Origin of the sequence: Aerococcus sp. UMB1112A, assembly GCF_030230715.1 — a bacterium.
Classification (GTDB): domain Bacteria; phylum Bacillota; class Bacilli; order Lactobacillales; family Aerococcaceae; genus Aerococcus.
Genome location: NZ_JASPDS010000008.1, coordinates 1 through 101,356, shown reverse-complemented (window position 1 = coordinate 101,356; position 101,356 = coordinate 1). Strand labels below are relative to the sequence as shown.

General features: G+C 47.2%; 90 protein-coding genes and 1 pseudogene. 77 read left to right on the top strand and 14 right to left on the bottom strand.

All coding sequences use genetic code 11. The annotated features are described in order from the left end of the window. Positions 1 to 300 precede the first annotated feature (300 nt). The gene (locus tag QP860_RS06210) at positions 301 to 1,152 is read right to left on the bottom strand and encodes a serine aminopeptidase domain-containing protein (RefSeq protein WP_070618383.1); all 852 of its coding nucleotides are present in this window, start codon (positions 1,150 to 1,152) and stop codon (positions 301 to 303) included. A 74-nt stretch (positions 1,153 to 1,226) separates the two neighbouring features. On the opposite strand from QP860_RS06210, the gene QP860_RS06205 reads away from it, so the two are divergent. The 7 genes from QP860_RS06205 to QP860_RS06175 all read left to right on the top strand — a co-directional run bounded on the left by QP860_RS06205 (position 1,227) and on the right by QP860_RS06175 (position 10,372). Further along, a complete protein-coding gene (locus QP860_RS06205) occupies positions 1,227 to 1,964 on the top strand; it encodes a pseudouridine synthase (RefSeq protein WP_284911247.1) in 738 nt (245 codons plus the stop codon). A gap of 131 nt (positions 1,965 to 2,095) precedes the next feature. After that, the gene (locus tag QP860_RS06200; RefSeq protein ID WP_284912396.1) at positions 2,096 to 3,307 is read left to right on the top strand and encodes a glycosyltransferase family 4 protein; all 1,212 of its coding nucleotides are present in this window, start codon (positions 2,096 to 2,098) and stop codon (positions 3,305 to 3,307) included. 79 nt (positions 3,308 to 3,386) lie between these two features. After that, positions 3,387 to 4,403: a PEP/pyruvate-binding domain-containing protein gene (locus QP860_RS06195; protein WP_070618373.1), complete on the top strand. Its 1,017-nt coding sequence runs from the start codon at positions 3,387 to 3,389 to the stop codon at positions 4,401 to 4,403. A 911-nt stretch (positions 4,404 to 5,314) separates the two neighbouring features. Further along, entirely contained in the window at positions 5,315 to 6,520 is a 1,206-nt protein-coding gene (locus QP860_RS06190; protein WP_284912395.1) for a dicarboxylate/amino acid:cation symporter, read from the top strand. A 138-nt stretch (positions 6,521 to 6,658) separates the two neighbouring features. Further along, positions 6,659 to 7,753, top strand: a complete 1,095-nt coding sequence (locus QP860_RS06185) for an ABC transporter substrate-binding protein (RefSeq protein ID WP_284912394.1) — start codon at positions 6,659 to 6,661, stop codon at positions 7,751 to 7,753. Between the two features lie 65 nt (positions 7,754 to 7,818). After that, entirely contained in the window at positions 7,819 to 9,441 is a 1,623-nt protein-coding gene (locus tag QP860_RS06180) for an ABC transporter permease (protein WP_284912393.1), read from the top strand. After that, positions 9,425 to 10,372 carry an ABC transporter ATP-binding protein gene (locus tag QP860_RS06175; RefSeq protein ID WP_284912392.1) on the top strand — a complete coding sequence of 316 codons (948 nt, stop codon included), beginning with the start codon at positions 9,425 to 9,427 and terminating at the stop codon, positions 10,370 to 10,372. Before QP860_RS06180 ends, QP860_RS06175 begins: the two co-directional genes overlap by 17 nt. Before the next feature lie 60 nt (positions 10,373 to 10,432). On the opposite strand, the gene QP860_RS06170 is transcribed toward QP860_RS06175, so the two are convergent. The 3 genes from QP860_RS06170 to QP860_RS06160 are packed head-to-tail and all read right to left on the bottom strand — an operon-like array spanning position 10,433 to position 14,411. Next, positions 10,433 to 12,238: an ABC transporter ATP-binding protein gene (locus QP860_RS06170; protein WP_284912391.1), complete on the bottom strand. Its 1,806-nt coding sequence runs from the start codon at positions 12,236 to 12,238 to the stop codon at positions 10,433 to 10,435. After that, positions 12,238 to 13,965 (bottom strand): ABC transporter ATP-binding protein, encoded by a 1,728-nt coding sequence (locus QP860_RS06165; RefSeq protein WP_284912390.1) that lies wholly within the window; start codon positions 13,963 to 13,965, stop codon positions 12,238 to 12,240. The genes QP860_RS06170 and QP860_RS06165 overlap by 1 nt, the downstream gene beginning before the upstream one ends. After that, the gene (locus tag QP860_RS06160) at positions 13,950 to 14,411 is read right to left on the bottom strand and encodes a MarR family winged helix-turn-helix transcriptional regulator (protein ID WP_070618364.1); all 462 of its coding nucleotides are present in this window, start codon (positions 14,409 to 14,411) and stop codon (positions 13,950 to 13,952) included. The genes QP860_RS06165 and QP860_RS06160 overlap by 16 nt, the downstream gene beginning before the upstream one ends. A 904-nt stretch (positions 14,412 to 15,315) precedes the next feature. On the opposite strand from QP860_RS06160, the gene QP860_RS06155 reads away from it, so the two are divergent. Beyond that, positions 15,316 to 15,753 carry an HIT family protein gene (locus QP860_RS06155; RefSeq protein WP_284912389.1) on the top strand — a complete coding sequence of 146 codons (438 nt, stop codon included), beginning with the start codon at positions 15,316 to 15,318 and terminating at the stop codon, positions 15,751 to 15,753. Between the two features lie 120 nt (positions 15,754 to 15,873). Here QP860_RS06155 and QP860_RS06150 read toward each other — a convergent pair whose 3' ends face one another. Further along, positions 15,874 to 17,157, bottom strand: a complete 1,284-nt coding sequence (locus QP860_RS06150) for an HlyC/CorC family transporter (RefSeq protein ID WP_070618359.1) — start codon at positions 17,155 to 17,157, stop codon at positions 15,874 to 15,876. Positions 17,158 to 17,421: 264 nt separating this feature from the next. Here QP860_RS06150 and QP860_RS06145 point away from each other — a divergent pair, with 264 nt between their 5' ends. The 11 genes from QP860_RS06145 (at position 17,422) to QP860_RS06100 (ending at position 28,808) form a co-directional block, all read left to right on the top strand. Further along, on the top strand, positions 17,422 to 18,186 hold the full coding sequence (locus QP860_RS06145) for a DeoR/GlpR family DNA-binding transcription regulator (protein ID WP_284912388.1): 765 nt from the start codon (positions 17,422 to 17,424) through the stop codon (positions 18,184 to 18,186). Positions 18,187 to 18,199: 13 nt separating this feature from the next. Further along, complete coding sequence (pdxA, locus tag QP860_RS06140; RefSeq protein WP_284911236.1) at positions 18,200 to 19,213, top strand: 4-hydroxythreonine-4-phosphate dehydrogenase PdxA; 1,014 nt, start codon at positions 18,200 to 18,202, stop codon at positions 19,211 to 19,213. A gap of 94 nt (positions 19,214 to 19,307) precedes the next feature. Then, positions 19,308 to 20,636 carry a four-carbon acid sugar kinase family protein gene (locus QP860_RS06135; protein ID WP_284912387.1) on the top strand — a complete coding sequence of 443 codons (1,329 nt, stop codon included), beginning with the start codon at positions 19,308 to 19,310 and terminating at the stop codon, positions 20,634 to 20,636. Then, entirely contained in the window at positions 20,626 to 22,002 is a 1,377-nt protein-coding gene (locus QP860_RS06130) for a GntP family permease (RefSeq protein ID WP_284912386.1), read from the top strand. Before QP860_RS06135 ends, QP860_RS06130 begins: the two co-directional genes overlap by 11 nt. Positions 22,003 to 22,180: 178 nt before the next feature. Then, a complete protein-coding gene (locus QP860_RS06125; protein ID WP_284912385.1) occupies positions 22,181 to 23,044 on the top strand; it encodes a MetQ/NlpA family ABC transporter substrate-binding protein in 864 nt (287 codons plus the stop codon). 148 nt (positions 23,045 to 23,192) lie between these two features. Next, positions 23,193 to 23,957, top strand: coding sequence for a LytTR family transcriptional regulator DNA-binding domain-containing protein (locus QP860_RS06120; RefSeq protein WP_284912384.1), 765 nt, complete (start codon positions 23,193 to 23,195; stop codon positions 23,955 to 23,957). 500 nt (positions 23,958 to 24,457) lie between these two features. Next, positions 24,458 to 25,030 (top strand): CPBP family intramembrane glutamic endopeptidase, encoded by a 573-nt coding sequence (locus tag QP860_RS06115; RefSeq protein WP_284912383.1) that lies wholly within the window; start codon positions 24,458 to 24,460, stop codon positions 25,028 to 25,030. 11 nt (positions 25,031 to 25,041) lie between these two features. After that, a complete protein-coding gene (locus QP860_RS10550; protein WP_350338478.1) occupies positions 25,042 to 25,458 on the top strand; it encodes an Msa family membrane protein in 417 nt (138 codons plus the stop codon). Beyond that, positions 25,442 to 26,323, top strand: coding sequence for an ABC transporter ATP-binding protein (locus QP860_RS06110; RefSeq protein WP_284912382.1), 882 nt, complete (start codon positions 25,442 to 25,444; stop codon positions 26,321 to 26,323). Before QP860_RS10550 ends, QP860_RS06110 begins: the two co-directional genes overlap by 17 nt. Beyond that, positions 26,320 to 27,072, top strand: coding sequence for a hypothetical protein (locus tag QP860_RS06105; RefSeq protein WP_284912381.1), 753 nt, complete (start codon positions 26,320 to 26,322; stop codon positions 27,070 to 27,072). Before QP860_RS06110 ends, QP860_RS06105 begins: the two co-directional genes overlap by 4 nt. Before the next feature lie 2 nt (positions 27,073 to 27,074). Beyond that, entirely contained in the window at positions 27,075 to 28,808 is a 1,734-nt protein-coding gene (locus QP860_RS06100; RefSeq protein WP_284912380.1) for an ABC transporter ATP-binding protein, read from the top strand. 53 nt (positions 28,809 to 28,861) lie between these two features. On the opposite strand, the gene QP860_RS06095 is transcribed toward QP860_RS06100, so the two are convergent. Further along, complete coding sequence (locus tag QP860_RS06095) at positions 28,862 to 29,728, bottom strand: ROK family protein (RefSeq protein WP_284912379.1); 867 nt, start codon at positions 29,726 to 29,728, stop codon at positions 28,862 to 28,864. A 160-nt stretch (positions 29,729 to 29,888) separates the two neighbouring features. Then, positions 29,889 to 31,871: a sucrose-specific PTS transporter subunit IIBC gene (locus QP860_RS06090; protein ID WP_284912378.1), complete on the bottom strand. Its 1,983-nt coding sequence runs from the start codon at positions 31,869 to 31,871 to the stop codon at positions 29,889 to 29,891. A gap of 204 nt (positions 31,872 to 32,075) precedes the next feature. On the opposite strand from QP860_RS06090, the gene QP860_RS06085 reads away from it, so the two are divergent. The 8 genes from QP860_RS06085 (at position 32,076) to QP860_RS06050 (ending at position 42,997) form a co-directional block, all read left to right on the top strand. Further along, complete coding sequence (locus QP860_RS06085) at positions 32,076 to 33,569, top strand: sucrose-6-phosphate hydrolase (protein WP_284912377.1); 1,494 nt, start codon at positions 32,076 to 32,078, stop codon at positions 33,567 to 33,569. Between the two features lie 36 nt (positions 33,570 to 33,605). Then, the gene (locus QP860_RS06080) at positions 33,606 to 34,592 is read left to right on the top strand and encodes a LacI family DNA-binding transcriptional regulator (protein WP_070618322.1); all 987 of its coding nucleotides are present in this window, start codon (positions 33,606 to 33,608) and stop codon (positions 34,590 to 34,592) included. Positions 34,593 to 35,339: 747 nt separating this feature from the next. Continuing rightward, positions 35,340 to 37,244, top strand: coding sequence for a purple acid phosphatase family protein (locus tag QP860_RS06075; protein WP_284912376.1), 1,905 nt, complete (start codon positions 35,340 to 35,342; stop codon positions 37,242 to 37,244). Between the two features lie 325 nt (positions 37,245 to 37,569). Continuing rightward, positions 37,570 to 38,826 (top strand): ABC transporter substrate-binding protein, encoded by a 1,257-nt coding sequence (locus QP860_RS06070; RefSeq protein WP_070618319.1) that lies wholly within the window; start codon positions 37,570 to 37,572, stop codon positions 38,824 to 38,826. After that, positions 38,826 to 39,692, top strand: a complete 867-nt coding sequence (locus tag QP860_RS06065) for a carbohydrate ABC transporter permease (RefSeq protein ID WP_284912375.1) — start codon at positions 38,826 to 38,828, stop codon at positions 39,690 to 39,692. The genes QP860_RS06070 and QP860_RS06065 overlap by 1 nt, the downstream gene beginning before the upstream one ends. Further along, positions 39,685 to 40,506: a carbohydrate ABC transporter permease gene (locus QP860_RS06060; RefSeq protein ID WP_284912374.1), complete on the top strand. Its 822-nt coding sequence runs from the start codon at positions 39,685 to 39,687 to the stop codon at positions 40,504 to 40,506. Before QP860_RS06065 ends, QP860_RS06060 begins: the two co-directional genes overlap by 8 nt. A gap of 12 nt (positions 40,507 to 40,518) precedes the next feature. After that, complete coding sequence (locus QP860_RS06055) at positions 40,519 to 41,562, top strand: ABC transporter ATP-binding protein (RefSeq protein WP_284912373.1); 1,044 nt, start codon at positions 40,519 to 40,521, stop codon at positions 41,560 to 41,562. A gap of 109 nt (positions 41,563 to 41,671) precedes the next feature. Then, positions 41,672 to 42,997: a M18 family aminopeptidase gene (locus QP860_RS06050; RefSeq protein WP_284912372.1), complete on the top strand. Its 1,326-nt coding sequence runs from the start codon at positions 41,672 to 41,674 to the stop codon at positions 42,995 to 42,997. A 2-nt stretch (positions 42,998 to 42,999) separates the two neighbouring features. Here the strand turns inward: QP860_RS06050 and QP860_RS06045 are convergent, their stop codons facing one another. After that, positions 43,000 to 43,863, bottom strand: a complete 864-nt coding sequence (locus QP860_RS06045) for a Cof-type HAD-IIB family hydrolase (protein WP_284912371.1) — start codon at positions 43,861 to 43,863, stop codon at positions 43,000 to 43,002. A gap of 478 nt (positions 43,864 to 44,341) precedes the next feature. Between QP860_RS06045 and QP860_RS06040 the strand changes: the two genes are divergently transcribed. From QP860_RS06040 to QP860_RS06015, 6 genes are all read left to right on the top strand, one after another. Then, positions 44,342 to 45,031 carry a hypothetical protein gene (locus tag QP860_RS06040; RefSeq protein ID WP_284912370.1) on the top strand — a complete coding sequence of 230 codons (690 nt, stop codon included), beginning with the start codon at positions 44,342 to 44,344 and terminating at the stop codon, positions 45,029 to 45,031. 10 nt (positions 45,032 to 45,041) lie between these two features. Further along, complete coding sequence (locus QP860_RS06035) at positions 45,042 to 45,263, top strand: DUF2829 domain-containing protein (RefSeq protein WP_284911217.1); 222 nt, start codon at positions 45,042 to 45,044, stop codon at positions 45,261 to 45,263. 1 nt (position 45,264) lies between these two features. Then, positions 45,265 to 46,029: a 3-oxoacyl-ACP reductase gene (locus QP860_RS06030; protein WP_284912369.1), complete on the top strand. Its 765-nt coding sequence runs from the start codon at positions 45,265 to 45,267 to the stop codon at positions 46,027 to 46,029. A 111-nt stretch (positions 46,030 to 46,140) separates the two neighbouring features. Further along, positions 46,141 to 48,609 carry a heavy metal translocating P-type ATPase gene (locus QP860_RS06025; protein WP_284912368.1) on the top strand — a complete coding sequence of 823 codons (2,469 nt, stop codon included), beginning with the start codon at positions 46,141 to 46,143 and terminating at the stop codon, positions 48,607 to 48,609. Further along, positions 48,606 to 48,803, top strand: coding sequence for a heavy-metal-associated domain-containing protein (locus QP860_RS06020; protein ID WP_284912367.1), 198 nt, complete (start codon positions 48,606 to 48,608; stop codon positions 48,801 to 48,803). The genes QP860_RS06025 and QP860_RS06020 overlap by 4 nt, the downstream gene beginning before the upstream one ends. A gap of 373 nt (positions 48,804 to 49,176) precedes the next feature. After that, a complete protein-coding gene (locus QP860_RS06015; protein WP_284912366.1) occupies positions 49,177 to 50,091 on the top strand; it encodes a TDT family transporter in 915 nt (304 codons plus the stop codon). An 84-nt stretch (positions 50,092 to 50,175) separates the two neighbouring features. Here QP860_RS06015 and QP860_RS06010 read toward each other — a convergent pair whose 3' ends face one another. Both QP860_RS06010 and QP860_RS06005 read right to left on the bottom strand, forming a co-directional pair. Next, a complete protein-coding gene (locus QP860_RS06010; RefSeq protein ID WP_143236727.1) occupies positions 50,176 to 50,508 on the bottom strand; it encodes a hypothetical protein in 333 nt (110 codons plus the stop codon). A 3-nt stretch (positions 50,509 to 50,511) separates the two neighbouring features. After that, complete coding sequence (locus tag QP860_RS06005; protein ID WP_083294353.1) at positions 50,512 to 51,018, bottom strand: glycine/sarcosine/betaine reductase selenoprotein B family protein; 507 nt, start codon at positions 51,016 to 51,018, stop codon at positions 50,512 to 50,514. Positions 51,019 to 51,190: 172 nt separating this feature from the next. Here QP860_RS06005 and QP860_RS06000 point away from each other — a divergent pair, with 172 nt between their 5' ends. The 14 genes from QP860_RS06000 to QP860_RS05935 all read left to right on the top strand — a co-directional run bounded on the left by QP860_RS06000 (position 51,191) and on the right by QP860_RS05935 (position 66,374). Continuing rightward, a complete protein-coding gene (locus QP860_RS06000; protein ID WP_284912365.1) occupies positions 51,191 to 52,279 on the top strand; it encodes a thiamine pyrophosphate-dependent enzyme in 1,089 nt (362 codons plus the stop codon). 16 nt (positions 52,280 to 52,295) lie between these two features. Beyond that, entirely contained in the window at positions 52,296 to 53,297 is a 1,002-nt protein-coding gene (locus QP860_RS05995) for an alpha-ketoacid dehydrogenase subunit beta (protein WP_070618280.1), read from the top strand. 16 nt (positions 53,298 to 53,313) lie between these two features. Next, entirely contained in the window at positions 53,314 to 54,990 is a 1,677-nt protein-coding gene (locus QP860_RS05990) for a 2-oxo acid dehydrogenase subunit E2 (RefSeq protein ID WP_284912364.1), read from the top strand. Further along, a complete protein-coding gene (locus QP860_RS05985) occupies positions 54,980 to 55,726 on the top strand; it encodes an alpha/beta hydrolase (protein WP_284912363.1) in 747 nt (248 codons plus the stop codon). The genes QP860_RS05990 and QP860_RS05985 overlap by 11 nt, the downstream gene beginning before the upstream one ends. Before the next feature lie 114 nt (positions 55,727 to 55,840). Next, positions 55,841 to 56,608: a PepSY domain-containing protein gene (locus QP860_RS05980; RefSeq protein WP_284912362.1), complete on the top strand. Its 768-nt coding sequence runs from the start codon at positions 55,841 to 55,843 to the stop codon at positions 56,606 to 56,608. Positions 56,609 to 56,672: 64 nt separating this feature from the next. Further along, positions 56,673 to 57,632, top strand: coding sequence for a nucleoside hydrolase (locus QP860_RS05975; protein WP_284912361.1), 960 nt, complete (start codon positions 56,673 to 56,675; stop codon positions 57,630 to 57,632). A 178-nt stretch (positions 57,633 to 57,810) separates the two neighbouring features. After that, positions 57,811 to 58,959 (top strand): ArgE/DapE family deacylase, encoded by a 1,149-nt coding sequence (locus tag QP860_RS05970; RefSeq protein ID WP_284912360.1) that lies wholly within the window; start codon positions 57,811 to 57,813, stop codon positions 58,957 to 58,959. Positions 58,960 to 59,115: 156 nt separating this feature from the next. Further along, positions 59,116 to 59,841 carry a DUF5058 family protein gene (locus tag QP860_RS05965; protein ID WP_070618264.1) on the top strand — a complete coding sequence of 242 codons (726 nt, stop codon included), beginning with the start codon at positions 59,116 to 59,118 and terminating at the stop codon, positions 59,839 to 59,841. A gap of 11 nt (positions 59,842 to 59,852) precedes the next feature. After that, on the top strand, positions 59,853 to 60,554 hold the full coding sequence (locus QP860_RS05960) for a hypothetical protein (protein ID WP_070618261.1): 702 nt from the start codon (positions 59,853 to 59,855) through the stop codon (positions 60,552 to 60,554). A 160-nt stretch (positions 60,555 to 60,714) separates the two neighbouring features. Then, a complete protein-coding gene (tkt, locus tag QP860_RS05955) occupies positions 60,715 to 62,721 on the top strand; it encodes a transketolase (protein WP_284912359.1) in 2,007 nt (668 codons plus the stop codon). Positions 62,722 to 63,104: 383 nt separating this feature from the next. Continuing rightward, on the top strand, positions 63,105 to 64,097 hold the full coding sequence (locus QP860_RS05950; protein WP_284912358.1) for a PTS sugar transporter subunit IIB: 993 nt from the start codon (positions 63,105 to 63,107) through the stop codon (positions 64,095 to 64,097). 28 nt (positions 64,098 to 64,125) lie between these two features. Further along, positions 64,126 to 64,938, top strand: a complete 813-nt coding sequence (locus QP860_RS05945) for a PTS mannose/fructose/sorbose transporter subunit IIC (protein ID WP_284912357.1) — start codon at positions 64,126 to 64,128, stop codon at positions 64,936 to 64,938. Between the two features lie 17 nt (positions 64,939 to 64,955). Continuing rightward, on the top strand, positions 64,956 to 65,867 hold the full coding sequence (locus QP860_RS05940) for a PTS system mannose/fructose/sorbose family transporter subunit IID (RefSeq protein ID WP_284911204.1): 912 nt from the start codon (positions 64,956 to 64,958) through the stop codon (positions 65,865 to 65,867). A gap of 138 nt (positions 65,868 to 66,005) precedes the next feature. After that, positions 66,006 to 66,374, top strand: coding sequence for a DUF956 family protein (locus QP860_RS05935; RefSeq protein WP_284912356.1), 369 nt, complete (start codon positions 66,006 to 66,008; stop codon positions 66,372 to 66,374). Between the two features lie 369 nt (positions 66,375 to 66,743). Here QP860_RS05935 and manA read toward each other — a convergent pair whose 3' ends face one another. Further along, entirely contained in the window at positions 66,744 to 67,694 is a 951-nt protein-coding gene (gene manA, locus QP860_RS05930) for a mannose-6-phosphate isomerase, class I (RefSeq protein WP_284912355.1), read from the bottom strand. 110 nt (positions 67,695 to 67,804) lie between these two features. Between manA and QP860_RS05925 the strand changes: the two genes are divergently transcribed. Beyond that, positions 67,805 to 68,563, top strand: coding sequence for a DeoR/GlpR family DNA-binding transcription regulator (locus QP860_RS05925; RefSeq protein ID WP_284912354.1), 759 nt, complete (start codon positions 67,805 to 67,807; stop codon positions 68,561 to 68,563). A gap of 93 nt (positions 68,564 to 68,656) precedes the next feature. On the opposite strand, the gene QP860_RS05920 is transcribed toward QP860_RS05925, so the two are convergent. Further along, positions 68,657 to 69,439 carry an alpha/beta hydrolase gene (locus QP860_RS05920; RefSeq protein WP_284912353.1) on the bottom strand — a complete coding sequence of 261 codons (783 nt, stop codon included), beginning with the start codon at positions 69,437 to 69,439 and terminating at the stop codon, positions 68,657 to 68,659. A gap of 585 nt (positions 69,440 to 70,024) precedes the next feature. Here QP860_RS05920 and QP860_RS05915 point away from each other — a divergent pair. The 26 genes and pseudogenes from QP860_RS05915 to QP860_RS05790 all read left to right on the top strand — a co-directional run bounded on the left by QP860_RS05915 (position 70,025) and on the right by QP860_RS05790 (position 95,241). Further along, positions 70,025 to 70,342, top strand: a complete 318-nt coding sequence (locus QP860_RS05915; RefSeq protein ID WP_070618389.1) for a metal-sulfur cluster assembly factor — start codon at positions 70,025 to 70,027, stop codon at positions 70,340 to 70,342. 602 nt (positions 70,343 to 70,944) lie between these two features. Next, a complete protein-coding gene (locus tag QP860_RS05910) occupies positions 70,945 to 72,453 on the top strand; it encodes a TIGR04282 family arsenosugar biosynthesis glycosyltransferase (RefSeq protein ID WP_284912352.1) in 1,509 nt (502 codons plus the stop codon). Between the two features lie 115 nt (positions 72,454 to 72,568). Continuing rightward, on the top strand, positions 72,569 to 72,949 hold the full coding sequence (locus QP860_RS05905; protein ID WP_246818925.1) for a glycine/sarcosine/betaine reductase selenoprotein B family protein: 381 nt from the start codon (positions 72,569 to 72,571) through the stop codon (positions 72,947 to 72,949). 18 nt (positions 72,950 to 72,967) lie between these two features. Continuing rightward, complete coding sequence (locus tag QP860_RS05900; RefSeq protein ID WP_141744586.1) at positions 72,968 to 73,204, top strand: hypothetical protein; 237 nt, start codon at positions 72,968 to 72,970, stop codon at positions 73,202 to 73,204. Between the two features lie 21 nt (positions 73,205 to 73,225). Next, the gene (locus tag QP860_RS05895; RefSeq protein ID WP_070618231.1) at positions 73,226 to 73,987 is read left to right on the top strand and encodes a rhodanese-like domain-containing protein; all 762 of its coding nucleotides are present in this window, start codon (positions 73,226 to 73,228) and stop codon (positions 73,985 to 73,987) included. 91 nt (positions 73,988 to 74,078) lie between these two features. Then, complete coding sequence (locus tag QP860_RS05890; protein ID WP_284912351.1) at positions 74,079 to 74,792, top strand: TVP38/TMEM64 family protein; 714 nt, start codon at positions 74,079 to 74,081, stop codon at positions 74,790 to 74,792. Between the two features lie 3 nt (positions 74,793 to 74,795). Then, a complete protein-coding gene (locus tag QP860_RS05885) occupies positions 74,796 to 75,473 on the top strand; it encodes a TIGR04283 family arsenosugar biosynthesis glycosyltransferase (RefSeq protein ID WP_284911267.1) in 678 nt (225 codons plus the stop codon). Between the two features lie 28 nt (positions 75,474 to 75,501). After that, positions 75,502 to 76,548, top strand: coding sequence for a sulfurtransferase (locus tag QP860_RS05880; RefSeq protein ID WP_284912350.1), 1,047 nt, complete (start codon positions 75,502 to 75,504; stop codon positions 76,546 to 76,548). Positions 76,549 to 76,943: 395 nt separating this feature from the next. Continuing rightward, positions 76,944 to 77,846: a nucleoside hydrolase gene (locus QP860_RS05875; protein ID WP_070618216.1), complete on the top strand. Its 903-nt coding sequence runs from the start codon at positions 76,944 to 76,946 to the stop codon at positions 77,844 to 77,846. A gap of 12 nt (positions 77,847 to 77,858) precedes the next feature. Continuing rightward, positions 77,859 to 78,821 carry an arsenosugar biosynthesis radical SAM (seleno)protein ArsS gene (arsS, locus tag QP860_RS05870; RefSeq protein WP_070618213.1) on the top strand — a complete coding sequence of 321 codons (963 nt, stop codon included), beginning with the start codon at positions 77,859 to 77,861 and terminating at the stop codon, positions 78,819 to 78,821. A gap of 10 nt (positions 78,822 to 78,831) precedes the next feature. Continuing rightward, positions 78,832 to 79,710 (top strand): sulfurtransferase, encoded by an 879-nt coding sequence (locus QP860_RS05865; RefSeq protein ID WP_070618211.1) that lies wholly within the window; start codon positions 78,832 to 78,834, stop codon positions 79,708 to 79,710. Between the two features lie 65 nt (positions 79,711 to 79,775). Beyond that, complete coding sequence (locus QP860_RS05860) at positions 79,776 to 81,161, top strand: hypothetical protein (protein ID WP_284912349.1); 1,386 nt, start codon at positions 79,776 to 79,778, stop codon at positions 81,159 to 81,161. Position 81,162: 1 nt separating this feature from the next. Beyond that, positions 81,163 to 81,969, top strand: a complete 807-nt coding sequence (locus tag QP860_RS05855; RefSeq protein WP_284912348.1) for a metallophosphoesterase family protein — start codon at positions 81,163 to 81,165, stop codon at positions 81,967 to 81,969. Between the two features lie 208 nt (positions 81,970 to 82,177). After that, positions 82,178 to 83,227, top strand: a complete 1,050-nt coding sequence (locus QP860_RS05850; protein WP_284912347.1) for a uroporphyrinogen decarboxylase family protein — start codon at positions 82,178 to 82,180, stop codon at positions 83,225 to 83,227. A gap of 18 nt (positions 83,228 to 83,245) precedes the next feature. Beyond that, positions 83,246 to 84,136: an ROK family protein gene (locus QP860_RS05845; RefSeq protein ID WP_284912346.1), complete on the top strand. Its 891-nt coding sequence runs from the start codon at positions 83,246 to 83,248 to the stop codon at positions 84,134 to 84,136. Between the two features lie 16 nt (positions 84,137 to 84,152). After that, the gene (locus QP860_RS05840; RefSeq protein WP_284912345.1) at positions 84,153 to 84,821 is read left to right on the top strand and encodes an HAD family hydrolase; all 669 of its coding nucleotides are present in this window, start codon (positions 84,153 to 84,155) and stop codon (positions 84,819 to 84,821) included. Then, entirely contained in the window at positions 84,818 to 86,512 is a 1,695-nt protein-coding gene (locus tag QP860_RS05835) for a DUF4091 domain-containing protein (protein WP_070618193.1), read from the top strand. Before QP860_RS05840 ends, QP860_RS05835 begins: the two co-directional genes overlap by 4 nt. Before the next feature lie 33 nt (positions 86,513 to 86,545). Then, a complete protein-coding gene (locus QP860_RS05830) occupies positions 86,546 to 87,859 on the top strand; it encodes a sugar ABC transporter substrate-binding protein (protein WP_284912344.1) in 1,314 nt (437 codons plus the stop codon). A 446-nt stretch (positions 87,860 to 88,305) separates the two neighbouring features. Beyond that, entirely contained in the window at positions 88,306 to 89,166 is an 861-nt protein-coding gene (locus tag QP860_RS05825; RefSeq protein ID WP_083294349.1) for a carbohydrate ABC transporter permease, read from the top strand. Positions 89,167 to 89,178: 12 nt separating this feature from the next. Next, positions 89,179 to 90,024 (top strand): carbohydrate ABC transporter permease, encoded by an 846-nt coding sequence (locus QP860_RS05820; RefSeq protein WP_284912343.1) that lies wholly within the window; start codon positions 89,179 to 89,181, stop codon positions 90,022 to 90,024. After that, a complete protein-coding gene (locus QP860_RS05815) occupies positions 90,021 to 90,899 on the top strand; it encodes an acyltransferase domain-containing protein (RefSeq protein ID WP_284912342.1) in 879 nt (292 codons plus the stop codon). The genes QP860_RS05820 and QP860_RS05815 overlap by 4 nt, the downstream gene beginning before the upstream one ends. Next, positions 90,886 to 91,932, top strand: a pseudogene (locus QP860_RS05810) (ABC transporter ATP-binding protein). Before QP860_RS05815 ends, QP860_RS05810 begins: the two are co-directional and overlap by 14 nt. 310 nt (positions 91,933 to 92,242) lie before the next feature. Then, positions 92,243 to 92,890: an amino acid ABC transporter permease gene (locus tag QP860_RS05805; RefSeq protein WP_284912341.1), complete on the top strand. Its 648-nt coding sequence runs from the start codon at positions 92,243 to 92,245 to the stop codon at positions 92,888 to 92,890. Beyond that, entirely contained in the window at positions 92,883 to 93,569 is a 687-nt protein-coding gene (locus tag QP860_RS05800; RefSeq protein ID WP_284912340.1) for an amino acid ABC transporter permease, read from the top strand. Before QP860_RS05805 ends, QP860_RS05800 begins: the two co-directional genes overlap by 8 nt. Next, on the top strand, positions 93,569 to 94,318 hold the full coding sequence (locus QP860_RS05795; RefSeq protein WP_284912339.1) for an amino acid ABC transporter ATP-binding protein: 750 nt from the start codon (positions 93,569 to 93,571) through the stop codon (positions 94,316 to 94,318). The genes QP860_RS05800 and QP860_RS05795 overlap by 1 nt, the downstream gene beginning before the upstream one ends. A gap of 14 nt (positions 94,319 to 94,332) precedes the next feature. Further along, the gene (locus tag QP860_RS05790) at positions 94,333 to 95,241 is read left to right on the top strand and encodes a cysteine ABC transporter substrate-binding protein (protein ID WP_284911251.1); all 909 of its coding nucleotides are present in this window, start codon (positions 94,333 to 94,335) and stop codon (positions 95,239 to 95,241) included. Positions 95,242 to 95,338: 97 nt separating this feature from the next. Here QP860_RS05790 and cbpA read toward each other — a convergent pair whose 3' ends face one another. Continuing rightward, positions 95,339 to 96,040, bottom strand: coding sequence for a cyclic di-AMP binding protein CbpA (gene cbpA, locus QP860_RS05785; RefSeq protein WP_284912338.1), 702 nt, complete (start codon positions 96,038 to 96,040; stop codon positions 95,339 to 95,341). 276 nt (positions 96,041 to 96,316) lie between these two features. Between cbpA and QP860_RS05780 the strand changes: the two genes are divergently transcribed. The 3 genes from QP860_RS05780 to QP860_RS05770 all read left to right on the top strand — a co-directional run bounded on the left by QP860_RS05780 (position 96,317) and on the right by QP860_RS05770 (position 100,445). Beyond that, positions 96,317 to 98,137, top strand: a complete 1,821-nt coding sequence (locus tag QP860_RS05780; RefSeq protein WP_070618386.1) for a glycoside hydrolase family 3 protein — start codon at positions 96,317 to 96,319, stop codon at positions 98,135 to 98,137. Positions 98,138 to 98,317: 180 nt separating this feature from the next. Further along, a complete protein-coding gene (locus tag QP860_RS05775; protein ID WP_070618163.1) occupies positions 98,318 to 99,664 on the top strand; it encodes a hemolysin family protein in 1,347 nt (448 codons plus the stop codon). Between the two features lie 76 nt (positions 99,665 to 99,740). Then, positions 99,741 to 100,445, top strand: a complete 705-nt coding sequence (locus tag QP860_RS05770; RefSeq protein ID WP_284912337.1) for an O-methyltransferase — start codon at positions 99,741 to 99,743, stop codon at positions 100,443 to 100,445. A 54-nt stretch (positions 100,446 to 100,499) separates the two neighbouring features. Here the strand turns inward: QP860_RS05770 and QP860_RS05765 are convergent, their stop codons facing one another. Beyond that, the gene (locus QP860_RS05765; protein WP_067973186.1) at positions 100,500 to 100,856 is read right to left on the bottom strand and encodes a thioesterase family protein; all 357 of its coding nucleotides are present in this window, start codon (positions 100,854 to 100,856) and stop codon (positions 100,500 to 100,502) included. Between the last annotated feature and the right edge of the window lie 500 nt (positions 100,857 to 101,356).

The window sequence follows — 101,356 nt, the reverse complement described above, 5'->3', positions numbered from 1 at the left end:
TATATCTGAAAAACAGAAATAGCTCGAAGATAAATCCGTCGATTTACCTTCGAGCTAATCTTAGTATGTTTGGGTTCAGGCTAGCAGAAATAGCTCCTCTTCACAAAGAGTCGCCGAAGACTTACAGTCTTCTCTGACTCTTTGCTCCAGAGGTCTATTTCTCCCGCTAGCCTTCACACCCTTTATAGTCGGGTTCGAGGATGCAGAAAGGGCTCCTCTTCGCAAAAAGGCCATCGAAGGCTTGAGCCTTCTCTGTCCTTTTACTCCAGAGGCCTATTTCTCCCGCATCCTCTCACCCCCTTACCTTTCAATATGATAAGGGTGATAGTCACTGGCGTCTGGGCCGAAGCGTTGGTAGAAGTCGTCGAGGAAGGCTGTTTGGATTTGGTCGGCAGGAGCTTTTTGGCAGGCTTGGAAGAAGGCGGCTAGGAGGTAGAAGGCGTAGTAGGGGACCCTGTGGCCGGCCTTGCTGTCGCTGATCATGTAGAGGGGGTGGTCTCCTTGGTGGTGGTCGAAGAATTCTTGGGTGAGGTTATAGGGGACGACGGCATCGTTGACGGCGTGCCAGAAGAAGATGGGACGGGCGCCGATGCAGTCCGCTGCTTGGCTCAGGTCGACTTGGGCCATTTGTGCAAGGATGGCTTGGACTTGGGCCTTTTCTTCGTCTGTGACCTCGATGGCTTCGGGGAAGTAGTTCCGGCAGAGGGCCCGGGCGTAGTTTTCCAGTTGGGGGGTGCCCATGAGTACACCGGCCTGGTCGATTTCGGGATAGGACCGGATTAGCATGCAGGTCGTGATGCCACCCATGGAGAGGCCAGAGACACTGAGGCTGATACCATCTAAGAGCCCCTGATCTTGATAGTAGGCCTTGATGAGGGGGAATTCCTGGACATTGCGCAAGAGGACTTGGAAGAAGTCGGCGGGCTCTAAGCGTTGGTCGAAGTCCACCCGCTCTCCGTGCCCATAAGCATCGGGCAAGAGGACCCGGAAGCCGCGTTGGACGAGTTCTACAGCCAGGGTGGCGCCTTGTTCCTTGGAATTGGTCCAGCCATGGTAGAAGATCACCAGGGGCAGGGCTTTATTTTCTTGGCCTTGGGGGCTATACTCATAGCAGGGAATTGCTTCGATCATTAGTTTACGAATCGTATACATGGAAAGACCTCCTTCATGTCTTGGTCTTAGTGTACGCTAAATTAAAATAAATTGCGACAGTTTAGGAGTTTATCATGCGTTTACAAGAATTTATCCAGCAGACTTGCCAGCTTTCCTCGCGACGAGCCCGGCAAAAAATTGCCCAAGGGCTCGTTAGCGTCGATGGTGACTGTGTGCGAAATGGCAATTACTTGGTGGATCCCGCCTGGCACCGGATCCAACTTGGCGGCCAGGACCTGCCTTCACACTTAGGCCACCAGAACTATCTCTTCTACAAGCCAGTTGGTCTGGTCAGTGCCCGCCGCGATGACCGCTATGCGACGATCTTTGACGCCCTGCCAGCCGAACTCCAGGACCTTAATTTATCCATTGTCGGTCGCTTAGACCGGGATGCCCAGGGTCTCATCCTCTTGACCAATAATGGTCAGCTGCATTATCTCTTGGAGAACCCGCGCTTCCAGATGGCGAAGACCTATCGGGTAAGGGTGAATGGACCCTTGGATGACCAGGACGTAGCGGCCTTTGCGGAGGGGATTATCTGGTCGGATGGCTATGTCTGCCAGCCTGCCCAGCTCCTGATAGAAGAAGTGGGCCGCCAAGCTTCCCAGGCTTGTTTGACCATCTATGAGGGCAAGCGCCACCAGATCAAGAAGATGTTCCTAGCCCGGGGCGTTAAAGTGACCCGGCTGGAGCGGCTAGCGATTGGCCCGCTCTCCCTCGACCGTCAGCCCCTCCAGGAAGGGCATTACCGTGAACTAACAGTGGGGGAAGTTAGTGATCTGAAGGCTTTGTTTAAGCGGGTCCAACGCTAGGCTTGAGCTTTCGGACCTCCTTAGTCAAGGCACTTGTCTCGCCAGGGTTGTGTGAGCGCTCACAATTTACTGTTCAAGTTCAGGGAAATATACTATAATGACAAGTGATGACGAAGATAAAGGAGAGAATTATGCGTATTCTACATGTCCAAGCCCAATTGCCTTCGAAGACAGGGAGTGGGGTTTACTTTAGCAATCTAATTAAGGGCTTAGCAGGGGAGATGGATCAAGCCTGTGTCTATGGGGCCTATCCTGGCTATGACTGGGATCTTCTCCCCGAGGACCGCCAGTATGTTCTGACCTTTCCCAACTCTTATTGCGACTTTCCTTTGCCCGGCATGAGCGATGTGATGCCTTATGAAAGTACGATTTATGGGGAAATGACGCCTGCTATGATCCGGCAGTGGAAGTATGCCTTCCTAGAAGTGCTGACCAAGGCCTATGCAGAATTTCAGCCGGATGTCATTCTCTGCCACCATCTTTGGTTCTTGACGGATATGGTGCGCCAATGGTTCCCAGAGGCTAAGATCTTTGCGATTTGCCACAATACTGACCTGCGTCAAGCCGACCACCATCCCCAGCTCGCCGCCCAGTATACCCGCCATATCAAGGACTTGGACCAGGTCTTTGCCTTGTCCAGCCAGCAGATCGACCGCATTGTGGCGACTTACGGCCTAGCGCCCGAGCAAATCGCTGTCCTAGGTGGGGGCTATGATGACAAGATCTTCTACTTCGAGGACCAGCAAGTGACCGAGCCCTTGCAGCTGCTCTATGCGGGAAAGATTGCTGAGGCCAAGGGAGTCTTTGCCCTAATTGAAGCCTTTACCCAGCAATTGAAGGACTGTCAAGACTTGCAGTTGCACTTAGTAGGCAACGGCAACCCAGAATCCTTGGCTAAGATGCATGAGCTCATCGCAGGCGATGCGCGGATCCACTACCAAGCTGCCGTCCCCCAAGACCACTTGGCCCAGCTTTTCCGCCAGGCAGCAGTCTTTATCTTACCGTCTTACTATGAAGGCCTGCCCCTAGTGGTTGTAGAGGCCATGGCTTGTGGCTGCTATACGGTGGTGGCCGACTTTCCAGCCTTGGTCGACCAGCTGGATGACCGCTTGAACCAGAGCGAATTGATCGAATATATCCACTTGCCAGGCTTGGTCAACCAGGATGAGCCCGTGGCCGAAGACTTACCGGCTTATTGTGAGGCTTTGGCCCAAGCGATTGTCCGTCAGGCTAACCGCTTCCGCCAAAAGCCCCAGCTTGCTGCTTCTTATAAAGAAGAGATCCGCAAGAATTCCTGGCCGGGTCTGGTTGACTATCTCTTGGACTTTTTAAAGCAGGCTTAAATTTGTGAAAAATAATTGTTTTGTTTCCCTGAAAACGGTATAATCATTTAGAGGAAACGCTTTCTGAGGAGGGATCTTTTTGCAAAAATATATTTATAATTTCAAAGAAGCTAATGGGAAGATGGTGGAGAGCCTCGGCGCTAAGGGGGCCAGCTTAGCTGAAATGACCAAGGAAGGTTTGAACGTTCCCAAGGGCTTCGTTATTTCTACCGCAGCTTGCCAGAATTACTTGTCCGGTAGCCAGCAAGGCCTGAGTCCTGCTATTGATGTGGAATTGGAGAACGCCATTAAGGACTTGGAGAAGCGGACCGGTAAGTCTTTCAATGATCCCAACCACCTACTTCTGGTCTCTATTCGTAGTGGGGCAGCCCACCATCTTCCTGAGAACCGCGAAAGTATACTGAACGTGGGTTTGAATGATAAGAACGTGGAACACCTTGCGCGGAGCACCAAGAACCGTCGTTTCGCCTATGATTGCTACCGTCGTCTCCTGCAAATGTACGGCCAGTCGATTTATGGGATTGACCGCGACTGCTTCCAGACCAAGTTAGATGAGGCCAAGGCTGACGAAGGTGTAGAACGGACCCAGGACTTGTCCTATAACCGCTTGCGCCTCCTCGTCAACCAATTCAAAGATGTCTACACGGAAGAAGTCGGCATTTCCTTCCCGCAGGTTGTTACCACCCAGATTGCTGACGCGATTAAGGCCATCTATAAGAATTGGGACTCTGATTACATGCGTGAGCAGAGAAATAAGCTCGACCTACCTGAGGACCTAGGCACTGCCGTGATCATCCAAGAGATGGTCTTCGGGAATGCAGGCGAAGAGTCAGGGACTGGTATCATTGTGGTCCACCAAGACCAAGACGAGAAGGACCTGGAAGGGGAATTCTTGCTCCGCGGTCAGGGGGAAGACGTGGTGATCGGCAGCGGGGAGCCCATGTCCTTAGCTGAAATGAAGGACTACTTCCCAGAAAACTACGACTACCTGGTTCAAGCTGTAGCAACCATGAAGACCTTCTACAATAAACTAGAAAACCTAGAATTTACCATTGAAGATGGACAAAGCTTTATTCTAGAAGCCCATGGTAAGTAAGCTTAGTGGATGAGACTGGATAGATTTCCGGTCTCTTTTTTTGTGGGTAAAAGGGTGCGGAGAGCGTCCCTTCTATGAGGGAGCAAGTTTCAAATGGAGGCTTTATTAGAGAGTAGGGAGTTGGCAACTTGCGAATGGGGCCTTCGTTAGCAAGTGGGGGGCTGAGAACTTGCGAATAGGCCTTCCATTAGCAAATAGGATGCTATCAACTTGCGAATGGCCCTTCTGTTAGCAAGTAGGATACTGGCAACTTGCCAACAAGGCCTCCGTTAGCAAGTTGTCCCTCTGCTAGACAAGCTGCCTCTACCCACCATAATGAAAACAAGCTAGCCCAGTTCTTGGCTAGCTTGTTGATCCTTATATTATATTTCTACCATTGATTGTACCGTGTTTTCCTTGAACTTGCTTTAGTAATCCACACTCCTGATCTTTGGGTGAAGCTTGATCGTTGCTAACCCACATTCCTAGGGTTTGGTTGTGGGGTGCATGCCAAGTCTCACACCCTTGTAGTTGGGTTCGAGGATGCAGAAAGGGCTCCTCTTCATAAAAGGACGTCGAAGGCTCGCAGCCTTCTCTGTCCTTTTACTCCAGAGCTTCCTTTCTCCCGCATCCTCTCACACCCTTGTAGTCGGGTTCGACTTGGCAGGCTTGGAGTGATTTCACAAGTAAGAAACGAGCGAATGCTTCGCTCTTTTTCTTACTTGTTCCAATCATCCAAGCCTAAGCGCCAAGTCTCACACCCTTTCATATACAATTTTTGTCGAGAATTCTGACTTTTGTAACGCTTACAAAATTAAATCTTTCAAATAATCAAGCAAAAGCATTCCAATTGAGGGGAGAATTTGCTAGGATTATTAAATAGAACGTGCTATTGTGCTTAATTTGGCACATTTGTTTGGGGGGGCAGAATTATGTCAAATCGGATTGGCGGCAAGCGGAAGATTGGGCTTGTGCCGCGACTTGTTATTGCTATTATTTTAGGGATTATTGTGGGACAATTAAGTTTTATTCCAGAAATTGTCTTTCGTATTTTTACTACCTTGTCAGCTATTTTTAGTTCTTTTTTGAATTTTATTATTCCTTTTATGATTCTGGGCTTCGTGGTGCGGGGGATTGCAGATCTCGCGCATGGAGCTGGGAAGCTGCTGGGGGTTACGGTTTTGACGGCCTATATCTCGACAGTGGTCGGTGGGCTTTTAGCTTATTTTGTTTCAGTTAACCTCTTTCCGCTCTTTATTAGCGAGGAATTGGTGGCTAACATTAGTCAGGCTGGGCCCGGTTTAGAGCCCATCTTCACCATTCCCCTGGAGCCTTTCTTCGATGTGACTGGCGCCATTATTTTTGCCTTCATTATGGGCTTGGGGATCTCCTGGCTGCGCGGTCATGGTCAAGGTCAGGCTCTCTATGAGATCTTTACGGATTTTGGGGATATTATTGTAAAAGTACTCAATACTATTATTATCCCGCTCTTGCCCTTCTATATCTTCGGTAATTTCGTGAACCTGAGCTACAGCGGCTCGGTCTTCTCGATCCTGAATGTCTTCTGGAAGGTCTTCCTGGTGGTGCTCGTCCTCCACTTCTTCTATGTAGGCTTGCTCTTCTTAATCGCAGGGACCTATGCCGGCAAGAGCCCGGTCATGTTGATCAAAAACCAGATTCCTGGCTATATGACCGCCCTGGGGACCCAATCTTCGGCAGCTACTCTGCCGGTTAACCTGAAGTGTGCAGCCAATAATGGGATTTCAGAAGATATTGCCAACTTCGTGGTGCCGCTGGGCTCAACGATTCATATTGCAGGTTCAATGATTACCATTACATCTTGTGCAACCACCCTGCTGCTCATGTATGACCTGCCCCATGACTTCTCGATTATGATTGGCTTTATCATGATGCTGGGCGTGGCTATGGTTGCGGCACCGGGCGCGCCAGGGGGTGCCATTATGTCGGCCCTGCCTTTCCTACCGATGATCAATATCACTAGCGAAATCATGAACCAGTTGATGATTTCCTTGTACATCACCCAGGACAGTTTCGGGACTGCAGCTAATGTGTCTGGCGATAATGCCATCGCTGTCTTCGTGGATAAATTCTACAAGGATCGTATTAAAAATAAATAACCAAGTAGCGTCAGTCTTCAGGATTTTTGAAGAGCTGGCGCTTTTTGTTTTTATTCCTAGGTAAAAAGTTGTCTTTTTATGAATAATTTGCTATTCTTAACTTATACTTGTGACAAAATATGCATATAAGGAGGAACTATGAAAGCAAGAATTAAAAAAGTGCTATCTTTTCTAGGGCTGGTGCTTTTTACCGTATTGGTAGCAGGAGCTTGTCAGTCGACGAGTGAGAGTGACCAGTCTTCGGAAGCTGATCAGGCAAGCACTGAATCGATTAGCCAGTCGACCAATGATAGTGACCAAGTGTTACGTGTTGTAACAACTTCTGAAAGATATACGCCATTCTTTGATAAATTTACGGAGGAGACAGGCATCCCAGTGGAATTCTTATCCATGTCCAGTGGTGAGGTGCTCTCGCGGATGGAAGCTGAGCAAGGCGAACCCATGGCGGATTTGTGGTTCGGTGGTGGGTTAGACGCCTTCATCTCTGCCAAGGATAAAGGACTCTTGGAACAATACCAGAGTGAGGCTGTAGAGACTCTGCCAGAAGCCTATCGCGATCCAGACGGTTATTGGTTGTCTAAGGGCCTTACAGTGGGCGGATTATTAGTCAATGACCAAGTGCTCGAGGAACTTGGAATTGAGAAGCCAACAACTTGGGAAGACTTAACCAAGCCCGAATACAAAGATGAAATTATCATGAGTGACCCTGCGGTATCGGGAACCATGTATGCTATCGTGAAAGGTCTCCTCGATCAAAAAGGAGAGTCTGACGGGTGGGCTTACTGGCAAGCTGTGGATGCTAATATTCCTTTCTACGGTAAGCGCGGGAAAGACCCCGAGGAAAAAACGGCAGCCGGTGAATTTGCGATCGGGATTGTCCCAATTGATGCGTCAAGCTTTGAAACGGCTGAGAAGAATGGACTAAGCGCAATCTATCCAACAGACGGTATCCCTTGGGTACCAGAAGGGGTAGCCATCTTTAAGGGTGCAGCTAATGCCGATGCTGCTAAATCCTTTATTGATTTCATGCTAAAACCTGAAAATCTTTCTGAACTATCTAAATTGGATGGTAAGGACACAGCTCAAACGGTTAATCCAAACGAGGTTGAAGCTTTAGACTTAGGCTTAGAGACCAATGACCTCATTGAACAAGACCTCAGCACATTTGGTTCTGCACGTGATCAAATTCTTGAAAAATGGGCAGAAATGACCAAGGGTAAAGAGAGTAAATAGACCTTATGATTCAAAGGAGTGGGGCTTAGAACTCACTCCTTATTTTAATGGAGGTAGTCATGCTTATGGCTAAATGGACAAAAAATTTACTAGCTAGTTTACTCGCAATTAGCCTCATCATTTTTATTTTATGGCCAGTTTTAGCGGTCTTTATTTCGGCTTTTCAAGTGGGAGAAACGAGCTTCTCCTTGCAACCTTTTTGGGCTTATCTGCAGGGGCATAGGGATTTGATCAAGCAGTCGCTAGGGGTGAGTCTGACTGTGATGCTTTTAACCACTGCCCTCGCCCTCAGTTTAGCCTTATATTATGTCGGGGCACCATTAAAAATACAAAAGCTTTTACGCTTTTTCTTGTTACTAAGCTTAATTTCTCCTCCTTTTATTTCATCACTTGCTTACATTAACCTCTTTGGTCGGAGAGGCTTGATTACCTATGATTTATTAGGCCTTCGTCTGGATCCATATGGTTTTTGGGGGATCGTGTCGATGGAGACTTTGGGTTTTATTTCCTTTTCGACATTGTTATTGATCAATGCCCTTCAAGCTTTGGACCAGGAAATGATTGAAAGTAGCCGATCTTTAGGTGCTTCTGTGACCCAGCTAATGGCGACTGTCTTACTTCCCATGATTCGCTCGAGTATCATTGTGGTGATGCTTTTAACTTTTATTCGTAGTCTGGCGGATTTCTCGACGCCGACTATTATTGGGGGGAATTATTCTGTTCTCGCGACCGAGGCCTATCTTCAGATGATTGCTTATGGAAATCCGGAGAAGGCGGCGCTGATTAATGTGATTATTATCTTACCGGCTTGCCTTGCTTTTTATTTTTACTTAAAAGAGAATAATCGTCAGTTAAGCAGTAGCAAGGTTACCAGAGAAGGACGTTTGTTTACAGCTACAAAGAGTAAAACTTATATGGGGTTAGGTTTATTAACTTGGTTAGTCTTGCTCCTCTTGTTGGCTCAATATGGTTCGATTGTCTATCTTGCTATCACAGATAAGATTAAGGGAGAAAGCTATTTTACCCTATCTGCTTTTAGAGAAGTACTGCCTTACTTAGAGGATAGTTTGCTTCGAACGCTGGTCTATGCTTTAATCTCTGCATTAGTTGCTGTTCTGCTCTCTTCGCTACTAGCTTACCTAGAGCACATACAAAATCAAAGTTATTTCAAAGCTATGGACCTTGTGTCGATGCTGCCCTATATTATTCCCGGTTCATTCTTTGGTTTAGGTTATATTCTCGCTTTTTCGGGGAAACCTTTAGCTTTAACAGGAACGGCAGCTATTGTTGTCCTGAATATGACCTTTAAATTAATGCCCCTTAGCACTAAGATCATGGGTACCGCTGCTGTAGGTATGGATCCTAGTATTTTTGAAGCCAGCCAGGACCTTGGGGGGCACTGGTACCAGGATTATCTAAGGCTCTTTCTGCCTTTAAGTAAGCGGGCGGGTCAGTTGGCCTTGGTGAATGGCTTTATCTCGTCGATGACCACTTTTGGCTCGATTATTTTCTTAGTCTACCCTGGGCAAAAAGTGCTGACGCTCGTTCTCTTTGATATTATTGGCTCGGGCAAATATCGACTAGCTTCTGCTCTTTCCTGTATTCTGATGGGCATTTGTATCGTTTTTGCAGGGCTTACCTTTACTTTAGGGGATCGAAAGGAGTATGGACATGCTATTAACCGTTAAGAATTTAAGTAAATCATTTGGCAAGCAGCAGGTTTTGAATGACATAAGTTTTGATTTGAAAGAAGGCAGTCTGCTAGCTGTTCTGGGCCCGAGTGGTTGTGGCAAGACGACCTTATTACGTTGCCTAGCTGGTTTTGAGCAGGTCGACCAGGGTGAAATTTCCTTAGATGGCCAGGATATGCTCAATCTGCCAGCCCAAGATCGGCCCATTAGTACGGTCTTTCAATCGTTTGGTCTTTTTCCCCATCTCAATGTAGCCGATAATATTACTTACGGCTTACGCATCGCAGGGGTTCGTAAGCCAGAACGTCAGGAGCGGGTGGCGGCGATAGCGAAGACAGTCGGATTGACTCAGTATCTTCAAGCCCGTATTCAGGACTTGAGTGGCGGCCAGCAGCAGCGGGTAGCCCTAGCGAGGAGTCTTGTGATTGCCCCACGTTTATTGCTTTTGGATGAGCCTTTTTCGAGTTTAGACCGCCGGTTGCGCTTAGCCATGCGTGAAGAAGTCAAAGATATCCAGAGACAAACAGGTGTGACCACTATTTTAGTTACCCACGACCAAGAGGAGGCCTTCGCTATGGCTGACCGGATCCTCTTATTGGACGCAGGGCGGATTCAACAGATAGGAAGGGGACCAGACTTATATGAAGAGCCTGAGAATTCATTCGTCTTGGATTTTATCGGTCAGGTCAATCATTTAAAGGATGGCAGCTATGTTAGACCTGAAGCCATTCACTTATCCGCGACAGCTCAAGCTAATTACAGGGAAGCGGTGGTGGTTGAACGCCACTACTATGGACCGGCGCGTTCTTATCTACTTGCAGGAGAGTCTGATCGGTTATGGGTGCAAGTGCTGGCAGCCGATGATCCTGAACTCCAAGTCGGCGATAAGGTCTATTATTATATGCAGCCTCAGAGCCTAAGCCGATAGCAATATAAAAATCCTCATGCCCACCCTTCGAACAGGGTCAGGCATGAGGCCATTTTTATATTAAGAGGCTTGGCTGAACTGGGCATTGTAGAGGGCGTAGTAGAAGCCCTGCTTGGCCATGAGTTCGTCATGGTTGCCTTTCTCAATGATGCGACCGGCGTCGAGGACGATGATCTGGTCAGCATCTTGGATGGTGGAGAGGCGGTGGGCAATGACGAAGCTGGTCCGCCCTTTGAGCAGCTTGTCAGTGGCTTGTTGGATGAGCTTTTCGGTCCGGGTGTCAATATTGGAGGTGGCTTCATCCAGGATGAGGATGTCGGGGGTTGCCACCAAGGCCCGGGCGATAGTGATCAGCTGGCGCTGGCCTTGGGAGATGTTGGAGGCATCTTCGTTGATGATGGTGTCATAGCCATCGGGGAGCTTCTTCACGAAGTCATCGACGTGAGCGGTTTTGGCTGCGGAGTAGACTTCTTCAGGCTCAGGGACCCGTCCCTGGGCTCCGTAGGCAATGTTGTCGTAGATGCTACCGCGGAAGAGCCAGGTGTCTTGGAGGACCATGCCCATCTGATGACGGACCTCATCGCGGCTGTAGTCCCGGATGTCGACGCCATCAATGCGAATGCTCCCGTCATTTACCTCATAGAAGCGTTCCAAAAGGTTGATCAGGGTGGTCTTCCCAGCTCCAGTTGGTCCCACAATGGCAACCATCTGTCCTGGCTCTACATCGAGGCGGAAGTCTTTGAGGATCATTTGGTCAGGATCGTAGCCGAATTGAACATCCTGGAAGCTCACCTTATAGTCGCTTTCTTGGGGAGTCAGGCCTGATTCCACGATCTCCATATCGTCTAACTCTAGGAATTCAAAGATCCGTTCCGCTGAAGCCAGGGTGGATTGAATCTGGTTGACGATGGACGATAATTGAGAAACGGGTTGGAAGAGTTGGGGGTTGTACTGCATCAAGGCTTGGACATTCCCCAGGGACATATGACCGTTGACGACTGATACTCCGCCGACAAGGGCGATCAGGACATAGCCCACATTCCGGATAAAGTTAACGGAAGGGAACATGATCCCTGAGATGAATTGAGCTTTCTGTGAGGTATTGTAGTAACTTTCAGTTTCTTCTTCGAATTTTTCCAGTTTATGCTTCTGTTGGTTAAAAGCCTTGATTTCGATTTGGCCATTGTAGTCTTCTTCAATCAGACCGTTGATGGACCCTTGGAGCCGCTGTTGGTTAGCGAAGAGCCGCTGGGAGATGGGGGTGATGAAGGAGACCATCACAATAGTCAAGGCGACGGCCCCGAGCATCATCCCACCAATACGAGGGCTGATGGAGACGATCATGATAGCCACACCGATGAAGAGGGTGGTGGACATGATGGCCTGGGAGATATTTTGTTGCAGGGTGGCTGCGATATTTTCGATATCGTTGATGGCCCGGCTGAGAATCTCACCATTTGGCGTTTGGTCTAGGGTAGAGATGGGCAGGCGGTTGAGCTTGTCGCGCATGGCCTGGCGCAATTCGGAAATGGTCCCTTGAACGGCCTTACTGAGCAGGAAGTTCTGCAGGTAGCGGCTCAGCCCAGTTAGTAGGTAGAGGATGGCTACTTTGATGAGGATACTAACAATTCCCTCAAAATCAATGACATAGCGCATCTGACCGTCGACTTCTTGCAGGCCTTGGCTCACCCCGTCAGCAATCAGAGTGGTCGCTCCCCCGAGAATTTTCGGAGCGAAGATTTCCGTTACTGAGGCGAAGACGGAGAAGAAGATCACGGCAAAGAAGGTATACTTGTATCTGCCGAGAAAACGAATCAGCTTACGCAAGGCACTAAAAGTAGATCTTGGTTTCACTTCTTTACTCATTAGTCACTTACCTCCTTTAATTGGGATTGAACGATGGAACGGTAGATCGGGGTATCTTCTTGCAGGCTCTCGTGGCTGCCGGTTCCCGCGATGCTGCCGTTGTCGTTGAGAACAATAATCAAGTCAGCGTCGGAAATGGTGCTGACACGTTGGGCAATAATCAAGTTGATGGTTTGGTCATCTAGGTTCTTCAAGGCTTGGCGCAGGTTGGCGTCCGTCTTGGCATCCAAAGCCGAGAAAGAGTCGTCGAAGACATTGACCGGCGATTGCTTGATCAAAGCCCGGGCAATACAGAGCCGCTGTTTCTGGCCTCCTGAGAAGTTCGAACCGCCTTGTTCGACGCGCCGGTCCAGCTGGTCAGAGAAGCTGGAAACAAAGTCCGCAGCTTGGGCAATCTCAAGGGCCCGCCAGATTTCTTCATCTGTGGCATCAGATTTACCGGCTAACATATTCGAGCGGATGGTGCCCCGGAAGAGGTTGGCCTTCTGTGGCACATAGGCGATGTAGCGGCGCAGGCTGTTGAGGTTGATGTCTTCGAGCAAGTGGCCGTTAATGCGGATCTCGCCGGACGACCGGTCGTAGAAGCGCAGGAGCAAGTTGGCGATGGTCGACTTACCAGACCCTGTCCCACCAATAATCCCCAGGGTCATACCTGGCGTCAGATGGAAGTCGATGTCGTCGAGGACATTGGATTCGGCCCCATCATAGGCGAAGTGGACATGGTTGAAGTCGATCTGTCCAGCTTCATCCAGGGAGAGGACTTGGCCACCGTTCTCAGGTGAGTGGATCTTCTCAGGCGCTTCCAACACCTGGTTCACCCGTTCTGCTGAGACTTGGGCCCGGGGAATCAGGACGAACATCAAACCGATAAACATGAAGGAGACCCCTATGATCGCCGTATAAGAGATAAAGGAGAGGATCACTCCCATGTCCAAGGATTGGATGGCCGTTAAACGCCCGCCATACCAAACCAGGAAGACAGTCGTCAGGTTGAGAGTCGTCATCATGACGGGAATTAAGAAGGCCAGGCGAACTTGGGCGCCGATAGCGGTCTGCCGGTAGTCGTCGTTAGCTTCCTGGAAACGGTCGGATTCATACGCATTCTTATTGAAGGCCCGGATAACCCGAACCCCTGTCAGCCCTTCGCGGAAGATCAAGTTCATCCGGTCCACTTTCTTCTGCATGGAGCGGAAGAGGGGGGAGGCGGTGTAGATCACAATTCCGATAGCGATGGCGATGATAGGGATAGTGGCCAGGTAGGTTTGGCTCATTTGCGGACTAGCTTGGTAGGCCATGGTGATACTGGCAATCAGCATGGCGGGGGAAAGCAAGAACATCCGCAGAACCATCATGGTAGTCAATTCGATCTGTACAATGTCAGAGGATGACCGCGTGATGAGGGAGGCGTTCCCGAATTCATCGTAGGTATCCTTGGACAAGCGTTGCACCTTGGCATAGAGGGCATTGCGAAGGTCGCGTCCCAGTCCTTGTGAAGCCTTGGAAGCAAACCAGATATTGGCCAGGGCAGAACCCACAATGAGCAGGGTCATGATAAACATTTGCCCGGCAATGCCCCAGATGGCATCGAAGTTACCCTGGGCTACCCCGTCATTAATCAAGCGTGCGGTCAAGGTAGGCAGGAGTAATTCCGTTATTCCCTGCATGAAGGCAAAGAAGACGCTGAGGATAATCAGCGATTTGGGCACACGTTTTAAGAGTTTAAGCATGAATGATCACCTTTCTTTCTATTTTTTACAAATTGATCGCGTTGATCCGTTAAGACTTGCAATACTTTGGCCCGGTCCTGGCTAGATAAGTCGGAACAGAGCTCAGCTTCTAAATCTTTAAAAATCCCATTAATCTTCTCAACTTGCTCATGGCCGCTAGCGGTCAAAAAGATTTGCTTTTGCCGGCTATTATCTGACGCGGTTTGCCGATAAAGATAGCCACGATCTTCTAAAACATTCAAAATGTTACTGATCGTGGCCTCGTGTTTGCCGAGATAGGTCGCCAGTGAACGCTGGATAGGCCCGGCCTCCCGGTAGATATAATGGAGGGTCTGGGCCTGGATCGGGTTGAGGTCAACTTCCTTTAAGCGTTCGAAGAGGTATTTCTTCTGTAGGTTTGCTAATTGAAAGATTAAATGGGAAATGGTTAAGGCATCTTTAGTCACCTGTCCATCTCCTTTTAAAATTATGTTGATATGTGCTACTTATCCATCATAACGGATTATACTTGTAAATACAAGTGGTTTGATTTAAATCTTAAAATTTACACAATACTTACCGAAAACAGGCCGAAACTTTACAATCTTTGGCTATAATGAGCTAAAGGGCGGCATTCTGAAAAATCGAATGTTGCTCTCTTTGTTTTTATAGAGCTGTGCTGTGAGCATGCGCTTCGCTTTTGAATTTGGGCCTTGAAGAGCCATGGCACCGGCTCGAGCCTTGGTCTCTCGCCTAGCAAGCTTCAAAGGGCTAGTACGGCTAGCGCCTACTATCCCTAATTCACATTGCTTGCTTTTCATGGCTAAGGCCCAACTTCAACGCTCCACTCCTGCTCATAAGGACATTGTAAAGTAAGCACTATTATCAAAAAAATAAAGAATTCTATTTAAATAATAGAGAAAGAGAGGCAGTGTCAATGTAAATGGTGTTGTTAAAGAGGGTTCTGCCATTTAAGCTGGGCCCTTTTTTTGCGGGATGGTGCTGATGACCATGCGTTCCGCTTTTGAATTTGGGCCTTGAATGTATAGAGGATCAACACGGCTGAAGCCGCCTTGTACTTTATCCGTAAGTCGCTAAAGCTCCAACGGCTAAAGCATAGCACCAGCTCGAGCAGCTTCATCTCTAAGTCGCTTCGCTCCTGCTCAAAACAAAATTTCAAGCTGCTTTTTGTACGGACTTTGCTAGTGGTGATGCAGGAGCTGTGCTGTGAGCATGCGCTTCGCTTTTGCTCAAAATTGGCTGATAAAGGGCTATTCTTTTCTTACTCGTCATCCATCTTAAAAATAGAAAATCGCTCTTTTTTGGTGAAATAATGATAAAATAGAGTTAAATTAAAGGAGGATGATTCTTATGACAGAAACTGGTAAAGATCCAAATTGTGGCTACTGTGTCCAAGGCGAGCCGCTCGCTCAATTCGGCTATTTAGTAGGCGAGTTGCCCCATAGCCTGGTGATTATCTTCAAGGAGCAGTCCCATCCTGGCCGCTTGATTGTGGCTTACAAGGAACATGTCAGTGAATTGGTGGATATTTCTGATGAAGACCGTGATGCTTACTTCGCTGAGATTGCCCAAGTGGCTAAGGTCATGCACCAAGTCTACAAGCCAGACAAGATTAACTACGGCGCTTATGGGGATGGTGGGTCCCATCTCCACTTCCACCTAGTGCCTAAGTATGAAGGCGAAGTGGAATGGGGGACGCCATTTGCGATGAACTTGGACCAAAAATACTTGTCAGATGATGAGTATGAGGCGATGGCAGAAGACTTGCGCCAAGCATTGGCTTTATAAGCTGATTTAGTGCGCTAAGATCAAAAGAAGGCAGTGAATGAAGGGATAAACCTCCATTCACTGCCTTTTATTTTGTTTTTACCAGCATTTATTGTGCTTGGCTATGAAACTTATACGGGCTTAGTCTTTCTTGTCTTCTTCTGAATTTTCTTGGTGGACGGCATCGAGGATGGAGACGCGTTGGCGGTCTTCTTCGAGGACCTTGAATTGCCAGTCGCCGACGCTGAAGCGGTCGCCTTTTTCTGGGAGCTTGCCAATGTGGTGGACCACAAAGCCGTTGACAGTATGGAAGAGTTCGGGCTCTTCTAGGGGTAGGTTGAGGATTGGCATGGCCTTGTCGATGGCACAGCCCCCGCTGAATTGATAGTGTTCTTGGGGGATAAGCACGTCGATATCATTGAAGACCACGTCATCTTCGTCCCAGATCTCGCCAACCAATTCTTCTAGGACGTCTTCCATAGTGGCAATCCCCATGACGCCTCCGTGTTCGTCGCGGACAACAGCCATATGAACCTTCTGCTTCTGCATCTTGCGCAGGAGGTTGGCTAATTTGATCGAAGGGGGAATGAAGAGGACATCAGAGAGAATGCTTTGGAGGACCACTTTTTGCCCACGCTCACGCTTGGCCCGCAGGTAGCGGTTGAAGTCCCGCTCGTGGAGGGCACCTAGGACATTATCGATATTCTCGTCATAAATCACCAAGCGCGAATAAGGATGTTCCATGAAGGCCTGGTCAATGCTTTCGTCGCTGTCATGGATGTCCGCGGCAACCAGGTCAATCCGAGGGGTTAGAATAGAAGAAACGGTCCGGTCGTCGAAGTTAATGGCGGCCTTGACCAAGCGCTGTTCATCGTATTCAATCGAGCCACCCACCCGGGCTTCGTCCACCAGGGAAAGCAATTCTTCCTCGCTGATTCCTTCCTGGCTTTCGATGGGGATGATGCGTTGGACGAGCTTCTGCCAGAGATTAATCAACCAAACAAGAGGCGTCATTAGCCACATGACCACCCGCAAAATAGGGGTTGAGAACTTGGCAAATTGTTCCGGCATCAATTTGGCAATTAGTTTGGGTGTGATCTCTGAGCAGAGCAGGAGGATCACCGTTGTCGCAATGGTCGAAATGCTCGCCCCATAGCGCGGGAACCAGACCAAGAGAACCACCGTTGCGATAGCAGACGCCCCGATATTCACAATGTTATTGCCAATCAAGATCGTCGATAATAAGGATTCAAAGTCTTCTTGTAAATTGAGGGTTTGTTGGGCTCGCTTATCGCCATTCTCCGCCTCATTCTGCAAGCGAATCCGATTCAAAGATGTAAAAGCTGTCTCCGAAGCAGAAAAATAAGCGGATAAAATCACACATAAGATAAATAAGGCGATCGACCCGACGTAACTCTCATCCATTCTGAAATTCCTCCTATAAATTGTAAGATAAACACTACCCGAGCCCCAGTCGAAAAGGGGGCTTAGATAGTGTTTGTTTAAGTGTATACTAGTCTAGGTTTATTGTATCATGAAATTATGGGAAAACCTATTTATGGGAAGTAAAGAAATTATAAAATAAATTCAGATGAATAAATCAGAGTTAAAAATAAATAAAAGAAAGTGAAAGAAATAACTTGAAAGTGGATGAACTTTCGTCTACAATATAAATTAGGAGGACAAGAAATGTTAGCACAGGAGCGTTTGGGCCGGATAGCTGATTATCTGAAGCTTGGACAATCAGCGACCGTTAAGGAATTAGCCCAAGAGTTTGGAGTATCAGAAGTAACGATTCGAAAGGACTTAAATGAACTCGAAAGCAAAGGCTTGATTGAGAAGGTCTTCGGCGGTGCCATCTGGTTAGGGCCTGATCAGTTGATTCGTACCGAGATCAAACCGGATGTGAAGCAAGATACCCGCCAAGAAGATAAAGCCCGCTTAGTGGAAGAAGTTTTAGAAAATATTTCACTTGGCGATAGTCTCTTCTTAGATAATGGAACAACCAACCGTTTGTTAGTCGCAAAATGTCGCCAGTATTATGACGTTTTAACAATCATTACTTGTGATTTAACCATTGCCCTTGAAGCGACCCAAGCCCCTAATTATCGGGTGATTCTATTAGCGGGGGAATTATCCAACCTATCGAAAACAAGCCGCGATTTTGCTGCAGTCGATCGTTTACGTTCCTACCGTGTAGACACGGCGATTATGGGTTGCGATTCTTTCTCTAAAGAAGGGGTCTATACGACTTCAAATGAGAAGGCGGCCCTCAAGTCCTCGGCATTAGAAATCGCCAACCATCGTATCTTACTGGCAACAGGCGAAAAAAGTCGCCGGCGCAGCCTCTTGCGTTATGCGCCTATGACAGACTTCGATAAGTTGTACACCAGTCAGGATGCTGATTTGGATGGTTTGCATGATATCAGTCACTTAGAAATCAAAATTTGTTAAGGAGTGTATGATAATGACTAAAGAATACGTTGTACTAACTATGGGCGACCCAGCAGGCATTGGGCCTGAAATTGTCTGTAAGTCTTTTGCCAAAGAGGGGGTCTTCGCTGAGGCCAATGTAGCGGTGGTAGGCGATGCCGATATCCTAAAATTAGCAGATGAAATTTGCCAGACTGGCTTGACCATCCATCCGATTAATTCCTTTGAAGAAGGCAAGTATGAGCCAGGTACCCTGGATGTTTTTGATCTCGATAATGTCAATATGGATACCTTCGAGTGGGGCAAGGTATCTGCCGAATGTGGCCAGGCTTCTTACGATTACATCAAGAAAGCCTACGAATTGGCCAAAGATGGGCAGGCAGCCGCTATGGTAACGACAACGATCAACAAGGAGTCATTATCTGAAGCAGGAATTAAACAACTCGGTCACACCGATATTCTTCAGGACCTAACTGGTGTTGATGAGCCCTTGACCATGTTCGAAGTCAAAGGCCTACGCGTGACCTTCTATTCTAAACATGTGTCTCTAAAAGAAGCCTGCGACTTAATTTCTAAGGAAGGCATCAAGCACTACACTAAACGAACCATGGACGCTCTAAAAACCTTGGGGGTTGAAGATCCGTCTGTTGCGATTGCCGGTTTAAATCCCCACTGTGGGGACGGGGGCCTCTTCGGGACGGAAGAAATTGACTCTATTATTCCTGCCGTGGAAGAAATGCAGGCTGAAGGGATCAAAGTTTACGGCCCAATCGGAGCTGATTCCGTCTTCCACCAAGCTCTAATGGGTAAGTATGATGGGGTACTTTCTCTTTATCATGACCAAGGTCATATCGCGACGAAGATGGTTGACTTTGACCGGACCATTTCCATTACCCATGGTTTGCCTTTCTTAAGAACATCAGTTGACCACGGGACGGCCTTCGATATTGCGGGGACTGGTGTAGCTGATGAGATCAGCTTGGATGAAGCGATTCGTCTAGCCTGCCACTATTCGGGACGCTTCAAAGCTGCACATGAGCAAGTTTAAATGATTATAAAAGGATGGGCCGAGGTCTTTACCCAGGGACCATCCTTTTCTATTCCAATAAAATATAAACGCTTTAATTCTAAGGGGGATATTTATGCGGACTTTAATTATTGCGGACGATATGACGGGGGCCAATGTCTCCAATTCATCGCTCGCTAAAAACGGCTATAAAGTTGGAACAATTAATAATGCCAATTATATTGCAGACTATGAAAACTATGACGCTTTAGGAGTTCATACGGATTCACGGGGCATGGAAGCTGAAGCGGCCTACCAAGCTGTGGTGGACAAAATGAAATCTGTCCAGGGGCTCCAGGTCGACTTCTACAATAAACGGATCGATTCCACCATGCGCGGCAACTGTGGAGCTGAGCTGGATGCGATTTTAGACCAGGTCGACGAGGATACCCTGGCAATAGTCGTGGCTTCTTATCCTGATTCAGGAAAGATTGTTATCGGAAATTACATGCTGGTGGATGGGGTGCCATTAGAACTCACAGATGTGCGGAACGATCCAACAGCACCCGTTGATTCTTCCAAAATTTCAACAATCTTTAGAGAACAGACCGACCGTGAAATTGGCGTGATTACCGTTGAAACCATCATGCAGGGTCAGGAAGCCATTACAGACACCATGCTGGCTCTCAAGGACAATGGGGCAGAGATTATTGTCGTCGATGCCTTTACGAATGAAGATATTGAGACCATCGCCCAAGCTACTCTGGCTATGGATCTGCCCTTTGTTGCTGTGGATCCCGGTCCCTTTACTTATTACTTGGTCAAGAATTCAAGCCAGGATACAGGCGTGAAGACCAAACAGAAGATGCTCTTTACCATTGGTTCGGTTTCGACCATCGCTATTGCCCAGATCGCCCGCTTCCGGGCAGAGCTAGCGCCCTATGTGGTGAAGATCCAAGCCGAGGACTTGCTCTATGATGGCCCGGACCAAGCAGAGATTGACCGGGTGAAGAATAAAGTCCTCCAACACTTAGACGATAATCAGATGTTCCTTGTCGCCACCATGATGCAGAAGGAAGACAAGCTGGACCTCAAAGCGGCAGCCCAGAAAGCTGGTCTGACTGTCCGCCAGGCTTCCGAACGTATCAGCGATAAGGTCGCAGAGATTGGCTCACAGATTGCCCTAGCCATGGGCGACCAGCTCGGGGGCGTCTATACTTCAGGCGGGGATATCACCAAGGCCTTCTTAGAGAAGACAGGAACCACCGGCATCCAAATTAAAGATGAAGTCATTCCCCTGGCGGTCTATGGGACCATTATGGGCGGCGACTTAGACCATAAGAGTATTATTACCAAGGGTGGTCTCATTGGCGACGAATACACCCTCTATGAATGTGCCGATTTCTTAGCGACCAAGATTGCCAGCAATTACTATGTAGAAGAAGGTGTTCACCATGTCAGCTAGTACACAGATTATCCTCGCCTTAATCTTTGCCATGGTCCTCTTGATCTTCATGCTCACTAAGACCAAGATCCACGTCTTTCTCGCTTTGATTATTACGAGTTTACTCACGGGTATCCTTGGTGGCATGGACCCCATTGAAACCGTCAATACGATTAAGGAAGGTTTCGGGACCACCCTAGGGAACTTAGGGATCCTCATTAGTTTCGGTGTCATGATGGGGAAATTACTAGAAAAATCGGGAGCCGCTGAGCGAATTGCCCGCAGTTTCCTCAAAGTTTTCGGTAATGGTAAGGAAGAAATGGCCGTTAATGTCACGGGTTATATCACCTCCATGTCCATCTTCTGTGTGCCCGGTTTCGTCATCCTCTTCCCTCTGCTCAAGGTGATCTCCCGTGCTAAACGCAAGTCCATTGTCTCTTTAGCCATTGCGACAGCAGGTGGCCTTGTTCTCACCCACTCCATTGTGGTTCCAGCGACGGGGCCGATTGGGACAGCGGGGATCTTTGGGGCTGACCTCGCTCAGATGATGTTCTGGGGGATTGTGATTACCATTCCCATGGCGATTGCCCTTGTAATCTACGCCCGCTATATGGGCAAGCAGATCTACCGCCTGCCCGATGAAAGTGGAGAAGGCTGGCTTGAAGGCGACCAAGCCCGTGCTTTAACGGGTCAAGAAATTGCCGAAGAACAGACCGACCAGCAAGAACTGCCAGGGACTTTAGTTTCCTTTGCTCCCATTATTGTGCCCATCCTCTTGATTCTCGCCGGCACCTTTGCGAGCCAGGCAGAATCAAGCTCCTTCTTCATCCAAAGTATTGCCTTCCTAGGCCAACCGGTCTGTGCCCTAGGGATCAGTTTGCTCATAGCTATTATCTTCCTCAGCCGGTCCATGACCCGGGACCAAGCCTTGGCCTTCATGGACGAAGGGATTGCAGGCGGGGCTAAGATCCTCCTGATTGTAGGAGCTGGTGGCGCTCTAGGAACGATTGTAAATGCTTCTGGCGCTGGGGATGTGATTGCCAATTATATTGCCGGCACCTCAATTCCACCAATCTTATTGCCGTTGATCATTTCGACTTTAGTACGTTTCATCCAAGGCTCAGGGAATGTGGCAGCTATGACCGCCGCTTCGATTACGGCTCCTATCATGGCCACTCTAGGTGTGAGCCCCGTCTTTGCTGCCCTGGCCGCTTGTGTGGGTTCCATGTTCTTCTCCTACTTCAATGATTCTTACTTCTGGACCATTAATGAATTAATCGGTAATGAGAAGGTCAAGGACCAGATCCGCACTTGGTCTATCCCGACCACCATCTGTTGGGCAATCGGGGCCGTGATGATCCTTGTCCTAAATGCTTTCTTTGGCTAAGAATACAACCACCTGAGCATGAAAAAGTCAGGTGGTTTTTCTTTTTAATGATAATTTTTTATCATTGCCACCACTAGAAAGGAATATTTCTCCGGTTCTTTGAAAGAGGGGAGGATTCTCCAAGTCTTCCCTACCCATCCCTCCTCCTAGCCTATATAATAGGTAGAGAGGTGATAATATGCGAAAGATACGAATGATTCTACTGGCTCTAGTCTGTGTGTTGGTTCTCGGGGGCTGTCAATCGAGGCAGAAGGACCAGGAGACTTATAAGATTGGGGTAGCGACGGACCGGGCGGCGGAGATTTTCCGCCATGTGGGCGACCGTTTGGAGAAGGAAGAGGGCATTAAGATCGAACCAGTTGTTTTCAGCGATTTTGTCCAACCCAATGTGGCCCTAGCGGAAGGAGATATTGCGGCCAATGCCTACCAATATGCGCCCTTCCTGGCAGACTTTAACCAGTCCCAGCAGACAGACCTGGTTCCCCTGGGCTATTTATCTGTTGAACCGATGGGGATCTGGGCTAGTTCGGGGATTGAGAGCCTGGACCAGGTGCCGGAAAGGGCGCGGATTGCGGTGACCAATGATCCCATCAATACGGGCAATGCCCTCATCCAGCTAGAGAAGGCGGGGCTTTTGACCCTCAAAGATTCAGCTGGACCTGTACCGACTAAGGAAGATATCGCGAGCAATCCCAAAAAGCTAGACTTTGTCGAGATGGACGGGAGCCAGGTGCCAAGAGCTTTGGGAGACACAGAGTTGATCTTGACCGGGGTAACCATCGCCAGTGAAGCTGGCTTGGACAAGGAAGCGGCCATTTACTTCGAAGATACGATCAATACGTCCAAACTTTTCCGTTTGAACTTCGTCGTCCGCCGCGAGAACTTAGATGATCCCATCCTAAGAAAGATTCTCGACTATTACCAGACTGATGATACTGTCCGCTATGCCCAAGAAACCGGCTCAGGCACCTTCTATCCCGGCTGGGGGCCAGGCGAAGATGCGGCCAAGGATTACGAAGATTTCGTCCAAGCAAGCTCTTAATATAAGCCCATTAACGAGGCCTAGCCGCTCTGGCTAGGCCTTTAATAGTAACTGCAAAATATTTTCATTGAGCCCTTACATAAATTTAGTTATTGTTTGAATATAGCTTAATAATATGATAAGTTTTTCTTAAAAGGAGGAAGAAGTCATGCTAAAAATTGCGGTATTTATTAAAGATCCTGTTTTCAGGGAAAAACTTGTTGAGATAATTAAAGGCTATATTATGATTAACGCTTGGGACATCGAAATTACAGTACAAGAAGATGTTATAGAAAATTTTTTAACAAACTGCTCTAAAGAAGCATTATCTTCTTCCCTTTATTTTTTTGATTTAGATGCTGTAGATACTCTATCCGGACAATTGGACTTATTAATAAAAGTTAGAAAACAGGACCCACATGGCTATATTGTCTGTATGGGGGAAGATGATAGTAATCTAGATAAGATCATTAAGCATCATATAGAACCTTTAGATTTTATTTTAAAATCAGGTTCAGAGATAGATGTGAAACAGTATTATGGATGTTTAGAGAGCTATTACTTAAGGCAATTTGATGGGGAGGATACAGAAAGAGAACCAGTTTACCTAAAAACATTAGATCAAGTCATTTTTTTACACCCCGCACAAGTCTTATTTTTTGAAACATCAGATCGATCGCGGAAAATCAAGTGTCATTTTATTGAAAATAAAGAAGAAAGAATTGTCGAATTTACAGGAAAATTGAAAGATATTGAAACATGGTCTAAGCATTTTTTTCGGACACATCGGTCTTATGTGGTTAACTTAAATTATATCCACAGTTACCAAGAAGAGAATAAGCTGATTAAGTTAGTAAATGATGTATGGATTCCTATTAGTTATAAGAATCTGGGTCATTTGAAAAATATTTTTGACGATAGGGATATATTATAAGGAGACTAAGTAAACGATCAGTGCATGGGCAAATTTTAGTTAAAAATTTGCCCATGCACTTTTAAGTAACTAGGGTAAAGAGGCTTTTAATGAAATTAAGTGCAAGTTTTATGGCTTATGATGTAGTGGAATTCTATTCCAGCTAGTTCACTGCAAGATATAGCTGTTCACTGCATTTATAATAATAAGTTAACTGTTCGTGATACTATATAGGTGAAGAGGGAAAGCGCTTTAGAATCTTCAATATAAACTTATTGTATGTAAATTTAAGGAAGTGAGAATTTATGGATTCCATTTTCAAATTGTTTAAGAATTTATTCTCTAAGCAAGAGATTAATCTAGGTGTTTTTAGCTTCGGCTATAATGGAGAGAACCGGACCTGGTAGAGTTTACTCATAAGTATACTTATTAAAAAGGTGGCTTTCCTAAAATATGTAACAATATTAATAGGGAAAGCCGCCTTATTTTATTATAAAAAATAATTAAGGATCTAAAGAATTATGGATAAAATTAAAAAATGGGAAACGATCTTTCTATGTTTTTCTTTGATTGCTTTAGCTGGTTTAGGCTATATAGTAGCGAATCTTATTTCTTTTTATAATGAGTTATCCCATCCAGTAAGTCTTATTATATTGTTTCTTCTTGGTGGACTGACTTTTGTCCTTTTGCCTTACAAGCTGATGGGGCATTTATTATCAGATGAAAGTGGTCAGACACTTAAATTTAGAAAAGTTAGTTATTTAGTATTTATGCTAGGACTTATAGCAATTGCTTTGATTTTTGAATTTGATCTTGCTGATGTGATGCATGCTATTATCATTGCCAGTTTTGAAGAGTTTCTTTTTAGGTATGTCATATACACTTTGTTATCTTATAAATTTTCGCATAGGAGTTCTCTGATCTTAACAGCTTTTATCTTTGGTTTTTTCTTGCACCTCAATGGAGATTTCTTGACTAATGCCTTGGTTCGTTTTCCAGCAGGCATTGTTTTACAAATCTTATGCAATCGCTTTGGTTTAGAGTATAGCATTTTATTACACGCCTTAAATAATATTATTGCAGGTTTAGTATAGAAAGGTTTATTATGAAAATTCAAATCTTATCTTGTATCGGACATCTCATCTTACTCGTTATAGCACTTCTCTTATTTCCAAAAATAAGTATTATTGGGGCTGTGACACTCTTATATTTATTTCCATTAATTATCAATTTAGCATGTTTTCTTATTTGTAAAAAGGATAAGCAATCCAAGTTAAAGGTTTATAGTCTCTCTCTGATATCTTTAATTTACTATATTATTTTATCAGTGATTCTAGCCAATAATGGGACATGGAGTGAATTTGCGGAATTAAACAGTTATAACAATGGCCAGGTAGCCTTGTCCGTTACGAATAGTCCGCTTCAATTAAGTCAAATTATATTTTGTTTTATTCTTTATTTCGGTTTCGGTTTCATACTGACGCTATTCATAAGAAGGGATAACTATGAAAGTAGAAATTAATAACTTGAGCAAGAAGTATCAAGGGAATGACTTTTATTCGCTTAGAGATGTTAATCTTACCATGGATGATGGAGATATTGTTGGTTTGATTGGTAAGAATGGTTCTGGCAAGTCAACTCTTTTGAAAATGTTAGGAAAATTTTTACACCCCACTGAGGGGCGGATATATTTTGATGGGGAAGATATTCAAACTTCTTCGAATATGTTATCTAATTGCGGTCTTCTGATAGAAACTGTTTTCTATTCTCATCTTTCAGTCGAAGAGAATTTGAAATTTATTATAGACCTGCACCATTATGAGGAATATGAGAAGAATGTTCGCCCTCTTCTGGAATTAGTCGACCTATGGGACAGACGAAAGGATAGAGCAGACTCATTTTCTTATGGGATGAAGCAACGACTGGCCTTAGTCATTGCCTTATTGCATGAGCCTGAATTTATTATCTTGGATGAGCCTTTTGTTGGTTTAGACCCAATTGGCGTATCTAAGCTAATCAATACCTTGAAAGAAGCAGCGAATAAGGAACAAACAACGATGATTATTTCGAGCCATCAATTAAATGAGCTTGAAGCGATCTGTAACCGCTATGTCTTTATAGAGAATGGACAGCTGGTTGAAAAAACCAATAATGAAGATCTAGTGCAGATTAAGCTAGTTGATGTTCAGCAGGTAGAAACTTTATTATCTGACTCCCTTAGAGACCAAGTCAAGGTGGACCAGGAGGGGATGGCTCTTGTAATAAAAGAAGCAGCATCCAGAGAAGAGTTAAATCAAATCCTCGAGACTTTGGCCCACCATCAACTGATTGAATCAATTGAGATCGGTGAACATTTAGAGCGTTACTTTAAGGAGGACACACCATGATGAGCTTAACTAAAAGTCAACTAAAATTGATGCTCAAAGAGAAGGAAACTAAATTATTTTTAGCCTTTGGATTGTATCCTTTACTTCTAATTATAGTGAGATTATTTAATACGAATTTTATGCAACTTTCTGCACCAGAAGGAACATTAGATTTTATGACATTTTTTCAAGCTGCTGTTTACGTTCAATATCACACATTGTTGCCTTCTGTAGCCTTAATTTATCTAGTTATCGTTAATATAGGAGATGAAGTCAGAAACAATCGATTATATTTATATAAAGATATTAACCGTACCCGCTTGCTGAGTGCTAAACAGCTTAGTTTGGTAATCATTTATATTAAGTATGTCGCAGTAACCTTCATATCGAGTTTGATCACCTATTATTTCAGCCTCATCAATGAGGATTATGCTTCGGGAGCATTCTTTCCCGCCGACCTATTTACTGAAGACACTTTAAACACCTTAGCAGTCTTTATGATGAGCCTCTTAATCATATGGTTATCTTCCTATCTATCCATTAAGTATAACAATGGTGTGACCCTTACAATTGTTATACTCTTCCAATTGTTTTCTCAGATTGCCTCACGTGTAAATTTCACGCGCTACCTTCTTCCTCCAGGTATAATGGGAAGCTATAATGAAAGCAATGGGCTAGAGGTCTTAGGTATAATGCTAGTTATTTTCCTAGTTTGGATGCTTGTGCTGTCTTATTTATCTTACAAGGCCTATAGCCAGGCAGAGATGTAGCTATGTATAGGACGATTAAAGGAGGTGGAGCGTATGAAATTTTTAAAGAGATTCTACCCAAAAGAAGGAGTCGTTTTGCGATTTTATTTTTAAGTATCCTCACGGCTATCTTTGCGATTGTGATCCCTCAGATCATTAGCATCCTATTCAATCCAGAGATGATAGAATCAGTTATTGGCAATAGGCAACTGATCTTTTCTATTGTAGCTTTATTAGTAGCGATCCAAGCCATCCAGGGATTGTCTAGCTACTTAATTAGTAAGATAGGGATAAAGGCTATGGAAAGCATTCAGAGTAAAATTTACCGAAAAGTGATCAACCTACCTTTCCCGGTTATTTCTGACATGAATTCAGGGGATTTATCGAGTCGGGTCACCAATGACACGGGGGTGGTCACCCAACTGGTAACGGTTATCCTACCTTCTATATTGAGTAATTCGATCATCATTGTGGGTTCGCTCGTCTTTTTAATTTCAATTAGTTTGCCCTTAACGCTATTGGTTGCTTCCTTTATTCCCTTGCTTATGATCTTGCGTTTTCCGATCAATCGAAAAATTGAAGCTTTGAATTATCGCATCAAAACCCAAGTTGGTAAAATTTCTGGCTATATTATTCAAAGAATTCGAAATATTAAAGAAATAAAGACATTGGGAACAGAGGACCAAGAAGTTCGTTATGGGAATTCGTTATTGAATAAATTGTTTGTAAATATGAGGAAAATCATCAAGATAGAAATTCTTATCAATACACTAACTTCAATCTTAATTCTAGTGTATATATGCCTATTGTTTTATCTTACTTATTCAGGCTATTACTATTCCAATATTTCTCTAGATTCTTTGATATTGTATTTTTTATATTTATTTACTGTAATGAGTCATATTATAGAATTGCTAGAGAAACTAAGTAAGTATTCTGAATGTAAGGGAGCTCTCAATAGACTTGAAGAGTTAATGCGAGTAGAAGAGGAGGACAAACGCCTCGATAGGAATCCAATCGATAATTGTTGCCCTCTTAGGTTAGAAAATGTCTCCTTCTCTTATGATGGTAATACGCCAGTTTTAACTAATGTCTCGATGGAATTTCCAGAAAAGACTTTTACAGCAATTATAGGGGATAGTGGTATTGGTAAGTCCACGATATTTAACCTGTTGCTAGGCTTTTATAATACATACGATGGTCGAATATCTTTTTGCGGCAATGAGCTTAGAGACTGCTCATTAGAAGATATTCGAGATAAGATGTTTATTATCAGTCAAGATAAAGAGTGGCTTGAAGCCACTGTAAAGGATAATCTCTTATATGGAATTGACCGTAACATCTCTTTTAAAGAGATAGAAGAAGTCCTTGAAAAAGTAGCTTTAGATGATTTTATCGAAAAGCTTGATGTCTATATGAATGAAACAGGTTCAAATTTCTCAGAGGGTCAAAAACAGAGACTGTCTATAGCCAGATGCTTATTAAGCCATAAGCCCATTATTCTTTTTGATGAGCCGATTTCGCATTTAGACGTACAATCAGGTGAAATTATTATGCAGCTTATAAAAGAATTATCCCAAGAGAAGTGTGTCATTGTAATTTCTCATAATATTAATTCAGTCGCTCAAGCCGATAATATATATGTCATGACGGCTAAGGGACAGGCATTAGATTCTGGTAGGCGTGAAGACTTAATAGGGACAAGTGAGACTTATAAGGATATTTACGGGAAATATAATTTCTTACCTGAAACATAAAACAACCGCCCAACTCGGTCTTAAGCGATCGAAGTTTAGCGGTTGTTTTGCTTTTATTTAACCAGGTCCTTGGCTAGTTCAAAGCAGCCGATGGTGGCAGCGTTATCTTCTAAGCCAGGGGTTTGGATGTAGCTATTGACGTCTGGGGTGTCGATGTAGTCGTTGACTAGTTCCTTGAATTGGCGCTGGATGCGCTCGAGGAGGTGGGCTTGTTTCATGACACCGCCACCCAGGATGATCTTTTCAGGTCTTAAGACCAGGCTGGTGTTGTAGGCGCACTGGGCCAGGTAATAGGCTTCGATTTCCCAGTAGGGGTCCTTTTCAGGGATTTCAGATCCTGGCAAGCCGACCCGGTCTTCGATGGCGGGGCCAGCTGCCATGCCTTCCAGGCAGTAGTGGTGGAAGGGGCAGTTTCCAGCATAGGGGTCATCAGCGTGGGACCGGACCAGCATGTGGCCCATTTCGGGATGGCTGAAGCCCTGGACGAAGTGGCCGTCCTGGATGGCGCCGCCCCCGATGCCGGTGCCGATGGTGTAGTAGACCAGGCTTTGGCTAGCTTGGCCCGCGCCAGCCTTGTATTCCCCGTAGGCTGCGGCATTGACGTCCGTGGTCCAAGCGATGGGGAGTTTGAAGTCTTGCTGGATGCGGCCAACGAAGTCATAGTTCTGCCAGGCTAGCTTGGGGGTAGAGGTAATGTAGCCGTAAGTGGGCGATTCGGGATGGATATCGATGGGTCCGAACGACCCGATCCCGATGGCTTGGAGGTCCTGGCTATATTTTTGGAAGAAGTCAGAGACCTGGGCCAGGGTTTCTTCTGGTTCAGTGGTAGGGAAGCTCACCTGGTCGAGGATCTGGCCCTGGTCATCGCCGACTGAGCAGACGAACTTAGTCCCGCCGGCTTCGATTGCTGCATAAGTCATGTCATCGCACCTTTCTCTTCTGGATTAACTTTATTCTAACATCTTTCAACTCAAAAGGGGCCAGCCAAGGGCCCCTATGAATTAATTTACTTGGACAATATTTAATATAGCTGACTACTTAGTCAAAAACGGAACGAACGCTCAAAAATTAAGGAGCTAGCTATTCATGAATACTAAGCACATCTTGGTCGAGGCTAAGTTTGCCTTCGTTTACCACTTGGATGTCTTGGTAGTCCGCGGTATTGGTGATAATTTCCATCACGGTGGGGTCGTAACCGGCTGCCTTGATGGCTTCGATATCGAAGTGGCCGAGTTCTTGCCCCTTGCTTACCTGGTCGCCTTGTTCGACTAGGCTTTCGAAGCCTTGGCCTTCTAGGTTGACGGTGTCGATACCGATATGGATGAGAATTTCAACGCCTTCCTGGGTCTTGATGCCGTAAGCGTGCTGGCTGTCATAGGCGACGGTAATTTCACCATCTGCGGGGGCGTAGACGGTCCCCTTATCAGCATCGATAGCCAAGCCGTCACCCATCATTTTCTGTGAGAAGACGGGGTCGTTGACGTTCTCCAGGGCAATGAACTGGCCGCTAGCTGCTGGGCCGATACTGAGGATAGAGGACCCCTCGTTTGAAGAGTCTTCTTCTTGGCTTTGACTCTCTGCTTCACTTGCTACAGCGGCTTCTTCTTGGGCGGATGTTGCCCCGACCGCTGCGGTTTCAGCTGCGGGTTGGGCTAGTTTTTTCCGGCCGTAGAGATAGGTGAAGGTGAAGGAGAGGACTAGGCTCAGGACCATGCCGATGAGGAAGGGACCCCAGGAGTCGGAACGGATGGAGATGAAACCGATCAAGCCGGCTGATCCCATAGCGCTCGCCAGGACATGAAAGAAGCCGATGAAGGCGCTGGCGATCCCTGAAGCGATCATGGCGCAGAAGAAGGGGAAGCGGAGCTTGAGGTTGACCCCGAAGATAGCGGGTTCTGTGATGCCCAACATGGCAGAAACACTGGAAGCGGAGGCCAAGTTTTTCACCTTGTCGTCCTTGGTCATCAACATGACCGCAAAGCAGGCACCACCTTGAGCCAGGTTAGCCATACAAGCGACAGGGAAGATGAAGGATCCTCCTGTCTGGGCAATGTTGGCGATGAGGGTGGTTTCGATAGCGGGGAAGCTCTGGTGGAGTCCAGTAATGACGATTGGGGAGTAGAAGGTCCCGAAGATCCCTAAGCCGATTGCCCCTGTGGTTTGGTAGAGCCAGACTAGGCCATTGGTTAGGCCGTCCGAAACGGTCCGCATGATGGGGCCGACCAGGACGAAGGTGAGGAAGCCCGTGATGATGAGGGTGAGCATAGGGGTGAAGGTGAAATCAAAGGCCGCTGGAATCTTCTTATGGAAGAATTTTTCCAGTTGGGCGAGGATCCAGGCCACGGCTAGGACGGGAATAACGGATCCCTGGTAGCCGGCTTGGGCCACATTCAGGCCGAAGATATTCCAGAAGGGCATCTTGCCTGCTGCGGCTACATTGGCGACGTCATAGCCATTGACCAATTGGGGCATGACCATGGCCATCCCCATAGCAGCTCCCAGGTAGCCATTGCCGCCGAAACGTTTGGTGGCGGAGAAGCCGATTAGGACGGGCAGGAAGGCGAAGGGGGCAGAGGCAATGAGGTTGACCATGTCCACCAAGTCGGCCAGGGCGGGGTAAGTCTCGATAACAGACTTGGCCCCGAAGAGGCCTTCTGCCGTGAGCACATTGTTGAGAGCCATGAGCAGGGCGCCCCCAACCAGGGCAGGGAGAACTGGGACGAAGATATCCGACAGCACCTTGACGAAGTCCATCAGCGGATTAGACTTACCCTTGTCTTGGGCAACCGCCTTGAGTTCTTCGGTCGAGGTTTCCTTAGCATTGGTTAATTGGGCGAGTTCAGCGTAGACCTTGTCAACATCCCCCGCTCCGATAATAATCTGATACTGACCATTTACCGAGAAGGTTCCCTTGACTCCGGGATTATTATCCAGGGCCTCCTGGTCGATTTTATCTTCGTCTTTGAGCACCAAGCGTAGACGGGTCGCACAGTGGGCGGCGGCCTGGATATTATCCGTGCCCAGCGCTTTCACAACATCTTCAGCAACTTTTCTATGGTCCATAAGTAATCTCCTTCCTTGAAAACGTTTTACTTGCCTTATATGATACGCGGAATTCACAAAATGTCAAACGTTTATCATAAAAAAATCAAATTATTTTAAATGGGGAAAAGAACAGCTGTAAATAATCAATTAGAGCCTGTTAAACGATTGACATAGTAAGCGATTTCAGCTATGCTTATTTAAAAAAGAAAGCGAGTGATAGGAATGGAATGGATCAGAGATTGGACACGGGAATTACGCTATACCCCTTATGCGGACTGGCCTGAGGGTTACCAAGACTCCTTGCGCAAGTCCCAAGCGGCTTCGGATTGGCGGGCGGTCTATCATATCCAACCAGCCGGGGGACTCTTGAATGACCCCAATGGTTTTTCGTATTTTAATGGGCAATGGCAGCTTTTCTACCAATATTACCCCTATGGCCCGGTCCATGGCCTGAAGTCCTGGTACCATATGACGTCTGATAACTTGGTCGATTGGCAAGACCAGGGCCTAGCCCTCCAACCGGATACACCATACGATTCCCACGGGGTCTATTCGGGTTCGGCCATTCCGGTTGGAGACAAACTCTTCTTAATGTATACCGGCAATGTTCGAAATGCTGATGGGGGCCGAGAGACCTATCAGATGGGGGCTTGGCTAGACCAAGAGGGAAATATTGAAAAAATTGACCAGGTCTTGATCCACCAACCCCAGGGCTACACGGCTGACTTCCGCGATCCGCAAATCTTCCGCCACGACGGCCAGTACTGGATCTGCATCGGGGCCCAGACAGTCAACAAGGAAGGCCGGGTCCTCATGTACAAGAGCGATGACCTCCTCAACTGGGAGATGGCTGGGGAATTGGACCTGGGCCAAGCTGACCTGGGCTATATGGTGGAGTGCCCCAACCTAGTCTTTATCGACGACCAGCCTGTTCTTATCTTCTGCCCTCAAGGCCTGGACCAGGAAACGGTGGCTTACGCCAACATTTATCCCAATATGTATATCGTGGGGCATGCTTTCGACTGGGAGAACTTAGCTTTTGTCGATCCGAGTCCCATGCACTTAGTTGACCAGGGCTTTGACCTCTATGCGACCCAGGCCATCCAAGCTCCAGACGGGCGTGTCCTCGCTGTGTCTTGGTTGGGCCTTCCGGATATGGCAGCAGTGACGGCCGAGGAAGGCTGGGCCCATTCGCTGAGCCTGGTGAAGGAATTGACACTAGAAGAAGGGCAGCTCTACCAGCGACCTGTTGACGAGCTGCATGTCTTGCGCCAAGACTCGCGCGACTTTAGCTTGGACATAACGGAAGACCGCCAGCCTTTGCCGTCTCTATGCGCGGGCCAGGAAGAAATCCAAATCCACCTAGAGCCAGGCAGCCGAGGACGTTTAGAGCTCTTTGCTGCAGCTGACGTTGGGGGCGCGGTCGTCTTAGATTTTGATTTAGAGGCTGGCCAGTTGACCCTGGAACAAACGGCAGCGGGCTTACGGGCGCCGTCTGCTTATGGCTATCAGCGAACTCTTGACTTGCCAGCTGGCCAGGCCCTGGATCTGACCCTCTACCTTGACCATTCTTTGTTGGAGATTTTTGTCAATGGCGGGGCAGAAACGCTGACAAGTCCAGTCTATCCACGGTCTAAGGAGGCAGGCCAGACCTATATCCAAGGAAGTGGCCAGGCTTCGGGTCAAGTCTGGGCCTTGCGTGCTATGAAAAGCTAGTTTTTCGATTAAATATAAATAGAAAGAAGTGACAAGATGGCGGTGAAATTAACAGACGTTGCTGAGCGGGCGGGAGTGTCTGCCACCACAGTTTCTCGGGTGATCAACAACTATGGCTATCTGAGCCAGAAGACCATCGACAAGGTCCACCAAGCCATGGCCGACTTGAACTACCAGCCCAACCAGCTGGCCCGGTCTCTCCAGGGCAAGGGGACCCATCTTATTGGGGTGATTATGCCCAGCGTGGCCCACCCCTTCTACGGCGAGCTCGTTGACCAAATTGAAAAGCTCCTGTCTGAGCGCGACTACCGGATGATTCTCTGCGACAGTGCCGACGCCCCTGATAAGGAGAAGGCCTACCTGCGCATGTTGGTCGCCAATCAGGTGGATGGCATTATTGCGGGCGCCCATAACCTGGGTATTGAGGAGTACCAGACCATCCAGGCGCCGGTCGTCTCCTTCGACCGTTACTTGTCTGATCGCATTCCTATTGTAGGAAGCGACAACTACCAGGGGGGCGAATTGGCAAGCCGTTTCTTAGTGGACAAGGGCTGCCAAAAGATTGCCTGCCTGACTGGGTCCCTGGCTTCGGATTCACCGACTAATGACCGGCTGGCCGCCTATGAAGCCGTGATGGCAGAAGCGGGCCTAGTCAAGCAGGTCTATTCCTTCTTGCCCAGCCAGTCGCCCCTGGTCAAGCGGTCTGAAATCAAGCGCCTGCTCCAGCAAGAGACTTGGGATGGCGTCTTTTGCACCGATGACCTGACCGCGCTTTTGGTCTACCAGGAAGCCCAAGCTCTTGGGATGCGCTTGCCTGCTGATTTGAAGCTGATCGGCTATGACGGCAGTCAATTGATGCAGGATTATTTCCCCTACCTGACCACCATCGTCCAACCCATCGCCGCCTGTGCGGAACAATTGGTTCACCTGGTCTTGGACCAGATTGACCAGGGGACAAAGATGAATGCTCCAGCCCCAAATTACAAGTATCCCGTTTCAGTTTGGACTGGGTCAACAGTCTAGCTGGCTATTAGAGATCTAAATTATAAGAAGAGAGTGTGACAAAAGTCGTTCAGGCCTGAACCACTGGAGCGAACTATGTCCAATCGTTTGCAAACGATTGGACACAGTTCGTGAAGTGGATGTCAGGTCTGACTTTTGGAGCAGATTTTTGAAAAAAGGTTCGTTTTTTAAAAAGAGTTTGGAACTTTTGTCCCAGCCTTTTTTCTCTTCTTTATTGGATATCGGTCTGGTGGGGCTTTCGAATGGCGTCTCCGTTAGCAAGTAGCTAGTAGCTGTCTGTGTTCAGGATCTATGAGCGCAAATAGCTGACACGAATTTGTGTTCAGGGTCTATGAGCGCAAATAGTTAGTACCTATTTGCCTTTAGGAGCCCCGAGTGCTAGTTAGGATCAATCAGCAATTCAAAGCTCCCCACCCTCTTGCTCACACCCTGTCTAGTCAGGTTCGCAATTCCAGACTTGAAGTGACTTCACCCAAGCCTAAGCGCCAAGTCTCACACCCTGTAGTCGGGTTCGCAAGAGCAGCTTTGGAGCGCTTTCGCAAGTTGGAAAGGTGCAAGCGGGGCTTGCCCTTATTCCAACTTACTCCAAGCATCCAAAGCTAAGCGCTCTTGCTCACACCCTCTATACATTTACCTAATCCTTACCGAATGTTTACAGAGTATTTACATGCTTCTGTTATAGTTAGTCTTAGTTAGGCTTTTAGTGATAATAAAAGACCGATTAATTTGAAGGAGGAATCAGACCAGGTGAATTGGGATAGTAAGTTCAAGAAAGTTGGTCTCTTGCTGACGTCTGTGTTTGTGTTAGGAGCGTGTGCTGAATCTGGGAATATTGCAGAGGAAGCGCCAGCTAAGGATGCGATTGAGGAGAGTGTGGCTTCTAGTGAGTCCGCTTCGTCAGACCAAGCTTCTGAAAGTTCTGCGGCGTCTTCAGAGTCTAAGGAAGGGGAAGAGTCTGAGGAAGTTGATCCTGTCTATGGGGAAGAGAACGGCTTGGATTTAATTGAGCTCCAGGATGAGAAGCCAGAAGTGGCCCCTGTTCCTGTCAATAATGAACCCAACCAGATTGCAACCAACCTTTTAGAAGAAACTAATGATGCGATGGGCTTCAACTGGTATACAACAGACCAGATGCCAGATGCTAAGGTCAAGGTATCTAAGTCAGAGGATATGTCCAATCCGCTTGAATTCGTTGCAGAAGCGACTGAAGTAACTTCTGAATATGCGGAGCGCGACAAGGATGGCTACTATATCTATGCAGCAGCCACTAAGGATGAAGACGGTAACTTCATTGTCGACGAGAACGGTAAACCGGAAGAAGTTGAAGGTTACTTCACCGACGAACAAATTACGACCGATAATACCGAATGGACTTCTGAAGGGAGCTCCTTAGGCTACTTGGAACTCCAAGATGTGACCGAATACTCCTACAAGGCTGAAGCGGATGACCTCGAGCCAGATACCCAATATTACTACCAAGTGGGTTCTGACGAGGGCGGCTATTCTAAGGTTGGTTCCTTTAGAACTTCCGGCGAAAAGGGCGAACCTTTCCAATTCATCCACTATACGGATACCCAGAATGCTTACTGGAATGCCAATGTCAATAATGAGGCGGCTTACGGGGCAGACACCCTTGCCCATGCCCTAGAAGTCGCACCTGATGCTGACTTCGCCCTCCACACTGGGGACTTCGTTGAAGTGGCAGAAGTTGAAGACGAATGGGTAGATAACTTGGATATGTCCCAAGACCAAAACCTTCACTTACCCCATGCCTACACCCCAGGTAACCACGATGAATACACCGTTCTAGGGGATGAAAAGGACTTAACCGCCTTCAACGAGCATACCAATGTGCCGATTACCAATGACGCCATGACTGGGGGCTCCTACTATTCCTACGACTACAATGGTGCTCACTTTGTGGTCTTAAATACCAACGACAATAAGGAATCGGAAGATAATCCCGAACAAGGCGCCATCGGTAAGGAACAGATGGAATGGGCCAAGAAAGACATCCAAGCAGCCCGTGACGCAGGGGCTAACTGGATCATCCTAGCTTACCATAAACCCATTTACTCAGCTTCCTACCACGCCCTCCAAGATGAGGACGTTCAAGTGACCCGGGAAGAATTCGCTAAATTAGCAGACGAACTCGATGTCGATGTGGTTCTCCAAGGTCACGACCACAACTTAACCCGGACCAAGTCTCTGGTTTACACTTCCGATAACTTCTCTTACGGTGAAGTCGAAGACACCGAAAAGACAGAAAAAGACGGCGTGGAATACCATGTGAATCCAGAAGGGGTCACCTACATCATCCCGAACACTTCTGGGACCAAGGCCTATGATGCCATCTACATGAAGGGAGCTGACCATGTCCATAAGGTCCGTCCTAAGTTAGATTGGATGACCGAAGAAGATGTTGAGCTCTGGAACGGCCTCTTCGATGTGGCGAAACAACCGGATGACTCCCCTAAATTTGACCATAAACACGAAAACTACCGTCAATCTCAAAACCAAAACTTCGCGGTTTACACCGTCACCGAAGATGAATTCTTGATCGAATTCTACCAAATGGACGGTAACCTCCACGAAGGGGAAGAACGGACGGTTGAACTGGTTGACTCTTACGGGATTAAGAAAGACAAATAGTGTATAAGTGATTAATTTTTAATAAGTTAGCGCTTTCAGTGCTTTGTTGACTTGACGACATTTATCCGGAGGGGGTTCTTTGTGAACCTCCCTTTTTTATGTGAAATAATCCGTCAAAATTGCGTTAAACCCGCCTTTTTGTTATGATAATTTTATCACATGAGGGCGAAAGGGGGTTAAGAAAAGTTTGAAGCAGAGATTCCTGGTTTAAGGCTTTAATTAAGATGTTAAGATCAATTATAGACGTGGGAGGCTTTGTCCTCGCTCTTATCTTTGCTGGCCCCCTTTTGGATAGTACTATGTGTTAGAGAAATGGAGGAAAATAATGAAGAAATTAGTGAAATGGCTAGTGAGCTTGGCTGCTTTGCTTCTTGTACTGACAGGCTGCGGCAACCAAGAGTCTAGTCAAGGAGAGGCAGATAATGCCAGCAGCGAGGCTGAGACGAGCCAGGCTGCAGATGGACAGACCACTCTGAAGATGCTCGTTCCAGGTTATGATTCTGGCTATCTTAAGGATGAGTTGGATTCAGCCATTGCTAAGTACGAAGAACAAAATCCTGAGATTAAGATTCAAGTGGTACCAGCTGGCTGGGATGAATTGAACTCAAAAATTGTTCAACTTTACCAAGCTGGAGATTCGCCTGATATCTTAATGATGGGTTCACGTTCTATCCGTCAATTCGTGGAAGAAGGCGTCTTAGAAGACCTGACCCCTTATATGACCGATGAATTCAAAGAAACGCGGATTGAGAATGTGATGGACACTGCCAAAGTAGATGGTAAACAATACGGGATTCCACTGGCTTTGAGCTCGCGTGCCCTCTTTTATCGCTCAGATCTGATCGACAAGGCCCCAGAAAACTGGGATGAACTCTTGGCAACAGCTAAACAAGTTCACGATGAGCATGACATGTACGGCTTTGCGATTCCAACAGATGTTACCCACGGGACCGATGAAATCCTAAACTTCATCTACCAAGGTGGCGGCCGGATTATTGACGATAAAGGCCAATTCGTAATTAACAGCGAAGAAAACGTTAAAACTGGTGACTACCTCAAACAATTCGCAGATGTGATTCCTGATGCTGTAAGTACAGGTCGGAATGACCAAGTTGAAATGTTCAAGAACGGTGACCTGGCTATGTTTATCTCTGGTGGCTGGGAGAAAGAAGAAATGGATAAGGGACAAGACAAGACCCCTTATGCGGTTGCTGAAATTCCAGAAGGACCAGAACGGGCTGTAACCTTGGTAACCGACTCTTATGCCATGTCTTCAATTTCTGAACATAAAGATGAAGCTTACAAGTTTATTGAATTCTTAGGTCATGAAGACCAACAACGTCCTATCAGTGAAGCCTACAACTGGTTGCCTGTGCTTAAGCAAGAATTGGACGATGAACGCTTCAAGACCGACTTCATGCAACCCTTCCTTAGCATCTTAGATGCAGGTGTTCCTGAACCTCAAGTTTCTAACTGGGATACCTTCAATAAGGCCTTCACCATTGCCTTCCAAGAAATTTTAACCGGTCAAAAGACCCCTCAAGAAGCTTTAGACCAGGCACAAGAGGAGGCTAGCAAGTAATGAGACAAGCGCGGATGACGCCTTACTTGCTGATTCTGCCTTGTGCTTTACTTTTAGTATTGCTATACGGTTATCCGATTGCCTTAACCGTATGGCAATCTTTTAATGAGGTTAATGTCTTCACCAATGTATCCGAATTTGTCGGCCTCGGGAACTTTAAGGAAGTGATGACGGACGCTAATTTTAGCGATACAATGGCGATTACCTTTAAGTACACGGTAGTGACTGTCTTGTTGAAGATGGTTTTTGGCTTTGGTGTCGGTTATCTCCTGCATTCGGAGATTTACTTCAAGAAAATATTTACCTTCTTAGTATTGATTCCTTGGGCTATCCCCCAAGTCGCTGCTGGGACCATCTGGCAGTGGTTGCTAGACCATCAATATGGTTATATCAACTATTATTTGATGGAGTGGCAGGTTCTATCCGAGCCGATTCCCTTCCTGTCCCGTCCGACAACGGCATTCTACAGTGCCAGCGTCGTAGATACTTGGATGGGCATCCCCATGTTGGCGATGATTTTTCTAGCTGCACTTGAAGCAGTGCCCCGTAATCTCTATGAAGCGGCTGCTATGGATGGTGCAGGCAAGATCCGACAATTCTTTGATGTGACTTTGCCAGGGATCCGGGGGGTCTTTTTGACAACCTTGGTTTTAGTAACGATTTGGACCTTCAACTCCTTCAATGTCATCTATGTGCTGACCCAGGGTGGCCCGATGCGGTCGACAGAGACCTTAATCATTCGGATCTACCAAGAGGCCTTCAGTCGTTTCGACTTGGGAGCCAGTTCAGCCTTAACTGTGATTGCAGTGATTATTTTAACGATTCTAACCGCACTGTATGTGATGGGAGGGCGATCACGTGACTAAAGGAAAGCTTTTTCGGACGCTTTTAATTTTATTCTTTGTCTGCCTGTCACTTTTCCCTGTATTGGTTTTACTTAACACCTCTTTACAGACTTATGAGCAAATTATTGCCTGGCCACCTTCTTGGTTTGAAAACTTGCAATTTGGCAATTATGCCCAGGTCCTTGGTGGCGAGAAGTCGATTATACCGGCCTTTATCAATAGTTTGATTGTGGCTTCCTGCACCATGGTCGTGTGTTTACTGGTGGGAATTTTAGCAGCCTATGCCCTGACCCGCTACCGTTTCGTGGGGAAGACAGGTTTTCTTTTAATGGTGGTTGCAACGCAGATGTTTTCTTCCGTTATCTTGGTCAATGCCATGTATGTGATTTTCAGACGCTTGGGACTTTTGGATAGTCTCTTTGCCTTGGTGGTGGCCAATACGGCGACGGCTCTGCCCCTCACTGTTTTCCTTTTGTATTCATATTTTTCTCAGCTAGCGATTACCTATGAAGAAGCGGCTTGGATGGACGGCAGTAGTCGTTGGCAGGCGATTTGGAATATTCTCTTGCCCATGTGCCTGCCGGGGATTGTAACGGCAGCTCTCTTTGCCTTTATCACCGCCTGGGGAGACCTGGTCTATGCTAAGACAATGGTCATTGCCCCTGAATTGCGGACCCTGCCCCTGGCTTTGACTGACTTCCGTGATCTTTACAAGACAACCTGGGAGACTCAGATGGCGGCCTCTGTCGTCACGACCCTACCACCTTTCTTGATCTTCCTAGTGATCCAGAAACACTTGGTGCGGGGGATGAGTCAACAGGGATTGAAGAGTTAAAGGAGACCAAAGATGAGTGAAATTGAATTAAGAAATATCAGTAAATCCTACGATGGGAAGACTTATTCCGTTAAAAATTTAAAGCTCAAGATTGAAGAAGGGGAGTTCATTGTCCTGGTGGGGCCTTCCGGTTGCGGGAAGTCGACCACCCTGCGGATGATTGCGGGGCTCGAAGCCATTACTTCAGGAGAGCTCCTGATCGCCGGCGAAAAGGTCAACGATAAGGCGCCTAAGGATCGGAACTTGGCCATGGTTTTCCAGGATTATGCCCTCTACCCCCACATGACGGTCTATAAGAATATGGCCTATCCCCTTAAGATGGAGAAGCTGCCTAAAGATGAGATTGACCAAAAGATCCAAGAGGCCGCCCGCTTACTGGGGATTGAAGCCTATCTTGATCGCCGCCCTAAGGAATTGTCCGGGGGTCAAAAGCAGCGTGTCGCTTTAGGACGAGCCATTGTGAGACAGCCCCAAGCCTTCTTGATGGATGAGCCCTTGTCCAACTTGGATGCTAAGTTAAGATCCCAGATGCGCTATGAGATCTCCAAGCTCCACCGTCGCCTACAAACTACCATGGTCTATGTGACCCACGACCAGACAGAGGCGATGACCATGGGGGACCGGATTGTGGTCATGGACCAAGGTGAAGTCCAACAGATCGCTTCACCGACAGAAATTTATGAAGACCCAGCCAACCGCTTTGTGGCAGAATTCTTGGGAACCCCAAAGATGAACTTTATCCCGGCCCAGGAATTAGCCCAGAGCTTGGTCGATATTCCTGCGCCTTTAGTTAATCAGACAGGTATTGATTTTGGTATTCGACCTGAAAACCTGAGTTTAAAAGATGGCAGTCGTTACCGGGTGTCTCTGATTGAAAACCTCGGTGGTAGCCTCTATGTCTACCTGGATCATCAGCAATTCCCCGACCAGCATTTAATTATTGAAATTCCAGCTAAGGAAGCTGTGGAAGAGGGGAAAACTTATGACCTTGCTGTTGATGATTGGCAGAAGGTGAGGGCCTTTAGCCAGGAGACGACTTTGGCTGTTGAAATCTAAAAATGAAAAAGGACGCTCCAGCTTATTGGTCGTCCTTTTTCATTGTTTTTGCTGACTCGGATAGGGTATGCTAGTAATAATCAAGTTTTGAAATGAAGGAGAGATGGTTATGTCCCTAGATCTGACGGAAAAGTTGATTGATTTTATTGAGAAGTCTCCGACGGCTTTTCATGCGGTGGCGGAGATCCGGCGCCGGCTTTTGGACCAAGGTTTCCAGGAGCTGACGGAGGCAGAAGATTGGCACTTGGCACCTGGTCAGACTTACTTTACGACCCGCAACCAGTCTAGTCTGATTGCCTTTAAAGTGGCTGAAGATACCCAGAACTATGCCTTTAACCTGGTGGCTTCGCACTCGGATTCGCCCCACTACCGCTTGAAGGAGCGGGCAGAGTTGAAGGATGATAAGTATTTGCGCTTAAATACGGAGCCTTATGGAGGGATGATCGCCCAGTCCTGGCTTGACCGTCCCCTGTCTTTGGCGGGCCGTGTCTTGGTCGAGGAAGAGGGAGGGATCAGCAGCCGGCTCTTGGTCTTTGACCGCGACCTGGTCCTTATTCCGAACTTGGCTATCCACATGAATCGGAAGATGAACCAGGGAGTGGCCTTGAATCCGCAAGTGGATATGATCCCCCTCCTCGCTGGTAAGAAGGCGCAAAAGGGGGACCTCAAAGCTCTGGTGGCTGAGGAATTGGACCTGCCAGCTGATGCCATCCTGGATATGGAGTTGAGTCTCTACCACCGGATGCCTGGGCGGATTTGGGGTGCCCACAAGGAATTCTTCTCGGCTCCCCAATTGGATAACTTGGCTTCTGCCTTTACCACTTTGGCTGGTTTTCTCGAGGCGGAAGCTCACCATCCCCAAACAACCAGTGTCTACGCCTGCTTTGATAATGAAGAGGTGGGGAGCGGGACCAAGCAAGGGGCCTTGTCGACCTTCCTTAAAGATATCCTGCGCCGGATCCACTTTAGTCTAGGAGGCGATGAGGCTTCTTACTACCAACGCTTGGCTTCGAGCTTCCTCATCAGCGCGGACAATGCTCATGCCATCCATCCTAACCACCCTGAAGTGATGGATGAAAGCAATTATCCGGAGTTGAATGCTGGAGTAGTGGTGAAGACCCATGCTGGTCAGAAATATACCTCGGATGGGGTCAGCCGGGCCTTTATCAAAGTCATTGCTAAAGAGGCCGGGGTCCCCCTTCAATTCTTTGCTAACCGTTCGGATCAGGCTGGCGGATCTACTTTAGGTAACCTGGCCATGCAGCAGGTTTCGGTGAATGCGGTGGATATTGGCCTGGCCCAGCTTGCCATGCATTCGAGCTATGAAAGCGCGGGGGTCGATGATCCAGCCTATATGCGGGATCTCATCGCCGCCTTCTACCACTACCGCCTCCGCCAAGATGGTCAATCTGGCTTTAAACTTGACCGCAAGTAGACTTAGCCAATCCGACCAGCTAAGACTTCTTGGATCATCCAAGCCACGCCGTCCTCTTGGTTGCTAGGGGCTAGGGCATTGGCCTGGGCTTGGACAGCGGGCTCAGCATTGCCTATGGCATAGCTATGTCCCGTGACGGCGAACATAGACAAGTCATTGTAGGAGTCACCGATGCTCAGGACCTCATCTTTTTGGTAACCGGCTTCCTCTAGGTACTTGGTCAAAGCCTGTCCCTTGCTCGCCTTGGCCTGGGTGATTTCGACATTGTGGCGGCCTGAAGATGACAGGGTGAGGAGCTTGTCCCCAGCAAAATGCTCGCGGAAGCTTTGGCGGAGGTCTTCCTGGTCTGTGAAGAAGATTAGCTTGAGGAAGTCCTGCTGGGGCAGATCCTTAAGTCTGCCTATGTCTTGGATGAAGGCCTTGGCTTGGTCAAGTTCAATAGAAGGTGTTGGGATACCTGCTTGTTGGTGGCTGGCAGTTTGATCTTTGAGAAAGCGGATGATGCCTGCTTGATAGCGGTCGGGATCTGTGGTGTAATAGCAATCCTGGCTGACGAGGGAATAGCGAACGCCTGCTTGGTTGAGGAAGTCGCACATAGCGACAACCTGGTCCAGGGGCAGGGGCAATTGGCTTAAGGCTTGGCCTTGGGCGGAGGAGACCAGGGCCCCGTTGAGGTTAATCATAGGGAGCTGGAGCCCCTGCATGCCGATAATATTCTGGGCCGCCGCATAGCCTCGCCCTGTCACCGGCAAGAATTCGATCCCCTCTGCGATGGCTTGGTGGATGGCCCGGTGGGTTTGGGGGCTCATAATGCCTTGGTCTGTGAGCAGGGTGCCGTCAATATCAGAAGCAATCAGTTTTATCATCGAATCCTATCCTTTCTGAAGACTGTGTGATAAAGGGATATTTTTATTAAGTATCTAGTCTTCTTTTCCAGTTCTATCTTAAGATAAACTGTCTAACTTGTCAGCAAAAACTACTGGATCCGAGAAAGTTTTGAACTTTCTTTCTCAGAATTTTAGGCCTAAACTAGGGGAGACTTGAACGAGGTCTAGGGGGCAAGTGCATACAAGGATAATGCTAGCTTTTCTCAGTACAAATGATATTCATCAGCTTCCTTAGCCCCTCTTAGATTTTCTTTTAAAGTTAAGTGTCAGTCTAATGGGGGACTGGCAGCTAGTAAGGAAGGCTATGGCCTGCCTTATGCGAAAAAGTCGAGCGCCTAGTCGACTTTTTTTGTTTTTGATGGGAGATAAGGGCCTTTATTTTAACTTTTGTCGGGGGCTTGTTATAATGAAGTTATAAGTAAGCGCTATAGTATTTGTTAGAATAGGAGAGATCATGATGAAAATGACAAAGTTTGCTAGCAAGTTACTCTTGGCTTCCAGTGTGTTCCTCTTGGCCGCTTGTAGCCAGGACAGTGCACAGAATAATGAAGCGGGAAGCGTTAGCCAGGCCGATACGACTAGTCAAGCAGGGGAGGCAGCAGCCGATAGCCAAGCCGATGCAGCCAAAAGCCAAGACGGCAAAGATGATGCTTCATCAGCGAGCTCCAAAGATGCTGAGGATGGGGCGAGCGACCAGTCCAGCGAGTCTTCTGACCAAGAATCTGCAGACGGCACAGATGTAACTGTCCAAGGCTCTGCCCAGGGGGATGATTATCCTTATGGCGTCTCTGCTGAAAATGTCGGCGCTATAAGTTTTGTGATTCCCCATACCGTAGCCAATGCGCCACAGAATATTAACTTGGATAACAATGAAGGCTATGTGAATATTCCAGGCCAAGGAAATTTTGCCATACAGATCAAGCAGGTTCCAACCAAGACCATCCAAGTCTTCTCTGCCCAATTGCCTGGTCAAATCCGCGACATCAAGGTAAATACGGTTGTTGAAGTGGATAATGACCAAGCGGACTTCCCTAAAGAATGGTATCTCTATTATAATGAACAAGGTGGTATTTCCTTAGCAGCCCCTAACTTTGCTGGGAACACGACTGCTGACCAAGCCGATACCATGCAAGAATATTTGAATTAGGAGATGTTGAATGACTTTTGAAGCAATTTTACCCCAATTAAAAGACGGCGCCCGCATTATCCGTGAGGGCTGGTCGGGGGCCGAAGAGTATGTGTGTTATGTTGCCGGTCAGGAATATGAGGGCCGTCCAGTGACCCCTTATTTCTTGATTGCGGTGGCGGGAGAGGGCTTTAGTGTCTTTCAACCGACTGTTTGCGATCTTTTAGCTGAAGACTGGCGTTTGGTTGACTAAGATGAAATCTTTTCAAACCTTTAGCCAAAGAAAGTCACTCAGACAGCCGCTTAAGGTTCTGGTAACGGGGGCTGCTTCTGGAATTGGCCAGGCCCAAGCCCAGGCCTTTCTTGAATCTGGCCACCAGGTCCTAGCTGTCGACCGAGCACCGATGGATTGGGCAGAAGGGCAAGACCAAGTGAGAACCTGCCAGCTGGACTTAAGCCAGGCTGCGGCCCAGACAGTTATCGCTGAACTTTTGGCGGACTGGGAGGCTCTGGATGTCCTCTGCAATACGGCGGGTATCTTAGACGACTACCTGCCCCTAGCTGAAAGCAGTCATGAGCTCTGGCAGGAAGTCTTTCGAACCAATGTGGACAGCCTCTTCTATGTGACCCAAGCAGCCCTACCTTACCTGTTAACGGCACCCAGTTCACGGGTGATTAACATGGCTTCTATTGCAGGACTGACTGCGGGGGGTGGAGGGATTGCTTATACGGCAGCCAAACACGCTATTGTTGGTTTTACCAAGCAACTTGCCTATGATTACGGGGCTGGTGGTCTTCGCGCTAATGCTATTGCACCAGGTGCGGTGGCCACACCGATGAACGCCAAGGACTTCCAAGATGACGCTGAGCTGGCCCAGTGGGTAGCAGACCAAACGCCCGTCAAGCGTTGGGCCGATCCAGAAGAAATTGCCTCCTTGACCCTGTTCTTAGCCAGTGATGGGGCCGACTATATCCAAGGCGCCGTGATCCCCGTTGACGGGGGCTGGCTCATCCGCTAAGCTAAATCATAAGAAATCGAGCGTAAAGGGTTGACAAGTGTAGACCAACCCTTTACACTTTAGTTGTAAAGTTTACAAATGTAGACTATAAAAAGAAAGGAGCAGGATTAGATGACAAAAGCAAGCTATCCCATTATTGGCATGTCCTGCGCTTCCTGTGCCCAAACGATTGAACGCGCGGTCAGCGGGATGGATGCCGTTGATGAAGCTAATGTCAACCTAGCAACAGAAAAATTAACCGTAAGTTATGATGATAAACGCTTAAGTCCCAAAGATATTGCAGCGGAGGTTGCCGATGCTGGTTATCAATTAGAATTGGCAGAAGAGAAGGAGACCTTTGCTATTACGGGCATGTCCTGCGCCTCTTGTGCCCAAACAATTGAAAAAGCTGTATCTGATTTGGACGGCGTAGAAACAGCAAATGTTAATTTAGCAACAGAAGAGATGCAGGTAGCTTATGATAGTGATCATCTGACCTCCCATGATATTGTTCAAGCCGTCGAAGCTGCGGGCTATCAGGCTCAGACCAAGTCAACGGTTAAGCGAGAAGATAAGCAAGAACGTAAAGATGCACAGATTAAGCATCTATGGCGCCGTTTTGTTGGGTCAGCCATCTTTGCGGTCCCTCTACTTTACTTAGCGATGGGGGACATGGTTGGATTACCAGTACCTAGTGCCCTTGATCCCATGGCCCATCCTTTGGCCTTTGCCTTGACACAGTTAGTCTTGGTTCTTCCAGTAATTGTCTTAAATCATGAATTCTTTACGACAGGTTTTAAGGCACTCTTTAAAGGCCATCCTAATATGGACTCCTTGGTTGCCTTAGGGACAAGTGCAGCAGTCCTTTATAGCTTGTTCTCGACGTGGAAGATTAGCCAAGGCGATGCTTCTTACGCTATGCGTCTCTACTATGAATCAGCAGGGGTTATCCTTACTTTAATCACCCTTGGTCGTTATTTCGAGAATGTGTCTAAAGGAAAAACTTCTGAAGCTATCCAGAAATTAATGGACCTAGCACCAGATACGGCCCGTCTGGTTCGTGAGGATGGTCAAGTCGTTGAAGTAGGCGTAGATGAATTACAACCAGGTGATATTTTACAAGTACGTCCTGGTGAAAAAATTCCAGTCGATGGTGAAATCATTAAAGGGCAATCAGCCGTTGATGAATCGATGATTACAGGGGAAAGTATGCCTGTAGATAAAAAAGTTGGCGACTCAGTCGTTGGAGCCTCTATTAATAGTAATGGGAGCTTCCAAATGAAAGCTAGCAAGGTCGGCGAAGACACCGGTCTAGCGCAAATTGTTCGCTTAGTGGAAGAAGCCCAAGGTTCTAAAGCACCAATCGCACGTATGGCAGATAAGGTATCGGGTGTTTTTGTACCAATCGTTATTGTCCTAGCCATCCTCTCTGCTCTGGCTTGGTGGTTAATTGGTGGCGAATCTTGGAACTTCGCGATTACTATTCTTGTTTCCGTACTGATTATTGCTTGTCCTTGTGCTCTCGGCTTAGCGACTCCAACTGCTATTATGGTGGGGACTGGTAAGGGGGCAGAGAATGGCGTCCTCTTTAAGAGCGGGGATGCCCTCGAAACCGCTCAAGAAGTCACAACTATTGTCTTTGATAAGACAGGGACCATCACAGAAGGTAAGCCGGTTTTAACCGACTTAGAAACATATAGCGATTTGAGCCAAGAGGAAGTTCTCAGATTAAGTGCGTCTGCTGAGCAAGGGTCAGAACACCCACTCGCTCAAGCGATTATTGAAGGCGCCCAAGAGGTTAATCTTGTTTTAGAAGATACCGAAAACTTTGAAGCCCTAAGTGGACGTGGTATCCACGTTCGTTTGGCTGAGCATGATATTTTCCTTGGTAATGCTAAATTAATGGCAGATCAAGGCATTGCTATTGGCGAAGCCCAAGCACAAATGGACCGTTTAGCAGCCGAAGGGAAAACACCGATGCTACTAGGTCGTGACCAAAAATTATTAGGCTTAGTTGCAGTGGCAGATACTGTGAAGTCAGATAGTCAAGCAGCTATCGATGCTCTTCATGAGATGGGGTTGAAGGTAGTCATGCTGACCGGAGACAACCGTCGAACCGCAGAGGCGATTGGCCGTCAGGTCGGTATCGACCAAGTCATTTCTGAGGTCTTACCGGAAGATAAGACACGTGAAGTAGCTAAGCTACAAGGCCAGGACCATAAAGTTGCCATGGTCGGGGATGGTATTAACGATGCCCCTGCTCTAGCTCAAGCTGATGTTGGTATCGCCATTGGTTCTGGTACAGATGTTGCTATTGAATCAGCGGATATTGTGCTGATGCGTTCTAGCTTGCTAGATGTTCCGACAAGTATTGAACTCAGCCGGGCTACCATTAAGAATATCAAGGAAAATCTTTTCTGGGCCTTTGCTTATAATGTGCTGGGGATTCCAGTTGCTATGGGCCTCCTCCACATCTTCGGGGGACCACTCCTCAATCCAATGATTGCAGGGGCAGCAATGAGTTTCAGTTCCATCTCTGTTTTACTGAATGCCCTTCGTTTGAAAAGATTTAAACCATCGAATCAGGAGGTGAAAGCATGATTCAGACTTATCAAGTATCCGGCCTTAAATGCCAAGGCTGCAAAGAAAATGTTGAAGAAGCTTTAAGTCAAGTCTTCGGCGTAGAAAGTGCCGAAGTCGACCTCGACCAAAAACAAGTCACAGTAAGTGATGACTACGAAGTCGAAGACTTAAAACAAGCTCTAGCTGGGACTAATTACCAGTTGGAAGACTAGTGCTATTAAAAGAATAAGCGCCAGACACTATTGTAGCTCCCAAAGCTTGGATCCTTCAGCTAAGCTTTTAGGAGTAAGGCAGTCGTGTTGGCGCTTTTTTATTTGACTTGCTTGGGTGTCTTGGTCCAATCATCCAAGCCTCACACCCTGATAGTTGGGTTTGGTCGCGCAGAAGTGGCTCCTCTTCACAAAGCACCGTCGAAGTCTTTTAGTCTTCTCGGTTGCTTTTCTCCAGAGGTCTACTCCTACTCGCGCGCCCTCACACCCTGATTCAATATTCCCATATGTTTTGAACGGAAAGTCTGATTTGTGATTGGCTTCATTTATTGCTATAATTCGAGTGATTAGTATATCTTTTTTAGGAGGAAATCTTATGAATTATTTGAAGAGACAGCCTTTCGCTATGTCTGGCTTAATTTTGGCGCTAGCGACTTTGGGTAACTTACTTCAGTCTTACGGGGCGGGGATTCGCCTGGTTTTGGGTGGCCTTGCTTTGCTTCTTTTTATGGCTTATACCTTGAATTTATTTGTGAATTATTCAGCCTTTAAAGAAGAGATGAGTGCCCCCCTACCAGCTTCTGTCTTTCCGACTTATCCCATGTCGATCATGTTATTATCAACTTATTTAACGCCTTTATTGAAGCTACCAATCACGCTAGCTGAAGTGATTTGGTATGTAGGTTTAATCTTTAATTTAGTTTTAGTGATTCGTTATCTCGCACGCTATCTTCCCCAACGCAAAATGAGTGTCGTCTTTCCTTCTTGGGGGGTTGTTTTTGTTGGTTTTGTGGTGGCTAGTGTGACGGCCCCTGTTTACGATAACTTTTTCTTGGGACAGATTTTGTTCTGGTTTGGTTTAATTGGAGGGATTGCCGTGATGCCTTTTATGCTCTACCGGGTTTATGGCTTACGTGACTTGCCTCAACCTGCCCAGCTCACAACGGCGATCTTATGTGCGCCTTTCTCCCTCTTAGTAGCTGGTTATGTGAATAGTTTCCAAGAACCTTCTCACTTGCTCTTGGCTATTCTCCTAGTCTTCTCTCAGCTGCTTTACTTCAGCATCTTGGTCCAACTTCCTCGCTTGATTCGTCTAGGTTTCTTTCCTACCTCAGCAGCTTTAACCTTCCCCCTCGTCATTTCGGCTTTCTCTTTGAAATTAGCCCTGCCCGTTTTGGGATGGAATAATGCGCTGACGAGTCTGCTTGTATTGCTGGAGACCGTAGTCGCTATAGCTATTGTTGCCTATGTTCTCTATGGCTATATGCGCTTGATCTTTAAGTCAGAATAGGCGACCGCTGAATGACTAACAAAAAAGGCTTTGGCCCCTTCTAACTAAGAAAGAAGGGATTCCAAAGCCTTTTTAGTATTTAATTTATAGTGCTCTAGGGTTCTTGATAATAATCGGTTGTGGATCTTCAACACCTTCAGGAAGAACCAGACCGGTATAATCTTTCCAGACATAAGGTGGGTAGTAAATTAATTCACTCCCACCAGTGCGAGCAAATTCGAGAGCTTCGTGGACAATCACTTCATGCATGTGGTAGTCATAGGCACTTGAGAAAGTTTCTCCAAGTGGGGCATCGACAATATACATGCGCGGTGGACGGATCCTTTCAGCAATATGAGGGAAATGTCCGACAAGAACGGTTCTTATCCCACGGCTTTCGATTTCTCGAGCGACCAATCCCACGGACTGGTGACACATAAATCAGCCAGGCGAGAGGAGCACCAAGTCCACTTGGTTTTCTTCTAAAGTTTCAGCAATTTGTTTAGCTGTTACTTCAATCAGCACATCAACGCGTGGGACGTGTCCCATCCAGGAAATATTGACTGGTGAAACTTCGCCGATGATATTTTTTTCAGCCATATAGCGAAGAGTTTTCAAAGGATAGACAACATCAAGATCGCGGTGGGCAGCCTGATTCGGATAACGGACGTGACTGATGGTCAGATCTCGGTAATCAGCGTCTCCTGGGATAATACGGTAAGAGGCATCTCCTGTAAGAATAAAAGGTTTATCCGTTCTAAGATGGACACCGGTAGAAGCGGCAATGGCGACACGGAGATCGGATAAGGGTTTATCAATCACCGGTGCGATTTGTGGTGCTTGTCTCCAAGTGAGGGTCATTGCCTCCAGATTATGAGACTTTGCGGTTTGCGCTTCAATCGTTTGACGATCATGATTGGTGGGCATCGTTGAATCAACATGTTTCATGCGATCACCTCCTTAATAATAAGCCATGCTTTCACAACTAGTGCTAGTATAGTCGAATGCTTGGTCAGAGTCAATTAAAGCTTGGGACTGAATTAGGCAAAGAAATGAATATTTGCTATAATTGTGAATGAATGACACAAGTCTTATTTCAATAGAAAAGGGTGGCATTAATATGAGTCAAGGCGACGTAGAAAAAAATACGATTTTAAATTTGGAACAGTCACAGGTTATTGCTGAACAATTCCCGTTATTACAGGCAATTGATAAGAATGGCGAAGTCGTCAATGCAGACTTGCTAACGGATTTAACAGATAATGAACTGGTTGAATTAATGCGACGTATGGTCTTTGCACGAGCTTTTGATGAACAAACCAATTCCTATTCCCAGCAAGGGCGGATGGGCTTCTATGCGCCTTCTAAAGGACAGGAAGCGGCGATGATCGCCAGCCATTACGCCTTTGAAAAGGAGGATTTTCTCTTTGGTTCCTACCGCGACATCCCCCAATTGCTAATGCATGGGGCTTCAGTTGCTGATGTTTACAATTGGTCTAAGGGGCATGTGAAGGGGTCGAGCTTTATTTATGAGAAGGGCATCCATGCAGCCCTACCACAAATCATTATTGGGGCCCAGTTAGTCCAGGCCCAGGGCAATGCCTTAGGACAAAAGCTCAAAGGGTCTCCGCAAGTGACTTTCACCTATATTGGGGATGGGGGCACCTCACAAGGGGATACTTATGAAGCGATGAACTTCGCTGGGGTTTATCAGAGCCCACTAGTTATTTTTATTCAAAACAATGGCTATGCGATTTCGACTCCGCTCAGCCAACAGAGCCAGGCGCAGACCCTGGCTCAAAAAGCAGTAGCTGCAGGAATTCCAGGTGTCCGTGTTGATGGCAATGACCCGCTCGCAAGCTACTGTGTGGCTAAAGAAGCTAGGACGCATGCTGCTTCGGGCAAGGGGCCGGTAGTGGTTGAATTAGTCACCAACCGCATGGAGCCACATTCGACCATGGGCGATGACCCCATGCGCTATCGTGACCAAGCCTCACTCGATTATTGGGAGGCCAGAGACCCGCTCTTGCGTTATGGCAAGTATTTAACGGCCGAGGGCTTGTATTCAGAAGAAACAGAAGTCAGTTTCTATGAAGAAGCGGTCGAAAGCATCAAACAAGGCATGGCTGAAAGCGAAGGCGAAGTCCCAATGACCTTGGATGAGACCTTGGCATGGCAGTATCCTGATTCAGTCAGCGATTCAGAGTAAGGGAGAGGAGCGACTTATGTATAATCGAAAAAATCCTGAAGCAGGCAATAATTTAACCATGGTGAGAGCTATCAATCAAGCCTTGGAGCTTGAAATGGCCCAGGATGACCGAGTGGTTCTCTTTGGACAAGATATTGGAAAGAATGGGGGCGTCTTCCGCGCGACAGAAGGCCTCCAAGAAAAATTTGGCAAGCAGCGCGTCCTCGATACGCCCTTAGCTGAGTCCGGTATATCGGGGATGGCAATTGGTCTAGCCTACCAAGGCTTCCGTCCCGTGATCGAAATCCAATTCTTAGGCTTTATCTTTGAGACTATGGATAGTATCAACCAAATGGCCCGGGCCTCTTATCGGACCGGTGGCCACCTAGCCATGTCCGTTGTGGTGAGAGCGCCCTTTGGTGGGGGCGTTGGGACCCCAGAATTTCACCCAGATAACTTTGAAGGCTTGCTGGCCCAGTTTCCAGGTCTGAAAGTCGTCGTGCCGTCTTCAGCAATCGATGCTAAGGGCTTGCTCACGGCTGCTATCCGGGATGATGGGCCTGTGATCTTCTTGGAGCATATGCTCTTGTACCGGTCATTCCGTGAGAAGGTGCCTGAAGAAAGCTATAGCATTGATCTCGACCGAGCTAAAGTTCTTAGCGAAGGGGAAGATTTGACCCTGGTGACTTATGGTGCGATGGTGCGCTATGCTAAAGAAGCTGCGGCGCGCGCTGCTGAGGAAGGCATCCAGGTGGAAGTGATTGATTTAAGAATTGTCCACCCGATAGATTATGAGACCATCCTGCGTTCGGTACAAAAGACCCAGCACCTGCTAGTGGTTCAAGAGGCCCAGGGGATTGCTGGACTTGGTAACCGGATTGTATCAGAGATGGCTCGTCGGGCATTTTATGACTTATTAAGACCGATTGGCTTTTTATCAGCTCCAAATACTTCTTTCCCCTTCAAACAGGTCGAAGATGATTGGCTGCCAGGTGCAGAGGATATCTTGCAAGCTATCAGGGAAACAGTTAACGGATAAATGAAAGGAATAATCTATGGCATTTTTAGTAAAACTACCTCCTCTTGGTGAGGGGATCTTCGAGGCTCAGATGGTAGCCGTTCATAAACAAGTGGGCGATCGCGTCAAGGAAGGTGACGTGATTGCTGAAATGGAAACGGACAAAGCAACAGGAGCGCTAGCTTCTCCAGTGGATGGTGTCATCGAAAAATTCTATATTGAATTAGGCGATTATATCTTCCGCAATGAAAAGGTGCTTATGATCGACGACGGCAAGTCTGACTTGAGAACAGGAGCCGGTGGTGATGCGGGTCGAGTGGCAGAAGACGGACAGATTGTTCAAGCTTCAGCAGATGAAAAACTCGCTCCCGCCCCAGAAAACGACCAGGCAAAATTGGCGTCAAAAGAAGCAGTGACTGAAGAGACAAGCGGTATACCTTCAGATCAAGCGGAAAAAGAAGACCAAGAAGAAGTGAGCCCAGCAGAAGCAGCTGATGATGGCGATTATTTGATCGTTGAAGAAACCGGATCAGCTGCTGAAATCTTCCAGCGCGTCCATGGACAGCAGCCTAAAGAAAAAGTTCAAGCACCCCAGGTTGATAAAACCTTCATGGCTGAACAAGGCCAGGCCCAACAAGGGGAACCAAAAGCAGCTAGCCAGCGTAAGCAGCGCTATTTAGAGCCCTTGCAGACTAACTTTATGCATTCAGAAGATGGCAGCCAACCCATTCCTGTCCATGTGGCTAATGAACTGCCTAAGGAAGAATTAGAGAAACGCGCCGAAACCGTTAAAGCTGCGCCGGCTGTTCGCCAATATGCAGTGGCTAATCATTTAGACCTGTCGCGTTTGCCGGTTAATGAGGACGGGATTGTGACCAAGGAAATGGTGGATATGGCCCTTGACCATGCGGTGGGCGAACGGGAATGGAACTATCGTTGGATTAATGAACTAGACCCAGGCTATTGGACTCATCGGCCTGACGAAGAGCAGGGGCGTGAAGAGACTTATATTCGTAAATATAATGCCTCTCGCTTCGAAATGACCCATCACAAAATTCCTCCTTTCTCTGTTCAAGTTAAAGTCGATATGACTGAACTGAGAACCTATCTAAAAATCCAAAAGGGTGACCGTCTAGGTAAGCAAGACTACCTCCCTTATTTCATTAAAGCGCTATGTATTGCGGCTCATCGTTATCCCGAACTGAACGCCAGCATTGATGATGTGGTCTCTGTCTTCCGTTTTAAATCTTATGTCAATGTCGGGATTGAAATGAATACCGTTCAAGGCTTATTTACCCCGGTAGTCAAGGATGCCCAAGACATGTCGCTAGCTCAGATTGAAAAACGTTTGGCTGAGCTAGAATATGAAGTCAAAAAAGAACGTATTTTTAACTATGAAACTAATTCAGAATCAACCATTACACTGACCGATCTGTCGGAGTATGGCCCTGTAGATGGTTTTGTTCCGATCATTCACTACCCTGATGCTGCTATTTTAGGCTTGGCGGCTAGTCAAGATGAAGTGGTCGTTCGAGAAGGCGAGATGGTGGTTCGTCCTTTGAAAGCGATGACCCTAGTTGTGGATGCACGGATTGTTACCCGGGATAAGATCGTTCGTATTATTAACTTTATTAAAGATATGATTGAGAAACCTAGCCTCCTCTTTCAGATGGAAGCCGAATTATTAGAAGGGGACCATGCAAATGACGCGTAAAAGGACGTCTTATTGGCCAGGCCAGGCTGATAAACCGGCTATTTTACTGATGCATTCTTTAGGGGATAGTCCCAATCAAGTAGAGTCGCTCGCTGAAAGCTTGCAACAGGAGGGGTATGCCCTATACCTTCCTTACTATCGCAGCCACCAAGAAGGCGATTTAAAAATGGTTTTAACAGCTCCATTGTCTACTTATTTAGAGGATGCTCGCTCGGCTCTGAGCTTTTTAAAGAAAGAAGGTCACCAGAATGTGGTCGCTGCAGGCTTATCCCTAGGTGCCTTCCTGGCCCTCGCTCTGGCTTGTGAAACAGACCGAGTGCAGGCTGTCATTAGTTTATCGTGTCCGATACTGACGGATTTGAGACAGACTCGGATTCCTTATTTTATGCGCCAAAAATACTATCGGTCTTTGGAAGGTGTGCCGACCGTAGCTGACCGTGACCAGGTTCAGGAGCTCTTTGAAGAATTTGACCAGGTTTTGAGTGGGATGAACCAATGGATGGATGAAAATTTTGAGCGCTTGGCTTCGCTTGACCAGCCTGTCTTTATAGGGCACGGTCAAGCGGATGAAGTGGTGTCTGTCCAAGTCGCCGAGCGTTTGTGCCGGCTCTTGTCGACTAAAGGAAAGTCTAGCCTCCATATTTATCCTCAAGCTAACCATTACTTAGAGGGGGATTCCGTCAAGAACTGTCTAGTTCAAGATATCTGTCATTTCCTGGCCTCCTTGTCCATTTGATCGTCATAAATTTCCTTATTTAGCTTGTCCTGAAGGGCTTTTGGGTGCTTCTTAGAGGCAGATGTGCTAAGCTAAATTTATGACATGTGATATGCTTTTAAGGAGGAATATCGAATGAAAAAATGGATTAAACGGACTTCAACTATTTTGCTAGCTTCTACTTTCTTGGTGGCCTGCCAGGCTCAACCGAGCGAGGAAGCACAACGGGTGGATCCCTTAACACAAGAAGAATCGAGCCAGGATAGCCAGGACCAAGCTCAAGAGAACCAGTCTTCCAGCGCATCCAAAGAAAGTAAGAAGTCTAGCCGCAGTGAAGCAAGTCAAAATAGTCAAGATGACCGAGATGACCAAGAGGATAAAGGCGACCGAGATGATCGGGAAGAAAGCTCTCGTTGGACTTCATCAGGGTCTAGCCGGTCTCAGTCTGACCGTCGCGGGGCTGAGACAGATGTCGCAGCTATTACTAAGGATTTAGAAGAAGCTGTTGCTAGCTTCAAAGATCAATTCCCAAGTGCTGAATTGACCAGCATTGAGGTGGAAGCGGAAGGCGATTCCCGCTTTGAAATCGAAGGGGAAGATGACGACAAGGATTACAGCCTGACCTTGGCGGATGACTTGGCCATTGTTGAGAAGAAGGAAGAAGTGGGCAGTGCCAATGACCCTAAAGACCGCTTCCAATTAGACCAAGTGATTAGCTTAGAAGAGGCTACTGAAATTGCCCTTAAGGAAGCGCGTGCTGACCAAGCAAGGCAATGGGAGCTTGAACGCGACAGCGATGGCAAGTTCTACTGGAAGGTGGACCTCCGCGATGGTCGCCAAAGCAAGGGTGAAGTGAAGATTGATGCCGAATCCGGAGAAGTTGTTGCCTACGACCAAGATTAGTTTAGAAATTTGACCGTCCAGTAAGGCCCTCGTGCCGGAACCATGTGAACAAGGAGTAAGAACCATGACGAAAAAAATTATTCTCGATTTGGATACAGGGATCGATGATGCCCTGGCCATTGCCTACGCTGTTGCCTCAAAGGAAGTTGAATTGATCGGCATTACAGGAACTTATGGGAACGTCTTGATGGCGGATGGCCTTCGCAATGCCTTGAAGCTCTTGGATCTTTTTGGCCAGGACCAGGTGCCTGTTTTTCCTGGCCTAGCCCATGCTAGCGACAAGTCTGACTTTGAAGTCTTAGAGGTTTCAGCTCTCATCCATGGTGAGGATGGGATTGGCAATGTCGACTTGGCAGATTCTGCCCGCCAGCCTAGCCAAGAATCCGCCGTTGACTTTATCCTGTCGGCTTGCGACCTCTATGGCGAGGACTTAATCATTGTGGCTACGGGTCCCATGACTAACCTCGATGCGGCCTTGGCCCAAGATGAAGCGACCCTCAAGAAGGCCGGTAAGATTGTCATCATGGGTGGGGCCTTAACGGTCTGCGGCAATGTGACCCCTTATACGGAAGCTAACATCAACCAAGATCCAGCGGCAGCTGACCGCTTGTTCAGAAGTGATGTCCATGTGACCATGGTTGGCCTGGATGTGACTCTCCGCACCCTTCTGACCTATGAGGATACCGCGAAGTGGCGGGCCCTGGGGACGGAGGCCGGCCGGGTTTTGGCTGATATTGTTGACTACTATATCAAAGCTTATGAAATCACCTCACCCCATCTGAAGGGCTGTGCCCTCCACGATCCCCTGGCCGTTGCAGTAGCCGTCCAAGAAGATCTGGTGGACTACCTGCCCCTCAATATGAAGGTGGAAACAGAAGGTGCCAGCCGGGGCCGGACTATTGGCGATAACGAGCGCTTGAATGATCCAGACCCTAGCATGTCAGTTGCTATTCAGGTGGATACGGACCGCTTCCTCGAAGAATTCATGACCCGGATTAGCAGCATGCTAGCCCAAGAAGCTTAAATATAAGTGACTAAGATCCAGCTTTGTCTGGATCTTTTTTCTTACACCATATGTTACATTAAATAACGCAAAAAGAACTAATAATTGCAAAAAGGCCTAAAATCAGATAAAATATAAGTAGCTTTTAATCTTTTTTGACATAATATATGACATTTACTGAGAAGAAAGGTAGATTAGGATGAATAAAGAAGAACGTATCAAAGTCTTACAGGACATTATTCAGATTCCAAGTGAAAATGACCATGAAGAAGAAGTGGCTAAGTATATTGCTGATCTTTTGCAAGAACATGGGATTGACAGTCAATTGGTAGAGTATGCCCCAGGACGGAGCAGCTTAGTGGCTGAAATCAAGGGCCAAGAAGAAGGTAAGGTCTTGGTTTATAGTGGCCACTTGGATGTGGTTGCAGCTGGCGATCATGAGGAATGGAGCCACGATCCTTTTGGGGCTGAAATTGTGGATGGTAAGATGTTCGGTCGCGGCACGACAGATATGAAGTCTGGCCTAGCCGCTATCGTGATTGCCCTCATTGAATTGAAAGAAGCTAATGCGGACCTCAAGGGGACCCTGCGCCTAGCCTTAACGGTTGGGGAAGAAATCGGTATGTTAGGTTCGGAACAATTGGTTGATGAAGGTTACCTCGATGATGCCGACGCCTTCTTGATCGCTGAACCAAGCGGAAATGAAGCTATTATCAATGCCCACAAAGGCTCTATCCAGTATGAAGTGATTGCCCATGGGGAGAGTGCCCACAGCTCCATGCCGGAAGAAGGGATCGACGCCATCCAACTCTTGGTGGACTACATCAATATCATGAATGACAAATTCGACCAAGCCTTTAATACGGATGAAGCCTATAATGACCAACTGGGCCGTTCGCTCAATGTGAATACCGTGATTGAAGCAGGGACCCAGATCAATAGTGTCGCCAGCAAGGCAGTCATGAAGGCTAATACTCGGGTGGTGCCAGAAGCTGGCAATGACTTAGTGGTTAAGATGATGCAAGACACCATGGACGAACTCAACGAGCAGAATGACGGTCGTCTGGAATTGAATCTCTTACAAAACAACCCCGCCGCTGAATCTAGCCCAGACAATGCCCTAGTTAAGGCTATCCAAGCTTCAGCTGACTGGGAAGTGGGGACGCAAACTCTAGCCGGCGCAACCGACGCTTCCAACTTTGGCCGGATTAGTGATGACTATGACTTGGCAGTCTTTGGCCCAGGGGAAACCTCCCGTGCCCACAAGCTCGATGAGTATGTGGAAGTAGCAGATTACCTGAAATTTATTGACCTCTATATCGAAACAGCCAAAACTTACTTAGCCTAAAAATGACGATCCTCTATCGAATGATAGCTGGCGATCTGTTGTGCTCTTGCTTAAGCGATGTCTTAATCATTAGCTAGCAAGGCAAAAAATCTAAATAACGAAGAGGGGACTGGGATGAGCTCCTAGCCTCCTTTTTTATCAAAGGAGATGAAAATAATGAGTGACTATTTAAAAGTAGCCAATAGTCCAGTGGTCTTTGCCCTCTGTGCCTTGGTTATTGCAATTGTTGTCATCCAATCCCTGCTCTTTATTCGTAAAGCTTGGAAGCGAGGCTTGGAACTTGACATGGAAAAAGAGGTACTGAAACGGGCTATGACCAATAGTGCGCTTCTATCCATTGTGCCTTCTCTTCCCATTATTGTTATGATGCTCGCCCTGTCGGTACCCCTAGGTAAATATTTCCCTTGGTTGCGCTTGTCCATTGTCGGCTCTGCTGTCTACGAGGGGTCAGCGGCTAATATTGCAGCCCAAAGTCAGGGGCTAACGGATATTTCCGACCCGGGCCTAACGCCAAAGATCTATGTGATTATTATGTTTGTGATGACGATTGGAATTATCTGGGGGATTCTTTTTAACATCCTCTTCATGGGGCAGCTGGATAAGATGTCTCAGAAGATGCGGGAAAATCCTAAGAGTAAGGCCTTTGTAGGAATCTTCTCTGCAGCCCTTTTTACAGCTATGCTGATTACTCTATCCACGCCTTATGTGGCTAATGTAGCCAATATTTCGTCGATCATAGCTTTTGTGGCGGCGGGCTTGTGTACCCTGGCTCTCAATGCCTTATCCAAACGTTACGACCAGCGACTCTTGAGTGACTTCTCGATGCCCATTTCCATGATTGTGGGCATGCTGGCCGTCATTATCTACGCTAATGTCTTTTAGGAGGTGCTTGTATGGCAGAGAATAAGAGAAAAATTGAATCCGATGCCCAATATAGCCGGGAGATTAACCGCTTGGGTCGGATCACAAGTGTTATTGCCTTAATGGGGATGTTCATGGTCCCTCTAGGAACGGCTTACTGGTTAGGTGTAGGCCTCGATTTTGGCAAGGCCCTGGTCGCTGCTTCAGGACTGATCGCGATCTTCCTTCCCACAGCGGTAGTTGAGAATGTTTCCTTCTATCCCATCCTCGGAGCAGGCGCTATGTATCTCAGTTCGATTACCGGGAATATCACGAACTTGAAGATTCCGGTAACTGTTGCCGGTCAAAAGATTGCTGGTGTCGAACCAGGTACGGATAAGGGGAATGTGATCGCCATTATCTGTGTAGGGATTTCTTCCATTGTGACTATAATTATTTTGATTCTAGGGGCCTTCTTGATCGGTTCCTGGTTGGTTCCTATCCTGAACCACCCCTTCCTGAAGCCAGGTTTTGACCAAATCATTCCGGCTCTCTACGGTGCCATTACGGTCCCTCAGATCCTCAACCATAAGAAGCTATCCGTAGCTCCTATCTTATTTGCGGTCGGGATCTTCTTAATCCTAGGACCCCAGGGATTCGCCCAATACCAGTCCTATATCCTGATTTCTTGCATGATCATTTCGGTAGCTACCGCTTACTTCATGTACAAGAAGGGGCACTTGAGTGAATATTAAACAATTGGCTGGAAAAATCTTCCAGCCTTTTTCCACTTACCGGAAATCGGATGAAAATTCAATTTAAACATTGCATATCCTGGGCGCTTCTAGGATAATAGAAGTGATAGACTGTAACCGGGTCCAAGGACCTAGAAATAATAATTTAGAGGTGAAGTAATTGTTCGATAAAGTTGATGAGCTCGGCGTAAACACGATTCGTACCCTCAGCATGGACATGATTGAGAAGGCTAACTCTGGCCACCCCGGCTTGCCCATGGGTGCAGCTCCAATGGCTTACGTGCTCTGGACCAAACACTTAAAAGTGAACCCTGAAACGTCAACAAACTGGGTTGACCGTGACCGTTTCATTCTTTCTGCTGGTCATGGGTCAGCGATGCTTTATTCGCTCTTGCACTTGGCAGGTTATGATGTGACGATTGATGATCTCAAGGCGTTCCGCCAATGGGAAAGTCGGACACCAGGCCATCCCGAAGTGAACCATACAGACGGGGTTGAAGCGACCACTGGACCACTCGGCCAAGGGATTGCGATGGCTGTTGGGATGGCCATGGCTGAAGCCCACTTAGCAGCCCGTTATAACCAGGCAGACCATCAGATCGTGGATCACTACACCTATGCCCTTTGTGGGGATGGGGACCTGATGGAAGGGATCTCCCAAGAAGCTGCTTCCTTAGCTGGTCATCTGGGCCTCGGCAAGTTAGTGGTGCTCTATGATTCGAATGATATTTCCTTAGACGGACCGACCTCTAAGGCCTTCACAGAAAATGTCCAACAACGCTTTGAAGCGAATAATTGGCACTATCTCCGGGTAGAAGATGGGAATGACCTGGAAGCCATTGACCAAGCCATTAAAGAAGCCAAGGCCCACACGGACCAACCGACTCTGATCGAAGTGAAGACAGTGATTGGTTATGGGGCACCTAATGCCGGCAGTTCAGCCGTCCATGGGGCACCTTTAGGTAAGGAAGGAATCCTTGCAGCTAAGGCCATTTACCAATGGGAGAATGATGATTTCTTCGTTCCTGAAGAAGTTAAGGCGCGCTTCCAGGAAGAAATGGTAGAAGCTGGCGCTCAGGCTGAAGCTGATTGGGAAGCAAGCTTTGAGGCTTACCGCCAAGCTTATCCAGACTTAGCCCGCGACTTTGAGCTGGGCTTCAGCCAAGAATTACCTAGCGACTGGGCAGAAAACCTGCCAGTTTATGGTACAGATTCCAAGTTGGCTTCACGCCAATCTAGCCATGAAGTCCTCCAAGTCCTCTCAGAAAAATTACCTTATCTCTGGGGTGGGGCAGCTGACCTGGCGTCTTCTAATAAGACTATGGTCAGTGCCGAAGAAGACTTCACAGCTGATAACTATGCTGGACGCAATGTCTGGTTCGGTGTGCGTGAGTTCGCTATGGCAGCGGCGATGAATGGGATCCAGCTCCATGGCGGCAGCAAGGTCTACGGGGGGACCTTCTTCTCCTTTGTTGACTATCTCCGCCCAGCCCTCCGCTTGGCAGCCATCCAAGGGACAGCTCCTGTCTTCGTGATGACCCACGATTCCGTAGCAGTTGGGGAAGATGGCCCAACCCACGAGCCAATCGAACAATTAGCCAGCATCCGCTGCATTCCTAATGTGCAAGTAATTCGTCCAGCTGATGCCAACGAAACCGTTGCGGCTTGGAAACAAGCGATTGAAACCCAAGATCAACCAACTGTTCTCGTTCTCAGCCGTCAAGGACTTCCAAGTCTAGAAGCGACTGTTCATGCACCAATTGATAAGGGAGCCTATGTGGTGTCACCTGCTCAAGGAGCCCACGACCAAGCAGCCGGCCTCCTCTTAGCAACTGGCTCAGAAGTTGCCCTGGCTATCCAAGCTCAAGCTAAATTAGCTGAAGATGGGGTGGACGTAGCGGTTATCTCCATGCCAAGCTGGGACCGTTTTGAAGCCCAAGATGAGGCTTACAAGGAAAGTATTCTGCCAAGTCAAGTCACCGCTCGACTCGCTGTTGAAATGAGCGCTTCCTTCGGTTGGGAACGTTATACTGGCAGTCAAGGCACTAGCTTGACCATCGACCAGTTCGGCTTCTCTGCTCCAGGCGACTTGATCCAAGAAAAACTTGGTTTCACTGCTGACAATGTAGCAGATAAGATGCGCCAAGTGATCGACAAGCAAAAATAAATCCGTTAAAAGATGTGGCTGTGCCAATTAGAGGCACAGCCTTTTTTGTCATTGGATTAGGATTTTTCACCTTACCCGACTGAAGTGAATTACAGCTAGTAAGCTAAAATCTTAGCCCTACTAGCCCTTTGCGTTTTGCTGGGCGAGAGAGCTGGGCTCAAGCTGCTAGCATGGCTTTTTAAGGACCAAATTTTATAGCGAAGGAGCTGTTCAATTGCAGTGTTGATCAAGGCTTGTTTCTTTAGAAAGACAATAGACTTACGAAATCGTGGTAAACGAAAGGGATTTGGCCTTGAAAGGACAGTTTAAAAAAGGTATAATAGATCAGTAATCGTTTTCATTGACTTATTATATTTATATTAATTGACCAAGGAGGTATTGAGATGGTTGGAATTATCCTCGCCAGTCACGGTGAGTTTGCGAATGGTATTTTGCAATCGGGTGCCATGATTTTTGGCGACCAAGAAGATGTAGCGGCAGTGACCCTGCTGCCTTCTGAAGGCCCCGACGATGTGCGGGCCAAAATGGAAGAAGCTATCGCATCGTTTTCTGATCCTGACCAGGTATTGTTTTTAGTTGATTTGTGGGGAGGGACTCCCTTCAACCAGGCCAGCAATCTCTTTGAAGGCCACGAAGACAGCTGGGCCATTGTGTCCGGGATGAACCTGCCCATGGTGATCGAGGCTTACGCTTCACGCTTTTCCATGGAGACGGCCCAGGAGATTGCCGGGCATATCCTAGCAACGGCTAAAGAAGGGGTCAAACCCCTACCGGAAGGCTTGGCGAAAGATGAAGAAGAGACAGAGCAAGTCCAGGCTGAAGAGACTCCTGCCAGCAGTGGTCAGGTGGGGAGTCCTGGGCAGATGGATTTTGTCCTGGCTCGGATCGATTCCCGGCTCTTGCACGGTCAGGTCGCGACAGGTTGGACCCGGGCTACTCATCCCACGCGGATTATTGTGGTATCGGATGCGGTAGCTAAGGATGAGCTGCGAACCCAACTGATCAAGCAGGCGGCCCCATCTGGAATTAAGGCTCACGTGATTCCGATTGACCAGATGATTAAGATCGGTAAAGACCAAGAACACTTCGGTAAGGAACGGGCGCTCTTGCTTTTTGAAAATCCCCAAGATGTCTTGCGGGTAGTTGAAGGCGGCGTCCCACTGGAAGAAATTAATGTGGGTTCTATGGCTCACAGCAAGGGGAAGGTCCAACCCAATAAAGTCTTGGCCTTCAGTCAAGACGATATTGACACCTTCCAAGCTTTGAAAGATCAAGGCCTGCGCTTTGATGTGCGTAAGGTGCCTGCAGATCAAGGCGACAACATAGACAGTATCTTACAGCAAGCTCAGAAAGAAATTGACAAGCAGAATGCATAAAATAAACGCTTAAGGAGGGAACATTCTCATGGATTTAAATATTATCCAAATTATTTTAATTATCTTTATTGCCTTCTTAGCTGGTACCGAGGGGATCTTGGATGCCTGGCATTTTCACCAACCTGTGATTGCCTGCACTTTGATTGGTCTCGTAAGTGGCCAGCTAGGACCCTGTCTGATGCTAGGTGGTTCCTTACAGATGATCGCCTTGGGTTGGGCTAATATTGGGGCAGCGGTTGCTCCGGATGCGGCCCTAGCCGCTGTGGCATCAGCTATTATCTTGGTCCTAGGGGGGCAGGGTCAAGCTGGAATTGGTTCAGCCATTGCCTTGGCCGTCCCTCTAGCTGTGGCGGGTCTACTTTTGACCATTATCTGCCGGACCCTAGCAACTGGGATTGTCCATATTATGGACGGGGCCGCTGCTGAAGGGAACGTTCGTAAAGTAGAGATCTGGCATATGATCGCGATTGTCATGCAAGGGGTGCGGATCGCCATCCCTGCTGCTCTGATCCTAGCTATCGGGGCAGGTCCTGTGCGTGAGCTTCTCTTGGCTATGCCCGACTGGTTGACAGATGGTCTGTCCATTGGCGGGGGCATGGTGGTTGCTGTAGGTTATGCTATGGTGATCAATATGATGGTTACCCGGGAAGTTTGGCCTTTCTTTGCCATCGGTTTCGTTCTCGCTACGATCCAGGAGCTGACCTTGATTGGGCTTGGGGCGATTGGTATCGCGCTCGCTTTACTTTACCTCCAACTCTCTAAAATGGGCGGGTCGTCGAACGGCCAATCCGGACCTAAACATACCGGGGACCCTGTCGGCGACTTGATTGATGACTATTAAAGAAAGGAGAATTCGTAATGGCAGAAGGCGTTAAACTATCGAAACGTGACCGGATTTCCATCTGGCTACGGTCTACCTATCTCCAAGGTTCTTGGAACTATGAACGGATGCAGAATGGTGGCTGGGTCTTCTCAATGATCCCAGCTATCCGTAAACTCTATAAGACGAAAGACGAACAAGCAAAAGCCTTACAGCGGCACTTGGAATTCTTTAATACCCACCCTTATGTGGCTTCACCGATCCTTGGGGTAACTCTGGCCTTAGAAGAAGAACGAGCTAATGGGGCACCTGTCGATGATGTCGCTATCCAAGGAGTTAAAGTAGGGATGATGGGTCCTTTAGCAGGGATCGGAGACCCGGTCTTTTGGTTCACTGTGAAGCCAATTATTGGGGCCCTAGCCGCATCACTGGCCATGGGGGGCAATATCCTCGGCCCAATCATTTATTTCGTGGCTTGGAATGCTATTCGTTTGGGCTTCATGTGGTATACCCAGGAATTCGGCTATAAGGCAGGATCTAAGATTACTGAAGACTTGTCAGGCGGTTTACTTCAAGACATTACCAAGGGGGCTTCGATTCTGGGGATGTTCATCCTCGGCTCTTTGGTTAACCGTTGGGTAGCGATCTCCTTTACTCCAGTTGTATCAGAGGTTCCTCTCGACCAAGGGGCATATATTGAATGGGATAAACTCCCTGCCGGTGCAGAAGGCATTAAGGTCGCTTTAGAACAACAGGCTCAAGGCCTATCGCTCGATCCGACTAAGGTAACCACCCTCCAAGATAACTTGGATAGCTTGATTCCTGGTTTGGCGGGGCTCTTACTGACCCTCTTCTGTATGTGGTTATTGAATAAGAAGGTCTCACCAATCGTGATTATTCTGGGTCTTTTCGCAGCGGGGGTTATCCTCCATGTCATTGGGCTCATGTAATTAAAAAATTTCAACAGTTAGTCCTGGTCTCCACGCTACAAACTGAGGGCACGCCTTTGCCTGGCTCCTCCTTTGTTTCAGTGATCCAGGACTTTCTTAATTTTTGTCCCTGCTGTTAAGTATCGGAAAGGAGTTTCTATGGTACAGTCTTTGAACCAAGAGGTCGTCTATGTGACCAAGGCAACATCGTTTTTAGGGATGACAGATTATGGTAAGATTCTCTTAGGTAATGCAGCTTTTGAATTCTATGACGACCGCAATCCTGCCAACTTTATCCAAATTCCCTGGGAGGAGATTGATTATGTGGTGGTTTCCCTCCTTTTCTCTGGCCGTTGGATTCCCCGCTTTGCCATCCAAACAAAAAAAGCCGGCAGCTTCAGCTTTGCGGCTAAAGATGCCAAGGCTTTGTTGCGCCAAGTGCGCGAGTATGTACCAGCCGATCGGATTGTCCGCTCACTCTCTTTCTTTGAAGTGGTTAAGCGGGCTTTGGGCTGGAGGAAGAAATGAGAGTGTGACAAAAAGTCGCTTAGGTCTGAATCAGATCAAGCATACGATATCTGTAACTAGCTGACCTTCGAATAGTTATAGTTTGTAGTTGGGTTCAAAATTGCAGAAATAACTTCTCCTCACCCCCTGTTCTAGTCGGGTTCGAGGATGCAGAAAGGGCTCCTCTTCATAAAAGTCCGTCGAAGGCCTTCAGCCTTCTCTAGCCTTTTACTCCAGAGGTCCCTTTCTTCCGCATTCTCTCGCACCCTATAGTCGGGTTCGGTCGCGCAGAAGTGGTTCCTCTTCACAAAGAGTCTTCGAAGGCTTGCAGCCTTCTATGCCTCTTTGCTCCAGAGGTCCACTTCTACCCGCGCGACCTCACACCCTGTTCTAATTGGGATGCGAGCAGATCAGGCTTGCCTTACCTCGGAGTTTAACGCTCTGGATAGCATGCGGGATGATGAAGGACTGGCCGGCTAGGATGTTGTAGGTCTTACCATCAGCTTCGATTTGGGCCTGGCCCTGGATGAGGCTAACCAAGCTGTAAGGATGGCTAGAGGTATCGACCTGGATTTCCTCCTTGACTTGCCAGCGGTAGACGGTGAAGTGGGGATTATCCCAAAGCTCTGTGATTTGCCCGCCTTCCTGGATTTCTGTGTTGGGTTGGGCCAGGGTATCTTGGCTGGGAAAATGTGTAACATCGGCCGCTTGGTCTAGGTGGAGTTGCCGTTTCTGCTCATCCTTATCTTTGCGGTCATAATCATAAACCCGGTAGGTAGTGTCGGAGCTCTGCTGGGTCTCTAGAATAAGGGCCCCGCCCCCGATGGCATGGATGGTTCCAGCTGGCACAGGGAAGAAGTCGCCTGCTTTAATCGGAAGGCGTTTGAGGAGCTTATCCCACTGGCCTTCGCCAGCCATTTGTAGAAATTCTTCACGGCTCTTGGCGCGGTGGCCATAGACAATCTCCGTTCCTTCATCCGCAGCGATGACATACCAACATTCGGTCTTCCCAAGTTCCCCTTCATGGGTCCAGGCATAATTGTCATCGGGATGGACTTGAACAGAGAGGTCCTCCTTGGCGTCAAGAATCTTTACCAGGAGGGGGAAGTTAGTATCTTCAGGCTGGCCGAAGAGTTCTGGCTGGTCTTGGTAGAGCTCAGCTAAGGTCATACCAGCATAGGCTTGGGGTGAATGGACACGCGACGGGCCGTGGGGGTGGCCGGAGATGATCCAAGCCTCTCCGGTATGGTCAGAAGGCAATTGGAAATGATAGATATCTTTTAATTTTTGCCCGCCCCAGATCTTTTCTTGGAGGTAGGCGTCGAGAAATATGAGGTCCATGCTAAGACTCCTTTCAAAGGCTTGTGTCTCCTATTATACGTACTTTAAGGAGGGATTGAAAGGGTGTCTAAGCTGGCAAAATGGAAAAGCGATAGAAGGAGGAAGAAGCAATGAAGAGACAAGATGCGATTGTGGAATGGGTGAGCCAGAAACGCAAGGTATCTGTGAATGAATTGGCAGACCACTTCCAAGTCTCCAAGGTAACCATTCGGAAAGACTTGGATCGTTTGGAAGAGCGGGGGATCCTGAGCCGACAGCACGGCTATGCGGTGGTCAGCTCTAGCGCGGATATGAATTACCGTCTGGCAGTGAACTATGACCTCAAGCACCGGATCGCCAAGCGGGCAGCGGCAGCCATCCACGATGGGGATACCGTGATGATTGAATCGGGAGGTACCTGCGCTCTTCTAGCAGAAATTCTCGCCTTTGAAAACCGCGACATCACGATTATCACCAACTCGACCTTTATTGCCTCCTTTGTGCGTAAGTCTCCTAGCGTGAAGCTCATTCTCCTGGGTGGGGAATACCAGAAGGACTCCCAGGTCTGCGTGGGCCCCTTCCTGCGCGAAATTGCCTCCTACTTCCAGGTCCAACATTTTTTTATGGGAATGGACGGTTTTGACCTCAAAAAGGGTTTTACCGGGGTTGATGTTGCACGGATCGATGCGGCCCGGACCCTGGCCGAGTCTGCCCAAGAGATTAATGTGTTGATGGATTCTTCTAAATTTACCAACAGCCAAGGCATCCTACAATTTCGTTTGGAGGAGGTTGACCGGGTCTATACGGATAGCGGCATTCCCCAAAATATTGCCCAGGCCCTAGATCAGGCAGGGGTGGATTTGGTCCAAGTGCCGGCTGAAGAGGAATAGCTTGGCTAAAATAATGATAAAAAGCAAGAGCAGCTACTTCTAGGTTGAGGAGTGGCAGCTCTTGCTTATATTCATGCGCTTTTGCCTGCTTGATTAATCGGACAAGGTGGGGAGCCAGTCGAGGACGTCTTGGATGTGGGTGTCCCAGTAGTCCCAACCGTGGCCGCCGTCTGCTTCTTGGAAGCTGAGCTGGAGCTGGTCTTGATAGCGATCTCTGAAATCATGGTTTTGTCCAAGAAGTTCATCTTCGCGACCGCAAGTGAGGAAGACTTTAGGCAGGTCGATATCAGCTTCTATGGCCTGGTCCACCAGCTGGTAGATGTCTTTGTCAGTGCCCTTGGGATCTTGGCCGCCGTAGAGGAGGTCGAATTCAAAGGGCGACTTAGGATCAGGGCCTTCTTGGTAGCGGGCGGAGAGGTCGGTGACGCCAGATAGGGAGGCCACATAGCCGTATTGCTCAGGATAAGTGAAGGCCGCCTTGAGGGCACCATAACCGCCCATGGAAGCCCCTGCGATGAAGGTATCTTCCCGCTTGCTTGAAACGGGCAGTAGGTTTTGGATATAGGCAGGCAGTTCCAGGCTGATAAAGTCGCTATAGGCATAGGACTTAGCCGTGTTCATGTAGAAGCCGCGGTGGGTAGTCGGCATCACGATCACCAGGTCGAGGTCGCGGGCATAGCGTTCAAGCGAGGTGAACCGTAACCAGCCGTCCTCATTACTGGACAGGCCGTGTAAGAGATAGAGGACACGGTAGGGGGGACGGCGCTTTTGCCGGATGGCTTCAGGGGTGCGCTCACAGTTTTGAGGGACAAGGATATTGAGGTGCATATCCATGCGTAGGGTATCAGAATAGAAGGTCGCGTGTAGTCGGGTCATGTATTTTCCTCCTTTAGTTTGCTTTGACTCCATTATAACAAAATTGCCTTGACCAGTCCTCCTCCTTGCTTTCTGGGCATTTTTGACTTGCTAAATCCATTAAAGTATTGTATATTGTTAATAGTATCACTAGATAAGAGTGGGGGTATTTACATGGTTAGGCTATGAGTACAGTTGAATGACGCTAGTTTAGCAAACACGTGTAAATGCGCCTTTTTAATGAGCTTTAGTTCGAGAATTTGAGGATGCTGGGTTTTTTATGCCTATTTTTAACCTCGTCTCAAGTTCTTAGCCAGACTAACTCGTATCTACCGAGCGCTCGCATTTGTTTGCGGGCGCTTTTTTCCTATCTAACTTGAAAATCGCACCTAGCTCGCGTAAACTGTCTACTTAGCTGAATAAGAATTGGAGGCGATTCCTATGACCATCGATAAAGATAAACTAGAAATGGGGAATGAAGAGGCCCTCCCCCTCTCGATTAAGGAAGAAATTGAAGAGCAATTGGCCGAAAACCAGGATTGGAACGAGAACTATGCGGCAGCAACGAATTCGGAACGCTTCGCAGATCCTAGTGAGTTCACTGAACTGAGCTTGCGGGATCCGGAGCTCTATGAAGACGTGTTGGCCGCCTGCCAGGAAGTGATCGATCCGGAGCTTGGAATTGATATTTATAATTTAGGCTTGATTTATGACCTGCTCTATGACGGAGACGGGCACTTGTGGGTGCGGATGACCCTCACTATGCCAGGCTGTCCCTTAGCCGATGTGATTTTCCAGACCCTGATGGACAGGCTCCGAGAGATTGAACTTATTCAGGATGTTAAAGTGGAATTAGTTTGGCAGCCTGTTTGGAGCCCGGACCGTTTAACGCGTTATGCGCGGATTGCGCTGGGTCTCCGTTAGACTGAACCGACCGAGGTCGCCAGTTCCATTCAGTAAAGAACCCTGCTAACAGTTACTCGATTACTACCATCACAAATTAAAAGACCGTTTTAGGAAGATAAAAGTTTTTCTCCAACTTTGATAGTCGATTTCCTTGCGCTTCCTACTTGTTAGGCTGTTCTTTACTGAAAGAGTTGGCGACTGCGCCAGGCCCTCATATTGGATCCCCCCCATTACCGATCCGATTGAGGGCTTTTCTTATCTTTAAAGTAATAAAAAAATTTTCTATAAAGGGCAACAATAGTTGCCTTTTTCTTGTGATTATGGTAACGTTTGAGTGAATACATTAGAGAGGGGGGCATTTATCATGTATGTACAGTGAGTCTATAAAAAGATGCTAGGAAGACATCTGGTAAATGCTATACACTTTTCTAATGGGGATATTATGAGCTTGCTTGTGGGGCATAGTAAATAAGAAAGTTAGTGGCTTATTTAGTATGCGAAGAGGTTTCGTCGCCGCATCATTCAACAAATTACCGGCGGGTATCCATAATTCAAAGGGGTGTTGGCATTTGCTGTCAGCACCTTTTTTGTTTATATGGAAACCTTTACATACAAAAGCTATGAAAAAACTATTAATTATAATGACTCGCTTGCCACTGAAAGGCGAGACGAAGAGTCGTCTGTCTGATTTCTTGACGGTCGATCAAACCCAAGCGCTTAGCCAGTATCTCTTAGAGATGAATTATCAGCGGGCTAAGGCGAGCCAAGCAGACCTCTGTTTCTGGCTAACGGCTGACCAAGCCGGCTATGACTTGGGTGACTTTTTAAACCTTGACCAGGAAGCGGTGTTTTGGCAGGAGGGCGATAGCCTAGGTGAACGTATGTCTCGGGCGATTCGAGATGGTTTCAACCGGGGTTATGACCAGGTGGCTCTTATGGGGTCAGATCTTTATGATTTATCTACTAGCCAGGTCGACCAAGCCTTCACTTATTTGGATTCCTGCGACTTGGTTTTGGCGCCTAGCTTGGATGGGGGCTATGGGCTGATCGGCATGTCCGCCTATTATCCCGACCTATTTGCCCTGGAAAGTTATGGCCATACCTCTGTTTTGGCGGCGACGCTTTCACATGCTGACCAAGCCGGGATCAGTTATGAACTCCTGCCAGCCATCCGTGATATTGATGATAAAGAAGATATTGCGGCTATCTTGACGGGGGACCCTGAGGCGACTTTCCTAGCCCAAGGGGAATATAATGCCAATTTTATCTTTGACCAAGGCAGGAAATTGTTGCGGATTGCTTTGGGCTCACAATTGCATCTCGACCAGCAGATCCAGTATGAGTACGGGGCTTTGAAGGCGCTCGAAGCGAGTGGCGTAACGCCCAAACCCTTGGCGCTTTGTGACTACCACCCCTTGATTGGGGCGGGTTATTTAGTGGAAGCCTTCCTGCCTGGTCGCCAGCTGGACTATGAGACGGATAGCCAGATTGCAGCGGAATTATTGGCGCAAATTCACCAACAAGATCCTAAGCAGGCAGACCATCTCATTTATGCGGGCCAACCCTTTGTGGTGATGTATGAAGAGTTTGAGACCATGTTTGCCCACTACCGGTCCTGGGAGGGGCGGTCGGAGGAAGTGACTCAGCGGATTCAGCGGCTCTTAGATGGCTTAAAGGTCTATGACCACAGCGCCCAGCTTGTTAATCCTTGTATCATTAATACGGAACTCAATGCCTCTAATTTCCTGATCAACCCAGGCGACCAGTCCTATGTCATTGACTGGGAGAAGCCGCTGATTGGGGAACGTGAACAGGATTTGGGACATTTCTTAGCGCCGACAACGACGCTTTGGAAGACTGACTACCTCTATGATGACCAGTCTTTAGAAAGCTTCATCCGGGCCTATGATGCCCACTCTCCGATTGCGATTGACCAGGCTAAGCTCGACCAGTACTTGGTCTTCACTTGCCTGCGGGGCTTGACTTGGTGCGCCATGGCCTATGTGCAATATAATAAAGCTGATAAATTGGCGCGTAACCAGGAAACTTACCAGGTCATTTCACGCTTTTTAAGTACTGACTTCATCCAGATGATTGAAGACTATATCGCTAAAAGATTGCCTGGATAAAGAAAGGAGGATTTTTATCGTTAAAAAAAATCGCCGAAGTTTAAAAGAAGTTGTTATTAGTCGTGTCGCCCAGCACATGGTCGTGACCATCAATTCGGCACCCAAAATTGCGCATATGGATAAGGCACTAGATGAAGCCCGAGTTGCTTTCATTACCACGGCGGGGGTCCGCTTGAAGACGGATCCGCCTTTTGAGACGAAGAAGGGAGATCCAACTTTCCGTATTATTCCCGGAGATGTGGACTATGAGGACCTTACGGTAAACCACGAACACTATGATATTCGAGATGCCCTCGAAGATATTAACTTGGTCTTCCCCCTGGATATCCTCCGGCAATTCGCTAGGGAGGGTAAGATTGGAGAAGTAGCTCCTCACCACTTCGGTTTGATGGGCTACATCCCCCAGGTTAAGAAGCTCATGAATAAGACGGCACCTGCTATCGCTGACCAATTGCAGGAGGACCAGGTCGATATTGCCTTGCTGTCTCCTGGCTGATATATTTGCCACCAGTCCGTGGGGCTGATTCAGCGCGAAATTGAAAGCCGGGGCATACGCACGGCTTCCATGATGCACCTGCCTAATGTGGCGGAAAAAGCCCGCCCACCTCGCATGCTTGAGACTCCCTTTGCCTTGGGCCATACTTTTGCGGGGCAAGCTTTTGACTTAGAAACCGAACGCCAGGGCCTCACCGCTCTGCTCGATTTTGCCATTCATGGCGGTGCCGAAGAATTGAAGAAATGGGAAATTTAAAAATTTAAAGGAGAAAAAATTATGTCAAAAAAATTATTATTACTCAGTTTAACTGCTCTTACTTCATTGTCACTAGCTGCTTGTGCAGATAACACAGACTCTGCTTCTAGCGGTTCAAATGATGCTCAAACAGAAGCTACAGCTGACCAAGCGGCTGAAGTTAAAACTATATCCGGCGAAGAGCTCGACGAAGCTTTAGCTGATGACAAGAAGAAAGAAGACTACCTCGTCATCGACGTTCGTCCAGAAGATGAATACAAAGAAGGCCATGTGAAATGGGCCATCAATATCCCTGTCGATGAACTTGAAAATAACCTCGACCGTTTAAGCAACTATAAAAAAGAAAATGTAGTAACGATCTGCAACACTGGGAACAAGAGCCAGGAAGGGGCAGACATCTTGGCTAAAAACGGCTTTGAAGAAGTTTACAATGCTGACGGGGTTAAAGACCATGACTATTCAACAATGACTCAAGTTGGCTATGTGCTAGGAGACAAATTCCAAGAAATGGTTGACAACAATGATGGCGAATACTACATCATCGATGCACGTAAGGCTAAGGACTACGATAAAGGCCACGTTAAAGGGGCAGTAAATATCGAAGTTGACGACTTGGATGCGAAGAAAGCTGATATTCCTAAAGATAAAACTATCTTGACTTACTGCTACTCCGGTAATAAATCAAATACTATCGCTCAAGCCCTAACAGATGAAGGTTACAACACCATCAATGCCACAGAAGGTACTAAGGAATGGGACGGCTTTGATTTGTCAGAGAAATAATTTAAGTCTCTGATCTAGTTGGGTAGTTAATTTTAGGCGGCCCAGTTTCTTAGATTGGGTCGCTCTTTTTATTGGAAGATGGAGGAGACAGATGACGAAGAAAACTAACGAAGCCAGTAAGCGACGCTGGTTATTGCTAGGTATTGTGGTCCTTTGCCTGGCTATTTATTTCCTGATCCCCCCAGTTAGGGAATGGATCAACCAGGTCTTTAAGATGTTTGCAACGGGGAATTTTGATGAAGTGCGCGAATTTATCGATTCATACGGGGGCTATGCGGCACTTATTTCATTTTTCCTAATGGTTTTAACGGCAGTGATCGCCCCGCTCCCTGCTTTCTTGATTACGGTGACCAATGCCAATCTCTTTGGTTGGTGGCAGGGAGCTATCTTGTCATGGTCGAGTGCGATGGTGGGGGCTGCCCTATGCTTTTACATTGCCCGCATCTTAGGGCGTGATGTGGTTGTTCGCTTTACGACTAAGCGGGGCTTAGAAAGCATCGAAAACTTTTTTGACCGCTATGGCATGCAGACCATCCTAGTGGCCCGCTTGCTGCCCTTTATGTCCTTTGATATTGTATCTTATGCAGCAGGCTTAACATCGATGGGCTTTTGGGGTTATTTTATTGCCACAGGGATCGGTCAATTACCGGCGACCATTATTTATTCTTATGTAGGTGGTATGTTGACAGGTGGCGCTCAGAAGCTTGTGACGGGTCTGTTGATCCTATTCGCTTTGAGCGTCTTAGTTGCCCTCCTGCGCCGGGTCTATACCGACCGCAAGAAGAAAAAGGAATCCCTTAACTAGCTGATGATTAGTATTATCATTCCTGTTTTTAATGAGCGAAACCAACTGGATCAATTGTTTGATCATTTAGAGGTGTTTAATCCAGATATTCCGCATGAGCTGATCTTCGTGGATGGGGGCAGCCGGGACGGTACAGCCCATTTAATCAGGGCGGCAGGCTACTCAGTCGTTAACTCCCAGCCGGGGCGGGGGCAACAGCTTCATACAGGTGTGCTTGCCAGTCAGGGTGAAATCTTATTCTTTCTGCATGCAGATTCTTTCTTTAAAACTTGCCCTCTTAAGGAGGTACAAAAGAATGGTCAGGAAGTCCCCTTTGCTGCCTTTCCCTTGCGCTTTACCAGTGAGGATTGGCGGATGCGTCTGATTGCAGCAGGATCCAATTGGCGGCTAAGTCACCGCCATATTGCCTTTGGAGACCAGGGCATGCATATGCGCCGCGATTTTTACCAGGCTTTGGGAGGCTTTCGTTCCTACCCGTTAATGGAAGACTATGATCTTTCGATTCGGGCCAAGGAGGCTGGTGTTTATTGCCGGGTGGCAGAGCAGAAGATCTATACCTCAGCGAGACGCTTTGAAGCTAAGGGCTATCTGAGAACCCTATTTAAGATGCAAAGAGCCCAAGCCCTATTCAGGCAGGGAAAGTCGATTGAAAGTATTCAAAAATTTTACCGCGATAAATAAGTAATTGAGAAGAAGAGAGGAAGATTAGATGCATTGGACTAAAAAAATTTTAGCAGTATGTGGACTAGCTAGTTTTCTTTTAGGGGCTTGCCAAGGGCAAAGTTCAACAGCTAGCGACTCAACGCAACCAGCCCCTCCTTCAAAAGAGGAGACCCATCTGGTCAAAGCAGGCGAAAGCAAGAAAGAGGATATTTTTGTGGATGCCGCTTGGGCTAAAGACCAGATTGACCAGCAGGATACAGCCAAGATTCTAGAGGCAGGTTATGGTGATGCAGCCTACAAAAAAGGCCACCTGCCAGGTGCTCAACTCATGGATACGATGGAGATTGAGACAGAAGAGAGTGATTGGAATCTCTTAGCAGATGATGACTTGGTCAAAGCCTTTCTCGCTAAGGGGGTAAGCAAGGATACACCACTTTTTGTTTATGGTGAGGATGTCAATGCGGCTTCCCGTGTGGCCTTTGCCGCTTACTACCTGGGTGTAGATGAAGTGCACATTATTGACGGTGGTAAAGCAGCCTGGGAGAAGGCAGGTTATGAACTTACTGAGGAAAGTCCTCAAGTTACCGCAGCTAAAGATTTTGGCGGGGATTATCCAGGTCGGCCCGAAGCCTATATTAAGACGTCGGATGACCTCCTAGCAGCTAAGGAGTCCCAACCAAACTTGGTGATTGCTTCCGTTCGCTCTTGGCCTGAGTTTATTGGTGAAACATCAGGTTATGACTACATTGACAAGGCAGGCGAGATCAAAGGAGCAGTCTGGGCCAAAGCCAGCGAAACAGCAGCTGACGTCAACTATCTAACCAATGAAGATGGCACAATTCGTGAGCCACAAGCAGTATTTGCTGATTGGGAAGAATGGGGAATTAGTCAAGATAAACCGGTAACATTCTATTGTGGAACAGGCTGGCGTAATACTACAGCCTTCTTTGTTGCTAAACAAGCAGGCTGGCATGATATTTCGGTCCAAGATGGGGGTTGGTATGAATGGAATTTAAACCATCAAAAAAATCCAAGCAAGTACCCGGTACAAGTAGGAGATCCCCGCGGAAATGATGTGGAAATCCTTGATTAAGTCAAGGCCTGTCCAGCTAGTGATCGCAAGTTTGCGTGGCTTACAAGTTCTCGCGCTCTTTTTAATGACGCAAGTTAGTGGTTTTTACGCGAATCATTTGAATTTTATGCGGTCAGTACTCTATCGTTCAAGGAAAGCTGAACTTTATCATGATTTTTGGACCTGGATACTGCCTAGCTTGTGTCTTATAGTGGCCGTTATACTTCTGCTTCGTTACAAACGGCGATCAGCCTATGGAGCGCTAGTCTTGACTTTAGCCTTTACGTTCTATAGTTTATTCTGGACCTTCGACCAATTGGAAACCTACTATCTCTACTATTTGCTTCTACTTGCTCTAAGCCTCTTCCAAATGATCATTGCTGGGATAAAGGCTAGGTCTAGAAAGGGTTTAACCGATGAAAGTAGCCATTGATTTTGACAATACTTTTTTTACGGCTAATCGTGATGTGGATGATGGGATGGCGCTGCTTTATTTATTAGGCTGTCCTGAAGTGGAGCTGATCGCTGTGACATCGACGTTCGGGAATAAGGGGATCGACCTGGTGGACCGGGATACCCAGCATCTCCTAGAGACGCTTCAGCTTGATCTGCCCTATGCTAAGGGCGGTCAGGCTTGTGGCGATTATCTCAATCCAGCTAGTCGTCTTCTGGCTGATTTGGCTGCCCAATATGCAGGAGACTTGTATGTCTTGGCGACAGGATCTCTGACGAATCTTATGGGAGCTTCTCTTCTTAATCCAGATTTCTTTGATCAAGTTGCTGGTTTTAGCTTGATGGGAGGCACTACGGCGCCCCTGAACTTCGCCAAGCAGGAAATGTTGGAATTGAATTTCTCCTGTGATCCTCAAGCTGCCTATCAAGTCTTAACCAAGGGGCATAATGTCCGTGTCATGACAGGCAATCATTGCTTGGACCTGCTCTTTACCCAGGAGCAATATGAAGCAGCTTTCGACCGAGTGGAAGGCCCTATTGTCCAAATGATTCAAAAATATTCAGCGCCTTGGTTTCGCGATAATGACTTAGAGTATGGCATCAAAGGCTTCTATAACTGGGATAGCCTGGCAGCGGCCTGCCTCGTTCATCCAGAATACTTTTCTTTAGACCAAGAGAGATATTGGCTGAGTGTAGAAGGCCTAGCTCGAGGACGCCTTCACTGCCCGAGCCAGGACCCGACCCAGTATGTGGTGACTAAGCCTTACCAGCAGACGCTGGTCACGACACCTAGAATTACTAAAAAAGAGGCACTAAAAGATCATCTCTACCAGACTTGGTTGTCCCTCGATGATCAGCAAAAATGAAAGGAGAAAATAATGTCAAGTGATTTTATTGACCGGATCGAACCTGAATACCGGAAAACCTCAGCGATTACTACTCTGCAAGTGAATATTGGTAAGGTATGTAACCTGCGTTGCCGGCACTGTCACGTGATGCGCGACTCGAAGAATGAAATGATGTCGCCCGAGATTATGGATGCCTGCATTGAATTTCTCAAGGCCCATGATGAAGTGACGACCCTGGATATTACAGGGGGAGAACCTACTATGCACCCAGGCTTCACCTATCTGGCAGAGAAAGGGGCTCCCTATGTGGACGAAGTGATTGTCCGAACGAATGGGACTTTTTTGAATAAAAGAATGCGTGAGTTCTATCAAAAATATCCTGTGACGATTTTTATTTCGATGCCTTGTTACACTGAAGACAATGTGGATGTCGTACGCGGTAGCGGGGTCTTTAAGAAGTTAATCAAGGTCCTCCAAGAACTGAATTCTTATGGCTATGGCATTGATAAAGACCGACCTTTAAACCTCGTCCATAATCCGCTAGGGGCCACTTTACCCCCAGAGCAAAACGCCTTGGCGGTAGACTATCGCAACCACTTAGGTCAGTATGGCATTGAATTTACGAATCTATATACCATTACCAACCTGCCTATGGGCTACTTTGAAGATTTCCTAAATGATATGGACTATTATGACGAGTATATGGATATCCTTCGCAATGCCTTTAATCCCGTGACGGTACCTAATCTGATGTGCCGGTCCCAGCTGTCAGTGGGTTACGACGGCCAACTCTATGATTGTGACTTCCATCAAATGTCTAACCTGCCGATTAGTACGGGAGATACAATTACCGATGTGATTGATAAAGAAGATCTTGGACGGGAGATCCTCTTCCGCGATTATTGTTATGGCTGTACAGCTGGTTTTGGTTCATCTTGTGGAGGCGAATTGACGACAGAATGTCCAGCCCAAGTCGCCTTGGCTGAAGCGTAGGAGGTTTTTGATGAAAAATATTGTATCAACTGAAGAATTAGCGAGTCAGCTAGCCGATCCAAACTTAGTTTTGGTGGATGCTACCGTTTTCTTTAATGATCCAGAAGGAGAGTTCTTGCGCTCTGGTAAGGACCAGTATGCGGCCAAACATTTACCAGGGGCTGTCTTCTATGACCAACTGGCTGAAGCAGCAAGTCATGACCCGATTCCCTTCCAAGTCACTGCCCATGAGCCTTTCGTGAAAAATATGGAAGACTTGGGGATTGCTGAAGATAGCCAGGTTGTTATCTATGACAGTGGAGCCCAAGTCGGCGCGGATTTTACAGCGAATATGTGGGCGGCACGCTTGGCCTGGCAGCTGGCTTATGAGGGCTTTCCCGAAAAACAAATTGCTATCCTTGAGGGGGGCTTGAATAAGTGGGAGCGTGAAGGTCGGGCCCTAACAGAAGAAATACCTGAAAGCAAGCAGGGCCAGCTAAGCTTGCAACGTCGAGAAGACCTGCTTGCTGATCTGACGGAAGTGGAAGCAGCCGTCGAAGATCCGAGCGTTGTGATCTTAGATAGTCTTCCTAAGGCCCAATACGAGGGGGAATTTGCTGGCTTCGGTGACGACCGAGTGGGACACATTCCATCCGCAGTTAATGTCTTCTTCGGGTCCTTATCTGATCCTGAGACAGGCGCGCTCTTGCCTGAAAAAGATTTGCGGCAGGTCTTTGCAGACTTTGCTGTGCTCGATCCTGATAAGCGCGTCATTACCTATTGCGGTTTTGGGATTGCGGCTTGCTGGCTCCGAGCTGTTCTGAATTATCTTGGTCAAGACCAGGTTGCCATGTATGACGGCTCCTTGATGGAATGGGCCACGCAGACAGATAAGCCCTTGGAAGTATAAGTATAATGTTAGTCAAGCCAGAGTTTGTCTGCTCTGGCTTTTATTGAATTAAAAAGGAGAAGTTTATGACGAGTAATGAAGTGATGTGGGCCTTTCTTACGATTTATGCTATTTTGATGTTTTTATTATCGCCAAAGTTTGTTGATTTCAGTGGGTATTTTAGAGGAACGAATAAGGAAGGTAAGGATTCTTCGCTCCCCTTACTAACAGCAACCATTTTTATTAGTTGGATTTTTGCTAAATCAGTAACTAATGCAGCTAATTTAGGGGCTCAGTATGGAATTGTGGGAGGCTTTGCCTACGCAACTTATTGGCTATGTATTCCCTTAGCTGGTTTTGTTATCTACCGTTTACGTAAAAAATTTGGAGCAAAAGGGATTATTCCTTTTCTCAATCATAATTATGGCCCTTGGGCGGGAATTTTCTTTACTTTGGCAATTTTTACACGCTTATTCAATGAGATTTGGTCGAATACCTCAGTAGTAGGTGGTTATTTTGGGGCGTCGGGATCTACTCCCTTTATACTTGCCTCTGTGATATTTTCCGTAATTACCCTAGCTTATTCTGTCCGTGGTGGTTTGCGGAGTGCGATTGTAACCGATATGATTCAAAGTATCATTTTTATTATTTTTATGGTGGCTGTTTTTGCATTGGTGCTGCCTAATCGTCCGATGACTGATTATGTTCAGTCAGGGAATTGGACTTTGCTAGGGGGAGTAGACATGCTTTTAGTATCTGCTGTTCAAATTTTTAGCTATCCTTTCCATGACCCAGTTTTAACTGACCGGGGCTTTATCTCAGATGAGAAGAAGATGCTCAAGGCTTTTATCATAGCGGGCCTAGCGGGTTTCGTATCGATTGTGCTTTTCTCTTTTGTTGGCATCTACGCCAAGATGGAGGGGATGGCTTTAACGGATAATATTCCAGTAGCTGTTGCCCAGTCACTGGGAACTGCCGCCCTTGTTATTATGGCAGGGATTATGGTGTCTTCAGCGGGGTCGACTCTTGATTCTGCGCTTTCAAGTATTGCGAAATTATCTGCTATTGACGTGCCTCATTTGCTGGGTATTCGCTTGACTAAGAAAAAAACACGATTTATTGCGATGCTGACTATGGTGCTTTTTGCAATCTTGGGGAATTTACCCATGTTTTTTGGAACAAGCATCCTTAGTGCAACAACCATCAGTGGCACCATGGTTATGGGCTTTGCGCCTATTTTTTGCCTTCATGGTTTTGTGCCAACAAATAAGTGGAGCTTCCAACTGAGCTTTTGGATAGGTATCATAATTGGTTTGCTTTATACTTTTGGGCTTGTCCCAAGTATCTTTGCTATTGGGGCTGGAGATAGCGCCTTGCTTTTAGGGACCAATGTTTACGGCTTGATCCTTTGCACTTTAGGCTATCTTTTGCCAGGACTCTTAGAAAAATTTCAAAGTAAAGGAGTCGAATAATATGAGACCAGGAAGACTTTGTCCAAGCGATTACGCCATAGAAGAGAAGGTCTATGAAAAAGATTTTCCAGATCACGATAAAGGACTTTACATTATTGGCGGCCTCTATGGAAATCCCTATGCCTTGGATGAGATTGAGGCTATGCAAGTCAGGGATCCTGAGCCGGTATCTCTATGTTTTAATGGGGATACTCACTGGTTCGATTGTGACCCAGACCTTTTCCAAGATTTGGAAGAGCGGCTTAACTGCCACTATCGGTCGCTAGGCAATGTAGAAGCTGAACTCTTGAGAACTGGCGACCAAGAAATTGGCTGTGGATGTGCTTATCCGTCGTCAACTTCAGATGCAGCGGTAAGTCGGTCAAATGCCATTCATAAAAGGCTTAAGGAAATGGTGAGGGAGTCTCAAATACCAGTAGATTCTTTTCAAAATCTCGGTAAAGTCCAAGTTTTTACAGTTTATGGCTTACGTCTCCTTGTCTTGCATGGGGATGAAAAGTTTTTAGCAGGTTGGGGGTGTTCAGCAGAGTCCCTACAAGAGCCAGGTCGGCAACAGGAACTTGAAGCTTTTATGGAGAGCTATCAAATCGATGTCATTGCCTGTACCCACACTTGTTCCCAAGTTATTTATGAAGGCAAGGCAACTTTAGTTATCAATAATGGATCTGCAGGTATGGGGACTTTAGCTGGGGATCCGGCGGGTCTAATTATCCGTTTGGGGCAAGTTGCCCATCCAGATGCTATTTATTCCAAAAAAATGAATCACGTATATGTGGAATTGCTAAGGGTGGCCTACGATTTAGATTAATTTATGTCTGATTTTGATCAGCTCTGGCCATCAGGGTCGGCAGCAGCAGTTTCTTATAGAGAAAGATTGATTCAGGGCACGAGTCTCCCTTTGCGCATCTATTCGCCAAGTCTTTAATAACTTGAGTAAAGCGGAAGTTTTTTGATGTTAAGCTTTATGAAAATATGCTAAGATAAGGTATCATAGCAAAAAGGTAGGCGGTTTCATAATGGATCAAATGACAGCAGTTGAAAGATATCAGGCGCTTAAGAATGGGCAGAGTGTTGACCGGGCCCCAGTCATTCTTTATGACAACCTAATCGCTGCAAAATTAGTAGGCATGACCTACCAAGAATCTGAATCCTCTGCTGAGGCTTTGGCTAAGAAGCTCGTGGCTTCTTACCAAACATTTGGTCACGATGCGGTTTCTTTGATTTACTCTACTAAGAATTTCACCAAGCTTTTGGGGACGGAAGTGAAAGTGGCTGAGGATGCCCCGGCTTCAGTTAGCCGCTACGCTCTGGATGATTTGGCTGATCTCGACTGCTTACCCTATGATGCGGTTCATTTTGACAACGATCTTGGCCAGCAAAAAGTGTTCCAAGCGGTGAAAATTATCCAGGAAGAAACGGATGGCCAGGTCTACTGCCGGATCCATATGCCGGCCCCCTTTACAGCAGCTGCTGGGCTTATTGCCCCAGAGAAATTGCTTCGGGCCACCCGCAAGCAAAAAGATGAACTCAACGCCCTGCTTAACAGAGTCTTGGCGATTTTAAAGGATGTAGTGGACCAGTTTAGTCAGCTCGAAGGGACTTATATTTCTCTTTCTGACCCTGTGGCTTCGGGTAGCTTGATTAGTCCGCGGGTCTACCGTCAATTTGCCCAAGGCTATACCCAAGAACTCGTGAACTACATCCACCAAAAAGAATCTTTTGTGGCCTTACATATTTGTGGGCAAACGGAAAAAATTTTAGCGGATGTAGTAGAGACAGGGGTCGATGCTTTCAGCGTGGACCAGGTGGTTGATTTAGCCAAGGCTAAGGAAATTTTGGCTGACCACTTGCAAGTTCAAGGGAATATCGCTCCCGTTGATTTGCTCTGGCAGGGTGATCCTCAAAGCATTAGCCAGGCGGTAGAAGCGGCCTATGCCTGCATGGGGACAGATCCCATGCGCTTTGTGCTGGCTCCTGGCTGTGATGTCCCGGCGGAGAGTCCCTTGGAGAATATCCATGCCTATATGGATGCCGCCCGTCGTTTTGGGCAAGTGACTAGTAAGTAGAAAAAGGAGGAGTTATCTATGACGCAGGCAGGAGCTTATCGCATTGGTGTCGATATTGGCGGCAGCAAGCTTTCTGTTGCGCTCGTTAATGACCAACTAGAAATTGTTAAGAAGTATTATCGCAAAATTTCTGGACTCGGGAGGGAAGACTTGTTTGACCTCGTGAAGGAATTAATCCAAAGAGCTCTCCAGGAAGCAGGGAAGGCCAGCGTACGGGGGATTGGTTTAGGTATTCCCGGTAAGGTGGACCGAGACCGTGGGATTGCGGTCTATCAAATGATGATTCCTTGGGCAAATTTTCCGATTGTGGACCGTTTAGAGGAATCTTTCGACCTGCCCATTCGTATCGATAATGATGTGGCAGTCGCGGCTCTAGCAGAATACCAGCTGGCCCAGCGCGACCCAGAAGAGACCTTTAGCTATGTAACCGTGTCCACCGGGATTTCCTCACAGAGCTTTGTTCATGGTCAGATGATACGCGGCTCCGGCTTTGCAGGGGAAACGGCGCTAGTCCCCGTCTCTTACCGGAATCTGGAGTGTTTAGTTCAGCACCTGGCGTCAGGAACAGGCATTCAAGACCGGGGACGGCAGCTCCTAGATCGTCCCGACTTAGCCACGGTTGACATCTTTAACCTGGCCCAAGCCGGCGACCGGCAAGCCCAGGAGGTCATCCAGGAGGGGGCAGAAGTCTTGGCATGGTCCCTCTATCAGATTATCTGTGTGCTCGATCCAGCGGAAATTGTTCTTGGTGGCTCGGTGATTTTAGAGCAGGCTGGCTACTTGCAGGCTTGTAAGGAAGCCTTAGAGCCTATGCTCTTCCCCGACCAAGCCCATGTGCTAGACCATATATCTGCCAGCTCGCTGGGTGAAAACAATGGCCTCTTGGGGGCGGCGGCTTTAATTGACTAGGGAAGGAAAGAAGCTATTGACGCAAAAGACACACTTATTCTTTGATATGGATGGGCTCTTGATTGATACGGAGGCCCTATATTTTGAAACTCGGCAGGCCGCTCTCCTAGCCCATGGTTATCCTTATTCTAAGGAAGACCATGCGGCTTATGCGGGCCGGGGCTGGCGCTATACCCTGAGCCGCCTGCAAGACTTAGCTGGCCCGAGCCAGGGGCAGGAAATTTTTGACCAGGCTCTGGCAACTTTCAGAGAGGGCGTTGCGGCAGGACGCTTGCAGCTAAAACCTGGCGTTGAAAAATTGCTAGCCTTCGCCAAAGATCAGGGCTATGTCTCTTATATCACCTCCGCTTCGACCCGCTATAATGTGCTGACGATGACGGAAACGACAGGTATCCAGCCCTATTTTGAAGCCTATGTATGCGGGGAAGATATTGAGCGCTCTAAGCCCTATCCGGATGTCTATGAAGAAGCTCTGAAGCGGGCAGGGATAGCTAGGGAAGCCGCTTTGGTTTTTGAAGATTCTGAATCAGGCTTCCTGTCAGCCCGAGCATCTGGCCTCGATACGGTGCTTATTCCCGATTTATTGCCGGCCAGTCCCCAGATGAGAGACCAGGCCTGCCTGTGCTTGGATCAGATTGATGAAGTTATTCCTTACTTGATGGATGAAGAATGGAGGTCTTTATGACTTTAAAATTTTTGCAACCGACGATTCGCCAGTTTGGCAACCAATCGATGGCAGATGAAGAGAGGCTCGAGGATCTTTTTTTTCTCCAGGATGAGCAGGGTGGGGCGCAGTTAGCCCTCGACCTGGACCAGAAATCCTGGGTCAATTTGAATAGGGATACCAGCCTGCCTTGGAATGGTTTAACTGGCTCTTACCGCCTAGCCTTGGTTTTACCGGAAGGCTTGGAAGGGCGGCTGAGTTTTGAAGGGGCAGTCCTTGATGATGACCAGCAATACAAGAAGGACCGTATCCTCCACCGGGAAGCGGCCTTCTTAGACCGGGGGACCCACTGCCTCTGGGTGGACTTGAAGGGGACACGTCCCGGCAAGCATGAAGTTCAAGCCAAGCTTTATTATCGGAAGGGCTTCGAAGATGAAGACTTGGTGAGTCAGACCTCTCTCATCGTTGAAGTGGCTGACTATGCCTATCCCGAAGACCAGCCCTTCTTCCTTGATCTCTGGCAACATTTGACGGCCCTTGCTCGCTATTATGAAGTGCCGCTCTGGTCCGATGACCACTTTAAACTGATTGAAAACTATATCCAACCACTTGCGGAAGCGGGCCAGAAAGTTTGTGACTTGGTGATTTCTGACTATGCCTGGGCTGGCCAGGCTTGCTACCAGGTGAGCGATAATCCTAGCAGCCTCTTTGAATATAAGATTGTTGGCCTCAGTCGCCGTGAGGGGGAATTAGTGGCTGACTTCACCGCGCTCGACCGCTATCTGGACCTCTGCTTGAGCTATGGGATGGCAGAAGAAATCAACCTCTTTGGCCTCCTAGGGAATTGGGATGCCTATGCTTTCGGCAATCCCCTTGTCGATTATGAGGACCCAATCCGTGTCCAAGTCTATGACGAAGACCAGGGGACAGTGAGCTACCTGCGCACCAAGGCCGAGTTAAAAACCTATCTGGGACTCGTCTTTGACCACATGCAAGACCGTGGTCTCTGGGACCGGGTGAAGGTGATTTCAGACGAACCTAATGATCCCGACCGCTTTGCGAAATTTGAAGACTTTCTCTCTTCAGCCAGTAAGGAAGCCATCAGCTTCAAGCATGCCTGCCTACATAGCGATTTCTTAGAGGCTTACCAAGGAAACTTTGAAAGTAACTCAGCCATCTCTTCAATTCTGATTGATAAGCTGGATGATCCAGATTCACAAATTTGGCAGAAGCGGGCAGAGATGACTTGGTATTCCTGCTGCTTCCCTCAAAATTTGAATGTCTTTGTCCGCAGTCCCTTAATGGAATCACGTTTGGTCGGCTATCTGACCTATGCTTTCGGGGTGAAGGGTTTCTTGCGTTGGAATTATTGCTTGTGGACTGCCAATCCCAACCGCGATATCCGCTATAAGACCTACAAGTGGGCAGCCGGTGATATGTTCTTTGTTTATCCTGGCGCTAACGGCAAGCCTGAATTTAGTTTGCGTTGGAAACAGCTGGTTTTTGGCTTGCAAGATTATCGCTTCTTTAAGGCCATTGAGGCTGAGGTCGGAGAAGACCAGGTACAAGCCCAGGTCCAGCGCTTGACGGGGGATATTCGTCAAATGACCTATGATTCAGAGAAGGATACGATTGATACACATTACCAAGATGACTTTGCTTTATTACAGACGATCAAGCGGGACTGCCTCGCCTTGTTAGAGAAGAAATAAAACGAGTCCTAATAATTAGATGGAGGAAAAACCATGAAAAAACCTTTTAAATACTTAGCCTCAACGTCTCTACTCCTGGCCTTCTTGGCTGGCTGTTCCAATGCGGGCATGGGGATCGGGGAAGAATCGTCGAGTGCCCAGGATAATACCGATCCCCAGAGCGAAGAAGCAGCTGGAAACGGCGAAAAACAAGAAATTTCTTTTATGATTCCAGAATACGGCCAACCGAGTGACGAGATGCTCAAAGACTTTGAAAATGAGACAGGCATTAAGGTTAATGTTATGCCAACTTCTTGGGATGATATCCGCGATAAGATTTCAACCGCTGCTGTAGGGAAGAAGGCCGCAGCCGATGTCTTCGAAGTGGACTGGTCCTGGGTAGGAGAATTCAAAGAAGCCGGTTGGTTGGCTCCCCTGGAAGTTGATGAAGCGACCGTCAAAGATATCCCTTCACTGAAGACCTTCCAAGTAGGGACCGACTACTATGCCATCCCTTATTCCAACGAGTACCGGATGTCTTACATGAACCAGAAACAATTTAACCAAGCCGGCCTAGACCAGGCGCCTCAGACCTGGCAGGATGTGGTCCAAGCAGCTGAGCAGATTAAGGACCAAGGAGTGGTTAAATATCCGGTGGCTCTTCCCATGGCTGCAGACGAGAATACAACCACTTCTTTCTTGACTATTAATTATGCGCTGACAGGCGAAGTCTTCAATAAGGACAATACTCTCAACCGGGATAATGCCTTGGAAACCTTGAAGATCATGGATGAGCTCAACCAAAAAGAATTAGTGGACCCTGCCTACCGGACGACCAATGAAGGCAAGTATGACCTCATCAAGAAGGGGGAAGCCTCTTATGCGGTTGCGCCTTCCTTCTATGCCATTCGCGTGGATTCGGAGAAAGACTCAGCTGTCCAAGGCGAGGTAGAGGTAGTGCCCCTTCCTGGTAAGGATGGCCCATCAAACCGGACCGATTCCTTTGTTGAAGCAGTTGGTGTCTCCCCATATAGCGAAAATCCTGAAGCTGCGAAGAAATTCGTCGACTGGTACACTTCTGAGGAAACCCAAAAAGAACTCTTTAAAGAAGTTGAAATCCTGCCTACTCGCAAGTCTGCCTTACAAGCGGTCGTATCAGACGGGCAAATCCGTGAATCAGAGGAAATGTTGCAGCTTGCTGATATGGTCGGCTCACCTTTCCCTAACGGCGTGCCTAAATACTATACAGAAATGAGTACAGAAATCTTCAATACCATTAGCGAAATGGCTAACGGGAAGTTAACACCAGAAGAAGCCGCTGACCAAATGACAGAAAAAGTAAACGCCATCGTCGAGACAAATGCCTAATTAGGAATTTTCTACTTTTAGTGTTGGTAACTAGCGATTTATTAAAGAATCATTTTTATATCAGCTTGTTTTGAGCAGGAGTGGAGCTTTGAAGTTGGCCCTTAGTCATGAAAAAGCAAGCCAAGGGTGCGAGGACTAGCGGGAGAAATAGACCTCTGGAGCAAAGAGCAAGAGAAGACTGTAAGTCTTCGGTGGATCTTTGTGAAGAGGAGCTATTTCTGCTAGCCCGAACCGATGCTGCTATAGCCGTTGGAGCGTTAGCGACTTACGGATATAGTACAAAACGGCGAAAGCCGTTCTTGGTCCTCCAAGATTCAAGGGCCAAATTCAAAAGCGAAACGGATGCTCGCCAATACGATTTGGGAAAGAATCTAATGAATCTGCTTTGTCGGAGGCTGGACAATCGAACCAGCCTCTTTTTTGTTAAGCTTTGAAGGAGGTCTATGATGTTTAAACGCTTCAAACCTTGGTTGCTACTGAGCCCCATGCTCGTGATCATGCTGGTCTTTGTGGTCTACCCCATTTGCCGGACCTTGGTCTATAGTTTCTACCGCTTAAAATTAACTGAGCCCGGTAATGTGCGTTTTGTGGGCTTAGAGAATTACCTGACCGTTTTACAGTCTTCGGACTTTTACCAGGCTCTCATCAATTCCTTGCTGGTTTTAATTTTTGTCCTGGTTATTGGTTTGATCATGAGCTTAGCCATTGCCCTGATGCTCAACCGCCGACATGTGATAACGCCAGTATTGACGGCGATTGCGATTATCCCTTGGGCTCTACCCCCAATTGTTAATGGGATTATATGGAATTTTATCTTTTATCCAGGCTACGGTTTTTTAAACAAGCTATTGATAAACTTGCAACTGATTGACCAACCCATTGCTTGGACGGCCAATCGCTGGATGCTCATGATGATTGCTGCCTTGGTTGTGGCTTGGCGGGTGATCCCTTTCTGTGCCTTGCTTATCTTGGCTAACTTGCAGACTATCCCCCGCGAGCTCTATGAGGCAGCCCGAGTGGACGGGTCCACAGCCTGGCAGGATTTCCGCATGGTCACCCTGCCTCTTATTTGGCCCTCCATTGGTCTGGCCTTGATCCAAATGACCATGGCGGCCTTAAACGTCTTTGATGAAATTGTAGCCCTAGCTGGTTATCGCTACGAGACCCAAACCCTCTTAGTTTATAATTACATGAACACCTTTTCATTCTTGAACTTTGGTTTTGGCTCTGCGATTACTTATGTGATTACGATTCTATCGGGCATCTTAGCCTTTGTTTATATTCGTAAAATGGCAGAAAAGATATAGGAGGTAGTAGGAATGAAAGAACGTCGGTCGAGCCGTATGCTCTATTGGCTCATGGCAGGAATATTTTTGATCTTTAGCCTGGGCCCCCTGCTCTGGACAGTGATTTTGACCCTGACACCGGAAAAGGAAGTGCTAGCAGCGACGCCCCACTTGTTGCCGAGTCAGATTGACTTCAGCAATTACCAGCTAGTTCTCGATCCCCATAGCTCAGCCCATGAAACTGTGATGCGGGGCTTGGGGAATTCTTTGAAGATGGCCTTGGTGACTGTTATTCTGGCCTTGCCGATAGCGGTAGCTTCTGCCTATGTTTTTGTGCGCCAGGACTTTAGAGGGCGGAAGTTTGTCCTGTATTTCTTGCTCTTCACCATTGTGATTCCGGTTTTTACCACGATTATCCCCCTCTATGCTATGTTTGCGGAGAGGGGCTGGTTGGACCAGAGCTTTTGGGTAGCCATTGTCTATGTTTCCGCCTTCTTGCCGGTGACGACTTGGATGGTCCAGTCTTATTTTAGGGCTATCCCTAAAGAACTCTGGGAAGCAGCTCGAACGGATGGTTGTACGGAATGGCAGGCCTTTACTAAGGTGATATTGCCCAATGCTAAACCTATTTTAATTACAGCTTTTCTGATGCTGGTCCTGATGTCTTGGAGCCAGTATCAAATTCCTATGATTTTAACCAGTTCCCAGGAGACCAAGCTGATGACGCTGGTGATGTCGGAGTTTATGACCCGTGATTCCATTCATTATGGTCTCGTTGCAACAGCAGGTGTCTTTGCGATTGTGCCACCTGCCCTCCTGGCTTTGGTATTTAGACGGCATTTAATTTCGGGTTTAATGGCAGGAGCAGTGAAAGGATGAGTGAAATGATGCCTAGTGATGAAGAAATTCTTGCCTTATTGGATGCAGGCCAGCCGCATTTTAGCCTTTGGAAGGACCTAGTGAGTCAGCTAGGGGCAAAAGATTGGCAGAGGGCTCAGGATGTTTTAGCAGATACTTGGCCCGAAGTTGGTGACCAGCGGCTAGCTATGATCCAGCGCTTAAAGCCGAGCCAGCGCTTAGCCAGTCTCTTTCTCTTACTTCCCCAAGCTGCTGAACGCTATAAGTCCCAGGGGCTTCCCTTGGGTATTTTACAAGCTAGTTTGGGCGATTTGTACTTGCGTGAGCGCCTCTATTATGAAGCCCATGGGACTTTAGGGTTGACTGCAGATGATGGCCAGTGGTTGCTGCGCATTTTTGATTTAAAAATCTTCAAGTTAGGGACTTTGCAATTTGAGTGGACTCACTGGATGAATGCCCCAGACTACTACCACCTGCCAGAAGAGGACTTGGCTTTTTGGCCAGAGGGAACCCCCTTATTAGCGGTTCATATCATGGAGGGGAGTGAGCTCAGCTTGGCCAATTGCCAGGCCTCCTTTGACCAGGCAGAAGCTTTTTTTAGCCAGCATTTCCCTGGTGAAGCCTATCAAGCTTTTAGTTGTTTTTCCTGGCTCTTGTACCCAGGCTTATGGCAAGTGCTCGGTGAAGGAAGCCGTATTCGCCAGTTTGCTTCCTTCTTTCACCTGCTGGCAAGTACGGATTGGCCGGATATGGCAAGGGCTCGCATTTTAGACCAAGCACCCACTGTCTACCAAGGCTCGCGTTTGCAGGGGCTAGCTCGGTCAGGAGCAGATATTTTAGGGGCAGGTCTTGCTTACCGCCCCATGATTAAGGAGGAAAGAAATGGCAAGTATTGAATTTAAAGGGGTCACTAAGCGCTATGCTGAAGGGCAAGCCGCCGTCCGAGACTTTAACCTTAAGATTAATGACGGTGAACTCCTCGTTTTGGTGGGGCCATCGGGTTGTGGCAAGTAGACTTTGATGCGGCTTTTAGCTGGGTTAGAAAGCTTGTCTGAAGGGGAGATCTTGATCGATGGGCAGGTTGTCAACGACATCGACCCTAAAGACCGGAATGTGGCCATGGTCTTCCAGAATTATGCCCTCTACCCCCATCTCAATGTGCGTCAGAACCTTGGCTTTTCTTTGAAATTAAGAAAGGAAAAGCCTGCAGTAATTGACCGCCGGGTTGAAGAAGTGGCCCAAAAATTGGACTTGGCCGACTTGCTGGACCGCAAGCCCAGCCAGTTGTCGGGTGGGCAAAGGCAGCGGGTAGCCTTGGGACGCGCGATTGTGAGAGAACCTAATGTCTTCTTGCTGGATGAGCCCTTATCCAACTTGGATGCTAAGCTGAGGGTGCAGATGCGCTATGAGATTTCGCGCATCCAACAGGAACTGGGAGCGACCATGCTTTATGTGACCCACGACCAGACGGAAGCCATGACCATGGGGGACCGCATTGTCGTTATGCGTGATGGTCGCATCCAACAGTTGGGCCGTCCGGACGAGCTCTACCAAGCTCCTGCCAATTGCTTTGTCGCCGAATTCCTAGGCTCGCCACAGATGAATATATTTCCGACTGTCTTGGATGACCAGGTCTTAAATTTATGGGGGCAGGCGTATACGACACCTGGCCAATTAAGCCAGGAGACTTGTCTTTTGGGCGTCCGGCCTGAGAATCTTGAAGTCGTGGCGGGAGCAAGTCATCGCTTGACTTTGGTCGAGAACCTAGGTAGCGAGCGCTATCTCTATCTGGAAGGGGAAGAGGGTCGGCTTTGCGTGAAGACAGACAGCCAAGCCCCATTGGAAGTTGGCCAAGCCTATTCCTTACAGATTAAAGATCCGAGGGCCTTATCTTATTTCGATCCGCAGACTAAGGAAGCCTTACTTTAACTAAAGGGGCACAGATCTCTCTAGAGTAAAACTATCTCAGAACTCGTCAATTTAAGTAGTTCTGAGATAGTTTTTTTGTATTTATTTTGTTCTTATTTGTTTATATTTTTGGCTTAAGTTTTATCTTTTCCATATCGTTGGTTATCGGCTCTTCCTATCAGCTAGCTAAAAAATGCAAGAATAGTAAGCTTTTAGGCTATTTTTGCTTTGCCTAATAGGTCAGACCGTCTTTGACTTGGAATTGACAGGAGCTGGGGGGACCGGCTATGATTTAGCTTGTAAAAAATAAGTGATTGAAAGGAGTGAGGGAATGGATTGGGAATTCATAGGGGCGGTCTTACCGGAATACCTCAAAGCAGCAGGGCTTACTTTTGCCCTGGGTGGACTGGGTGTTGTCCTGTCGCTGATTTGTGGCCTAGCTTGTGCTTTGGTCCGCTATTGGCGCCTGCCTGTCCTAAGCTACCTCGTCCAAATTTATATCGAACTGTCCCGGAATACCCCCTTGGTCATCCAGCTGTTCTTTTTGTATTATGCCTTACCCAAACTCGGTGTGGTCTGGCCATCTTCTGTCTGTGCAATTGTCGGCTTAACCTTCTTGGGATCTTCTTACATGGCTGAAGCTTTTCGCTCAGGCCTCGAAGCGGTCCCTGAGAACCAGTTGGAGGGGGCCTACAGCCTGGCTTTAACCCGCCAGCAAGCCTTCCGCTATGTCGTTTTGCCCCAAGCCTTGGCGACTTCGGTACCGGCCCTTATGACGAATGTGGTCTTTCTGATTAAGGAAACCTCCATGTTCAGTATTGTGGCTCTGGCGGATCTTATGTATGTGGCCAAGGAGCATATTGGCCTCTATTACAAGACAGACGAGGCCCTTCTGCTTCTAGTTCTGGCCTACACCGCCTTGCTCTTGCCGCTCTCGCTTCTGGGACATGCCCTAGAAAGGAGGCTCCAGCATGGCTAATTCAGGTCTAGAAATTCTCTTTGAAGGGAATAATTTCCTACGTTTACTAGAAGGACTTTGGGTGACGGTCAAACTGGCCCTGGTTTCCATGGGCTGCTCCTTAGTCCTGGGGCTCTTCTTAGGCGTCCTGATGACGAGCCGCTACCGGGTCATCAAAGCCATCTTGCGGGTTTATGTCGAATTTGTCCGCGTGATGCCGCAATTGGTCTTAGTTTTCTTGGTCTATTTCGGAGCAGCTAAGCATTTGAATTTGAATTTCTCTGCTGAGGGAGCGGCAGTCCTCGCCTTTACTTTCTGGGGAACTGCGGAATTGGCAGAACTGGTGCGGTCAGCGATCGAAGCCCTGCCCCGGCAACAGACGGAGAGCGGCTTGGCCCTGGCTTTGAGTCGTAGCCAAGTCTACCGCTATATTATTATGCCGCAGATCATCCGCCGCCTCCTTCCTTCCATCACAAGTCTGATGACCCGGATGATTAAGACGACAGCTATTGTAGTCCTTGTTGGGGTGGTTGAAGTGATTGCAGTAGGCAAGCAGATTATTGATATGAACCGCTTCGATTATCCGGGTGGAGCCATCTGGATTTATGGGGCAATTTTCTTCTTATATTTTGCGGCCTGCTATCCTTTCTCAAAGATCAGTCAATATTTAGAAAATAAGATGCAAGAAGGAGGTCACTAATGGCAGACTTATTGATTGAAGTTGATAATTTACACAAATCCTATGATGGACAGACTGAGGTGCTCAAGGGCATCTCCTTAGCTGTTGAGCGGGGAGAGGTAACGGTCATCATTGGCCCTTCAGGCTGTGGCAAATCGACTTTCCTGCGCTGTCTCAATGCCCTCGAAGTGATCGATGCCGGTGAGATCCGCTTTAATGGCCAGCCCATGGGCCAGTCGGAAAGTGAGATCCGGGCGCTGAGAGAACAGGTGGGGATGGTCTTTCAATCCTATGACCTCTTCCCCCATCTATCCGTTATTGATAATCTGATCCTGGCTCCCTGCAAGGTCCAGCAGCGTGACCGGCTAGAGGCTGAAGCGGAGGCCCGTGAGCTCTTAGCCAAGGTTGGACTGGAAGACAAGGCAGCAGCCTATCCCCGCCAGCTTTCTGGCGGACAGAAGCAGCGGGTAGCGATTGTCCGGGCTTTGATGATGCATCCAAAAGCGCTTTTGTTGGATGAAATAACTGCTGCCCTGGACCCTGAGTTGGTCCGAGAGGTCTTAGATGTCGTTTTAGAGCTCGCCAAAGAGGGCCTGACGATGGTGATTGTGACCCATGAAATGGCCTTTGCCCAAGCAGTGGCTGACCAATTGCTCTTCTTCGATGGGGGAGAGATTGTCGAGAGCAGTCACGACCCCCAAGCCTTCTTCCAGGCGCCCACGACCCGGCGTGCCCAGCAATTTTTAGACCGTTTAACATTTGACCGATAAAAGGAGAAAAGAAAATGAAGAAAAAAATATTCGCGCTCTTAGCACTAGTAGCTTTATTCCTTACCGCTTGTCAATCTGGCCAGCAAACAGACAAAGATCCTGCAGCGACGGCCGGCAAGCAGGCAGCGGCCCGCAGTCTAGCGGAGATTAAGGACTCAGGCAAAATCCGCATCGGTGTCTTTGCAGACAAGATGCCCTTTGGCTATGTCGATGATAAAGGCCAGCCCCAGGGTTATGATATCGAACTCGCTAAGAAAATTGGGGAAGACCTCTTAGGGAGTGCCGACAAGGTAGAGTTTGTCCCCATGGATGCAGCTAGTCGGGCTGAATTCTTGAAGTCCGGGAAAGTTGATATCACCCTGGCCAACTTCACAGTGACCGACGAGCGCCGCGAGCAAGTGGACTTCGCTCTCCCTTACATGAAGGTAGCTATCGGGGTCGTTTCACCAGAGAAGGGCCTAGTCACCGATATCAACCAGCTCAAGGATAAAAAGTTAATCCTGGTGAAGGGCACAACAGCAGAGAACTACTTCCAAAAAGAAGCTCCTGACATCAAAAATATCGACAAGTATGACGCCTACCAAGAAGCTTATGATGCCCTAAGAGATGGCCGGGGTGACGCCTTCTCCACGGATAACACAGAAGTTCTGGCCTGGGCCAATGAAAATCCTGGCTTCAAAGTAGGCATTGAATCCCTTGGGCAAGAAGATACCATTGCCCCAGCTGTTCAAAAAGGAAATCAGGAATTGAAAGATTACTTGGATGACTTGATTGTGCGTTTAGGTCAAGACCACTTCTTCACCAAGGCTTATGACAAGACCTGCCTGCCCGTTTATGGCAAGGATGTTGATCCTAAGCAGATTGTCCTTGAAGGCGATGACCTCAAAGCTTACTATGATGCCTTTAACTACGCTAAAAAATAAAATGCAAATCAAAAATCCCGCTAGCTAGCAAGCTGGCGGGATTTTTGATGGATTGGCTGGCGGCCAGTATCGACTGTTGTCGCAGGCGCCAGACCTCTTATAGGCTTCCCATTTTATACTCGAAAAGTTTATCTGGTTCTTCAAGGCCAATATTTCTTAAGCCGCGACGTTTGAGCCGGGCAACAATTTTTTGAAGTTCAGGATAAGAACAAGTATCGGAAAGGAAGAATGTCAGGTGGCAGAGGCTGGGGTCTTCGAGATCGGTCAAAGTAATCATGCTATTGATCGAGCAGACCCGGCTAATAATCTTCGTCACCTTGGACATGGTCCCCCTTGATTCTTGAGGAACCGTAACGGTTAAGATATAGCTGCTGTCATTTAACTTCCAAGAATGACTGAGCATGCGCTCGAATTGATGGTGGGTGAGCAAGCCGAAGAAGCGGTTGTCTTGGTCGAGAACTGCGATATAGGGCAAGTCACGGATATTAAAGAGCACACGGTAGAAGGAACTATCCACACTTACATATTTAGTGGCGTTCTTGAGCAGGAGGGTGACCGGTTCGTCGAGTGATTGGCCCTCCGCTAGCCTTTGATAGAGATGTGAGCGGTAGATATTACCTCTAAAAATCTTCTCATTGTCATCTAGGATGGGAATGCAGCGGAATTGGTGATCTTCTAAAATAATCAAGGCATCACGCATCGTTGTAGATGCCGTAACATAAACCACATCTTTCTTTTGAATGGTAAAAGATGAGATATTCATTGCTGGGATACCATCCTTTCTGTTGACCGTATACAAGTATAACACACCCCCTCAGATAATGAGAAGGATTTAAGTTTTATTGGAGCTAAGAATAGAAAAATTTAATCTAAAAGCTCCTTTTTCTTATTGAAAAACCAAAAATGTACCACAAAACAGACTTTAAAAAGGCTTTTTAAGACTTAGACCCCTGATTCAAGTGTTAACCCCTTACATTTTCTAAGAACTTTGCTATAATAAAATAAAGGTCATAAGCCTTTATAATATCATGTGGACTTAATGAAAGGAGAGATGCAATCGATGGCAGAAGTAAAAATGCAGAAAGTCGATTTAACAAAAGCACCCTATAATTTAGATGAAAAAGGTGTTCAATGGGTTGAAGACACCATCAAAAACATGTCAATTGATGAAAAAATTGGCCAATTATTCTTTAATATGGGGGCTAGCGCAGAAGAAGATTACTTAAAGAGCGTTCTTGATACTTATCATATCGCAGGGGTTCGCTACAATAAATCTGATGCGGATACCGTCTACAATCAAAACAAGATTCTCCAAGAAAACTCTAAGATTCCTGTTTTAATCGCAGCGAATACAGAAGCAGGTGGGGATGGTGCTTGTACTGACGGGACCTATGTTGGACATGAAGTGAAGTTAGCCGCTACTAACGATCCTAAATATGGTTATGAAATGGGGCGGATTGCAGGGGACGAAGCTGCAGCAATCGGCTGTAACATGTCTTTTGCACCAATCGTTGACTTACAAAGCAACTGGCGTAACCCCATTATCTCTGTTCGTACCTGGTCAAGTGATGTTCAAAAAGTCATTGATTTCTCTCTAAACTATCTCAAGGGAATCTCTGAAAAAGGCATCATCGCAACTGCTAAACACTTCCCTGGGGACGGGAATGACGAACGTGACCACCACTTATCATTCGCAACCAACCATTGTTCAACTGAAGAATGGGATAATTCATATGGTAAGATTTATTCTTCACTCTTTGATGCAGGTCTACCCGCTATCATGGCAGGACACATTGGCTTACCATCTTATGCTAAAACCATTAACCCTGACATCTCAGAATCAGAAGCGATGTTACCAGCTACCCTTTCTCGTGAAATCCTCCTTGGCTTACTCAAAGACAAGATGGGCTTCAACGGGGCAGTTATCACAGATGCTTCCCACATGGTAGCGATGACTGGTGCTTTATCACGTCGCGACATCTTACCAACAGCCATTGCTTCTGGTTGTGACCTCTTCTTATTCTTTAATGATCCAGACGAAGACTTCCAATGGATGAAGGAAGGTTACGAAAACGGAACAATTACTGATGAACGTTTAGAAGATGCCCTTCGTCGTACCCTTGGCTTGAAAGCTTCAATTGGTCTTCACGAAAAAGATCCTAAGAGCTTATTAGCGCCTAAGGAAGAAGCCTTGGCTCATATCAACACTGAAGAAAACCAAGCAATGGCTCGCGAAGTAGCTGATAAAGCCATTACCTTAGTGAAGAACAACCAAGAAGATATCTTCCCTGTAACACCTGAACGTTACAAGAATGTTCTCCTTGTAATGAATGAAGGCGTTAAGGGCGGCTTCGGTCAATTGATCGCTTCAAAAGAATCCCCAGCTGATATCATGAAGGAAATCATGGAAAAACGTGGCTTCAATGTTGAAGTTTGGGAATCAACTGAAGATAAAATTATGAAGTTACCTAAGGAAGAACGTTCAGCTGCTGTTGCTAACGTTTACGCTCAAAAACAACCAATCGCTAAGCTTACTGATAAGTATGACTTAGTAATTAACTTAGCTAAGATTGCGGCTGGTACTGTTCAACGTGTAGCGTGGCCAGCTTCTAAGGGGACACCAGATAGCCCATTCTATGTGAATGAAATTCCAACCATTATGGTATCTGTTAACCACCCATTCCACCTTGTTGATGTGCCTCAAGTACAAACTTACATCAATGCTTACGATGATAAGCCATTCAACTTAGAAATCTTGATGGACAAATTACAAGAAGGGCCAGAAGCCTTCAAGGGTGTTGACCCAGTGGATTCATTCTGTGGTAAAGAAGACACTTACTATAATGTTAAAGAGGTTTACGAAAACCGTATCAACCCAGCTAAAACAAAAGCATAGATCCTGCGCAATAAATCGATGCATAAAGAGAGGGAGCTTATTAGCTTCCTCTTTTTTAGCTCTGCCTAACTTAGCCCTGGTGCTTGCAATTTATGGAGGCAAAAGCTATACTTGAAAGTAATAGTGAGTATTTTCTCATTAATGAAATTAAAGATATGGAACAAAGGAGTAATGTCATAAATGGAAGGTCCCGGTGCCGAGACGGCAATTGTTAGTCAACTGTTAATTATCTTAGTTTTGACGCTGATCAACGCTTTTTTAGCAGGTGCTGAAATGGCTTTTGTATCAGTCAACCACCAAAAGATTGGTCGTTTAGCTGATCAAGGAAATAAGGCCGCTAAGAGAGTTCAAGCCTTGCTTGATGATTCGGATGCCTTTCTATCAACCATCCAGGTGGGAATAACTTTTGCAGGCTTCTTCTCTTCTGCTCAGGCAGCCACAACTTTTGTGGGCTATATCCGCCCTTATCTGGGCCAATTGCCAGGTGCAGATATTCTAGCTTCAGCCTTGGTGACCCTGGTCCTTTCTTATATTTCCTTGGTTTTTGGTGAACTTTTTCCTAAACAAGTTGCCATCCAATTCCCCGAGAAATATAGCATGATGGCTTCGGGAGCGATTGTTTTTTTGAAGCGCCTCTTTACACCTTTTGTCTGGTTACTTACGGCCTCGACGAATTTATTGAAACGGCTTGTGCCTATTGACTTCACTAAGAAGGATGAGCACTTGACCCGCGAAGAGATGCGCGCTTTGATTGAGAACAGTCAGACAGACGGGGCTATCGATATGACGGAATTCCGCATGATGCAAGGGGTTCTCTCCTTGGATAGCAAGCTGGCTCGTGAAGTGATGGTACCGCGGACAGATACTTTTATGTTAGATATTGATGACCCTGATTCTTTTAATGTTCAAGAGACACTGAGTTCCCAATATTCACGTGTTCCTGTTTTTGCAGATGATAAGGATGATATCCTAGGCATCGTCCATGTGAAAGATATCTTGCGCCAGGCCCACAAGAAGGGCTTCGACCAAGTCCGCATTAAAGATGTGATCAAACCGGCCTATTTTGCACCAGAAACGATTTTTATCGATGATCTGATGCTGCAATTTAAGAAGGACCATCAACATATGGCGATCTTAAAGGATGAGTACGGTGGGGTGGTAGGGATTGTTACCTTAGAAGACCTGTTGGAAGAAATCGTTGGTGAAATTGAAGACGAATATGATGAAGCCAATAGTGAATACCGCCAGTTGGATGAGTCAAACTATGCGATCGACGGCATGTTACCTATTTACAAGTTCAATCAGATTTTCCAAACGGATATTCAATCGGATGAATCGGATACCATAGCCGGTTATATGATCGAACAACTAGGCCACTTTCCTGAAGACGGGGCAGCTGAACATTTACAAATTGAAAACTATGAACTGTTAACTACACTTGTTGAGGAGGGGCGGATCCGCGGCATCCGAGTGACCCGCCTAGCAGAAGATGCTAGCCAAGACGATGAAAACAAAGAAGATGACTAATAAAGAAGGTGGACAAGCGGGCAGGTTGAGAGCCCAGGCCTTGCCCACTCTCTTTTTTTGAGGAAGGAAGATTGGAATGCACAAGTTAAATGAAATGATGGACCGAGCAATCGTCAAGGAAGAGGTACTTGACTTTATGCGCCAGGGGCAAACGGAATTTCCGGCTCCGCTCAAGGCCATTGAAGAGGATGCCCATGAACGCCGGGTCCCTATCATCCCCCATGAAACAGCCGTCTTTCTTGACTTCTTCCTTAGCGTGACCCAGGCAAAAGAAATCTTAGAGATCGGTACAGCTATTGCCTTCTCCGCTTCTCTTATGACTTACGGCTATCCCGACCGCCATGTAGATACGATTGATCGCTACGATCTGATGATCCAGGAAGCCCAGCAGAATATTGGCAAACTTGGCCTAGAAAACCAGATCCAAATTCTCCAGGGAGAAGCTGCGGAGATCTTGCCTCGATTAACCAAAAACTATGACTTTATCTTTATGGATTCTGCCAAGTCCAAGTACTATGAATTCTTTCCCTACTGCTTAGACCGGCTCAAACTAGGTGGTGTCCTCATGATTGACGATATTTTCCAAGGAGGAACGATCTTTAAGGACCCCAAAGAAGTGCCCCGGCGAAATCGAGGAATGAATGCTAAGTTGAACCGTCTCTTAGAAGCCTGTCTGGGGCGCCCTGAATTAAAAACCTCGCTGCTCCCCCTAGGCGATGGGGTCCTCATGGTGCAGAAGCTCCAAGATACGGACCACTTTAATTATATGAAGGAAGGCTAATCAAAAGGCGCTGATCTATTGAAGAGATCAGCGCCTTTTCTATCGATAAGTTTGCTATTTTAATTTGGCCATAAATTTTTCTGTGTTAACAATGGCTCGTTTGTGCTTAGCTTCCCCGACTGTTTGGCCATTTTGGTCACTTGCTTGAATGACTAAACTGATAACATTCTTTTTAATTTTTTTGATATCAGCATCAATGGTAATTTCACTGCCGACAGCAGAGGGGGCTAAGTGTTTGAAGTCAACCTCAATGCCAACGGTCGTTTCGCTGCCTTGGCAATGACTCAAACAAATTTCAGAAGCAACATTTTCCATATAAGCCAAGAGGACAGGGCTAGCAAGAACCTCTAATTCCCCTGAGCCAACCTGTTTGGCACTTTGCTCTGGACGCACTGTAAAAACTTTTTTCATAAAATCCTCCCTGATAGACTTGACAATATAACACTTCTCTTGTTATTATATCAAAGTTGCTTGTCGGCGCACAGTCTAAAGGCAACTTAATTATTTTAGTAAAAAGGCTTGACCTTTAAACTGAAATGAGATATACTTGAGATCCGCTTGAGAGAGCGGTGAGAAAAAGTTAAAAACATTTTCAAAAAAATGTGTTGACAAGTCCAAAAGACTTCGATATACTAAATGAGTCGTTAAGTTAGCGCTTACATAGCGTTGGCAAAGCGATCGGTCATCTTCAAAAAAACTTCTGAAACTTTTAAAAAAGTTCTTGACAAGTTTTCGGAGAAGATGATATACTAATTAGGTCGCTTCAACGAGGCGATGAGATAGACCTTTGAAAACTGAACAAAGAAGACGAACCAATTGTGTAGGGCATCAACCTCGAGTTGATGAACCAACAATTCAAACAATAAATAGTTGAGCAAACAACTATAAAAAGTCAGCAATAACGAGCTTAT

Excerpts from the sequence above, each read along its gene's own strand:
- QP860_RS06210 (WP_070618383.1), bottom strand. The coding sequence starts at position 1,152 with ATGTATACGATTCGTAAACTAATGATCGAAGCAATTCCCTGCTATGAG.
- QP860_RS06205 (WP_284911247.1), top strand. The coding sequence starts at position 1,227 with ATGCGTTTACAAGAATTTATCCAGCAGACTTGCCAGCTTTCCTCGCGA.
- QP860_RS06200 (WP_284912396.1), top strand. The coding sequence starts at position 2,096 with ATGCGTATTCTACATGTCCAAGCCCAATTGCCTTCGAAGACAGGGAGT.
- QP860_RS06190 (WP_284912395.1), top strand. The coding sequence starts at position 5,315 with ATGTCAAATCGGATTGGCGGCAAGCGGAAGATTGGGCTTGTGCCGCGA.
- QP860_RS06185 (WP_284912394.1), top strand. The coding sequence starts at position 6,659 with ATGAAAGCAAGAATTAAAAAAGTGCTATCTTTTCTAGGGCTGGTGCTT.
- QP860_RS06180 (WP_284912393.1), top strand. The coding sequence starts at position 7,819 with ATGGCTAAATGGACAAAAAATTTACTAGCTAGTTTACTCGCAATTAGC.
- QP860_RS06175 (WP_284912392.1), top strand. The coding sequence starts at position 9,425 with ATGCTATTAACCGTTAAGAATTTAAGTAAATCATTTGGCAAGCAGCAG.
- QP860_RS06170 (WP_284912391.1), bottom strand. The coding sequence starts at position 12,238 with ATGAGTAAAGAAGTGAAACCAAGATCTACTTTTAGTGCCTTGCGTAAG.
- QP860_RS06165 (WP_284912390.1), bottom strand. The coding sequence starts at position 13,965 with ATGCTTAAACTCTTAAAACGTGTGCCCAAATCGCTGATTATCCTCAGC.
- QP860_RS06155 (WP_284912389.1), top strand. The coding sequence starts at position 15,316 with ATGACAGAAACTGGTAAAGATCCAAATTGTGGCTACTGTGTCCAAGGC.
- QP860_RS06150 (WP_070618359.1), bottom strand. The coding sequence starts at position 17,157 with ATGGATGAGAGTTACGTCGGGTCGATCGCCTTATTTATCTTATGTGTG.
- QP860_RS06145 (WP_284912388.1), top strand. The coding sequence starts at position 17,422 with ATGTTAGCACAGGAGCGTTTGGGCCGGATAGCTGATTATCTGAAGCTT.
- pdxA (WP_284911236.1), top strand. The coding sequence starts at position 18,200 with ATGACTAAAGAATACGTTGTACTAACTATGGGCGACCCAGCAGGCATT.
- QP860_RS06135 (WP_284912387.1), top strand. The coding sequence starts at position 19,308 with ATGCGGACTTTAATTATTGCGGACGATATGACGGGGGCCAATGTCTCC.
- QP860_RS06130 (WP_284912386.1), top strand. The coding sequence starts at position 20,626 with ATGTCAGCTAGTACACAGATTATCCTCGCCTTAATCTTTGCCATGGTC.
- QP860_RS06125 (WP_284912385.1), top strand. The coding sequence starts at position 22,181 with ATGCGAAAGATACGAATGATTCTACTGGCTCTAGTCTGTGTGTTGGTT.
- QP860_RS06120 (WP_284912384.1), top strand. The coding sequence starts at position 23,193 with ATGCTAAAAATTGCGGTATTTATTAAAGATCCTGTTTTCAGGGAAAAA.
- QP860_RS06115 (WP_284912383.1), top strand. The coding sequence starts at position 24,458 with ATGGATAAAATTAAAAAATGGGAAACGATCTTTCTATGTTTTTCTTTG.
- QP860_RS10550 (WP_350338478.1), top strand. The coding sequence starts at position 25,042 with ATGAAAATTCAAATCTTATCTTGTATCGGACATCTCATCTTACTCGTT.
- QP860_RS06110 (WP_284912382.1), top strand. The coding sequence starts at position 25,442 with ATGAAAGTAGAAATTAATAACTTGAGCAAGAAGTATCAAGGGAATGAC.
- QP860_RS06105 (WP_284912381.1), top strand. The coding sequence starts at position 26,320 with ATGATGAGCTTAACTAAAAGTCAACTAAAATTGATGCTCAAAGAGAAG.
- QP860_RS06100 (WP_284912380.1), top strand. The coding sequence starts at position 27,075 with ATGTATAGGACGATTAAAGGAGGTGGAGCGTATGAAATTTTTAAAGAG.
- QP860_RS06095 (WP_284912379.1), bottom strand. The coding sequence starts at position 29,728 with ATGACTTATGCAGCAATCGAAGCCGGCGGGACTAAGTTCGTCTGCTCA.
- QP860_RS06090 (WP_284912378.1), bottom strand. The coding sequence starts at position 31,871 with ATGGACCATAGAAAAGTTGCTGAAGATGTTGTGAAAGCGCTGGGCACG.
- QP860_RS06085 (WP_284912377.1), top strand. The coding sequence starts at position 32,076 with ATGGAATGGATCAGAGATTGGACACGGGAATTACGCTATACCCCTTAT.
- QP860_RS06080 (WP_070618322.1), top strand. The coding sequence starts at position 33,606 with ATGGCGGTGAAATTAACAGACGTTGCTGAGCGGGCGGGAGTGTCTGCC.
- QP860_RS06070 (WP_070618319.1), top strand. The coding sequence starts at position 37,570 with ATGAAGAAATTAGTGAAATGGCTAGTGAGCTTGGCTGCTTTGCTTCTT.
- QP860_RS06065 (WP_284912375.1), top strand. The coding sequence starts at position 38,826 with ATGAGACAAGCGCGGATGACGCCTTACTTGCTGATTCTGCCTTGTGCT.
- QP860_RS06055 (WP_284912373.1), top strand. The coding sequence starts at position 40,519 with ATGAGTGAAATTGAATTAAGAAATATCAGTAAATCCTACGATGGGAAG.
- QP860_RS06050 (WP_284912372.1), top strand. The coding sequence starts at position 41,672 with ATGTCCCTAGATCTGACGGAAAAGTTGATTGATTTTATTGAGAAGTCT.
- QP860_RS06045 (WP_284912371.1), bottom strand. The coding sequence starts at position 43,863 with ATGATAAAACTGATTGCTTCTGATATTGACGGCACCCTGCTCACAGAC.
- QP860_RS06040 (WP_284912370.1), top strand. The coding sequence starts at position 44,342 with ATGAAAATGACAAAGTTTGCTAGCAAGTTACTCTTGGCTTCCAGTGTG.
- QP860_RS06035 (WP_284911217.1), top strand. The coding sequence starts at position 45,042 with ATGACTTTTGAAGCAATTTTACCCCAATTAAAAGACGGCGCCCGCATT.
- QP860_RS06030 (WP_284912369.1), top strand. The coding sequence starts at position 45,265 with ATGAAATCTTTTCAAACCTTTAGCCAAAGAAAGTCACTCAGACAGCCG.
- QP860_RS06025 (WP_284912368.1), top strand. The coding sequence starts at position 46,141 with ATGACAAAAGCAAGCTATCCCATTATTGGCATGTCCTGCGCTTCCTGT.
- QP860_RS06020 (WP_284912367.1), top strand. The coding sequence starts at position 48,606 with ATGATTCAGACTTATCAAGTATCCGGCCTTAAATGCCAAGGCTGCAAA.
- QP860_RS06015 (WP_284912366.1), top strand. The coding sequence starts at position 49,177 with ATGAATTATTTGAAGAGACAGCCTTTCGCTATGTCTGGCTTAATTTTG.
- QP860_RS06010 (WP_143236727.1), bottom strand. The coding sequence starts at position 50,508 with ATGTGTCACCAGTCCGTGGGATTGGTCGCTCGAGAAATCGAAAGCCGT.
- QP860_RS06005 (WP_083294353.1), bottom strand. The coding sequence starts at position 51,018 with ATGAAACATGTTGATTCAACGATGCCCACCAATCATGATCGTCAAACG.
- QP860_RS06000 (WP_284912365.1), top strand. The coding sequence starts at position 51,191 with ATGAGTCAAGGCGACGTAGAAAAAAATACGATTTTAAATTTGGAACAG.
- QP860_RS05995 (WP_070618280.1), top strand. The coding sequence starts at position 52,296 with ATGTATAATCGAAAAAATCCTGAAGCAGGCAATAATTTAACCATGGTG.
- QP860_RS05990 (WP_284912364.1), top strand. The coding sequence starts at position 53,314 with ATGGCATTTTTAGTAAAACTACCTCCTCTTGGTGAGGGGATCTTCGAG.
- QP860_RS05985 (WP_284912363.1), top strand. The coding sequence starts at position 54,980 with ATGACGCGTAAAAGGACGTCTTATTGGCCAGGCCAGGCTGATAAACCG.
- QP860_RS05980 (WP_284912362.1), top strand. The coding sequence starts at position 55,841 with ATGAAAAAATGGATTAAACGGACTTCAACTATTTTGCTAGCTTCTACT.
- QP860_RS05975 (WP_284912361.1), top strand. The coding sequence starts at position 56,673 with ATGACGAAAAAAATTATTCTCGATTTGGATACAGGGATCGATGATGCC.
- QP860_RS05970 (WP_284912360.1), top strand. The coding sequence starts at position 57,811 with ATGAATAAAGAAGAACGTATCAAAGTCTTACAGGACATTATTCAGATT.
- QP860_RS05965 (WP_070618264.1), top strand. The coding sequence starts at position 59,116 with ATGAGTGACTATTTAAAAGTAGCCAATAGTCCAGTGGTCTTTGCCCTC.
- QP860_RS05960 (WP_070618261.1), top strand. The coding sequence starts at position 59,853 with ATGGCAGAGAATAAGAGAAAAATTGAATCCGATGCCCAATATAGCCGG.
- QP860_RS05950 (WP_284912358.1), top strand. The coding sequence starts at position 63,105 with ATGGTTGGAATTATCCTCGCCAGTCACGGTGAGTTTGCGAATGGTATT.
- QP860_RS05945 (WP_284912357.1), top strand. The coding sequence starts at position 64,126 with ATGGATTTAAATATTATCCAAATTATTTTAATTATCTTTATTGCCTTC.
- QP860_RS05940 (WP_284911204.1), top strand. The coding sequence starts at position 64,956 with ATGGCAGAAGGCGTTAAACTATCGAAACGTGACCGGATTTCCATCTGG.
- QP860_RS05935 (WP_284912356.1), top strand. The coding sequence starts at position 66,006 with ATGGTACAGTCTTTGAACCAAGAGGTCGTCTATGTGACCAAGGCAACA.
- manA (WP_284912355.1), bottom strand. The coding sequence starts at position 67,694 with ATGGACCTCATATTTCTCGACGCCTACCTCCAAGAAAAGATCTGGGGC.
- QP860_RS05925 (WP_284912354.1), top strand. The coding sequence starts at position 67,805 with ATGAAGAGACAAGATGCGATTGTGGAATGGGTGAGCCAGAAACGCAAG.
- QP860_RS05920 (WP_284912353.1), bottom strand. The coding sequence starts at position 69,439 with ATGACCCGACTACACGCGACCTTCTATTCTGATACCCTACGCATGGAT.
- QP860_RS05910 (WP_284912352.1), top strand. The coding sequence starts at position 70,945 with ATGAAAAAACTATTAATTATAATGACTCGCTTGCCACTGAAAGGCGAG.
- QP860_RS05905 (WP_246818925.1), top strand. The coding sequence starts at position 72,569 with ATGGATAAGGCACTAGATGAAGCCCGAGTTGCTTTCATTACCACGGCG.
- QP860_RS05895 (WP_070618231.1), top strand. The coding sequence starts at position 73,226 with ATGTCAAAAAAATTATTATTACTCAGTTTAACTGCTCTTACTTCATTG.
- QP860_RS05890 (WP_284912351.1), top strand. The coding sequence starts at position 74,079 with ATGACGAAGAAAACTAACGAAGCCAGTAAGCGACGCTGGTTATTGCTA.
- QP860_RS05885 (WP_284911267.1), top strand. The coding sequence starts at position 74,796 with ATGATTAGTATTATCATTCCTGTTTTTAATGAGCGAAACCAACTGGAT.
- QP860_RS05880 (WP_284912350.1), top strand. The coding sequence starts at position 75,502 with ATGCATTGGACTAAAAAAATTTTAGCAGTATGTGGACTAGCTAGTTTT.
- QP860_RS05875 (WP_070618216.1), top strand. The coding sequence starts at position 76,944 with ATGAAAGTAGCCATTGATTTTGACAATACTTTTTTTACGGCTAATCGT.
- arsS (WP_070618213.1), top strand. The coding sequence starts at position 77,859 with ATGTCAAGTGATTTTATTGACCGGATCGAACCTGAATACCGGAAAACC.
- QP860_RS05865 (WP_070618211.1), top strand. The coding sequence starts at position 78,832 with ATGAAAAATATTGTATCAACTGAAGAATTAGCGAGTCAGCTAGCCGAT.
- QP860_RS05860 (WP_284912349.1), top strand. The coding sequence starts at position 79,776 with ATGACGAGTAATGAAGTGATGTGGGCCTTTCTTACGATTTATGCTATT.
- QP860_RS05855 (WP_284912348.1), top strand. The coding sequence starts at position 81,163 with ATGAGACCAGGAAGACTTTGTCCAAGCGATTACGCCATAGAAGAGAAG.
- QP860_RS05850 (WP_284912347.1), top strand. The coding sequence starts at position 82,178 with ATGGATCAAATGACAGCAGTTGAAAGATATCAGGCGCTTAAGAATGGG.
- QP860_RS05845 (WP_284912346.1), top strand. The coding sequence starts at position 83,246 with ATGACGCAGGCAGGAGCTTATCGCATTGGTGTCGATATTGGCGGCAGC.
- QP860_RS05835 (WP_070618193.1), top strand. The coding sequence starts at position 84,818 with ATGACTTTAAAATTTTTGCAACCGACGATTCGCCAGTTTGGCAACCAA.
- QP860_RS05830 (WP_284912344.1), top strand. The coding sequence starts at position 86,546 with ATGAAAAAACCTTTTAAATACTTAGCCTCAACGTCTCTACTCCTGGCC.
- QP860_RS05825 (WP_083294349.1), top strand. The coding sequence starts at position 88,306 with ATGTTTAAACGCTTCAAACCTTGGTTGCTACTGAGCCCCATGCTCGTG.
- QP860_RS05820 (WP_284912343.1), top strand. The coding sequence starts at position 89,179 with ATGAAAGAACGTCGGTCGAGCCGTATGCTCTATTGGCTCATGGCAGGA.
- QP860_RS05815 (WP_284912342.1), top strand. The coding sequence starts at position 90,021 with ATGAGTGAAATGATGCCTAGTGATGAAGAAATTCTTGCCTTATTGGAT.
- QP860_RS05805 (WP_284912341.1), top strand. The coding sequence starts at position 92,243 with ATGGATTGGGAATTCATAGGGGCGGTCTTACCGGAATACCTCAAAGCA.
- QP860_RS05800 (WP_284912340.1), top strand. The coding sequence starts at position 92,883 with ATGGCTAATTCAGGTCTAGAAATTCTCTTTGAAGGGAATAATTTCCTA.
- QP860_RS05795 (WP_284912339.1), top strand. The coding sequence starts at position 93,569 with ATGGCAGACTTATTGATTGAAGTTGATAATTTACACAAATCCTATGAT.
- QP860_RS05790 (WP_284911251.1), top strand. The coding sequence starts at position 94,333 with ATGAAGAAAAAAATATTCGCGCTCTTAGCACTAGTAGCTTTATTCCTT.
- QP860_RS05780 (WP_070618386.1), top strand. The coding sequence starts at position 96,317 with ATGCAGAAAGTCGATTTAACAAAAGCACCCTATAATTTAGATGAAAAA.
- QP860_RS05775 (WP_070618163.1), top strand. The coding sequence starts at position 98,318 with ATGGAAGGTCCCGGTGCCGAGACGGCAATTGTTAGTCAACTGTTAATT.
- QP860_RS05770 (WP_284912337.1), top strand. The coding sequence starts at position 99,741 with ATGCACAAGTTAAATGAAATGATGGACCGAGCAATCGTCAAGGAAGAG.
- QP860_RS05765 (WP_067973186.1), bottom strand. The coding sequence starts at position 100,856 with ATGAAAAAAGTTTTTACAGTGCGTCCAGAGCAAAGTGCCAAACAGGTT.